General features: G+C 40.8%; 121 protein-coding genes and 1 pseudogene (2 of these 122 running past the window's edge). 73 read left to right on the top strand and 49 right to left on the bottom strand.

From position 1 onward, the window contains the following. From CFH81_02205 to CFH81_02085, 25 genes are all read left to right on the top strand, one after another. Positions 1 to 549, top strand: partial view of a phage portal protein gene (locus CFH81_02205; GenBank protein DAB41133.1) — the 3' end only. 1,008 nt of this gene lie to the left of the window's left edge; the window shows 549 of its 1,557 coding nt (coding positions 1,009-1,557); the start codon falls outside the window, past its left edge; its stop codon occupies positions 547 to 549. Then, on the top strand, positions 546 to 1,343 hold the full coding sequence (locus tag CFH81_02200) for a hypothetical protein (protein DAB41132.1): 798 nt from the start codon (positions 546 to 548) through the stop codon (positions 1,341 to 1,343). The genes CFH81_02205 and CFH81_02200 overlap by 4 nt, the downstream gene beginning before the upstream one ends. A gap of 19 nt (positions 1,344 to 1,362) precedes the next feature. Further along, entirely contained in the window at positions 1,363 to 1,860 is a 498-nt protein-coding gene (locus CFH81_02195) for a hypothetical protein (GenBank protein DAB41131.1), read from the top strand. Beyond that, the gene (locus CFH81_02190; GenBank protein DAB41130.1) at positions 1,860 to 2,201 is read left to right on the top strand and encodes a hypothetical protein; all 342 of its coding nucleotides are present in this window, start codon (positions 1,860 to 1,862) and stop codon (positions 2,199 to 2,201) included. The genes CFH81_02195 and CFH81_02190 overlap by 1 nt, the downstream gene beginning before the upstream one ends. A gap of 3 nt (positions 2,202 to 2,204) precedes the next feature. After that, the gene (locus CFH81_02185; protein DAB41129.1) at positions 2,205 to 3,251 is read left to right on the top strand and encodes a hypothetical protein; all 1,047 of its coding nucleotides are present in this window, start codon (positions 2,205 to 2,207) and stop codon (positions 3,249 to 3,251) included. 1 nt (position 3,252) lies between these two features. Continuing rightward, on the top strand, positions 3,253 to 3,720 hold the full coding sequence (locus CFH81_02180) for a hypothetical protein (protein DAB41128.1): 468 nt from the start codon (positions 3,253 to 3,255) through the stop codon (positions 3,718 to 3,720). Continuing rightward, positions 3,704 to 3,976 (top strand): hypothetical protein, encoded by a 273-nt coding sequence (locus CFH81_02175; protein DAB41127.1) that lies wholly within the window; start codon positions 3,704 to 3,706, stop codon positions 3,974 to 3,976. The genes CFH81_02180 and CFH81_02175 overlap by 17 nt, the downstream gene beginning before the upstream one ends. Then, positions 3,976 to 4,296, top strand: a complete 321-nt coding sequence (locus CFH81_02170) for a hypothetical protein (GenBank protein ID DAB41126.1) — start codon at positions 3,976 to 3,978, stop codon at positions 4,294 to 4,296. The genes CFH81_02175 and CFH81_02170 overlap by 1 nt, the downstream gene beginning before the upstream one ends. 147 nt (positions 4,297 to 4,443) lie before the next feature. Beyond that, positions 4,444 to 5,382 carry a hypothetical protein gene (locus CFH81_02165; GenBank protein DAB41125.1) on the top strand — a complete coding sequence of 313 codons (939 nt, stop codon included), beginning with the start codon at positions 4,444 to 4,446 and terminating at the stop codon, positions 5,380 to 5,382. 66 nt (positions 5,383 to 5,448) lie between these two features. Continuing rightward, the gene (locus CFH81_02160) at positions 5,449 to 5,745 is read left to right on the top strand and encodes a hypothetical protein (GenBank protein DAB41124.1); all 297 of its coding nucleotides are present in this window, start codon (positions 5,449 to 5,451) and stop codon (positions 5,743 to 5,745) included. Positions 5,746 to 6,015: 270 nt separating this feature from the next. Continuing rightward, the gene (locus CFH81_02155) at positions 6,016 to 9,603 is read left to right on the top strand and encodes a hypothetical protein (GenBank protein DAB41123.1); all 3,588 of its coding nucleotides are present in this window, start codon (positions 6,016 to 6,018) and stop codon (positions 9,601 to 9,603) included. Next, on the top strand, positions 9,600 to 11,534 hold the full coding sequence (locus CFH81_02150) for a hypothetical protein (protein DAB41122.1): 1,935 nt from the start codon (positions 9,600 to 9,602) through the stop codon (positions 11,532 to 11,534). Before CFH81_02155 ends, CFH81_02150 begins: the two co-directional genes overlap by 4 nt. Beyond that, on the top strand, positions 11,531 to 12,004 hold the full coding sequence (locus CFH81_02145; GenBank protein ID DAB41121.1) for a hypothetical protein: 474 nt from the start codon (positions 11,531 to 11,533) through the stop codon (positions 12,002 to 12,004). Before CFH81_02150 ends, CFH81_02145 begins: the two co-directional genes overlap by 4 nt. Then, positions 11,997 to 12,653 (top strand): hypothetical protein, encoded by a 657-nt coding sequence (locus CFH81_02140; protein DAB41120.1) that lies wholly within the window; start codon positions 11,997 to 11,999, stop codon positions 12,651 to 12,653. Before CFH81_02145 ends, CFH81_02140 begins: the two co-directional genes overlap by 8 nt. Continuing rightward, on the top strand, positions 12,650 to 13,309 hold the full coding sequence (locus CFH81_02135) for a hypothetical protein (protein ID DAB41119.1): 660 nt from the start codon (positions 12,650 to 12,652) through the stop codon (positions 13,307 to 13,309). The genes CFH81_02140 and CFH81_02135 overlap by 4 nt, the downstream gene beginning before the upstream one ends. Before the next feature lie 8 nt (positions 13,310 to 13,317). Continuing rightward, a complete protein-coding gene (locus tag CFH81_02130; GenBank protein DAB41118.1) occupies positions 13,318 to 13,755 on the top strand; it encodes a hypothetical protein in 438 nt (145 codons plus the stop codon). A gap of 20 nt (positions 13,756 to 13,775) precedes the next feature. After that, positions 13,776 to 14,009, top strand: coding sequence for a hypothetical protein (locus CFH81_02125; GenBank protein ID DAB41117.1), 234 nt, complete (start codon positions 13,776 to 13,778; stop codon positions 14,007 to 14,009). A gap of 1 nt (position 14,010) precedes the next feature. Next, entirely contained in the window at positions 14,011 to 15,075 is a 1,065-nt protein-coding gene (locus tag CFH81_02120) for a hypothetical protein (protein ID DAB41116.1), read from the top strand. Positions 15,076 to 15,096: 21 nt separating this feature from the next. Continuing rightward, positions 15,097 to 15,432, top strand: coding sequence for a hypothetical protein (locus CFH81_02115; protein DAB41115.1), 336 nt, complete (start codon positions 15,097 to 15,099; stop codon positions 15,430 to 15,432). A gap of 284 nt (positions 15,433 to 15,716) precedes the next feature. Beyond that, a complete protein-coding gene (locus tag CFH81_02110; protein ID DAB41114.1) occupies positions 15,717 to 16,712 on the top strand; it encodes a Retron-type reverse transcriptase in 996 nt (331 codons plus the stop codon). Further along, positions 16,702 to 16,959 (top strand): hypothetical protein, encoded by a 258-nt coding sequence (locus CFH81_02105; GenBank protein DAB41113.1) that lies wholly within the window; start codon positions 16,702 to 16,704, stop codon positions 16,957 to 16,959. Before CFH81_02110 ends, CFH81_02105 begins: the two co-directional genes overlap by 11 nt. A 165-nt stretch (positions 16,960 to 17,124) precedes the next feature. Beyond that, a complete protein-coding gene (locus tag CFH81_02100) occupies positions 17,125 to 17,448 on the top strand; it encodes a hypothetical protein (protein DAB41112.1) in 324 nt (107 codons plus the stop codon). Further along, the gene (locus CFH81_02095; protein DAB41111.1) at positions 17,438 to 17,737 is read left to right on the top strand and encodes a hypothetical protein; all 300 of its coding nucleotides are present in this window, start codon (positions 17,438 to 17,440) and stop codon (positions 17,735 to 17,737) included. The genes CFH81_02100 and CFH81_02095 overlap by 11 nt, the downstream gene beginning before the upstream one ends. 133 nt (positions 17,738 to 17,870) lie before the next feature. After that, positions 17,871 to 18,278 (top strand): hypothetical protein, encoded by a 408-nt coding sequence (locus CFH81_02090; GenBank protein DAB41110.1) that lies wholly within the window; start codon positions 17,871 to 17,873, stop codon positions 18,276 to 18,278. Next, positions 18,278 to 18,577 (top strand): hypothetical protein, encoded by a 300-nt coding sequence (locus tag CFH81_02085; GenBank protein ID DAB41109.1) that lies wholly within the window; start codon positions 18,278 to 18,280, stop codon positions 18,575 to 18,577. Before CFH81_02090 ends, CFH81_02085 begins: the two co-directional genes overlap by 1 nt. Before the next feature lie 181 nt (positions 18,578 to 18,758). On the opposite strand, the gene CFH81_02080 is transcribed toward CFH81_02085, so the two are convergent. The 5 genes from CFH81_02080 to CFH81_02060 form a co-directional block, all read right to left on the bottom strand. Continuing rightward, the gene (locus tag CFH81_02080; GenBank protein ID DAB41108.1) at positions 18,759 to 19,151 is read right to left on the bottom strand and encodes a hypothetical protein; all 393 of its coding nucleotides are present in this window, start codon (positions 19,149 to 19,151) and stop codon (positions 18,759 to 18,761) included. A 31-nt stretch (positions 19,152 to 19,182) separates the two neighbouring features. Further along, the gene (locus CFH81_02075; GenBank protein DAB41107.1) at positions 19,183 to 19,368 is read right to left on the bottom strand and encodes a hypothetical protein; all 186 of its coding nucleotides are present in this window, start codon (positions 19,366 to 19,368) and stop codon (positions 19,183 to 19,185) included. Between the two features lie 315 nt (positions 19,369 to 19,683). Beyond that, positions 19,684 to 20,142 (bottom strand): septal ring lytic transglycosylase RlpA family lipoprotein, encoded by a 459-nt coding sequence (locus CFH81_02070; protein DAB41106.1) that lies wholly within the window; start codon positions 20,140 to 20,142, stop codon positions 19,684 to 19,686. 291 nt (positions 20,143 to 20,433) lie between these two features. Beyond that, a complete protein-coding gene (locus CFH81_02065; protein DAB41105.1) occupies positions 20,434 to 22,110 on the bottom strand; it encodes a hypothetical protein in 1,677 nt (558 codons plus the stop codon). Between the two features lie 9 nt (positions 22,111 to 22,119). Then, positions 22,120 to 22,497, bottom strand: a complete 378-nt coding sequence (locus CFH81_02060) for a hypothetical protein (protein DAB41104.1) — start codon at positions 22,495 to 22,497, stop codon at positions 22,120 to 22,122. A 175-nt stretch (positions 22,498 to 22,672) separates the two neighbouring features. On the opposite strand from CFH81_02060, the gene CFH81_02055 reads away from it, so the two are divergent. The 4 genes from CFH81_02055 to CFH81_02040 all read left to right on the top strand — a co-directional run bounded on the left by CFH81_02055 (position 22,673) and on the right by CFH81_02040 (position 25,405). Then, on the top strand, positions 22,673 to 23,107 hold the full coding sequence (locus CFH81_02055; GenBank protein ID DAB41103.1) for a hypothetical protein: 435 nt from the start codon (positions 22,673 to 22,675) through the stop codon (positions 23,105 to 23,107). 87 nt (positions 23,108 to 23,194) lie between these two features. Beyond that, positions 23,195 to 23,818, top strand: coding sequence for a hypothetical protein (locus tag CFH81_02050; protein ID DAB41102.1), 624 nt, complete (start codon positions 23,195 to 23,197; stop codon positions 23,816 to 23,818). A gap of 282 nt (positions 23,819 to 24,100) precedes the next feature. Then, complete coding sequence (locus tag CFH81_02045; protein DAB41417.1) at positions 24,101 to 24,799, top strand: ABC transporter; 699 nt, start codon at positions 24,101 to 24,103, stop codon at positions 24,797 to 24,799. Between the two features lie 3 nt (positions 24,800 to 24,802). Then, entirely contained in the window at positions 24,803 to 25,405 is a 603-nt protein-coding gene (locus CFH81_02040; GenBank protein ID DAB41101.1) for a hypothetical protein, read from the top strand. Between the two features lie 117 nt (positions 25,406 to 25,522). Here the strand turns inward: CFH81_02040 and CFH81_02035 are convergent, their stop codons facing one another. From CFH81_02035 to CFH81_02020, 4 genes are all read right to left on the bottom strand, one after another. After that, positions 25,523 to 25,999, bottom strand: a complete 477-nt coding sequence (locus tag CFH81_02035) for a hypothetical protein (GenBank protein ID DAB41100.1) — start codon at positions 25,997 to 25,999, stop codon at positions 25,523 to 25,525. 280 nt (positions 26,000 to 26,279) lie between these two features. After that, a complete protein-coding gene (locus CFH81_02030; protein ID DAB41099.1) occupies positions 26,280 to 27,485 on the bottom strand; it encodes a pyridine nucleotide-disulfide oxidoreductase in 1,206 nt (401 codons plus the stop codon). 137 nt (positions 27,486 to 27,622) lie between these two features. Continuing rightward, the gene (locus tag CFH81_02025) at positions 27,623 to 28,219 is read right to left on the bottom strand and encodes a hypothetical protein (protein DAB41098.1); all 597 of its coding nucleotides are present in this window, start codon (positions 28,217 to 28,219) and stop codon (positions 27,623 to 27,625) included. A 142-nt stretch (positions 28,220 to 28,361) separates the two neighbouring features. Continuing rightward, positions 28,362 to 29,810 carry an acetyl-CoA carboxylase biotin carboxylase subunit gene (locus CFH81_02020; protein ID DAB41097.1) on the bottom strand — a complete coding sequence of 483 codons (1,449 nt, stop codon included), beginning with the start codon at positions 29,808 to 29,810 and terminating at the stop codon, positions 28,362 to 28,364. Positions 29,811 to 29,960: 150 nt separating this feature from the next. Here CFH81_02020 and CFH81_02015 point away from each other — a divergent pair, with 150 nt between their 5' ends. The 6 genes from CFH81_02015 (at position 29,961) to CFH81_01990 (ending at position 35,212) form a co-directional block, all read left to right on the top strand. Continuing rightward, positions 29,961 to 30,836 carry an AraC family transcriptional regulator gene (locus tag CFH81_02015; protein DAB41096.1) on the top strand — a complete coding sequence of 292 codons (876 nt, stop codon included), beginning with the start codon at positions 29,961 to 29,963 and terminating at the stop codon, positions 30,834 to 30,836. A gap of 115 nt (positions 30,837 to 30,951) precedes the next feature. Then, complete coding sequence (locus tag CFH81_02010) at positions 30,952 to 31,911, top strand: ABC transporter substrate-binding protein (protein ID DAB41416.1); 960 nt, start codon at positions 30,952 to 30,954, stop codon at positions 31,909 to 31,911. Further along, the gene (locus CFH81_02005; GenBank protein DAB41095.1) at positions 31,908 to 32,690 is read left to right on the top strand and encodes an ABC transporter permease; all 783 of its coding nucleotides are present in this window, start codon (positions 31,908 to 31,910) and stop codon (positions 32,688 to 32,690) included. The genes CFH81_02010 and CFH81_02005 overlap by 4 nt, the downstream gene beginning before the upstream one ends. Continuing rightward, positions 32,678 to 33,415, top strand: a complete 738-nt coding sequence (locus tag CFH81_02000; protein DAB41094.1) for an ABC transporter ATP-binding protein — start codon at positions 32,678 to 32,680, stop codon at positions 33,413 to 33,415. Before CFH81_02005 ends, CFH81_02000 begins: the two co-directional genes overlap by 13 nt. Continuing rightward, on the top strand, positions 33,415 to 34,638 hold the full coding sequence (locus CFH81_01995; protein DAB41093.1) for a nitrite reductase: 1,224 nt from the start codon (positions 33,415 to 33,417) through the stop codon (positions 34,636 to 34,638). The genes CFH81_02000 and CFH81_01995 overlap by 1 nt, the downstream gene beginning before the upstream one ends. Positions 34,639 to 34,663: 25 nt before the next feature. Next, positions 34,664 to 35,212, top strand: a complete 549-nt coding sequence (locus CFH81_01990) for an HPP family protein (GenBank protein DAB41092.1) — start codon at positions 34,664 to 34,666, stop codon at positions 35,210 to 35,212. 15 nt (positions 35,213 to 35,227) lie between these two features. Here CFH81_01990 and CFH81_01985 read toward each other — a convergent pair whose 3' ends face one another. From CFH81_01985 to CFH81_01915, 15 genes and pseudogenes are all read right to left on the bottom strand, one after another. After that, the gene (locus CFH81_01985) at positions 35,228 to 35,539 is read right to left on the bottom strand and encodes a hypothetical protein (protein DAB41091.1); all 312 of its coding nucleotides are present in this window, start codon (positions 35,537 to 35,539) and stop codon (positions 35,228 to 35,230) included. 88 nt (positions 35,540 to 35,627) lie between these two features. Continuing rightward, positions 35,628 to 36,125 carry a rubrerythrin gene (locus CFH81_01980; GenBank protein ID DAB41090.1) on the bottom strand — a complete coding sequence of 166 codons (498 nt, stop codon included), beginning with the start codon at positions 36,123 to 36,125 and terminating at the stop codon, positions 35,628 to 35,630. 166 nt (positions 36,126 to 36,291) lie between these two features. Continuing rightward, positions 36,292 to 37,005: an ABC transporter gene (locus CFH81_01975; GenBank protein DAB41089.1), complete on the bottom strand. Its 714-nt coding sequence runs from the start codon at positions 37,003 to 37,005 to the stop codon at positions 36,292 to 36,294. A gap of 1 nt (position 37,006) precedes the next feature. Further along, entirely contained in the window at positions 37,007 to 38,155 is a 1,149-nt protein-coding gene (locus CFH81_01970) for an ABC transporter permease (protein ID DAB41088.1), read from the bottom strand. Further along, positions 38,152 to 39,297, bottom strand: a complete 1,146-nt coding sequence (locus CFH81_01965) for an efflux transporter periplasmic adaptor subunit (GenBank protein DAB41087.1) — start codon at positions 39,295 to 39,297, stop codon at positions 38,152 to 38,154. Before CFH81_01965 ends, CFH81_01970 begins: the two co-directional genes overlap by 4 nt. A 1-nt stretch (position 39,298) precedes the next feature. Continuing rightward, positions 39,299 to 40,549 (bottom strand): transporter, encoded by a 1,251-nt coding sequence (locus tag CFH81_01960; protein ID DAB41086.1) that lies wholly within the window; start codon positions 40,547 to 40,549, stop codon positions 39,299 to 39,301. 102 nt (positions 40,550 to 40,651) lie between these two features. After that, positions 40,652 to 41,245, bottom strand: a complete 594-nt coding sequence (locus CFH81_01955) for a hypothetical protein (protein DAB41085.1) — start codon at positions 41,243 to 41,245, stop codon at positions 40,652 to 40,654. 417 nt (positions 41,246 to 41,662) lie between these two features. Continuing rightward, positions 41,663 to 42,433, bottom strand: a complete 771-nt coding sequence (locus CFH81_01950) for a hypothetical protein (protein DAB41084.1) — start codon at positions 42,431 to 42,433, stop codon at positions 41,663 to 41,665. Positions 42,434 to 42,583: 150 nt separating this feature from the next. After that, complete coding sequence (locus CFH81_01945) at positions 42,584 to 43,033, bottom strand: hypothetical protein (protein ID DAB41083.1); 450 nt, start codon at positions 43,031 to 43,033, stop codon at positions 42,584 to 42,586. Positions 43,034 to 43,051: 18 nt separating this feature from the next. Continuing rightward, a pseudogene (locus CFH81_01940) lies at positions 43,052 to 44,615 on the bottom strand (phosphoethanolamine transferase). Positions 44,616 to 44,664: 49 nt separating this feature from the next. After that, on the bottom strand, positions 44,665 to 46,053 hold the full coding sequence (locus CFH81_01935) for a hypothetical protein (protein DAB41082.1): 1,389 nt from the start codon (positions 46,051 to 46,053) through the stop codon (positions 44,665 to 44,667). Continuing rightward, a complete protein-coding gene (locus CFH81_01930) occupies positions 46,037 to 46,711 on the bottom strand; it encodes a DNA-binding response regulator (protein DAB41081.1) in 675 nt (224 codons plus the stop codon). The genes CFH81_01935 and CFH81_01930 overlap by 17 nt, the downstream gene beginning before the upstream one ends. 202 nt (positions 46,712 to 46,913) lie before the next feature. After that, positions 46,914 to 49,184 (bottom strand): 5-methyltetrahydropteroyltriglutamate--homocysteine S-methyltransferase, encoded by a 2,271-nt coding sequence (locus tag CFH81_01925; protein DAB41080.1) that lies wholly within the window; start codon positions 49,182 to 49,184, stop codon positions 46,914 to 46,916. Between the two features lie 57 nt (positions 49,185 to 49,241). Further along, positions 49,242 to 49,562 (bottom strand): hypothetical protein, encoded by a 321-nt coding sequence (locus tag CFH81_01920; protein ID DAB41079.1) that lies wholly within the window; start codon positions 49,560 to 49,562, stop codon positions 49,242 to 49,244. A 160-nt stretch (positions 49,563 to 49,722) separates the two neighbouring features. Then, positions 49,723 to 50,568 carry a zinc transporter ZupT gene (locus tag CFH81_01915; protein DAB41078.1) on the bottom strand — a complete coding sequence of 282 codons (846 nt, stop codon included), beginning with the start codon at positions 50,566 to 50,568 and terminating at the stop codon, positions 49,723 to 49,725. 153 nt (positions 50,569 to 50,721) lie between these two features. On the opposite strand from CFH81_01915, the gene CFH81_01910 reads away from it, so the two are divergent. From CFH81_01910 to CFH81_01870, 9 genes are all read left to right on the top strand, one after another. Beyond that, on the top strand, positions 50,722 to 51,090 hold the full coding sequence (locus tag CFH81_01910) for a cobalamin biosynthesis protein CbiX (protein DAB41077.1): 369 nt from the start codon (positions 50,722 to 50,724) through the stop codon (positions 51,088 to 51,090). Continuing rightward, positions 51,087 to 52,034 carry a hypothetical protein gene (locus tag CFH81_01905; GenBank protein DAB41076.1) on the top strand — a complete coding sequence of 316 codons (948 nt, stop codon included), beginning with the start codon at positions 51,087 to 51,089 and terminating at the stop codon, positions 52,032 to 52,034. The genes CFH81_01910 and CFH81_01905 overlap by 4 nt, the downstream gene beginning before the upstream one ends. After that, a complete protein-coding gene (locus CFH81_01900) occupies positions 52,031 to 53,395 on the top strand; it encodes a deoxyribodipyrimidine photolyase (GenBank protein DAB41075.1) in 1,365 nt (454 codons plus the stop codon). The genes CFH81_01905 and CFH81_01900 overlap by 4 nt, the downstream gene beginning before the upstream one ends. Before the next feature lie 12 nt (positions 53,396 to 53,407). Then, complete coding sequence (pdxH, locus tag CFH81_01895) at positions 53,408 to 54,046, top strand: pyridoxamine 5'-phosphate oxidase (GenBank protein ID DAB41074.1); 639 nt, start codon at positions 53,408 to 53,410, stop codon at positions 54,044 to 54,046. 68 nt (positions 54,047 to 54,114) lie between these two features. Continuing rightward, entirely contained in the window at positions 54,115 to 55,572 is a 1,458-nt protein-coding gene (locus CFH81_01890) for an epimerase (GenBank protein ID DAB41073.1), read from the top strand. A 27-nt stretch (positions 55,573 to 55,599) separates the two neighbouring features. Then, positions 55,600 to 55,857, top strand: coding sequence for a hypothetical protein (locus CFH81_01885; GenBank protein ID DAB41072.1), 258 nt, complete (start codon positions 55,600 to 55,602; stop codon positions 55,855 to 55,857). Positions 55,858 to 55,860: 3 nt separating this feature from the next. Next, positions 55,861 to 57,399 (top strand): ABC transporter, encoded by a 1,539-nt coding sequence (locus tag CFH81_01880; protein DAB41071.1) that lies wholly within the window; start codon positions 55,861 to 55,863, stop codon positions 57,397 to 57,399. 44 nt (positions 57,400 to 57,443) lie between these two features. Then, positions 57,444 to 58,001, top strand: coding sequence for a lipocalin (locus CFH81_01875; protein DAB41070.1), 558 nt, complete (start codon positions 57,444 to 57,446; stop codon positions 57,999 to 58,001). A gap of 12 nt (positions 58,002 to 58,013) precedes the next feature. Beyond that, a complete protein-coding gene (locus CFH81_01870) occupies positions 58,014 to 58,550 on the top strand; it encodes a hypothetical protein (GenBank protein ID DAB41069.1) in 537 nt (178 codons plus the stop codon). Between the two features lie 53 nt (positions 58,551 to 58,603). Here CFH81_01870 and CFH81_01865 read toward each other — a convergent pair whose 3' ends face one another. Continuing rightward, positions 58,604 to 58,912 (bottom strand): mitomycin resistance protein, encoded by a 309-nt coding sequence (locus CFH81_01865; GenBank protein DAB41068.1) that lies wholly within the window; start codon positions 58,910 to 58,912, stop codon positions 58,604 to 58,606. Positions 58,913 to 59,112: 200 nt separating this feature from the next. On the opposite strand from CFH81_01865, the gene CFH81_01860 reads away from it, so the two are divergent. From CFH81_01860 to CFH81_01835, 6 genes are all read left to right on the top strand, one after another. Then, the gene (locus CFH81_01860; GenBank protein ID DAB41067.1) at positions 59,113 to 59,934 is read left to right on the top strand and encodes a TIGR01777 family protein; all 822 of its coding nucleotides are present in this window, start codon (positions 59,113 to 59,115) and stop codon (positions 59,932 to 59,934) included. Positions 59,935 to 60,023: 89 nt separating this feature from the next. Next, positions 60,024 to 60,965, top strand: a complete 942-nt coding sequence (locus CFH81_01855; GenBank protein ID DAB41066.1) for a ferrochelatase — start codon at positions 60,024 to 60,026, stop codon at positions 60,963 to 60,965. Beyond that, positions 60,962 to 62,383, top strand: coding sequence for a phytoene dehydrogenase (locus tag CFH81_01850; GenBank protein ID DAB41065.1), 1,422 nt, complete (start codon positions 60,962 to 60,964; stop codon positions 62,381 to 62,383). Before CFH81_01855 ends, CFH81_01850 begins: the two co-directional genes overlap by 4 nt. Next, positions 62,376 to 63,386, top strand: a complete 1,011-nt coding sequence (locus CFH81_01845; protein DAB41064.1) for a sensor histidine kinase — start codon at positions 62,376 to 62,378, stop codon at positions 63,384 to 63,386. The genes CFH81_01850 and CFH81_01845 overlap by 8 nt, the downstream gene beginning before the upstream one ends. Further along, entirely contained in the window at positions 63,364 to 64,059 is a 696-nt protein-coding gene (locus tag CFH81_01840) for a DNA-binding response regulator (protein DAB41063.1), read from the top strand. Before CFH81_01845 ends, CFH81_01840 begins: the two co-directional genes overlap by 23 nt. A 91-nt stretch (positions 64,060 to 64,150) precedes the next feature. Then, positions 64,151 to 66,412, top strand: a complete 2,262-nt coding sequence (locus tag CFH81_01835) for a hypothetical protein (GenBank protein DAB41062.1) — start codon at positions 64,151 to 64,153, stop codon at positions 66,410 to 66,412. A gap of 57 nt (positions 66,413 to 66,469) precedes the next feature. Here the strand turns inward: CFH81_01835 and CFH81_01830 are convergent, their stop codons facing one another. The 7 genes from CFH81_01830 to CFH81_01800 all read right to left on the bottom strand — a co-directional run bounded on the left by CFH81_01830 (position 66,470) and on the right by CFH81_01800 (position 75,019). Continuing rightward, entirely contained in the window at positions 66,470 to 66,769 is a 300-nt protein-coding gene (locus CFH81_01830) for a Na+/H+ antiporter subunit G (protein DAB41061.1), read from the bottom strand. Positions 66,770 to 66,779: 10 nt separating this feature from the next. Continuing rightward, positions 66,780 to 67,049, bottom strand: coding sequence for a K+/H+ antiporter subunit F (locus CFH81_01825; GenBank protein ID DAB41060.1), 270 nt, complete (start codon positions 67,047 to 67,049; stop codon positions 66,780 to 66,782). Continuing rightward, on the bottom strand, positions 67,043 to 67,543 hold the full coding sequence (locus CFH81_01820; GenBank protein ID DAB41059.1) for a Na+/H+ antiporter subunit E: 501 nt from the start codon (positions 67,541 to 67,543) through the stop codon (positions 67,043 to 67,045). The genes CFH81_01825 and CFH81_01820 overlap by 7 nt, the downstream gene beginning before the upstream one ends. Then, positions 67,540 to 69,057 carry a monovalent cation/H+ antiporter subunit D gene (locus CFH81_01815; GenBank protein DAB41058.1) on the bottom strand — a complete coding sequence of 506 codons (1,518 nt, stop codon included), beginning with the start codon at positions 69,055 to 69,057 and terminating at the stop codon, positions 67,540 to 67,542. Before CFH81_01815 ends, CFH81_01820 begins: the two co-directional genes overlap by 4 nt. Then, positions 69,057 to 69,395, bottom strand: coding sequence for a Na+/H+ antiporter subunit C (locus tag CFH81_01810; GenBank protein DAB41057.1), 339 nt, complete (start codon positions 69,393 to 69,395; stop codon positions 69,057 to 69,059). Before CFH81_01810 ends, CFH81_01815 begins: the two co-directional genes overlap by 1 nt. Then, positions 69,386 to 72,220: a monovalent cation/H+ antiporter subunit A gene (locus CFH81_01805; GenBank protein DAB41056.1), complete on the bottom strand. Its 2,835-nt coding sequence runs from the start codon at positions 72,218 to 72,220 to the stop codon at positions 69,386 to 69,388. The genes CFH81_01810 and CFH81_01805 overlap by 10 nt, the downstream gene beginning before the upstream one ends. Before the next feature lie 144 nt (positions 72,221 to 72,364). Continuing rightward, positions 72,365 to 75,019 carry a valine--tRNA ligase gene (locus CFH81_01800; GenBank protein DAB41055.1) on the bottom strand — a complete coding sequence of 885 codons (2,655 nt, stop codon included), beginning with the start codon at positions 75,017 to 75,019 and terminating at the stop codon, positions 72,365 to 72,367. A 138-nt stretch (positions 75,020 to 75,157) separates the two neighbouring features. Between CFH81_01800 and CFH81_01795 the strand changes: the two genes are divergently transcribed. The 4 genes from CFH81_01795 (at position 75,158) to CFH81_01780 (ending at position 76,721) form a co-directional block, all read left to right on the top strand. Beyond that, entirely contained in the window at positions 75,158 to 75,352 is a 195-nt protein-coding gene (locus CFH81_01795; GenBank protein ID DAB41054.1) for a hypothetical protein, read from the top strand. Next, positions 75,330 to 75,548: a hypothetical protein gene (locus tag CFH81_01790; GenBank protein DAB41053.1), complete on the top strand. Its 219-nt coding sequence runs from the start codon at positions 75,330 to 75,332 to the stop codon at positions 75,546 to 75,548. The genes CFH81_01795 and CFH81_01790 overlap by 23 nt, the downstream gene beginning before the upstream one ends. 142 nt (positions 75,549 to 75,690) lie before the next feature. After that, entirely contained in the window at positions 75,691 to 76,254 is a 564-nt protein-coding gene (locus CFH81_01785; protein ID DAB41052.1) for a hypothetical protein, read from the top strand. Between the two features lie 32 nt (positions 76,255 to 76,286). Continuing rightward, positions 76,287 to 76,721: a hypothetical protein gene (locus tag CFH81_01780; protein DAB41051.1), complete on the top strand. Its 435-nt coding sequence runs from the start codon at positions 76,287 to 76,289 to the stop codon at positions 76,719 to 76,721. Here the strand turns inward: CFH81_01780 and CFH81_01775 are convergent. Both CFH81_01775 and CFH81_01770 read right to left on the bottom strand, forming a co-directional pair. After that, positions 76,697 to 77,866 (bottom strand): hypothetical protein, encoded by a 1,170-nt coding sequence (locus CFH81_01775; GenBank protein DAB41050.1) that lies wholly within the window; start codon positions 77,864 to 77,866, stop codon positions 76,697 to 76,699. The two genes, CFH81_01780 and CFH81_01775, sit on opposite strands and share 25 nt — an antisense overlap. Further along, a complete protein-coding gene (locus CFH81_01770) occupies positions 77,866 to 78,540 on the bottom strand; it encodes a two-component system response regulator (protein ID DAB41049.1) in 675 nt (224 codons plus the stop codon). The genes CFH81_01775 and CFH81_01770 overlap by 1 nt, the downstream gene beginning before the upstream one ends. A gap of 106 nt (positions 78,541 to 78,646) precedes the next feature. Here CFH81_01770 and CFH81_01765 point away from each other — a divergent pair, with 106 nt between their 5' ends. Beyond that, on the top strand, positions 78,647 to 79,003 hold the full coding sequence (locus CFH81_01765) for a hypothetical protein (protein ID DAB41048.1): 357 nt from the start codon (positions 78,647 to 78,649) through the stop codon (positions 79,001 to 79,003). A gap of 81 nt (positions 79,004 to 79,084) precedes the next feature. After that, on the top strand, positions 79,085 to 79,369 hold the full coding sequence (locus CFH81_01760; GenBank protein ID DAB41047.1) for a hypothetical protein: 285 nt from the start codon (positions 79,085 to 79,087) through the stop codon (positions 79,367 to 79,369). A gap of 111 nt (positions 79,370 to 79,480) precedes the next feature. Here the strand turns inward: CFH81_01760 and CFH81_01755 are convergent, their stop codons facing one another. Continuing rightward, complete coding sequence (locus CFH81_01755) at positions 79,481 to 80,365, bottom strand: TIGR00730 family Rossman fold protein (GenBank protein ID DAB41415.1); 885 nt, start codon at positions 80,363 to 80,365, stop codon at positions 79,481 to 79,483. A gap of 170 nt (positions 80,366 to 80,535) precedes the next feature. Here CFH81_01755 and CFH81_01750 point away from each other — a divergent pair, with 170 nt between their 5' ends. Then, the gene (locus CFH81_01750; protein ID DAB41046.1) at positions 80,536 to 81,507 is read left to right on the top strand and encodes a 6-phosphofructokinase; all 972 of its coding nucleotides are present in this window, start codon (positions 80,536 to 80,538) and stop codon (positions 81,505 to 81,507) included. A gap of 66 nt (positions 81,508 to 81,573) precedes the next feature. Next, positions 81,574 to 82,257: a superoxide dismutase [Fe] gene (locus CFH81_01745; GenBank protein DAB41045.1), complete on the top strand. Its 684-nt coding sequence runs from the start codon at positions 81,574 to 81,576 to the stop codon at positions 82,255 to 82,257. A 31-nt stretch (positions 82,258 to 82,288) separates the two neighbouring features. Here CFH81_01745 and CFH81_01740 read toward each other — a convergent pair whose 3' ends face one another. Together CFH81_01740 and CFH81_01735 are read right to left on the bottom strand one after the other, a co-directional pair. Further along, on the bottom strand, positions 82,289 to 83,893 hold the full coding sequence (locus CFH81_01740) for a Na/Pi-cotransporter II-like protein (protein ID DAB41044.1): 1,605 nt from the start codon (positions 83,891 to 83,893) through the stop codon (positions 82,289 to 82,291). 3 nt (positions 83,894 to 83,896) lie between these two features. Next, entirely contained in the window at positions 83,897 to 84,511 is a 615-nt protein-coding gene (locus tag CFH81_01735) for a hypothetical protein (protein ID DAB41043.1), read from the bottom strand. 266 nt (positions 84,512 to 84,777) lie between these two features. On the opposite strand from CFH81_01735, the gene CFH81_01730 reads away from it, so the two are divergent. The 3 genes from CFH81_01730 (at position 84,778) to CFH81_01720 (ending at position 89,716) form a co-directional block, all read left to right on the top strand. Beyond that, on the top strand, positions 84,778 to 86,982 hold the full coding sequence (locus CFH81_01730; protein DAB41042.1) for a TonB-dependent receptor: 2,205 nt from the start codon (positions 84,778 to 84,780) through the stop codon (positions 86,980 to 86,982). A 198-nt stretch (positions 86,983 to 87,180) separates the two neighbouring features. Then, on the top strand, positions 87,181 to 88,200 hold the full coding sequence (locus CFH81_01725) for an aldo/keto reductase (GenBank protein ID DAB41041.1): 1,020 nt from the start codon (positions 87,181 to 87,183) through the stop codon (positions 88,198 to 88,200). Positions 88,201 to 88,318: 118 nt separating this feature from the next. Next, complete coding sequence (locus CFH81_01720) at positions 88,319 to 89,716, top strand: MBL fold metallo-hydrolase (protein ID DAB41040.1); 1,398 nt, start codon at positions 88,319 to 88,321, stop codon at positions 89,714 to 89,716. 72 nt (positions 89,717 to 89,788) lie between these two features. On the opposite strand, the gene CFH81_01715 is transcribed toward CFH81_01720, so the two are convergent. Next, the gene (locus CFH81_01715; protein DAB41039.1) at positions 89,789 to 90,373 is read right to left on the bottom strand and encodes a hypothetical protein; all 585 of its coding nucleotides are present in this window, start codon (positions 90,371 to 90,373) and stop codon (positions 89,789 to 89,791) included. A 321-nt stretch (positions 90,374 to 90,694) separates the two neighbouring features. Here CFH81_01715 and CFH81_01710 point away from each other — a divergent pair, with 321 nt between their 5' ends. From CFH81_01710 to CFH81_01685, 6 genes are all read left to right on the top strand, one after another. Further along, positions 90,695 to 91,303: an iron-molybdenum cofactor-binding protein gene (locus tag CFH81_01710; protein DAB41038.1), complete on the top strand. Its 609-nt coding sequence runs from the start codon at positions 90,695 to 90,697 to the stop codon at positions 91,301 to 91,303. Continuing rightward, positions 91,303 to 92,154 carry an ATPase gene (locus CFH81_01705; GenBank protein ID DAB41037.1) on the top strand — a complete coding sequence of 284 codons (852 nt, stop codon included), beginning with the start codon at positions 91,303 to 91,305 and terminating at the stop codon, positions 92,152 to 92,154. Before CFH81_01710 ends, CFH81_01705 begins: the two co-directional genes overlap by 1 nt. Continuing rightward, the gene (locus CFH81_01700) at positions 92,151 to 93,029 is read left to right on the top strand and encodes a (4Fe-4S)-binding protein (GenBank protein DAB41036.1); all 879 of its coding nucleotides are present in this window, start codon (positions 92,151 to 92,153) and stop codon (positions 93,027 to 93,029) included. The genes CFH81_01705 and CFH81_01700 overlap by 4 nt, the downstream gene beginning before the upstream one ends. A gap of 1 nt (position 93,030) precedes the next feature. Continuing rightward, positions 93,031 to 93,381, top strand: coding sequence for a dinitrogenase iron-molybdenum cofactor biosynthesis protein (locus CFH81_01695; GenBank protein DAB41035.1), 351 nt, complete (start codon positions 93,031 to 93,033; stop codon positions 93,379 to 93,381). A gap of 43 nt (positions 93,382 to 93,424) precedes the next feature. Then, positions 93,425 to 94,393, top strand: coding sequence for a radical SAM protein (locus tag CFH81_01690; protein DAB41034.1), 969 nt, complete (start codon positions 93,425 to 93,427; stop codon positions 94,391 to 94,393). 133 nt (positions 94,394 to 94,526) lie between these two features. Next, positions 94,527 to 96,947 carry a phosphoenolpyruvate synthase gene (locus CFH81_01685; protein DAB41033.1) on the top strand — a complete coding sequence of 807 codons (2,421 nt, stop codon included), beginning with the start codon at positions 94,527 to 94,529 and terminating at the stop codon, positions 96,945 to 96,947. Positions 96,948 to 96,975: 28 nt separating this feature from the next. Here the strand turns inward: CFH81_01685 and CFH81_01680 are convergent, their stop codons facing one another. The 7 genes from CFH81_01680 to CFH81_01650 form a co-directional block, all read right to left on the bottom strand. After that, on the bottom strand, positions 96,976 to 97,236 hold the full coding sequence (locus tag CFH81_01680) for a hypothetical protein (protein ID DAB41032.1): 261 nt from the start codon (positions 97,234 to 97,236) through the stop codon (positions 96,976 to 96,978). A gap of 50 nt (positions 97,237 to 97,286) precedes the next feature. Beyond that, the gene (locus CFH81_01675) at positions 97,287 to 97,997 is read right to left on the bottom strand and encodes a 1-acyl-sn-glycerol-3-phosphate acyltransferase (protein ID DAB41031.1); all 711 of its coding nucleotides are present in this window, start codon (positions 97,995 to 97,997) and stop codon (positions 97,287 to 97,289) included. Then, positions 97,975 to 99,018: a hypothetical protein gene (locus CFH81_01670; GenBank protein DAB41030.1), complete on the bottom strand. Its 1,044-nt coding sequence runs from the start codon at positions 99,016 to 99,018 to the stop codon at positions 97,975 to 97,977. The genes CFH81_01675 and CFH81_01670 overlap by 23 nt, the downstream gene beginning before the upstream one ends. Beyond that, positions 99,018 to 99,689 carry a phosphoribosylformylglycinamidine synthase I gene (locus tag CFH81_01665; protein ID DAB41029.1) on the bottom strand — a complete coding sequence of 224 codons (672 nt, stop codon included), beginning with the start codon at positions 99,687 to 99,689 and terminating at the stop codon, positions 99,018 to 99,020. The genes CFH81_01670 and CFH81_01665 overlap by 1 nt, the downstream gene beginning before the upstream one ends. Continuing rightward, complete coding sequence (locus CFH81_01660) at positions 99,689 to 99,928, bottom strand: phosphoribosylformylglycinamidine synthase (protein ID DAB41028.1); 240 nt, start codon at positions 99,926 to 99,928, stop codon at positions 99,689 to 99,691. The genes CFH81_01665 and CFH81_01660 overlap by 1 nt, the downstream gene beginning before the upstream one ends. 87 nt (positions 99,929 to 100,015) lie before the next feature. Beyond that, positions 100,016 to 100,744: a phosphoribosylaminoimidazolesuccinocarboxamide synthase gene (locus CFH81_01655; protein ID DAB41027.1), complete on the bottom strand. Its 729-nt coding sequence runs from the start codon at positions 100,742 to 100,744 to the stop codon at positions 100,016 to 100,018. Next, on the bottom strand, positions 100,744 to 102,099 hold the full coding sequence (locus CFH81_01650; protein ID DAB41026.1) for a peptidase S41: 1,356 nt from the start codon (positions 102,097 to 102,099) through the stop codon (positions 100,744 to 100,746). The genes CFH81_01655 and CFH81_01650 overlap by 1 nt, the downstream gene beginning before the upstream one ends. Positions 102,100 to 102,338: 239 nt before the next feature. Between CFH81_01650 and CFH81_01645 the strand changes: the two genes are divergently transcribed. Then, on the top strand, positions 102,339 to 104,915 hold the full coding sequence (locus CFH81_01645) for an ATP-dependent chaperone ClpB (protein DAB41025.1): 2,577 nt from the start codon (positions 102,339 to 102,341) through the stop codon (positions 104,913 to 104,915). Positions 104,916 to 105,118: 203 nt separating this feature from the next. Further along, positions 105,119 to 105,994, top strand: coding sequence for a hypothetical protein (locus tag CFH81_01640; protein ID DAB41024.1), 876 nt, complete (start codon positions 105,119 to 105,121; stop codon positions 105,992 to 105,994). A gap of 236 nt (positions 105,995 to 106,230) precedes the next feature. Here the strand turns inward: CFH81_01640 and CFH81_01635 are convergent, their stop codons facing one another. The 4 genes from CFH81_01635 to CFH81_01620 form a co-directional block, all read right to left on the bottom strand. Continuing rightward, complete coding sequence (locus CFH81_01635; protein DAB41023.1) at positions 106,231 to 106,572, bottom strand: hypothetical protein; 342 nt, start codon at positions 106,570 to 106,572, stop codon at positions 106,231 to 106,233. 225 nt (positions 106,573 to 106,797) lie between these two features. Next, positions 106,798 to 108,675: a hypothetical protein gene (locus CFH81_01630; GenBank protein DAB41022.1), complete on the bottom strand. Its 1,878-nt coding sequence runs from the start codon at positions 108,673 to 108,675 to the stop codon at positions 106,798 to 106,800. Between the two features lie 8 nt (positions 108,676 to 108,683). Next, complete coding sequence (locus tag CFH81_01625; protein ID DAB41021.1) at positions 108,684 to 109,247, bottom strand: hypothetical protein; 564 nt, start codon at positions 109,245 to 109,247, stop codon at positions 108,684 to 108,686. Positions 109,248 to 109,345: 98 nt separating this feature from the next. Further along, positions 109,346 to 110,473: a tRNA guanosine(34) transglycosylase Tgt gene (locus tag CFH81_01620; GenBank protein DAB41020.1), complete on the bottom strand. Its 1,128-nt coding sequence runs from the start codon at positions 110,471 to 110,473 to the stop codon at positions 109,346 to 109,348. A 77-nt stretch (positions 110,474 to 110,550) separates the two neighbouring features. Between CFH81_01620 and CFH81_01615 the strand changes: the two genes are divergently transcribed. The 4 genes from CFH81_01615 to CFH81_01600 form a co-directional block, all read left to right on the top strand. Next, entirely contained in the window at positions 110,551 to 111,981 is a 1,431-nt protein-coding gene (locus tag CFH81_01615; protein DAB41019.1) for a hypothetical protein, read from the top strand. 135 nt (positions 111,982 to 112,116) lie between these two features. Then, positions 112,117 to 113,169 (top strand): 3-dehydroquinate synthase, encoded by a 1,053-nt coding sequence (locus CFH81_01610; protein ID DAB41018.1) that lies wholly within the window; start codon positions 112,117 to 112,119, stop codon positions 113,167 to 113,169. Continuing rightward, positions 113,169 to 114,854 carry a hypothetical protein gene (locus CFH81_01605; protein DAB41414.1) on the top strand — a complete coding sequence of 562 codons (1,686 nt, stop codon included), beginning with the start codon at positions 113,169 to 113,171 and terminating at the stop codon, positions 114,852 to 114,854. The genes CFH81_01610 and CFH81_01605 overlap by 1 nt, the downstream gene beginning before the upstream one ends. Continuing rightward, a protein-coding gene (locus CFH81_01600) for a tRNA (N(6)-L-threonylcarbamoyladenosine(37)-C(2))-methylthiotransferase MtaB (protein ID DAB41017.1) crosses the window boundary here: on the top strand, positions 114,841 to 115,343 show its beginning. Its footprint extends 760 nt past the window's final position; only the first 503 of its 1,263 coding nucleotides appear in the window; the start codon lies at positions 114,841 to 114,843; its stop codon lies beyond the right edge, outside the window. Before CFH81_01605 ends, CFH81_01600 begins: the two co-directional genes overlap by 14 nt.

Below are 115,343 nucleotides of genomic sequence, written 5' to 3'. Positions count from 1 at the left end.
GAAACTGCAAACCCTAACAGGCCAAATACCTCATTTGACCCGTTTGTTTCTGCAGTGCTTCGCTACGTAGGAGCCGCGCTGCACATCCCCTATGAGGTGCTTGTCAAGCATTTCAGCTCTTCATACTCAGCATCAAGAGGAGCACTGCTTGAAGCGTGGAAGATGTTCAGGGCAAGAAGGGTGTGGTTCGCCGCAAAGTTCTGCCAGCCTATCTATGAAGAAGTGATCAAGGAGGCAGTTCTGCTTGGGTATCTCCCCGCTCCTGGGTTCATTGACAACCCAATGATAATGAAAGCATACTGCGGAGCCGCGTGGAACGGCCCAGGGCAGGCACAGCTTAACCCGTACCAGGAAACAAGGGCGGCAAAGATGAAAGTGGAAGAACTCTTCAGCACGCGCACGAAAGAGGCTGCCGAGATGAATGGCACAGATTTTAATGCCAACGCAAAAACGGCCAAGCAGGAGACGAATATCTACAAAGATACAGGAATCATGGCAGTCAAAGATCCGTCAATTGTTACAGACATTACAGTGGAGAATCAACAATGAGCAGAATTTTTAAAGCGTTGCAGCAGGAGTCATGGCTGATACTGCCGGAAAGGCTGGAGATGATGCATCAGATCGCTTCACGCGAATATGATGTTGAGATGCTTGCTGCAAAAGTAGGACAGCCCCTAGATAATACAAGAAAGGTAGAGATACGCGGAACGACTGCCATTATCCCGGTCATAGGGTCCATTTACCGCTACGCTAATCTTTTTACGGAGATTTGCGGAGACGTTTCCACGGAAGTGCTGATACAGGACATTGTAAAGGCAGGGGAAAACCCGCGCGTCAAAGAGATCGTGATGATCTATGATACGGGCGGCGGGCAGGCGGCAGGCATTTGGGAGGCCACAAAGATCATGGAGGATGTTAGAAGAGTGAAGCCGATCATTGCTTATGTGGATGATATGGCAGCCTCCGGAGGATACTGGCTTTCCAGCTCAAGCGATCATATCGCTGCTTCAAAAACGGCTATGGTAGGAAGTATCGGGGCGGTTTACGGGTTTAGCTTCAAGAAAGATTCCGGCGTCGAGACTATCGAGATCGTCTCTCGTGTAAGTCCGAAGAAGCGGCCAGATATCCGTACTGATGCCGGCAAAGAGCAGATACAGGTGTGGGCTGACCGACTGGGAGAGACTTTCGTGCAGGGAGTCGCAGACAACAGAGGTGTCACTTTTGACGAAGTTTTGGCAAATTTCGGGCAGGGTGACCTTCTCATCGCTGAAGATGCGCTTCGCGCGGGTATGATCGATGAGATAACGACTTTTGAGGCTCTTCTCAAAAGTATTCAATCTTAGAAAAAAAGGAGAAACAGGTATGGCAATGATCAAATACACTGACATTACACCAGAGCTTATTGCAAAAGATTTTCCAGCTGTTTATGCTTCCATCGTTGCATCTGCTGCACAGGGTTCGCCCGCTGTCACCGCGGAGAGCCTCAAAGCATCACACCCGGATGTTGTAGCGCAGATCATGGAAGAGGGCAAAGCACAGGCTGACGTAAACGGGGCAATCGAACAGGAAAGGGTACGTATCGCTTCCATCAATGCATTGGCAAGACCCGGCGTTGAAAGCATCATCGCAGAGGCTCTTGCAGATGCAAACATGAGCGCAAACGATGTGAAGATCAAACTGTTTGACGCAGACCAGGATAAAAGATCGACAGCCCTTTCCCAGCATAAAGACAATGGGGAAAAGCTAGGCAAGCAACTCGAGCAGCTTAGCAATCCTGAAGGCGCGGATGGTCAACCACAAGAAAAAAAAGACGCGGCTCACGGCAGCATCATGAAAAAACTCACTGGAGGTAAACAATAATGGCACAGCCAATCGAATCAGTAACTAAAGACCGAAATCCTATCGTAATTTCTGAATGGAGAGTAGATGGAAACGGTGTAATGGCAGCAGGTACATATCTTAAGGGGTCAGTGCTTGGAAAAGATGTTAACGGGAATTATGAGCTAACTGCAACAGCAGCAAATGCAGAGGCAATATTGCTAATTGATATTACAGTGCCTGAAGGATTGACACAAAATGCGCCTATCAACATCGGCGGAGAAGTAGCAGAGCAATCGCTCGTGCTTGGCGGAACACTTACTATCGATGACGTCAAAGATGTTCTAAGAGATAAAAATATCTATATCAAGAAAAGGGGGTAATCCATGCCATTAGCACTAGGTAGCGCAGAGCTTACACAACAGACAAACAGAGTATTCGTCCCAGGCGGGCTTATTATGCGTCTTTTCTTTGCAGGAAGAAAATATACGCCTGAAAAATACGTCAAGGTAGTTACGACAAAAGGGGGGAGAAGACTCGCTCCGTACGTGTCTCCGAAGATCGGCGGCAAAGTGATGACAAAAGAAGGTAAAACGGTAGATGTATACGAGCCGCCTTTGTTGAAGCCAAAGTATATCACTGAAGCAGACAGCATCATTGAAGACCAGAGTATCTTCTACGGTGACGGAATGACAGCACAGGACAGGGCAGAAGAGCAGCTTATCGAAGATGAGAAACAGCTTAAAAACGATGTATACAGACGTATGGAGCATCAGGCTGTATCCGTGGCTACTACAGGGAAATTCACGGCAAACGGAGAAGGTGTCGAAGAGGAGTTTGATTACGGTATGGATGCGGACAATATTGAAGTTCTTACCGGCACCAACTTGTGGTCTGACGGAGGGTCTAATCCTCTTGGCGATATGGATAGATGGTGTGATGAAGTGTTCGTTGCAACCGGCAAAGCGCCAACTGCTATCGTGATGGGTACATCGGCTTATGCCTCATTCAAATTAAACGCAAAAGTGATAGCAGCATTTGACAAGAAAAACATATTTGTAGGACAGATAAAACCTGCACCGATGCTTGATGAGAACGGGAATGTTATCCATGGAGTAACATACATCGGTAGATATGAAGAGAAGAATATTGAAATGTATGCATACAAAGATGTATATGTAGATGAAGATGGCGCTACACAGGAAATGTTCCCGGTAGACCGCGTACTACTTGGTGACGCTACAGGAAGCGGACACTTCGCTTTTGCAGGTATCACGGACAAAAAAGAGCTTGGCAACCAGGTATTCGTCGGTGAGATCTTTGTCAAGTCATGGACACAGGATGACCCGGATGACGAGTACCTTCTTGGCAAGGCAAAACCGCTTCCTATCCCGTCTGATATAGATTCGTTCAAGTCTGTCAAGGTAGTGTGACATGTTCCGCGTAAAATGTAAGTTCACTACCCCAAAAGGATCGCTGAAAGGCGGTTCTGTGGTAGACCAGAAAGAGCTTGACAAACATTTCAGCAAGAAAGAGCAGGAATCGTTCATCGGTGACGGGCTTATCGTGCCTATCGTTATTGGCGATGCGCCAAAAGCGGACCATGCATGGAGAACGCTCGAAGAACTTCTGGACACAGAAGATAAGAATGATCTTAGAGTTCCTGAGATCGATACCATTCTGGAGCACTACGGGCTGGATAAAACAGGGAATAAGGCTGAAAAAGTGAATCGCATCGATTTATTCGAAGAGGCTCTTGACAGCGACATCTCTGAACTTGACGATGCAATGTTGCTCAAAGTGGCCGCTTACTGCAAGGTAGATACAGCGCTTGAGCGAGAAGAGATGGTGGAAGCCGTCGAAGAAGCGTTGGGGGGAATAACAGATGAAGCCTCTTCTTGACGATCTTGCTGCAATTTATGCAGAAGTAGGCATCAAGGCCAATAAGGAAGACGGGTCTACGGTCTTTTTTATGTTTGATGCAAGCATAGAAGGCATAGAAGAGTCTGGGTTCATGGCAGCACGTACGCTTTCAACCTATGAATTCAGACACGGCGAGATAATCACTACAGAGGCAAAAGTCTATGAGGTTGCAAAAAGACCTATCCCTTATGGGAGCGTGGATGAAGAGCAGATCATTGTTCTAAAGGTTGTTTGATGAGAACTACGCATCAGAAAGTGCTTGACTTCATCACGGACAAGATCAAAACACTTGAGCCTAAGATAGTTGTTTATGAAGTCAAAATCATTGCTCATGAGATAGAGGGTCTGGATGAATATGCGAAGGTTTTAGCAAGGGTTGAAGATAGCCATGAGCTGATAAGCGACAATCTTATCGTCGGGCTAAAATCAATAACAATGGACGCAACAAACGGCGTGTCTTTTGACGGCACGAAAATGGACTGGGGCGGTAGAGACAAGCTTGATTTTATTTTGCTTCTCTTTACTGTAGACATGATGAAAAATTGTGAGGTATAAAATGGCGGATAAGGCAAATGATACAGTCGTCGTGTATAACGAGGCTACAGGTAAACCGATGAGTGTGCCTAAGTCACACGAAAAAAACTACATCGGCAAAGGCTATACAAATGTAAAGCCTAAAAAAACAGAAGATAAGGAACAATGATGCCAGGAAGTAGATTTACACAAGCCCTCATGGGGATCAAGGTTGCAAAAGAAGTTACACCTGGGGCATATGTGCTTCCGACAACTGCACTGTACCTTGAAAGAGGCACAGACATGTCTAAAGTGGAGTTTGGAAAAATAACGGTAGACCCTATGTCTTCGACTAGTGGGACAAAGCGTGATATCGTAGCTCCAGGAACCGGCAAGATATCATATACCATAACTCAGAAGATGGCGGCAGATAAAGCAGCATATTCTGTATTGCTTGAAACATGTAATTTTGCCGGGACGGCATTGGTGTCCCCAGCGGGCGTGAGCTATGAGATGAAAACAGCAAAAACTGACACGCTCTCAATAGACTGGATAGACCCTCGTGCTACTGTGAGCGGAAAGGGGGGTAAAGGCGGGCTCTCTATCAAATGCGAGATAAACAAGCCTGTAGAGATGACATTTGCATATAGCTTCAAATATCAAGGCGAGACATTGCTTGTCAATACTGCTCCGGACAATGCAGTACCTACGGTTGATATCCCTGCATTCCTATACATGCTTGAAGACTGTACCGGGTATACAATAAACGGCGTAGGGGGGCATATCGAAAGTTTCGAAATTGACTGGGGCGCATCTATGGTACATGCAGATACCAGCTGCCCATCCGGTGCATACTGCGAGGAATACGCACCGACACTGAAGCTCACGCAATCTCTTACCGAAGAGAATGAGATATCATGGGATGAGCTTCAAACACAGGGTGAAAAAAACATCATTCTTGGGTTATTTGAGATAGACGGTACAAAACGCGGAGAGATCCGTATACCAAAAGCAGTAGCAAACGATACCGACAAAAACAGCGATCAAGGCAGGTTTAAAGCAACAAGAAGTTTTGCATGTTTGCCTACAAACGGTGATGACAACATCCAGATCGTCATATTCGACTGATGATGTGGCGGGTTCGTCCTTCTCCCGCCTCTGAGCAAAAAGGACAAAAAATCAAAAGGACAAAAAATGAAACTAAAAGCCAAAAGAACAGAAGTTAAGTTTGAATGGGAATATGCAGACGGGAGCTCTGCGCAGCTTTCATATCTCGAGCCGACAACTGAACAGATAGATACGGGTATCGCAGCTGTGGAAAAAGGTGCTTCGGAATCAGTGAAGTTCAGTAAACAGACTTTAAAAGAGAACCTCCGCGGTGAAGAATCAAGCATCGAGCGTATGTTGTCAGAGCTTGAGACATCAGGGAATGCCTATGATGTCAAAGGCCAGCTGGATGAAGCGGTGGGAAACGCAAAAAAGAGAAAATAGACAGGATCGTTGCCTATGCAAAGCAGGCATCAAAATACGGCGCTCCCGATGAAAGCGAAAAAGAGTTCGTCCTAAAGCGCCATCCGGATACAGTCTTTCTTGAAGATGACTGGGAAAAGATGATGATTAGGATATGGTCTATGTCGCGTATCGCAGGTTTTAGCAGCGTGTATATAGACCCTCATACTGTATTTGCATACTGCGATAAGTATGACCTTGACAGGGTGGATACGCTAGAAATGGCAAAACATATACAAATGGAGGTTGACAGTGGGAAAGGAACTTAAACTTACGCTCAAAGTAGATGCGCAGACCGGCAAGGTGACGCAGGTATCCGACGAAGTACTGAAGTTTGATAAGGCTGTCAATCAAGCAAAGACGGGTGTAAATGATCTCAAAAACTTCATCATGAAGTTCACCGGTGGGCTGTATGTCGCAGATAAAGCGATCGACATTGTAAAATCATCCGTTGCATCTTTTTTTGATACGGCATCACAGTTTGAGCAGTACGGAAACCGGATGGGCGCTTTTACTTCTTCGCTCACAGAGCAACAGAGCGAAATGGCAAGGGCGCGTAAGTTTGCAATGGACTACAATCAGTCGATAGAAAAGACTACAGAGACACTTCTTCTGATGAAGAACTACGGACTAAAGGACAGCAATGAGCAGTTAAAGACCTATGTCAATACCGCGATTGGATCAGGGAAAAGCATCGAACAGTTTGCAGAAGCGATGGCAGACGCGCTGCAAGGCGAAAACGAGAGACTCAAAGAGTTTGGGACTAAAGCTTCTGTGCAAGGGCAGAAAGTGGCCTACGGATGGACTGACAGCATGGGTCGGGCGCGCAACATAATCATAGACAACAACAAAGAGATCATCGACTCTACTCTGTCCGCTATCTTTACCGAAAAATATGCAGGGCAGGCTGAGAAATACAAGAACACATGGGCCGGCACGATTCAAGGCATAAAGAACAAGTGGACGGATATTGAGCTTGCTATAGCTGATGAAGGGCTTTTCAAATATCTTACTTCGGTCGTGAGCAATGTTTCAAATTTTACTAAGGATGCTTTTAATAGCGGCAAAGGGAGTGCGAAAGGTTTTGTAGATTCTGTTGTAAGCGGCATAAACAGCATGATCGAGGGTGCCGGTGTGTTATCTGATGCATTTTCTTTGTTCGGCGGGGTATGGGATTATTTAAAAGTCGCTTTTTGGCAATTGGTAGGCGTAATAGGCACAGGCATCAATACAATTCAGGAAGTTTGGAACAAGCTTGGCAACAAGATGTCTCAATTGTGGGCAGATGTGGCAAACGGCGTCAAAGATATGTTTGCGGGGATGATCAACTGGATAATCGACAAGATAAACTCACTTTCTTCGTCATTAAATTCCGCGGCGGCGAAAATCCCAGGAGTAGGTAAAATTTTCGGCAAAATCGATCATGTATCTTTTGAGAAAACAAAGGCAGATATTATCTCTATGGGAGTTCCGGTCTCAAATGTAGCTACTGCATGGCAATATGCAAGCGAAGCACGTGATGAGTACAAAAAAAACTTTAAGGATCTTGAAGAGGGCGCTGGGCATAAAAAAGCACTCGAGTTGGTAAAAAAAATAAATAAAGAGTATAAAAAAGCGGCGGCAACAAATGATGAAGAAATAGCAAAAAAAGAGAGAGAAAAAGCACGTAAATACCTAGAAGACCACGGGGCAGCGTACGGAGACCTTACACAGCAGGCTACAAAAGCAGGCGACGCAGAGAAAAAAGCCGCGTCAGATGCAGCAAAGGCAGCTAAAGAAGCCGCCAAAGCGCAGGATGAATGGCTCAAAGCCGTGCTCGGTGACGAAGGGTACGAGATCAAACAGCTGGGGGACAAGCTTGCGGGGCTTGGCAAATATCTGTCACAGGCACAGTTGGCTGACATCTATGCTGCCGAAATGAAAAAAATAGAAAGCAAGACAAAAGATACAGTATCTGAGATAGAGAAAGAGGCACAGCGTGCGACAGAAGCGATGTCATCGATGTTCTCAGGCATCTTTGAATCAATGCTGCACGGAGACTTTGCCGGCGCGTTCAATCAGATCATAGACACCGGCACAAGAAATGTAAGTGATGCACTCGGAAAAGCGGCAACAAACATTTTTAGCGGCAAAGGAATCGGCGATGCATTCGGTTCCCTTTCCACCGGTGACTGGATATCTGCAACTCTCCAAGTGATCGGTGGCCTATTGTCGTCAACTGTGACGCAAGAAGAGATAGATGCATCAAAGGGGCGTGTAGAGTTTGACGATAATTCGCTCAAAAATTTGGGGGATGTATTTGAAAACGCCCAATATCCGATGCTTGAAGTGACGAACAAAATGTTCAAGCACATCAGGAACATGGATGCGAACTTTTACTCAATCGCTCGTGCATTTAGCCTTCAGGCTTCAGCTGGCGGGATCGATCTAACAGGTGCGAACTTTGTTGGCACTCAGAAAGTCGGATTCCTTGGTTTTAGTTCAAAATCAGTATCTCTTATCGGTACAGGCCTTAAATTTGAGCTTCAAACCCTCAGTGAGCTTATGGATGAAGCAACATTGAACGTCAGATCATATACAACAACACTTGTTCAAAAATCATCGTTCTTTGGATTGTCAAACAGTACAAAGATCAGGGAGACGTACAAAGACCTACCGGCATCCGTAATTGACGACATCGCATCTGCGTTTACGGACGGCTATGAGGCGATCATGACCGCCGGCATTTCTCTTGGACTGGACAAGGTCAACCTGGAGAATCTTCTGTTTAATTCAAACGTTGATATAGGCAAAGTAGACTTTACCGGGCTCAGCCCAAGCGAAGTTTCCGACAGATTGAGCCAGGTATTTAGCACAGCGTTAAGCGGTGTCGTAGATGACATAGAAGAGTTTGCATCGCTGACGGAAAGATATGCAAAAGATGCGGAATATTCTCTGGAAACGCTGATCAGGATAGCGACAGAGTATGAACAGGCGTCATTTTCGTTTGGGTTGATAGGAAAAACATTCCAGGACGGGGTTATGTCTGTTACTAAAACATGGTCCGAAACGATGATTCATGTGAACGATGATTTTGCAAACCTGCCATGGATAACCAGCGCAGGTTATACGTCTTCATTCTCCAATATATTCTCAGGGATTTGGGGCAAGACAGAAGAGCTAACGCTTTATTTTTCAGAGACTTATGACGCACTCTACACTGCGCAAATGCAGATCCTTGATATCGTTGAGAGTGCCGGTGGGCTTACTTCTTTCCAGGATGCGATGTCGTCATTTATGACGAACTTCTATACGGAAGAAGAGCAGCTTAACTTTATGACAAAGTCTATGGAAGCATCGTTCGCAACGCTTGGGATAACAATGCCGAAAACAAGGGATGAATTCAGAAGCCTTCTGGAGACAATGGACACTTCAACGGAAGAGAGCGCATACTTGTACGGGCAGATACTGTTGCTTTCTGACGGATTTGCACAAATGTCAAACGCAGCAGAAAGCCTGCAGGAAGCGGTGTCAGGCATGATGGGAGAGATCGCTGACGCATGGCTAAGTGACTTGAGCTATCTATCGTTGTCCCAAAAAGCTGATTATGCAAGCGGCTATTTTGAGATAGCAAGACAGTCCAATGGAGCGTTGAACGCAGCGGATGCAGCCAGAATGGCGGCAGAAACAGCCATGAAGACAGCAACGTCAAAAGAAGAGTATATCCCTGCATTCAATAATTATATCAATGAGCTAAAAAAACAAAATGCAGATGCAACATTGAGCGACGTTGTTAAGGCGGTTGACATGGTTGCGCTGAGGGTTCAGGAGCTTGAAGAAACAACAAGGAAAGCGGTATGACAATATCCATACCTGTAGCACAGCAGCTGGCATACACAAATGCGACGGATGAGACGGAGGTATTTGACCCGACAATAAGGGCAACATATCAAAAAAACATGAAACTGCTGTATGGGAGCGACATATTTCAGAACCTGTCAGGTGAGAGTATTGCTGTCCCTGTATATAATGAATACGAAGCATACAATGTAGGTGATGTTGTCTATAAAGATAATTTAATCGTTGCTCTTGAGTCGGGAGATGGTGCTGTAGTGCCTGCCCAGCCTGAAGTTTATGCCGCATTTGATACATCCATCGATAATTCTACATGGTCAAACAGATATGTCAAACTCGGCGGGGTATGGGCAGGCTTCCCTGACACATCATACAATTTTGAGGCCGACCTTGGTGAGGATACGATGAAGTACTCAATCTATAGGACCGGTGATCCGTTAGTATGGGAATCTAAAACAACACTTCTGCGTAGCAGAGGCGATATGCAAGCGACCAGCGTAAAAAATCCATCTGCCGTAACAACACTGAATGACGGATACGGCGCCGCTTGGGTCAACCCAAACAATATACTTTCACTTGATACGGCATATGTAACGAAATCATATAGCGGCTTTGGCGGCGACAGCTCGTATACAAATACAATGATCTCGTCTGGGTATGATTTTAGCGAGATTCCTGATTCAGCGATCATAACCGGAATAGAGGTACAAATAAGACAGTATGCAAGCGGCGGTGCGCCAGACGATAAAAAAGTGCAACTCTATCAAGGCAGCATCGGGAAAGGAACAGCAAAATCTTCAACAGGTACTGCCATGACCATTTCGACAAAGATATACGGTGGCAATAGCGACTTATGGGGCTGGAACGAAATTTCACCGACTGCTTTAAAGAGCTCAACTTTCGGCGTAGGATTCCAGAAGAAAGATGTTAATGACGACAATATCTATGTTGATTCTATCCAGGTGATTGTGTATTACACAGAGGTGAATACTCAAGAAACCATAATGACACTCAATGGAGTTGACGTAATTACACGTATTACGCCTAACACAGTAGAGACTAAAGCGAATGTTATATGGAACGAAAATTATCCAACGTATGCAGAATGTTTTTCTACGATTATAGTACGTGACGACGGTGTTTATGCAAGAACAAATATCGATGCCGGAATAGAATATGTTACAGAAACACAAAAGATATTCGTGCAAGTTGACTCGCCTGAAGCGATTGGCTTCACGCCCATTGAAAAATCAAATATCTATAGGCCGTTTGACAACAAGAATTATAGTTTTGCAAGCAAAAATGGGAACATGTTTTATTCTTTATATGCTGCAGGAGGGTTTACATCGATAGGCCTTGGGAAAATAGTATGCGACTTATTGCAGATAGACTTTAAAGACAATCTCGGGAATATCATAAAAACTATACAAAAATCTATCGACTGTACGCTTCTTAACACCGATATTGTCTCACCAAAGACAGAAATTTTCTATGCGGAGGCAACGGCATACAGTGCTGATATACAGCTTTTTGGAAGCTATACGCAGGTTGGGACACTCGCGCTTGCGAAAGCGGTAGATGCAGGGATAACGCATCTTGAGATGAAGCACTCACTGAAAGACTGGAGTACATTCGAGCAGGATATTTTCGGGAACCCGTCATATATAGAAAGGCCGACTGTATTGGTAAATAGCGGAACTGTGTATATAAGAACTTTAAATTATGATGACACTGTAAGATTTTTGCAGTACTTAAATAAAAAAACGGTGATAATCGATGGTTCGGACAGCAGCAATAAAAATGCGAATGGGTCATCAATCTTTGATACAACAAAGATCATAGGAAGGTTTATGTCTATAGGAACAGGTACGACAGTTAAAGACAATGATATTGAAAGAATTTCACAATATTCATTTAGCATTGAGGAGATAGTATGACAATACCACGATGGAACGATGCTCTTCCTTGTGTAATATATCCGTTCAATTATACCAAATTCCCTGCCGTAAAAGGGCAGGGCGGCAGGGCATTGACAGAGGGGGAAATACCTGCATCTTTCAACGTAATAACGAATGAGTTTGCAAAAATCCAAGCACTTGACTTTTTTTGGGAAACACTATGCACGTATGGGCTAGATCCATTTCTCATAAATATTGAAACATACAACAACAATATGGGAGAAGAATACCCAAACGTTCTTGTAAAGTTTAATGGCGATTTTTCGCCGAAAAAAGAAAAAGGATTCTGGGAGTGCAAAATAAATATAAAGATACTTGGGACTATGGACTATATCATCGACGACAACGGAGACTTTATCACTTCAGACAGCGGGGACTTCATCATCGTTGATGACAAGATCGTTGCGACAAGCAACCTTATATCGTACAAGGAGATAATTTATGCCTAGGAACCTCACAGAAGTATTGACAGGTGAAGATAAGTTAACTATCAAAGACATTGTAAAAGAAGACATATCAGACAATCTAGAAACCAGTGATGCAACAAAATTCTTATCTGCAAAACAAGGTCAAGTCATAAAAGGATTCATCGATGAGATAAACATTCTGTTAACAAGTAACGATACAAGCCTCGATGAACTTCAAGAAATCGTCAATTTTATTAAAATCAATAAAACAACGCTCGACACTCTCGGAATTTCAAACATTGCAGGGCTAGAGGATGCACTTACTGGAAAGGAGCCAGCAAATAGTTATTTAATGAAAACAAACGTAGCTCAAACCATGACAGCCCAATTGACGGTTAAAGAAACAAAAGAAACGTATTACGCAATGACTGGAACGGAAATAAATCCAGCCAACGGTACGATACAATTTAGAGAACTTACTGCAAGTGCAACATTAACTGAAGTCTTAGAGAGCGGTCAAAGCATTACCTTAATGATAAAAGATGCAGACCTCTATACGCTAACCTTACCAACTCTAACATGGTGTACAACATCTGGTAATGTTGCTCCAACTTGGACTGGGCTTGATACTATTGTGCTGTGGAAAGTAAGTACATCATTATTTGCCGCGTACTTAGGGAGCTACGAATGATTTTAGCTGAACGATTAAGAGGTGTACAATTTGGAAAATCTGAAATTGAAGTTTTAAATTTTTCCGGAAATTATAATGGGTCGGGATTGACAACATACACTTTCAGTGCTGTTTCGATAGGAGAAGCAAGAAGTACAAGAAAAATAATAGTCGGCATAGCGGCTAGAGCGTCGTCATCGTCAAGAACAATATCGTCAGTTACAGTTGGCGGCATAAGCGGTACACTAATCGGGTATGAATTAAACACAACGGGTGGGTATCTTTCAGGTGTGTATTTTTATTTGTTTGAAGTTCCAACTGGTACGACAGCGGATATTGTAATAGCGTGGTCTGGTACAATGGTTAGATGTGCAATCGGAGTATGGACGGTAGATAATCTAAGCTCTACCCCGTATGCAACAAAGTCGGCAGAATATGCAACCAATTTGAATCTTTCTTTAAATGCCAAAAAAGGAGGTTTCGTAACTGCGGTGGGCTATGATAACAGCACAGGCTCAATAAGCATCAGCGGACTTACGCCGGATTATACAGGTAGTGGGATGTTTGTTTGCGGCAGTAGCTTAATCACGGTAGACGAAACACCGAGGACCATAATAGTAACAGTTGACGAATACTCATATTCAGTAGCAATGTCAATATCGTGGGAATCAAATTAAGGAAAATAATGTTTTACGAATTTCATAAAGTAGAAAATGGACAAATCGTAGCAACGATTAGAAGAGGTGGTACATATAATAATGTATCTTATGGAAAGAGAATGTCTGATGAAGAATACCAAGCTATGGGTTGGTATGGAGAAATAAATGAAGTACCTGCTTTATCTCAATATCAAAGGCTCGGAGAATCGAAAACAGTTCTTGACGATGATACAAAAACAGTAATCAAAACATTTGAGGTAATTGACTTTACTTTGGAAGAAAAAATCACATCTGAGCAAGCTGCATTCAGGGCTAAAAGGGATGGGCATCTAAAAGAATGTGATATTGCTATTTTTAAAGCAGAAGACCGTGGCGAAGATACAACAGAATTACGTAAACTGAGGCAATCGTTAAGAGATGCAACAGTCAATTGGGTTATGCCGAATATATCAATATTGTTATAAATCTAAAAAAGGAGAAAAAAATGGCAACATCAAAAATACAAATTCACGACACAACGTACACATTAATACTTGACGGCGAAGGGTTTGCATATGCCGAACAAGAAGTTGAGTATCTGTTTGCAGATATTCAACCAACTGGAGGGGGGATGGTTTTGTCACCTCGGAATCAAATGAATGGGACAACAGGGCAGAAACTTTGGGCTCGATCTGTCGGATTTACTTCAGTTGATGTATTCGTCAACCAGGAGGTGTAGTATGGAATTTGGTTTTAAAAATGATACAAAACAAGACTTCTACAAACAAAACACAAACGCACCACTCCTAGCGAAGCTTACGCCGCACAGCGTATCTGTTCCTACTGGAACAGTTGTGAACGTTGGAGGCAAAATAATAAGGCTTGCGAGCGACTATGTACTCGACCTTGATGTTAATCTTGATACCGGGGCAAAAACTGCAGGTACGGACTACTATATATATGCCCTCACGACAGGCGGGTTTGTGCTAAGTGCAAACAACAGCTACCCTTCCGGATATACCGCTGAAAACAGCAGAAAGATTGGAGGTTTTCACTACGGCCTTACTTTGGAGGATGAGGCGCCGACCGGGAACAAAACAGAAGCAGATATGGTGAAAATAAGGGGCATAAACGCATATAGCTTGTGGGACCTAAAATGGCATCCTGCTGCCAACCCAGAAGGGATGGTGTATATAGCGGGCAGATGGTACGACATATATCTGCTAAATAGCGACCACATCGTCAATGGTACGTCAAAAGCCAGCGCTACTATTGCAGGCGGGGCTACTACCTATGGAAGAGCCATACCCAAAGTGCCGCTTCAATATGGTGGCAACGGCGATACGGTATATGCTGGGTTCAAATGGTTTCATGCAAATGAGATCGCCGCAGCACACGCAAAAGAGCTTATCTCATATGCAGAGTTTATGGCGATTGCTTATGGCGTACAAGAAGGAGCCAGTTCCAGTGCAGTTGACGGCGGACTTGCAAGGGTAGAACATTACGGATTTTTGACGTCTAAATACGGTATCGAACAAGCAGCCGGCACACAATATATATGGGGAAAAGATGTTGCTGGAAACAGAGACGAAGGATCGACGACCTGGGCTTGGCAAAACGTAGCAGAAAACAGAGGACAAATATATGCCACACATGCAAATCATATTACAGCCGTGTCACTTGGGGGCGCCCGCGGCGCTGGCGGCCACGCCGGCTCGCGCGCGTCGGATTGGGACAGCTATGTTTGGTATTCTGATTGGAGCGTTGGCTCCCGTTTCGCCTGTGACCACGTGAAACTTGCTTAGTGAGCGAAAGCGAACGACGATATGAATGAAGAGCAACTTATCATAATAGAAAAATACGATGAGTTTGTGAACTATATATACCCCGTGCTTCAAAATATCCAACGGAAACACGGGGTAGTAAAAGAAAGAGTGATCAATCTTATTTTTGAGCAGGTTGAAATGTTTTATAAAGCATTAAAATCAAACCAGAAAAGCCGTCTGTATGAAGCAGATGCAAATCTGGCAAGCTTGAGATACTATTTGCGGTTTTTGGCAGACAAAAATCGTAAGTTGATCACTCAAAAACAACACCAGGTAGCTTCGATAAGACTTGCCGAGGTTGGAAAAATTTTACATAGTTGGATGAAGGGCAAATGAGACAAACCGTGAAACTTGGGGGCAACCGCGACAATGGCGTCAACGCCGGCTCGCGCACGTCGAATTGGAACAACTATGTTTGGAATTCTGATTGGAACATTGGCTCCCGTTTCGCCTGTGAGCATATAAACAAACTTTGCACTCATGTAACTCAAGGGTTATGTGGTGCGGCCATTAAATTATGGTCAGCTTGTTTGTCCAGCGTAAGCAAATACATTAAGAGGTCTGTCACTGTGGGAGTAGCGCGATCGCGAAAACAACATACAGCATACAAAGGATAGTTGGTGGGACGCAAATATAGAAACCTTTTCAGCGAGATCGTTGATATAGACAATCTTAGAAATGCTTACATAAAAGCAGTGAGGGGCGGAAATAGATATACGGCATCCCACCTTGCCTTTAAAGAGAACCTAGAAGCGAATCTGTACTTGCTTCAACAGAAAATCATTAGCGGTAGCTATATGCACGGACCATATCACACATTCAAAGTATATGAACCAAAAGAGCGAATGATCAGCTCTCTGCCGTTTAGGGATAGGATTGTGCAGCATGCGGTTAATAATATTCTTCAGCCTATTTTTGAGAAGATGTTTTATCCGCATAGCTATGCGTGCAGACCAGGTCGTGGAACCCATAGAGGCGTCAGGGCAGTACAATCGACAATTAGGAAGCTTGAACAAAATGGCACAGTGTATTACCTGAAGATGGACTTCAGTAAGTATTTTCACTCTATCGACAGAGGCATACTGTTTAGTGAGATACAAAAGAAGATAACAGACAAAAGGGCGTTGGAACTTCTAAAGCTTTTTGGTGATGAGAAAGGAGTTGGTATCCCCATAGGAAACCTTCTTAGTCAATTGTTTGCAAACATATATGGTCATATATTTGACAGGTTTATAAAAACAAGACTTAAGGCAAAGTACTATTTTCGGTATATGGACGATACGGTGATCTTATCACATGATAAACAAGGGCTTTATAGGTTTAAAAGAGCATTGTCTCTGTTTTCTCGTATTTTTATGCGCTTAAAATTTAGCAAGTGGTATATCAGTCCAATATCACGGCCATTAAACTTTTTGGGCTACCGGATAACAGCAAGATACAAGCTAATAAGAAAAGACAGTGTGGTGCGTGCAAAGCGAAAAATAAAGCTTTACAAGCGAAAAAATGACATAAAAAAGCTAAAGCTATTCCTTGCGTCTTGGGGCGGACACATAAGAAGCGCGGATAGTTTTAACCTAAAAAATTACATCAAAAAGGAGGTTTTATATGCGAGGTGAATTTTCTGTAGAAAAAGTACGAACGAGAGAGGATTATGAGGCGCTGATTTACACGGACAAACAAATTTTTAGAGAGCTGCTTGCCGGCACAATAGCAAAACAGCGAGACATCGCCGTATATCCCAATGAATACAGTTGGGAACTGCAAGAAGGCGACGAAGGGCATATTGCCCCTATCTTGGAAGACTACGAAGATCTAACCGTCATTGAACGATTTGGATTTACGAAAGAAGAGGTGGTAAGATGAAAGAAGGATTACAATCTTTGCCGCCCGTACTTAGGGAAAAAAGAACAAAGTGCATCGTTTACACCAGAGTGATGGGGTATCACAGGCCCGTTGAGAGTTTCAACATCGGGAAAAAAGGCGAACATCAAGAGAGACAGTTTTTTAAAGAAAAATAAGGGGGGGGGAATGAACTTGCAGGGGTTGATAACTTTTGCGGTAACTATCGGAACTGTATTTGTAGGTGTTGTGATGTACGTTGCTTATACGCGGTTCCGTACCGACGCTGGGAATGAAGACATAAAAGTCATCAAGAGGGAGGTGCATGAAACCCGTCAAGAGCTCACAAAGATAAAAGAGATGATTGAAGGGAAAGTGTCGTGGAATGAAGCGAAGGTTACATTCGTGTCTATCGAAAAGCATGATGGACTTAGGGACCTCATTACTGAAAAGTTCAATAATTTAGAGCATGTTGTTAAATTATATTTTGAAAGAGGAAAAAATGAAAAATAATATTGTAAGGCTGAGTGTTGATGTTTTCTCAGTTTTTGTTTTTGGCATAGTGGCATATTTTATATTTACTGGCAACGCAATGGCAGACAGCAACCCTCTAAGCTTTCTGGTATTAATACCGATGAAAATGAGTATGGCTATAGTTCATTGGTTTTTATTTAGAAAAGCGATTCAGTACTGGGTTGGCCCGGTTGATTGGACAGTAAACGTGAAGGATATGAATGCGAATACGATTTTTGCTCTTGTCAGTTTTGTTATGTTTGTTTTTGCATACACAAGCTATAGCTGATAGCTGCCGGCCATACGCTCCTTATCTTAAAAAGTACAGTGCAGAGCTAATAGCACATGATTTCCCGTATGTATATCTTGTAGCGCAGGTCCACAAGGAGTCAAACTGTCGGTTTGTCATATCTTATGACGGTGTGGGGAGTGAAAGCCCGGCGCAAATCACGTGGAAGTGGTGGAGCGGATATCTAAAAGCATACGGCGTATACAACCTCAAGACGATACCGAACTTTACAAAAGCGCAGGTGCTGATTATGAAGAGGATGATTGAGAAGGCGTATGCCGCCGGCAATAAAAAGCTTTGGATACCGTTTCAGGCTTATAACGGCGGGTGGCTTGTGCTTAAGGAGATAGAGCGTTCCGGGGGGTCGCTTGAGCAGTCAACCGTAAAGAAGTACTGCCGAAGAAAAACGATCAGATTCAAAAATGGCCAGACGCGCAGCGCATGTGACATCAACTATGAGTACCCGGTTAAGATAGAAAAATTTTCTATAAGTATCTATCATGATATGAAAGAAAAAACGACAACGTGGGAGATGTGGTAATGCTAAGCTTGAACATAAAAGACTATATAATCGCGGCGCTCACAATTATGCTTGTCTCTATGGGTATATTTATGTGGATTAAATGTGGCGAGTATGAGGCAGAAATTATAACATTTAAGGTTGGGTCTGAATCGCAGAAAAGAGCATATGACAGCAGCATTAAAGTTTACGAGAACGCTATAGATGATACAGGGAAATTTCTTGTACACAAGCTAGATGAAATTGAAAAACTTAAAAGGGGTGCAAATGAAACAGAGTGTGATGCTGCTTTCCGTTTTCTTGATAAGTATGGCGATTAGCGGGTGCGGCCAAAAGGTGTTTGTTTCTTGCCGAACACCTTTTGTTGCACGACCATTATATGATCATTCTGAAAAACAAAGTAGGTCTGAAAGGATGAAACAGCATTTGTCAAATTGCACGAAGAAAGACGCATACATTATGCAGCTTGAAGCAGCGAATATGGTATGCAAATAATGCGTTTTAATGACGAAGCGCTCCCGACTCTTCCGCATCTCTCAAAATAAGTTTTTGGATATATGCACTTCTGTTACCTCCAAAAAGCTCTTTCGCTCTTTGGTCTCCTATGTCTAGCGCAGAAGAGCAGATAGTGATATTTATACGTCTCAACTTTTCTACTTTTGGGTTTATGATTTGAGGAATAGCCCCATCTTCTCTAATTCCAGCTGCTTCAAGCTCTTCAAGTGTTCGACAGGCAGGTAGTTTTTCCAAATCTTCACAATACAGTTCTGCAGCCTCGGTAATATGCAGTACTACGTCTTTGAATGTTTCTCCAAAGCTAGATGTATAGTTCAGATCAGGGATAGTTGCAACATAGTTTCCGTCTTCTTTGTGAATAAATGCAATATATTCCATTTTTTTTCCTTTAACTTTTTTGATGTATCAATCAGCGGAGGGGTACTCCGCTTTGCTTTTCTATACTCTTCAGGGTCCCTTTCGGTATATCTTTTGTTCCGTGCACCGGAACTATTACCGTTTTTTCACCCTTTGTGAGTTTTTTGTGTGAACCTTTTTGGGAAACCTCTTTGAAGCCTTCTTTTAAAAGAATCTTTAGGACTTCTTTTGCGTCCATCCGCCGTACCTCCTTATATATACACATTATACACACTATTTACTTAATAAATACTTACACACCGTGTGTAATTATATTTTTGTGATTGTTTTTAAATATGTAAATTTTTTTATATATTAATTTGTGGCTAAAAAAGTGGCTAAAAATTTAAATAAATTCAAATATATCCAGTTAAACAGGGGATTGTTTTGATTGTTATATTCCCTCACTGTCCGCCACCTACTATTTTAAATCCCTAAAACACGAACTTTGTTACGTTCAAAATGGCTACCGTGCCCAAAGTGTGCCCAAAAATGTTCATTTGCGGCAGTTTTGTTACAACTCTTCGAGTTTCTCCACTTTAACTTTCGCAATACCTGCGCGAATCATTCCTATCTTGCGGGCAGCGGCAAGTGAGAGATCAACTACTCTTCCTTTGCTGTGAGGTCCTCTGTCGTTGACTTTGGCTATTACGCTTTTTCCGTTTTGAAGCATAGTGACACGTATCATCGTTCCAAAAGGCAATGTACGGTGTGCTGCTGTATGGAGGCTGAGATTGCATACTTCACCGCTTGCCGTGCGCCTTCCATTCATGCACGTGGCATAATAAGAAGCATTGCCAATTTCAATTTTTGCTTTTTCGTCAATACGATAATCCTTTTCGTCATAAGCAATTGCCTCCAAAGAATCTTTGGCTATGACCGGTTTTGCATGGGGTTTAGGTGACTGACTGCAGCCTGCAAAAAAAAGAGACACAGAGCACAAAATGGCAAACCAATGGATGAGTTTATACATATTTTTCCTTTTTATTTTAACGATTTGCTTATGCGAATGAGTTTTATTTTCCTATTTTACCCAAAATAGACTTTTTGGAAATCAAAGAGACCTGCAATGTTTGTTGGCCTGATTGGTATATGAGAATCAAAGGATTAAAATGAATAAACATAATTTCATAAGTATGATTTTGCAAAACCAAACAGGTATTATAAATTTTCTGATTCTCAAACGGTTTTTAAGCTGATTTTTTGCCCAAAAATATTGATCGCATCTTGAGGGAGCATCATAATATGGGGGATGGCTATGGCATTAAAGTGCTATCTTGCGGTTTGTAAAAGGAAAATATATCGACTTTTCTTCAACGCCGTGAAGCACATAGTAGAGCTCGTGATGATGGTTGACGATGGTCATAAAACGTTTTAGACAGGACGGAATAGTGGCAATCAGCAAATGATCGTTGGGTTGTAAAAATGTTGTGTTCTCTGGCAGCAAAATAAATTCACCATTTTCGCGTTTGATCCCCAGTACAGCTAATTCCAAATCCATACCGTCACGGTAAGGGTTGTCTATAAGTTGACCTAACTTAACGGGCATATGGGTTAAAAATGCAGAGAGGGCATACATGGTGTTGGGATTTACTGCAAGCTCCAACAGAGCAGGGCGTTTGTTGACACGATTGGTGATATATTCTAGGGTATGGATGAGTTTTTCTTTTTCAAACGAAGAGATGGTGTCGATAAAATCAAAGGTCATCGGACGATCGATGTAGTTGTATGCATCCAGGGCAGCAATTTGGTCGATCATAAAGATCTTATCGGCACGTAAATGAGAAAATAAGCTTCTTTCTTCAAGTTCATTCTCTCTCACAATGACAAAAATATCAGGTTTAAGTGCACGAGCAGTTGCGATGATGGAAAGGTTGATCGCATCATCATTGGTTCCTGCGATAATGCACGAAGCATTCATGATGCCCGCTTCAAGAAAAAATTCTTGGTCGGAAACCACTTTTTCATGAATTTTTTTATTGACATCCAAGAAGATATAGTCAATGTGATTTTTATCTAGGGTTTTTTTAAGCGTCTTTCCAAAGCGTCCGCCTGAGCAGACGATATATTTTCCCGTAGGCAGGATATCGGTTTTGCTGACATGAAGATTTCCTCCTTGTGTCCAGCTAAAAAGATTAAAAAGATAGGGCGATTTTAGGGCAAAATCAATCCGGCGGGCGATAATAGAAAAGATATCAATCACATGGTTTACACCGATATTGGTAAGGTTTTCTCCTCCCTGTCTCAATCCCGAGCGTGCAATAATTTTGAGATTTTTATTTAAAATGCGCGCACGTACGGAGATTTTAAGATTAATTTGGTCATCGTCAAAGAGAGTAATTAGGTATTTGCAGTGGGGCGAGAGCACTCCTGCGGATTTCAATACATCCGTCGAAGAAGCATCTGCAATGACCGCAGGAATAGACGGCATATAAAGTTCACTCTTGAGCGCTTCGATTTTTTCGGCATTTTTGTCTATGACGATGATGCGGTAAAGATTGTCTTCATTGAGCTTATCGATAAGAAGTTTTCCTGCATCCGTATAGCCGCAAATAATGATAAAATCTTGTTTTAAATTCCGTACTTTTCGTCTAAAAGTGTTCATTCTGATAGCATAAATAAACGCTTTGTCTTGGAAAAGAGCGATAATCGATCCAAGCGCATAAAGCCAGGCAGGAACAGTTGCGTAAACTGTGACAAGCATTACTAGCCGCTGCGGATAGGTAAACGCGTAGGGAATTTCTCCAAAACCGATAGTGGTTGCCGTGTAGGCCACCACATACATTGCATCAAAAAAACTAAAGTAATAAGGATTGCCATCACCATCTGCACCCGGAATCAGAGTCAGAAGAAGCACAGGAACAGCATGTGCAAGATTCAAAATAATAAGCGGTATTCTTAATTTTCTTAGAATGAGCCAAATGGAAGATTCGTGATGCATGTAAACCTTTTATCGCTTCAAAAGGAGTGTTTCGCCGATAAATAATGCCACAGATATAACATTAGCTATCAAAGCACCTGCAGCCAAAGATACCACTATAGAAAAGAGATCCGCAGTCATAGTGCCCGTCATATTGATAATCCCCCAAACGGCAGCAGCGGCAATCAATTGCAGGTCCGCGACAAAACTTGTGGCAAGCAGAACCGATCCTGTTTGTGTTTTGTCGCCCAGTTTCATAATGGTGGCAATAAAATTAACCGCGATTGCAGCATAAAGCTCATATACGCTGTGATGATTGATCACATCGATCTCTCCATAGACGAAACCAAAGTTTAGCGTAAGTGATAAGATGATAAAAAAACCTGAAATCACTTTTTCTGAATTCATATATTCTTTCTCCTTCAAATGTAAAATATGATTATAGTTGGTTTGAAGTTAGTTATGATTTAAAAACAACTATTAAAGTAAATAAAGTTTTATTTGCTGCCAGTTTTTGCACGCATTTCACAAAAACTACACTTTTGCGGTGTAATATAAGGTATATTATTAAAAAGGATTTAATATGAAAAAAATAAACTTTAAAAAGTGGGGAATGGCAGGGGTTGTATGCGGCATGCTGTTGACAGGCGGAACCACTAAAACATTTGCTGCGCCCCCGTATCCTCTTGAAGCAGTGGTGATAGATATTATTACCGGTGCATTTGACAGACCCTATTATGATCAGCCTTATTATTTTTACAATGGAAGATATTATTATGGCGGAGTATGGCGTAACGGACATTATTATTATAAAGGCCGCAAATTAAGACACGGACGTTTTTATCGACACGGACGCTTTTATAGAGACAGACGCTATTATAATCACGGTCACCGGTTTGACAAAAGAGACTACAGAAGAGACCGCGACAGAAGGGATTTTAAAAAAGACTATAGAGACAGAGACAGAAAGGATTTAAAAAAAGACTATAGAGACAGAGACAGAAAGGATCGCCACTAGGATAAGTTCTTGTCTTTTAAAAATACCAATGGTAATCTTTTAAGAGAGTAGGTATATAATAACGCTCAAACAAAACAAGGAAAAACAATGAAAAAAATTACAGTTTCAATCCTGGCAGCAGTGGCGATGAATGCCTTTGCATTCGCAGGCGGAGATATCGCTCCGGTAGAGCCTGAAGTAACAGTTCCCGAAGTAGTAGAGCCTGCTCCGTTCCCGGGTGCGTTTTATGTAGGTTTAGGATATGCCTACATGAATATGAATATTGATGAAATTCAGCGTGAAGAAGCTGATATTTCTGCGCATTCAGCATTATTGCTGGCGGGCTACAAATATAACCAATATCTTGGACTTGAAGCAAGATATACAATGAATATCGGTGACCCTGAGTTTGACGGGTATGGGGAAGATGATGATCTGGACGGCGATTTTACAAATGCCGCTATCTATCTTAAGGGGATGTATCCGTTCAAGGATATCAATGTGTATGCATTGCTTGGATACGGGCAGGTAGCACTTGATACGACAGAGTTTGGAGACTTTTCTGAATCAGGATTCCAGTGGGGGCTAGGTGCAGACTACGCTATCACTGAAACTATCGCCGTATTTGCAGATTATACGAGACTCTATGATGATACAGGCTTTGACGGGGCTTTCGAAGGTCAAGATGTAGTGGTTGATTCTATCAATTTAGGCGTGACTTATACTTTTTAAGTTATGATTTTTGAGCGGCCGGATACCTATCGGGCCGCTCCTTCTTGCTTCAAACGATAAGATATCGTTATGTATTATTAAGTATTTTTACTATAAACTTCTTCAAGAATTTTAATCAAATGAGCCAGAGAACATAAATTTTTTGTATTTGGCGGGGATGATTAGGGGTAAAAGAAAGGCAGAGGCTTGAAGTCTTTTTATTTTGTTGTACTTTTTATTTTTGCTGCAGGTTGTACAGAATGTAATGCAAAATCACTTGAGAAGCAGAGTGAGGACAGGCTTATTTTTAATCAAAAAGAAAACGATAGCACAGAAAGCGAATTGGAAGATTTTGCCGATGAGTTTAAAACAGAAGAGGTGAATGATCCTTTTGCCGGCTACAATAAAGCCATGACACGTTTTAATGACAGTGTATATGAGCATGCACTCAAGCCTGTTGCAAACGGCTACAATCATACAGTGCCTCTTTGGGCACAAGAGAGTGTAAGAAATTTTTTCAATAACATTTACTTTCCCGTGAGATTTGTAAACAGTGTAGTGCAAGGGAAATTTTCCGGCGCCATCGAAGAGACGCAACGGTTTGTCATCAATAGTACCATGGGTATATTGGGGCTTTTTGATCCTGCAAAGAGTTATTTTAAGATTAACGCGCATGAAGAGGATTTTGGCCAGACGCTTGGATATTACGGTGTTGAAGGCGGGCCGCATATCGTTCTGCCGCTTCTTGGACCTTCAAATCTCAGAGATACGATAAGCCTTTATCCCGACGCACTTTTGAGCCCTCTTGATTATACAGAGCGGAGCTACCCGACACTGACGGATACATGGGCTGAATTTGTATCTGCAAAATCACTCGAAGAGGTCAATCGTGTTTCGCTTGATATGGAAAATTACGAAAAAATGAAAAAAGATGCAGTGGATTTGTATCCTTATCTAAGAGATGCCTATGAGCAGTATAGAAAAAAACAGATCGAGGAATAAAGTATGAGAAATATGTATAAAAAAATTTTATTATTGTTTTTATTTTTGTTGTCAGCGCAAAATGCTGCAGCAAATGAGCAGATACAGCTACAAAACCGTTTTTTAAAAAAAATAGATGAAGTAGTGTTGATCGTAGAAGATAAAAAACTTTCCAAGGATGCAAGAAATGGCAAAATCGTTAAAGCGTTGACACCGATGTTTGATTTTGAACTAATGGCGAAACTGAGCCTCGGCAATGCATGGAGAGAGCTTTCGGCAAAAGATGCAAAAAAATTTGTTGATCTTTACGTAGAAAGAATGAAAAATTCATACTCTGCAAAGATCGATGCCTATGAGGGCGAAAAGGTAAAGATTAAAAAAATTCAGCAGCCGAAATCTGATAGAATCGCTTTTGTAACAGATTTGACCGGCAAAGAAAACAGACTTGAAATTGTTTATAAGTTCTATAAACCTAAAACAAAAATAGCCGATAAAGAAGAATGGCTTATTTATGATGTAGAAATTTTGGGTGTAAGTATTTTGAAAACAGATAGAGCCCAATTTAGGGAATTTTTGCAAACCAAAAGCATAAATGAACTCATGAATGCTTTATCTAAACAGCTGTAGATTTAAAGTTGATTGCATCTTAAAAAAACGTCCGATGCAACAACTCTTCACCGCTCTTGCTTTCTCTTGGATGCTTTAAAGAGATGTCTATCCAGACGCTCAAACCGTTTTAACGGCTTAAAATATGGAGGTTAATTTGAAGAAAATTTCATTAATTTCCTTTACTGCTTTTTGAGTCAATTTATCTGCTTCTATTTTGGATTCTTGGTATTTACTAGAAAGTCTTTTTTGTGTCTCTTCCCATATGTCTTCACTTTCCATTTTTGCCAGATGTGCTCTAAGGGCAGCAATATCCAGTTCGTGCTGCGCTTTTTTTGAAATTTTAAGAGCGAACTCTTCTGTGCTTTTCTTAACTTTCTCGGCTTTATCTCGTGCTTCCATCATGCTTAAATGCGCTTGAAGTTCTGATTTGTTCTCAAATTCTACAGCGGTATCTTTGAGTTTATCTTTTATTTTTAAAAAACGGCTTTTTAGGTCGTTCCAAAATTCACCCGTCTCTTCTGTAAAATCCTTACTTGCACCTTCTATTTTTTCTTCCATCTTTTCAAGTGATGTTATGGACTGCTCTATTAACTCTTTCAATTCTTTTTTCATGGACCGCACCTTTTTTATTTTGTATTATAACATTTTTGACGTCAAATGATTGAGTTTGACGTCAAAAATAAGAGCATCTTATTTTCTTGCATGTACAGCAACGCGGTCGTCTGTGACAGCAGCTTCTCAAAGGCTGTCCAAAAAGCGCATCTAATGTTTTACACTTTGGTGGTTATGATAAAGTATTTTGGATGATGGCCGCCTCCTTTATAAGATTGCTGCTAGGCATCTTATTTAAGCAGCGAAAATAAATAAATTATATTTTACGCGAAGATATAATTTATCTTGGATCTTTTATTCTATTTTTGTAACCCGCATTTATGCGAAGGTGAAGACCGATGTAATAGATGTGTGTTATGGCTTTTTTTAGCAGATAAGCCGCATACCCTTTTACTTTTATGACACCAAAAAGTTCACCCGCTGCCCATCTTCCGCCAAGAGCAATAAAAATTCCAAGCACTGTTGCATCGAAAGATTGAATACTCTTTTTATCTATTTTTTTGCGAATAGTATTGGCCACATACTCGGCGCTTCTTTCTGCGGTTTGGGCAGTTGGAGGGAGCATATTGCCTTTTGCGTCTTTAATCTCGACACAATCACCGATAGCAAAAACATTTTTTGTGTTGCCTATAGTGAGTTCCCGGGTTGGTATGAATTGGGAAATTTTATTTTTTGGAGCCTCCGTGATGGAGTCGTTGAGACTTGAGGCTTTAATCCCGCCTGTAAAAATCATGAAATGGTATTTTAATTTTTGAGAATTCTTAAAATAGATATGCGTTTCATCCACTCTTTCAATAAAAGTATTCACAAGAATGTTGACGCCCAAAGATTCCAGTCTTTTTTGGGTATTGCGTATTAAAAAATCGCTCATTCCAGGAAGAATGGTTTCGCTTGCATCGATGAGATAGATTTTGATAGTTTTGACTCTGCTTCCTATCGTTTTTTTATACATTTCGATAGTATTTGCCATCTCGGCGGCCACTTCAACACCGCTAAGTCCGGCTCCGCCGATAGCCAAATTGATCTCTTCATGACTTTTTCTATCTTGCAGTTTTTTATAAATCAAATTTTCAAATTCTACTCTGAAGTTGTATGTTCTGTGCAAATCTTTAACGCCGTAACTGTGTTCTCTCAGTCCTTGGATAAATGAAAAAAAGTTTGTTTTGGCGCCTGTGGCAATCACCAGATAATCATAAGGGATGGTACTGTTGCAGGTCTGTACACACTGGGCGTCAAAATCAGCCGACATGGCTTTTTCGCATATAAAGTTTACTTTTTTCCTGAATCCGTCACACCATTCTTGCAGATCGATCACGATATCATGCATATCAAATCTGCCGGCGATATAGCCGTATGCTTCTGTCTGAAGATAGTGATAGGGATGTTTATCTATGAGTGTTATATCTATATCTTTGTGTTTTGCTAAAAATTCTACAGCGCGAAGTCCGCCGTATCCGCCACCGATAACTACTACTTTTTTGTTCAATGTTTGCCTTTGTTGGATAAATCGCTGAAATTATACAAAATTGTAGGTGTTGAACGTCTGTTAAATAAATAATAGAGAGGAGATTTTAATTTTTTGGATTTCCAAAGACACCCAAGAAAGGTCTTTGGATTGATAATTTATTGCTTTTGCTGTTGCTGTTGCATCATCATGCCGCGTTTTGGCATCATGTACCCTTTGATCATATTTTTCTTAATTGTTTTTTCGATCATGTGGGCAGTAAACTCGCGCGTAAAGAGTTTGCGCTGCTCTTCATTGAGGATGGCATAAATGCTCTCTAGCATATCGGCTCTGGCGCTAATCATCGCATCAGGTTTGCTGAGCATGGTTTCTCTAAATACTTTTTTGTCAAAGCTGTTTCCCTTAAAAGCATCAAGCGGGCAGACCGGTCCCTCTTGTTTCATTGCCATTTTTGCTTGTTTGTAAGCATTGATCGCATCGGTTACTTTCTGTGCTTGTTCGGCATCAATGCCTGTTTTGCTGACAGCATCAATGACTTTTTTGACAAACTGTTTTTTGTGCTGGCTGTGCTGCCCTTTATTTTGTTGTTTGTTGCACATGGAAGAGTTTTTCATACCGCTTTGGTTGCACATAGAACCTTTCATGCTGCCTTGGTTGCACATGGAATTTTTCATACCATAATGGCCTGATGCCATTGCACTGCCTGCGAGCAGCGTAGAAGCAAGCGCGCTTGCGATTAAAATACGTTTATACATTTTATTCTCCTTGAGGTAATTTGTATTCTTATCGTATCCCAACTATAATTAAAAGAAAATAAAAATCTTTTTTATGTTTTATTTATCTCTCCTGAGTGTTAACCTAAAACGGATAACTCGGGAGTTGATATATGGGGGTCTGTTATCTTACGGTGATATTTTTGTTTTTAATCATTTCAATCAATTGCGTAATCTCTTTGAGCCGTTTTTCTTCATCTTCGATATGATTGATGGCATCCAGCTTGAAATGCTCCAATTTTTCATCCAGATAACCGGTATCGAATTTTCCGTCGATAAAGTCCTGATCCCTGACGATTTCTCTATGCAGAGGAATATTGGTAGGAAGGCCATCAATGAAAAACTCATCCAAAGCCCTTCGTGCTTTTTTCACTGCTCCTTGCCAGTCCAAAGACCAAATAATCAATTTTCCAAGCATAGAATCATAGTTTGCAGGAACGGTGTATCCGCTGTAGAGTCCGCTATCCATCCGAACTCCCGGACCGCCGGGCGCTATATAGTTGGTGATTTTGCCTGCGGCCGGAAAGAAGTTCTTTTTGGGGTCTTCAGCATTGATGCGAAACTCGATGGCATATCCTCTAAATTTGATCTCTTCTTGTAAAAATTTTAATTTATCTCCTTCAGCTATCTCTATCATTCTTTGTATGATGTCAATGCCGGAAATAAGCTCGGTGACCGGGTGCTCTACTTGAACTCTGGTATTCATCTCGATAAAATAGATATTATCCTGCGCATCTACCAAAAATTCGATGGTTCCTACACTTTCATAGCCTAGTTTAAACATGGCTTTGGTGGATATTCTGTAGAGTTCTCTTCGGACATTCTCATTTAGTCTGGGAGAAGGAGCGATTTCGATGACCTTTTGGTGTCTTCTTTGGATGGAGCAGTCTCTTTCACCCAAATGCACCACGTTGCCGTGTTTGTCTGCAACAATTTGCACTTCGATATGTCTTGGATGCTCAACATACTTTTCGATAAATACATCCCCTTTGCCAAAATACTTTTTGGCTTCGGAGGTAGCGGATTCAAAGAGTTCAGTAAAATCCTTTTCGTTTCTTACGATACGCATTCCTCTTCCGCCGCCGCCAAACGCTGCTTTGATAATAACAGGAAAACCGATCTCTTTGGAGATTTTAATTCCTTCTTTGATATCAATAATAGGCTCATCCGTTCCCTCCAAAACAGGCACGCCGATCTCTTTCATGGCAACTTTTGATGCCATTTTGTCTCCAAAGAGTGCAATATGTTCCGGTTTTGGACCGATGAAAATGAGTCCGTTTTCTTCGCAGGCTTTCGCAAATTCGGCATTTTCCGATAAAAACCCATATCCGGGATGTATCGCGTCGCATCCTGATTTAAGAGCAAGGGTTATGACTTTTTCGTAGTTAAGATAGGCATCAAGAGGATTGCCCAAGATAGGATAGCATTCATCAGCCTTTCTTACCCACAGTCCTTCTATGTCCACCTCTGAAAACATGGCCACACTTTTTATGTCAAGCTCTTTGCACGCTCTGATGATTCTCAAGGCTATTTCGCCTCGATTGGCTACCAGGATTTTTGTAATTTTTTTCATCGTTTCATTACCTTTTGTATAATATTTTACGAATTGTAGGATATTTATAGAAATATTTCTTCTTTTTTATTGCTAAATATATTGCTCAATATTGCTTATTTTATACTCTATTTGTGTTTGTAGAATAATCTAAAATAGCTATAATATGGTATGAAAAAAGAGACATTGAAAAAAAGAACAAAAATCGCAAACAATATTATGTACTATATTTATACCCATATAGATACGCATATAGACATTGAAGAGCTAAGCAGGGACCTTTGCATAAGCAAATTCCATATGCATAGGATATTTAAAGAGGCTTTCGGAAAAAATATCTATGAAAACATCAAATCAATCCGGCTTCAAAAAGCTTCCAATCTGTTGCTGACCAATAAATTTTCGACTATTTCCGCCATAGCAAATATGTGCGGCTACAGTTCCCAGTCCTCTTTTATAAAAGCATTTGCGGAACGTTTTGAAATGACCCCGAAAATATGGAGAAACGGGGGGTATAGAACGTATTCAAATCAAATCCTGCAGCAATCCAAAATGGCTATGGAGTCAGATGCTGATTTTAGTACACTGATGCCGTCAATAGTTAAAATGCCTGTGTTTGAAAGTTATTATATACGCAACAGGGGGTATAACGTTAACATCAAGCAGGCGTGGCAAAAACTTCACACATGGATACTCAATAATGAGATCTCCAACTATAGGCAAATCGCTCTTTTTCATGATAATCCGACAATTACCCCTCTTGAAGAATGTCAATACATCGCCTGCGTGGTCGTTGAAAATGAAAGAAATATTCCCAATGACCGTTTGCCGAAATTCAAAATATCTGATGGGGTTTATGCAAAATTTGATTTGCAAGGCAAACAGGGAGATATTTTGAAAATGATACATTGGGTCTATCATGAATGGCTTCCGGCAAGCGAATACGAAACAACGACCAAGCCTTCTTATGTGATTTACGCTAAAAATAATTTTCTCTCAGAAGACAATACGTTTGATTTAAGTTTTTATGTTTCAATCAAATTTTGAAAAATATTGATGTAAATCAAGTTTTAATCATTGTTTTTTGCAGTATAATTTTAATAATCATTATTAAAATGAAATTTTTAACCCAACAAACAGGAGAAAAGATATGCAATCGATAATCAAAATAGTGATGCTGGTTTTTTTAGCGCAAACCATTATTTCTGCAGATCAGAAAAATATAGTATTAAGCGGTCCAATCGCAACCGCATCTCACCCATTTTTTAAAATCATTGAAGATAACAGCTTAAGCGATGTCGCATCGAATGTTGAGTTTAAAGTATGGAACAATCCCGATGAGCTTAGAGCGATGCTTCTTAACAGACAAGTTGATTTTGTAGCAATTCCGACCAATGTGGCCGCAAACTTATATAACAAAAAAATCCCGTTGGAGCTTATGAATGTTTCAGTTTGGGGAATTTTGGATATTGTAAGCAGGGATTTTACTATCAAAAGCATAGAAGATTTGAAAGGCAAAGAGGTGGTGATACCGTTTAGGGGGGATATGCCCGATATCATCTTTCAAGCCTTGCTAAAAAAAGCAGGAATAAACAGCAAAAAAGATGTAACGCTCAAGTTTGTCCCAACACCTCCTGATGCGGTTACATCGCTGATGCTTAGACAAAGCGACACGGTGCTTTTGGCTGAGCCTGCTACATCTATGGTGATGAGAAAGACAGGCTCATTTCCTTTGAAACTTGTAGCGCCCGAGATCAAGAGAGTGCTCAATATAGAAGATGAATGGGGCAGGGTTACAGGCACAACAAATAAATTGCCCATAGCGGGTATCGCAACATTTGCAGACATGGATGAACATACCAAAAAAAGAGTAGACGAAGAGTATAAAAAAGCGCTTGAGTGGTATAAACAAAATCCGAAAGAGGCGGCCGAATTGACCGCGAAGTATTTGAAGATGTTTGACAAAGAGGTGATCGAAGACTCCATAGGATTTGTAAAACTTGAATATAAAAATGCGCAGGATTCTAAAGAGGAGTGTGAACGTTTTTTTAGTGAAATTTTGGAGATAGAGCCTAAGCTTATAGGCAAAAAACTGCCAGAAAGTGAGTTTTACAGCAAATGAAATTTATTTTAAAAATACTTAAAGATTTTCCGTGGTTTTTATGGAGCGGGTGGGGCGCGGTAGCTTCTATCTTTTTGTTTATCGCTCTTTGGGATGTGGGATATCAGTTGTATGGTGATTTGGTGCTGCCTTCCCCCAAAGAGACTTTTAGCACGGTAGTCGGGTTTTTTAGCGATGAATATATTATAAAAGATATGATCCTTACGCTCACAAGAGCCATCATAGGATTTGCCGCTGCCTTGGTGCTTGGTTCTGTTTTGGGGCTTATGGCGGGATTTTTTGCCACCGCTTCTGTTATGAGCAGGCCTGTTGTTACTATTTTGGTGGGAATGCCTCCGATCGCCTGGGTGGTGCTTGCGATGATATGGTTTGGTATGGGGGATACCAGCGTGATCTTTACGGTGGTTATCGCTTCCTTTCCGATCGTTTTTGTCGGCGCCATGCAGGGAACCAGAACGATAGAAGGGGAACTTAAAGAGATGGTGGACAGTTTTGGATTGTCACTGTGGCAGAAATTTACCAATCTCTATTTTCCGCATATTTTCTCCTATATTTTTCCTGCCTGGGTAAGTGGTTTGGGAATGAGCTGGAAAATAGTGGTGATGGCTGAGCTATTAAGCAGCAGTGACGGTATAGGGGCAGCTTTGGCCGTGGCAAGAAGTCAGCTCGATACAACCGTTGCGCTTGCGTTGGTGGTGGTGATGATAGGATCGCTTTTGTTCTTGGAGTATATTGTATTGGAACCTATTAAAAAAGAGGTAGAAGCATGGAGAGACTAGAAGTTAGAGGGTTAAACCATTCGTTTGGATTTTTCAGAGTTTTGGAAGATATCAATTTTACGCTTGAAAAAGGAAAAGTGATCTCCATTGTGGGGCCCAGCGGCGGAGGAAAAACAACACTGTTGCATCTTTGTGCAGGGTTGCTTGACCTTACCGAAGGCGAGATTGTCAATACCTTCAAAAGCAGCTCTTTTGCTTTTCAGGAGCCAAGGCTTCTGCCATGGAAAAGCGTACTGGACAATATCGCTTTGGGGCTTATCGCCAAAGGGGTTTGCAAAAAAGAGGCTGAGATAAGAGCTACGGATATCGCGCTTGAATTTGGACTTGAGCTTAAAGACCTGGAGAAATTTCCCAAAGATTTAAGCGGGGGCATGAAGCAAAGGGTGAGTTTTGCCAGAGCACTGGTCGTCGAGCCCAGTTTGCTTTTTTTGGATGAACCTTTTTCGGCACTGGATATCGGACTGAAAAAAGAGCTTCAAAATCATCTGATAGACTATATCGCACACCACAATTTGACGATTTTGTTTATTACGCATGATATCATGGAGGCGATTCGTTTGAGTAATAAAATATTGCTTCTCAAAAGCGATCCTGGAAAGATAGTCAAACGTATCACGATTGATACGCCGCAAATCGAAAGAACTGATAAAGAGGTATTTGACAGGATGGTTGAGCTGCTCAAAGATCAAGATATACTCAATACATTTGAACTGGAGATCAAATAATGGCAAATGCAACGAAACATTATCTTCATTATCCTGAAGAAAAAAATGTACCTATTTATTTGGCTTACGGATTTAGGCCGATTTTTTTACTTTTGGCACCTTACATAATCATCACTGCGATCATGTGGGCTTTGGCATGGGCCGGCGTGGTCAATCCTTTCGGAAGTTATCTTTTGGAATGGCACATCTATGAATATCTTTTTGGCGTAGGTGTGGCGGGAATCATGGCGTTTGTTTTTACCGGCGTTCCTGAACTTTTCCCCGGAGTTGTTCCGCTTATAGGAAAAAAATTGAAGTATGTGATACTGCTTTGGGTAGCCGGCAGGATAAGTTTTTGGATGATCGATATCCTTCCCCTGTTTGTGATCGCTTTAATCAATCTCTCTTTGTTGGTGGTCGTGATTGGATGGGCTTTTAAACCTGTGGTGCTTGATCCGTTACAAAGACATGCTTCTTTAGGGTATGCGTTAGCGACGATGCTGATCGTAGAGAGTTGGTTTTACGGTTCGATGATGGGGATCTTTGAAACATCGGCATTGGAGATTTTAAAAGCGGCACTGAGCATCATGATGATACTTCTGCTTTTGGCTTTGCGAAGAGTCAATATGGAAGTTATCAATGAGATTATGGAAGATGAGGGAATGGATGACAAATTTTTCGCCAAACCTTTTAGGTATAATCTGGCTATTTTCAGTATCGCTTTGTTTGCAGCAGTGGAATTTTTTTATGGGACAAACTCGGCATTGGGATGGATAGGATTGGCTGCATTTGCTGCAATTTTAGGTATTTTAAATGACTACAATCTGGAATTTGAAAAAATTATATTTAAGCCATATACGATTTATTTGTCGTTGATTCTTGTGCTGATGGCTTGCGGATACGGTTTCATGGGGGTTGATATTCTTTATGGGCAGGGGACGCTGCAAAACCACTTTAGGCATTTTTTGAGCACGGGAGCATTCGGACTAAGCTTTTACATGGTGATGGTGATCGTCTCATATGTGCATACCGGAAGACATCTGGTATCAAATAAATTGATGGTTTTAAGCGTACTGTTGATAGTTGTTGCTACAATTGCGCGGATTAGTATCGCATATTTTCCGCAAGCGGCAAATATGCTTTATATTTTGTCTACAATCATTTGGATACTCCCTTTTGGGATTTATTATGCGACATTCTATCGCTATTTGCTTTTGCCAAGGGCTGACGGAGTACAAGGCTGATCCCACAAAGTGCTATAGGATACCAATGAAATCGTATTTGAATAAAATGAGGCCGAAAACAAAAAATCCGCCCCGAAAAAAATTAAGCAAGATATTGTGGTCAGCTTTGGGGTCTTTTTTGGGTATCTATTTTTTGGCTATGTTCGGCAAAATATTCTCTTTTGAAGAAAGTATCTTTTTACTCGGTTCATTTGGTGCTTCAGCAGTGCTGATCTATGGTGCTCCGGAAGCGCCTTTTTCGCAGCCTAGAAACCTCATAGGCGGACATATGATCTCTGCGTTTGTGGCAGTGGCATTGGTCAAGTGGTGCGGGGATATTTTTACGCTTGAAATGTTGTGTGCGCTTGGTGTGGCTCTGGCCGTGCTGGCGATGCATCTCACCCGTACCATACATCCTCCCGGCGGTGCAACCGCGCTTATTTATGTAATGGGTACCGATTTTATCCAAGAGTTTGGCTGGTTCTATCCTTTTGCTCCGATAGGTATTGGGGCTTTGGTGATGCTCCTCGTGGCACTGTTGGTCAACAATCTTTCCTCCAATGAAAAAAGACACTATCCCCAGTACTGGATTTGAGCGTGAAGCAGTTTTTTAGAAAAACAACCATACAAGCAAAACAATACCAAGGAGAAGGTTGATCGGGCTTCCTCCCTCTTCAAAAAGCATTACCAGCAGTTCGTAATAATAGTGTTTTATGCCTGACGTGGCTACGATCAGTTCTTCTTTGGCAAATCTTGTAATGTCATCCCCCCAGATAAAAGCAATAATCTCCGGAACAATAAAAAAAAGAATCACTCCTGCAAATCCCCACAGGGATCTTTCCGGTTTTAGTGAGGTTAATGCCTTTTTAGCTGCAGGGCTTTGGATAAGTTTTCTGGTTTTAAGTTTTATTTTTGTTTGCATAATGCAATTATGCCAAACACTTCTTTAGATATTGTGTTCTTTCCCATTCTGCCCCGCAACAGGCGGAGACATAGGGAGTAAAACAGTTTTATAGTTGGATAAATGCTTCCGGTTTTACGCCGCAAATAGGGCAGTTTTGCGTAGGAGTGCCAAGCTCTATATAGCCGCATATAGGACACAAATAGATAGCTACTTCGTCCAAATCCCTTCCTTCTTTGGCGGCTTGAAGTGCTTTTTTGTAAAGCTGTGCATGTACTTTTTCGGCTTCGAGTGCATAGCCGAACATTTTTTTGGCTTTGTGGTTTTCGGCCACAGCCTGTTCGTACATCGGCGGATACATATCTTCAAACTCGTAAGTCTCCCCGCCAATCGCAGCTTCAAGATTTTCTACAGTAGAACCTACTTTGTCCATCGCTTTGAAGTGTGCTTCTGCATGTATGCGTTCAGCTTCTGCTGTGGTGCGAAACAGTTTTGCAATATTTGCAAATCCGTCTTTTTCTGCTTTTTTGGCAAATGCACTGTATTTTTGATAAGCTTCACTCTCGCCGCAAAATGCGGTCTCTAAATTTTCTTTTGTTGTCGACATCTCAACCCCCCCTCTTTTTGTATTATGAATTATTGTATCTTTTTGGTACTTAAATGTGTATGGGTTCTTGCAAAGCTTCAGGTGAGATGGCATGAGAATTTTGGATTTTGAATCAAGCTTAAAATACAACAATAGCTTTCGTATTTGCTCGTTTTGGAAAATATCCCTAAATAAGATGTTCAGTATTGCGTGCTTCCAAGACAACGATCTTTTTTTTCTCTATTTTTAAAATCTTATCGCAGTAGGCAAGCATCCGTTCGTCATGCGTGACCATGATGATGGCAACGTTTTGCTCCTGCGCTATTTTTTTAAGCATTTTGACAACATTGACCGAACGCTCCACATCCAATGCTGCGGTAGGCTCGTCGGCCAAGATGATCTGGGGTTCATTGGCGAGTGCTCTGGCGATCGCAACCCGCTGATTTTGTCCTCCGGAAAGCTGAGAAGGCATGGATTTCGCTTTTTCGGCAATCTCCAAGTAGTGCAGCAGTTCCATCGCTTTGGCTTCTGATTTTTCTTTGGATACGCCGTTTGTTTGCGGCAGAAGCGTGACATTCTCAATCACATTCATAAAAGGGATCAGATAGTGCGACTGGAAGATAAAGCCGATTTTTTCACGACGGATGCGGCGGGTGTCACTTCCCAGCCAACGGTCATTATAAACCGCTTCTTCTCCAAGCCATATTTTGCCCGAAGTAGGTTCAAGCACGCAGCCTATCATCATCAAAAGAGTGGTTTTTCCTGCTCCGCTGGGTGCGATGAGCGCAACCAGTTCGCCTTTTTCGACGACAAATGAAGCCCCGTCAATTACATCGATAAGGCTTTCGCCTTGCCCAAACTTTTTAACCAAATTTTCAACACGAATACCTTGCGTACCCACGTTAGCCTCCGATTGCTGCGGCAGGATCAGCATGAATGACTTTGGCTACCCCAATAAAGGAAGAGAGTATAGATGCTACGATAACCACACCAAAGAGCGTCCAGGCATCAGGGATTTCCAATACGATTCGTTTTGGAAAATTGTCAGAAATGAGATGCGAAAAAATGTTGCCGAAGATAAAAGCCAGTATGCCCAGTATTAGTGTTTCCTGCACGATCATTTTAATGATCATGCTGTTGGGTATGCCTATGAGTTTCATGATAGAGATCTCCTTCATTTTTTCAAGCGTCATCGTATAGATGATCAGTGCGATGATAATCGTGGAGACCACGACTAAAATCGCCGTAAAAAGCCCGATCTGCTTAGAGGAGCGCTCGATAAGGTTTTTGGTTAAAATCGCTTTTTGCTCACTCCCGGTATAGACGTTTTCGTGTTTCCATTGTTTGATTTTGTTTGCCACATCATCGATATCGTATCCCGGACGAACGGTGGCAACAATGGCATTGGCCATCTTTACTTCTTTGGTTTCCAAAATACCGCGCGCGCGATCATTGCGGATACGTGCATTGGAGTAGAGAAACTGCAAGTTTTGTGCGTCTTTAAGGCTGATATACACAAGAAGGTCTCCGCCGGAAGAGACGGTATCTCTCGTGATCCCCACGACGCGATAGATATCTCGCCCGAGCTTAAAGGTGTCATCCACTTTGTATCCTGTTTTTTCGGATACGACGATTTGGTAATGTTCTTTTGTGAGGAGCTCTCCGGCTATGAGACGTTCTGGATTGATGGGATTTATCTCTCCGAAAACATCAAAGCCCACCGCTGTAACCCGTACGGGTTTTGTTTCTCCGGGCAATTGGAGGTTTTGGAAAGTCAACGCTTCGCTTTTGTCTATGCCTTCAAAAGCGCGCAGCGTATCTTTGAGATCTTCGTGTACCCGGGATGCCTCAGCAAAGGGGCCAAGCGTATCTTCCTGTACGACCCAAAGATCGGCATTGATATCATCAAGCAATATCTCGGCATCCACCATCATCCCTCTATAGACGCCGATCATGATCAGCACGATACCCAGCAGCATACCCACCCCCATCGCTGTAACGAGGAACTTTCCAAGTGTATGGGCGATATCTTTTTGGGCAAGGTTGATCAATGGCGTATCCCCATTCCCTCCGAGAGGGGTTTTTTGCGTGCGTCAGGGATGATGAGTCGGCTCTTCTTCTCAAGCCCTTCAGTAATTCCCGCTTCATGCTCGCCTCTCACAGCTATCTTTAACGGTTGAAAATGTGCTTTATCTTCTTTGGCTATCCAGGCACCGGTTTGGCCGTTGTATTGCCGTAACAAAGGCAAGGGAATTTTGAGAATGTTGTCTATCGTTTCTGTTAAAATGGAAACCTCGGCTTGCTCGTTGATATAAAACGGGACAGGCAACGCATCAAACGCGATGTTAATTTCCCGCTCCTGCGTTACGGCATCGCTCATGGCCGAGATGCGTACTACACGGCCCGGGAGTGCTTTGCCGTTATGCGATCGCAAAAAAATCTGCGCAGAATTTCCTGTTTTTATTTTTCCGCTGATACGTTCGTCGACATAGGCTTTTACCCAGACCGTTTTGGGGTCGACGATGCGAAAGATCGTCTGCGAGGGGGTGAGGGTTTGGGCAGCTTCGGCATCTTTAGAGATGACGTAGCCATCGACAGGCGCATAGACGTTGTAGCGCGAAAGTTTTTCGCTCAAAGCTTCGATATTTTTTTGCACGCGGCCAGTTTCGCTTTTGCTTGAATCGATACGCGCTGATGTTGCCGCCATTTGTGCCTCAATACTTTCAAGATCCGTTTTTGCCTTATCGTACTCGGCCTGCGAGACGTATCCTTGATTTTTAAGTTTTTTGTAGCGCTCATAGGTGAGCAGTGTCAGCTTTTTTTGTGCCTGAATGTTGTCAAATTCTTTTTGCAGCGCCTCGGATTCCTGACTTGTTTTTTTGAGGGCGATTTTTGCCTCTTCATGGAGTTGAGGCAAATCCACAGGATCAATGATGGCTAGAAGATCTCCTTTTTTAACCCATCGTCCCTGGTCGCTTAGAAGAGTCATTATCTTTCCGCCCATCTGTGAATCTACCGAATAGATATCTTTTGCTCCCATTTCTCCGATGCCAAATACCTTCACTTCTATTTTTCCTTCTTCGGGATACATTGTCTTGAACGTAGTTTTTGGAATATAGACTTTAAAGTAAAAAAGTACTCCGCCTGTTAAAACAAGCAAAAAGGCGATACCGTATTTGATCCATATGTTCATGTTATTTTCCTGTAAGATAATCTATACGACTAAACGCAATGTATTGTTTGTATTTGATTTCGAGCAATCCGAGCTCCGCTTCGAGTAAAAAAGCCGCAGCATCAAGCACTTCTACATAAGTGGACAATCCCTCTTTGTAGCGGGCATTGACCGCTTTTTGGGTTTCTTTAGCAGAAATCAGCTGTGCTTTTTTGGCTTTGGTGCTCTCATTGTAACTTTCAAGGTCAAGAAAAAGGTTTTCAAGTTCCTCTTCAAGAGCAATGGCTTTGGATGCAAGCTGTTCTTGCGCCACATATGTTTCGATTTGCATGCGCTGTTCTTCCGCGCTAAGCCGTCCGCCGCTATACAGCGGGACGTTCAGGGTTATTCCGATCACACTGGTATCGTATCGGTTGAGCATGTCCGTTTGCGTATGCGATGCAACCGCGTCGACAGATCCATAATGGCTTGCTTTGGCGGCATCATGAATTTTTTTGCTCTTATCGATAGATTTGGATGCCATTTTGAGTTGGGAATTGTTTTGAAGCGCCTGATTTTTCAGGGTATATTTATTTTTTAAATTGATATCGCCGTGTTTGAAAGCACGGGTATCGAGTTTGACATCTCTTTGGATGGGCGTATCGGTGTAGAGCGCCATCGTACTGCGGGATTTGTCAAAAGAGGCTTGTGTTAGTTTGAGATTTTCTTTGGCAAGATAGAAAGCGGCATTAAACCGAGCTACATCAGCCTTTGTCTTAAGCCCTTGCTTTTCAAGTCCCAACGCTTGTGTGTAGAGCGCCTTTTTGGCTTCCATGTCCTGGCGGCGAACGTTGATGGCTTCGTGCTGAAGCGCCATAAGCGCATAGAGCGATTTGATTTTATACGCCATTACCGCTTTGGCATCCTCTAGAGAAAGTTCTGTGATCTCCTGTTCTATGCGGGAGGCTGCTATCTGAGAGGCAGTTTTGGAAAAATCCCAGATCTTTTGTTTAAGCATCGCGCCAATAGACCACCCGTCATCATCAATAGTGCTAAATTGCCCGCCTTGCTGCAAGACATAGGTGCGTTGGGGATTGTATTCGCCCAAAAGCGAAACTTGAGGCAGATATTCAGAACGTGAAATATTGTAGCTTTCTTCGCTTTGTGCAACTTTGAGCATAAAGATTTTGATATCGGGATGGTTTGCCAGTGTTTGTTCTACGCATTCTTGTACTGTGAGGGTTTGCGCTCCCGAAACAATTGTAAGCAAAGCTAAGAGCAACAATTTTTTCATATCAGCCTTTTGTGGTTTATGAAACCTATTTTATCACACTAGTATGAACCAAATTTGAATTTTGGGTATATGCATTCCCGCGGAAACCGTGAGAAAGTTAATTTAGTATTGAACCACTTCAATCACCGTGTTTTTGTTTTGGAATACGGTGTGTACCATCTGTTGAAACCGGTGAGGGAAGCTTTCCTTGTCTTCCGGAGTAGCGTTGGGGCCGATGGCGCTCATCAGAATCTGCATGGGGTTTACCACCTTTCCCGGCCGATAGTTTACGCCCACCTGCATGTTCGTATCCAGGCGAGTAAACCGAACATCGGTAGTGATGGATGCCCCGTAGAAAAGCAAATCCTGGCGGTTAAACTTGCCGCCCGGGATACCTCCGAAGCCATAATCTGTAGTGGCTCCTGTAATATTTGATAGCACAAAGCCAACCACGCCGGTATGATCCTCGTTAATCGGTTTTTGCAACTCTACCTTGATTTCACCTCTTTTGGGAATCTCTTCCCTGTACAGCGCTTTCAACCCTTCCAAAGCCATGAGATAGGCTCCGCCGACGGTTGCGCAACTGTGCCCGGCTACTTTTACGATATCCAGGTAGGAGAGTTCAAATATCCCATCATCGTTTACCCCAAGAAAACACGCCAACTCATCTTGCAATACGATGGACTCGATCTCATCAAAAAATTTCTGGTATTTCATGTGTCTGCTTCCTTTTGTTTGTTGTGACTGCAAAGAAAATATTTCATCTCTCTTCAGTGCTTCGAACAGATGTTACCATATTGTCAAGCTTTCTAGATAAACCCTCCCGACAATTTTTACTTTGTCTGCCATTGTGCAAAACAAACAAAGCCCAATCGATCAGGCAGCTCTCATTATCGTCAGCGCCAAACTGTGCGAGAAATGTCGTAGCTTTTTTCGTTTTATGCGACTTTCAAGCATAAAAGGCTTTACTATCGTGATGGTCTTTTTGTCTTTTGTCCGATTTATGGTATCGAATCGATATAAACCAAATCTGAATTGACATAATTTATGCGGTATTTTTATTTTAGTTTGAAAAAAATAGAGCCAAAACAGCATAAATCGCAGATGAAGAATGCAAAAGCAGGAACGAGGATATCAAATTATGCCGCTAATAAGCCCAAATGAGATAACGATAAGCAGTGCCGATACAACCGTGCGTATAAAATCTATGGAGACCTTTTTTAGAAGCCTGTTTCCTGCAAACGTTCCCATAAATGCCGCTATCGCCGCTGTTGCAACCATTCCCCACTCAATATCCGCACTGCCCAAAAAGCTTTCTTTGTATAAAATCATCCTAGCGCTATCGACCATCACTGCAAGCACGACCCCCGTTGCGACAAAAGCTTCTTTGTCCAAGCCCGCTTTGAGCAAAAACATGCTTCTAAAAGCGCCTTGATTGCCTGAGAGCCCGCCGAAAAAACCGCTTAGAGCTCCGCCTAAAGGAAGCCACCTTTTATCCAGCGCGATTTTGGAAAAATAGGGCAAAAGCTCAAGCATGACAAAAAAAAGTATCAACACCCCGATGGTCAGTTTGATGGGAGTTACGGTAAAGTTCTTACCAAAAAGTGTATACCCATAAAGCGTCTCTACACTCGATAAGAGTCCGAGCAGATATGCGCCAAAAAAAGCAAAGAGCACCGCAGGCACGCCAAAGTAGATGAGTGTTTTTAGATCCGCACTTTTTGCCACCAAAAAGAACTTCAGTATATTGTTTGCAAAGTGTACTACCGCGGTTATAGCAATAGCAACGGCGGGAGTGAAAAAAAGAGCAATAACAGGCATAAGAAGCGTACCTAGGCCAAAACCGCTAAAAAAGGTAAGCAGCGCGGCTGCAAACGATGCGAATGCTATGATGAACAGTTCCATTTAATCCCCACCTTTTTTGATAAATTTGTCACATTTTAGTCCGAACAAGCTAAACTCATCCGATATTTCATATAATTTTATCTTGTTTCTCCTGCTAAAAAGAAGAAATTTTTATGATCTCAATATGAAATAAATAGAAAAGAAGTCTAATTACTCAACAACAATAAAACCTACTTTTTGATCCATGTGACAAGCATTGCAATAATCTTTAACATAGCTAAATCTTTTCTCTATTTTTGCGCTATTTTTAGACTCAAGCGAATCTTGAAACTCCTTAAAGGTTTTATTTAAGAAGTAGTTTTGACTAGCCTCTTTTCTGATGGGTCTTCTGATGTAGCCGTTTTCTATTGCCGTTTTTATCTTTTGCCAATGGTAAAGAGCCAATTCATAGTTTTTGCCCTCAAGGGCTTTTTTGATGCTTTTGTATCTGTATTCAACTTCCATCATCGCCGTATCAAATCCTCTAAACTGTTCTTGCACTGCCTCGAACCTGCTATCGGTTGAGTTGATATCCATAAGCCAGTTAGCTTTTGTCGAGTATCCGTTGTCCGAAGCAAAAAGAGCGATCATGGACATGGTCAACACAATAAAAAACTTCATATATGCCTCCAAATTTATTTAAACTTGTGATATCTTTTTAGTATAAAATATATCTAAATTTTCATCATACTCTTTTGTAGATACGCCAAAAAGTCCCAAAAGTGTGTGAAAAATATTGTCATGCGAATACTCCTGTGTTTTTAAACTCTCAAGCATCTCTTTTTTGTTTTGCATCTTTTGACTAAAATACAAAACCGCAGGCACATGTTTTTGGCAAGTAGGCGCTATCATATAGGGCAATCCATGCAGATATATACCGTTTTCTCCAAGAGACTCGCCGTGATCGGAGACATACATCATAAATGTCTCATACATCTGTTCATTATTTTTAAGAAACTTTATGCTTTTGTCTAAAAAATAATCCGTATAGAGTATAGTGTTGTTATATGTGTTGGTAATCTCTTCTTGCGTGCACTTCTCTAAATCCTGAGTATCGCAGGTAGGTTTGAATTTTTTAAAACTCTCGGGATATCTTTTGTAGTACGTCGGTCCGTGACTCCCCTCTTGATGCAAAACGATAAGAGTATCTTCATGTGAAGCGTCTATGCTTTGCTGCAAACCTTCAAGCATAACCTCATCGTAACTATCGCCTCCAAAATATTTTGCATCTTTTATTCTCGCCGCAACACCCTTTGAGCCTCCCGAGTTATTGTCCCTCCAAACAACCCTGACTCCGCTTTTGTTTAGTACATCGACTACATTTTCATAGTACTTTTTATCATCGTCATAGTCACATCTTGCAAATTTAGAGAACATACANNGTACCGCATGAATAAAAATTAGGAAGATTTACAATCCCGTTTTGACTACCCAAAAGCGGATTTGTTTCGTTCACATAACCGTTTAGAGAAAAGTTCTCTGCTCTTGCAGTCTCTCCCACAACAAATATAAAGAGCTTTTTTTTCTCTTTTGCTTCTCTTTTAGCGTCACTTGCTATGGGTGTGATAACTTTTGGAGCCTGAAACTCTCTTTTTGCATATTTGACAAATGAGTATATCGGATATGAGGGGTTTAGATATTGTCTAAGTTCACCGTGATTTCTAAAAAACGAGCTGTAACTCTTGCTAAGCAGCATATAAGAAGCTCCCGCAATCAAAAGAGTTGCAAAAATCATAAAGGCTCTATTTAACAGCTCCATTTTATAACTTTTATAATCTATTTTATACTTTAAAATAAGAAAAAAAGGCAGCACAAAAAACAAGAGCAGATATATAAAAAGCTTCGGTGTCAAAAGGTCAAAAGCTTCCGCACTGTCCGTCTCAAACGCATTTGCAATCATATCTTTATCTAAAATAGTTCCAAATGTATTCATAAAATAGCTGCTAAATGAAGAGACAAGAAGCAAAACAACGAGAATGCCCTGAAAACTTCTTTTATGGGTTACAAGCAGCACTATATTTAGAACAAGAACAAGAAGCAAAAAGAGAACAAAAGGCGCGGTTATCATTACTGCGGTGTTGTTTTCCAAAAGAGCAAACTCATACAGCTTTTTAAAAAATGTAAAATTTGAAAATAAAACCAAAAAACTTGCCGTCAAAAAAATAACTTTTTGAGAATCTGTAAATAAAATACGCTTAACCATAAAAACCTCACTATAAAGATATAGTGAGATTTTGGATTTGCAAAATGAATTATGTATGAAAGGTTATAGTGACGGCGGTGTATTGATTTTCAACGCTTTGGATAGATATCTTGAAATTATGGATATCAAGTATGGTTTTTATAATACTAAGACCAAGTCCGCTGCCGCTTGCGTTGCTTCTTACTTTGTCCACCCTGTAAAATCTATCAAAAATATGCTCTATCTCATTTTGTGGAATGCCCAAACCGAAATCTTTGATGACTAACCCATCTTTTGTGAGCGATACTTCGATTTTTGTATCGGTATGTGAGTATTTTATGGCATTTTCAAGCAAATTGCTTATAACAATTTTTAAAAAAGCGGCATTTCCCGACATAGGAACCTCTTTTAAATCTAAAAGTTCTATGTAAATATTTTTGTTTTTTGCAAGAAGTCGCTTCTCCTCTACGACTTCACCCACTATCGTATCCATAGAGATAACGGTAAAACTATCTTTTATAATATTTTCATCGGTATTTGATAAAAAAAGTATCTTCTCAATCGTATCTTGCAGATGAAGCGCTTCACTCTGTACGATTTTTAGGATATTTTTATACTCTTCTACGCTTCTCTCTTTTCTAAGCCCCACATCTACTTCGCCTTTTATGATTGTCAGAGGCGTTTTAAGCTCATGCGAAGCATTGTGTCCGAACTCCCGTACTCTTTTATAGGATTGTTGGATTTTCCTGATGAGATTGTTAAATGTCTCTATAAGCTCGTCTATCTCTTTGGCAACATGCGTTTTTTGGATGTTAAAAGAGAAGTGGTCAACCTCTATGTTTTTTACCTCGTCTAAAACTATCTTTGTCTGCATAAGTGATTTTGAGATAATAATATTTGTCGCTATAAGTATAATGATTAACAAAAGAGGCAAGCCGATAAGCAGCATCAAAACACTGTTTTTGATATGCGCAGAATAGGCATCGTAAGGCATAGCACACTGCACTATAATCATTTCGGAATCGCTATCATCGAGTATAGCGGCGGCTACTTTTATATTGGCATCAGTTAAGGCGCTATCTTGTTGAGTAAAGAAATATATCTCATCTTTTTTAAAACCCTTTATATCAATCTCTTTATAGCCCAATGAATGACTCTTAAGATCATCGGATCTCTCCAAAATAGAACTCGTGCCGTTTGAAATTTTTAAAATCTGAATATAAAGAGTTTCAATACCAAATTCATTTTTAACTTCGTTGATTCCATGCTTAAAATGTTTATCATCATACTCATAAACAAGATCTTTCATAGCCATAGTCAAGGTGGATTCTATAGATTGATGATATGAATTTTGCAATGAGTTTGTAAGCACAAATCCGAATATGATAAAAATAGCACTTAAAAATATACCGAGCCAAAAAAGCAGTTTAAATCTGATATTTTTAAGTATCTTTTTCACTTATTTTATACCCTTGATGTTTATATGTTTTGATAAGTTTTAGCGTATGGTTTTTGTCTATCTTTTTACGCAATCTGTAAATATATACATTTACGACATTGCTTTGTGTCGCGTTGTCTAAATTGCTTATGCTGTTTAAAATTTCGCTCTCACTGACAACTCTGTCTCTGTTTCTCATCAGATATTCTAAAATAGCGTACTCTTTTGCCGTTAACTCTATCTCTTGCATAGCTATAAAGAGCGTTTTTGTCGTTGTGTTTAGCTCCAAGTCGGCTATTTTGAGGATATTGTCGCTTTGTTCTTTTTTGCGCAGCTGTACTTTTATGCGCGCCAACAGCTCATCAAAATCAAAAGGCTTTGTTATGTAGTCGTCTGCTCCGAGATTTAGGAATGTTACTTTGTCGAAAATAGCATTTTTTGCACTTAATATGATGATGGGAGTCGTAATTTTCAAACTTCTTATTTTTTTACATACGGTATATCCGTCGCTTCCATGTATCATAATATCCAACAAGATGATATCATAACCTATGATCTTGGCAAGATAGATGGCTTCCTCTCCGTTGTCTGTTGTGTCGATACTAAAATATTCCTCTTCTAGCCCTTTTTTTATAAGAGAGGCTATCTTTTTGTCATCTTCTACAATTAAAATTTTCATTATGTGATACACCTTAAATTTAGCCCTGTTAGTTTATCTGCAAATTTATTTTTTTTGGCTTTTGTATGCTTTTTAATAAACTTATCAAATTTCATACTTCATGGTTTTGAAGTATGAAATTTTTTATTGAGTTTCAACTTTTTTGTTGTTTGCCAAAATATTTATAGTTTATATTTATAGCCAATAGTTTTTAGCTATTAGCTTATAGCCTTGATTTAACTATCCTAGCCGCTTCTACCATATTTTTTAAACTTGGTATCACTTCATCCCATTTTCTAGTCTTTAGTCCGCAGTCGGGGTTTATCCAAAGCTGCTCTTTTGGCAAGACCTCAAGTAAGAGTTCTATCTGTTTTACCAGCTCATCTACGCTAGGTATTCTCGGTGAGTGGATATCGTATACACCGGGGCCCACCTCTTTTTTATAGCCTACTTTTTTAAAGATTTTTAACAGCTCATTTCCGCTTCTTGCGGTCTCTATAGAGATAACATCGGCATCCATATCCTCAATGGTATCTATGATGTCATTAAACTCGCTATAGCACATATGAGTATGTATCTGTGTTGATTCTTTTGCACTGCTAACGGCGATTTTAAAATCCCTGGTCGCCCACGCTTCATACGCTTTTATCTTATCTTTTCTTAGTGGGTATCCCTCTTTAAATGCCGCTTCATCGACTTGTATGATTTTGATACCCGCATTTTGCAAGTCATCTATCTCGTCATAAATAGCAAGGGCTATCTGTTTTGAAACTTCGCTTCTTGGCATATCATCTCTGACAAAAGACCAGTTTAACATAGTCACCGGACCCGTAAGCATCCCTTTTACTATCTTTTTAGTCCTGCTTTGTGCATATGTTATCCACTCTAGAGTCATAGGTTTTGGGCGGCTGGCATCACCGTAGATAAGAGGAGGTTTTACGCATCTGCTTCCATAACTCTGCACCCAGCCGTTTTGGCTGAAAGCAAAACCGTTTAGCTGTTCGCCGAAATACTCCACCATATCGTTTCTTTCAGGCTCTCCATGGACCAGTATATCCAATCCACACTCCTCTTGGATCGCTATACACTCATCTATATATTTCTTAATGACATCGCCATACTCCTCTTTTGAGATAAGAGATTTTTTCAAATCACTTCTTGCACGTCTTAGCTCATCGGTTTGCGGGAAAGAGCCTATGGTGGTTGTAACCAGATCTTTATACCCAAGAAGTTCTCTTTGAACGGATAGCCTTTTGCCGGAACTCCCGTCCCTTTGAAATTTTATAAGGTTTTGTGTTCTTTGCCCAACGTTTTTGTCATGGATAAGAGATGAATTTTTTCTGCTCTCATTGGCTTTAATGTTTTTAGACAGAAACTCTTTTTCTTCATCCTTCAAACCATTCTCGTCAAAAAAAAGTTTTGATATAAGTGAAATCTCTTGAAGCTTCTCTAGCGCAAAACTAAGCCACTCTTTTATCTGCGGATTTAGTTTTTGTTCATACTTTAAACTAAAAGGCGTATGAAGCAGTGAGCATGATGTGCTGACAATAATATTGTCTTTCTTAACCGATTTAGCGATTTTCTCTAGAAGTTCAATACTTTTGTTTATATCGTTTACCCATACGTTTCTGCCGTCTATGATGCCCGCTATTATTTTTTTGCCGCTTTTTGCGATAAGCTCCAGCATCTCTTGATTTCTTTGCCCATATAAAAAGTCAAGTCCCAAAGCCCATACTGGAGTATGCACTAGTATCTTGGTTGCTTCGTTTGAATGCTCGAAATAGGATACAACCGCTATTTTTATATTTGATGATGCGCATGAGAGGGTATCATAGGTGGGCTTTATAAGATTTAGCACCTTGGTATCCATATCTTTCGCAAAGATAGGCTCGTCTATTTGAAGCACTATCTCATCATCAAGTTTGGCTATCTCTTTTAAGAGTTTTTTGTAAATAGGCATTATTTTATCCCAAAGCTCATACGTATCGCCGCCGTCGACTCTTTTGCTTAGTCCCAGATAGGTGATAGGGCCGATTATGTTTATCTTTGTCCTAATTCCTAAAGTTTTTGCCTCGTTATACTCTTCTATGATTTTTGATGCATTTAAGCAGTAGTTATCATCCGAACTTAGCTCGGGTACGATGTAGTGGTAGTTTGTATTGAACCACTTGGTCATCTCCATCGCAACTGTTGATGCATTGCCTCTTGCCATTGTAAAGTAAAGCTCTTCATCCTTTAGATGACAAAATCTCTTTGGGATCGCTCCAAGCATGATGGAGGCATCAAGCATATTGTCATAGAGTGAAAAGTCATTGGAGCTTATGAAACCCATTTTGGCATCTTTTTGATACTCCCAATGTCTCTTTTTTAGCTCTTTTGCAATTTTTATAACATCGTCAAATGAACATTTTTTTGCCCAAAACTCCTCTAAAACCCTCTTAAGCTCTCTTTGTTCCCCAATTCTAGGAAAACCAATTACATAATTTTTTGACATTACAATATCCTTTAATATTTTTTTATTTTGATTTGTGGTGATTGGATAAAAATATAATTAAAGAGGAGGGTGTACGCCTGTACGCCTAAATGCAAAACAGGTGGTATAGTAGGGGCAGCGAGGGATAAAATGATTTAGCAGAAGAATAAGTCTTATTTTTAGTTTGAAAAATCTGTTGCAATGACAAGGCTTGTCATTTTGTAGCAGCAAAAGAGGCTCAAGTGCGGGAGGCTCATCTTCTTGTTTTCGAGTTTTGCAGGGCAGAGGGTTTGATAAAAAAAGCAGATATGCACTGGCTATGGCACTGAGCTTTATAGTCGCAGAGTATGCTTGTATGGCAGCTAGTCTAAAGTAGTTTTTGCCAAACCCTTTTATCATTTTTTTACCTTTTGCTATTTTTCAAAATGTTGCTATAGGTTAGAAACAGATAGTTTTAAATACATTATCATATTTATTTGGAGTATTATAGCTAAGTTTTATTTTTTGGGAGACAATGCTCTTGTTTTGGGATGCATTTTTAGAGCACGATTTATAAAACTTATACCGCTTTGAAAGCCACCAGGCTGACTGCCATCACAAGCATACCAAGCGTGATGCCGGCGATGGTGGTGTGGGCGTTGCCGTACACTCTGGCCGCAGGCAGAAGCTCGTCAAAAGAGATGTAGACCATGATCCCGGCCACCGCACCGAAGGTGATCCCAAGCGCCGCATCTCCCAAAAAAGGCAAAAGCAGAAAAAATCCGATAACTGCACCCAGCGGTTCGGCAAGTCCCGAGAGCGTTGCATACCAAAAGGCACTTTTTTTATTGCCGGTGGCATGGTAGATGGGCAGCGATACAGCCATGCCTTCAGGTATGTTATGGATAGCGATGGCAAAAGCGATCGTCAGACCGATAGAGAAATCATCCAGCGCTGAAACAAACGTGGCAAAACCTTCGGGAAAGTTGTGGATCGCGATGGCAAGCGCTGTGAAAATGCCCGTTCTCTTAAGGGAAGAGTTGATGGGGGGACGGGCGTTGTTTTGGGGCTTGAGTTCAGAGAGTTCTTTGTCACTTCTTATCTCGTGGGGATTGACGTCTTCGGGGATGAGGTAGTCTATAAGCGCGCTTAGGGCAATCCCTCCAAAAAATGCAAAAAGCGCTAAGGATTCGCCCCATATATCGCTGCCGTAAAGCTCGGTAAATGCGTGTTTGGATTTGCTTAAAATCTCCACAAAAGAAACATAGATCATCACACCCGCAGAAAACCCCATGCCCACAGACAAAAAAGTATGATTTTTGTCTGTGGAAAAAAATGCCAACATCGCACCTACAGAAGTGGACAATCCTGCAAGCAGGGTAAGCAAAAAAGCCGGCAATAAAGTGTTGAGTGATAATTCTTCCATAGAGAATTATATGATGTTGCAAATAAAAAATGAGTACTTTGCAGTATAAATCCATAAAGAATCACACAAACAAAAACGTCAATCGACATTTTTTATGTACCAAATGCAGAATGTTTGATGTAAAATAGCATAAATCTAAACGGAGAAGAGAAGATGAGAGGGATTGTGTTTGTAGCGCACGGAAGCAAAAAAGAGAGTTCCAACCGTGAAGTGTTGGATTTGGCGGAGTTGCTAAACAAAGAAAAAGCGCCCGGTATCGTTCCGATCAAGGCCGCATTTTTGGAGTTTGCCCAACCCGATATCCCCCAGGCCCTCAAAGAGATGATCGAAGCGGGGTGTACTCAGATAGACATCTATCCTTATTTTTTAAATACCGGAAAACACGTCAGTACGGATATCCCTCATATCATACAGCCTCTGAAAGAACTTTATCCGGACACGGCATTTAGGATACTTCCTCATTTTGGTGCATCTTCGAAGCTTGCAAAGATTATCTTGGATGATTTGGAGGTTATGGCATGAAAATAGCGGTTTCATCCTGTCTGCTTGGCGAGTCGATCCGTTATGACGGGGGACATAAGCATGACCGTTTTATCACTGATGAACTGGGTAAATATGCGCAGTTTGTCCCGTTTTGTCCCGAACATGTGGCTTTCGGGACGCCCAGACCGACGATAAAAGTGGTCATGGATCAAAACACCCCTTTGATCATCTCCAACAAAAACGGTGCCGACATGACTGAAGCGCTTAAAAAGACAAGCGAAGAAGCTTTTGAGGCAGTCAATCAAGCGGGTATCAGTGGCATCATTTTTAAGGCAAAATCCCCAAGCTGCGGACTTGGAAGTACGATCGCCTATCTTTCAAATGGCTATTCGATCGGCAAAACCGACGGAATGTTTGCGGCGATGTGCAAAGCCCGTTTTCCTTTGCTGCCCATGGAAGAAGAGGGGAGGCTGTGCGATCCCTGGCTGCGGGAAAATTTCATCATGCAGCTGTTTGCATATGACCATTTTGAGCAGTTTAAGACATCATCGCCGAATATGGGCGATTTGGTGGCGTTTCATCAAACGTACAAATTTCTGCTTCATGCCAAAGACGAGACTTCTTACAGAGTGTTGGGCACTATCGTAGGCAATATGGATAAACTTGCGTTTGATGAAGTGTTAAGCACGTACGAGAGGCTCTTCAAAGAGACGATCGGCATCAAAAGCAGCATCAAAAAAACGCGCAATGTGCTTGAGCATATGGCGGGATTTTTAAAAAAAGAACTCAATGCAGTGGAAAAAACCGTCCTGCATGAACAGATCAAAGATTATGCTGATCGGATCATCCCGCTGATTGTGCCTTTGAGTACGCTGGATATGCTTGCCAAAAAATATGAAGCCGCATATCTTTTGGGCCAAAAGTTTCTAAGCCCCTATCCCAAAGAGCTTGCTTTGCGCTCGGATCTAAAAAGCGGAAAATGAAACGGATACTGTGGTTTCGGCGCGACTTGAGAAGAGAGGACAATCCTCTGCTCTCGCTGGACGGAGAAGTGTTGCCTGTTTTTATCTTTGATACGAATATTTTGGAACATTTGGAAAAAAATGACAGGCGCGTTTCTTTTATCTTTCAGGCTGTGCTGAAACTAAAAGAGGCGTTAAGGCAGAAAGATCTGGATCTGAAGGTGTTTTTCGGTGATCCTGTCGAGATCTTTGCGTATCTAGAAACGCTGGGGTTTGATGAAGTAGCCGCTAGCGGGGATTATGATGCATACGCCAGGCAAAGAGATATCAGGGTATCGCATATCCTTCATTTTCATTATCTTCACGATACGTACATTTTTGAGCCAAACGAGATACTCAAAGAGGATGGAACGCCTTATCTGGTCTTTACACCGTTTTACAACAAAGCAAAAGCACACTTTTCAAAACAGCATCTAAGCGCGTATGCGGTTGCCAAAGGCCAGCGGCTTTTTGGTGCTTCCTATGAGGGGATGACGGTTTTTAAAGGGCAACAGCAAACATGCCTTCCGTTGGCGATAGAATCGCTTGGCTTTAGCGAAAATATACCCAATGTCGAAAGCCCGAAGATAAAACTTGACCGTTTAAAAGAAACACTTCACACCTATGAAACCGATAGAGATTGTATGCACAAAGAGGCCACATCGCATCTGAGCTGCGATCTGCGTTTTGGTACCATTTCCATGCGTGCGGTACTGCGATTTTTAGCAGAGCAAAAAAAGCAGGGAGTGAAAACGGAGCCGTTTTTCAGGCAGCTGGTTTTTCGTGATTTTTATGCCTATCTGCTGTATCATTTCCCTTATCTGGAAAAAGAAAATTACAAATACCGCTTCAAAGGTATAGAAAATGAGGTAAAATACGATCTTTTTTGCAAAGGGATGACAGGTGTGCCCCTCGTCGACGCGGGCATAAGGGAGCTTTTAAACACAGGGTTGATGCACAACAGAGTGCGTATGATCTGCGCGTCGTTTTTTACGAAGGATCTTCTGCTGCCGTGGCAATGGGGCGAAGCGTTTTTTGCGAAATATTTGCTCGATTATGATGCGGCGTCCAACATACTTTCGTGGCAATGGAGCGCGGGGACGGGTATCGATCCGCAGCCGTATTTTCGCATCTTCAACCCTTATATGCAGAGCAAAAAATTTGACAAAGAGGCACGTTATATCAAAAAATGGATTCCTGAGCTTGCCTTTGTGGAGGCAAAAGATTTGCATGATGAAAACTTTTTGTTCGAACATCAGACAGAAGGGTATCCAAAACCCGTTGTACGTCACAAAGAGGCTGCCTTGAGGGCTTTGGAATATTTTAAAGGGCGATTGAAATAGAAAGGATAATGCATGTTAGATTTGCAAGATATGAGAACAGAATACAAAAAAGCTACGCTGGATGAAAACAGCGTGCCTTCCGATCCGCTGGTGTTGTTTGAGCAGTGGTTTAAAGAGGCGGTTGATTCGCAGATCATCGATCCCAATACGATGATTCTAGCAACAAGCGGAAGCGACAATGTTCCCAATATCAGGGCTGTGCTTCTCAAGATATTTGATGAAAAAGGGTTTGTTTTTTTTACCAACTATAACAGTGTCAAGGCCAAAGAGATCGCACAAAATACACATGTTGCTGCAGAATTTTTGTGGCTGGACCTAGAGCGTCAAGTCAGGATCAAAGGGGTATGCGAAAAGATCAGCACAACTGAATCGATGGCGTATTTTATGAAACGTTCCCGCGGCAGCCAGATCGGCGCTTGGGTAAGCGATCAAAGCAGCGTGATAAGTTCCAGAAAGATGCTGCAAATGCAAATCGAAAAAATGAAACAGAAATTTGCAAAAGGAGATGTGCCTCTGCCTGATTTTTGGGGAGGGTATCGGATCATCCCTTCGGAAATAGAGTTTTGGCAAGGGCGGGAAAGCCGTCTGCATGACCGTATCCTTTATACCAAGATCGATCAAGGATGGCGCATCGAACGGTTGGCCCCGTAGTAGGGTTGTTTCTTTTGGGAGGATTGGTGTATACTTAATAATGATTCAAACATCATCAAAGGAATCACATGAAAGTATTACTTACAGGTGCAAACGGTTATATAGGAAGACGGCTTAAGCAGAAGCTTTTAAATGAAAAAGTACCCCTAAGGATACTTGTACGCAATCCTAAAAGTATAGAGTTAAACGTTCATGTGCGTACCGAAGTATTCCGCGGAGATACTTTTGATATGCAATCTCTTGAAAATGCACTTGAGGGCATAGATGTCGCTTACTACCTTATACACTCGTTAGGGCATGAAAATTATAGAGAATTGGACAAAATAAGTGCTCAAAACTTTTTGGATGCGGCGATCAAAAAGGGTGTAAAGCGCATTGTTTATCTTGGGGGACTTGGCATCAAAGAGCATGCCAGCAAGCATCTTCTCAGCCGTATAGAAACCGGAGAGATCCTTTCAAGCAGACCTGATCAGATACAGACTGTTTGGATCCGTGCAGGCGTGATCATCGGATCGGGAAGTGCGAGTTTTGAGATCATACGGCATTTGGTGGAAAAACTTCCCGTGATGGTAACGCCCAAATGGGTCAACACGCTTGCACAACCCATAGGAGTGGATGATGTGATCTCTTATCTAAATGAAGCCAAAGACCTTCCTTATGATAAAAATTTGGTAGTAGATATCGGCAGCGAAAAGATGACCTATAAAGAGATGATGCTAGGATGTGCCGATGCATTGGGTTTGAAACGTTTCATTCTGCCGCTTCCTGTTCTTTCGATCAAGTTTTCTTCCCATTGGCTTAATATCTTTACCCCTGTCCCGTACAATATCGCCAAATCTTTGATCGAGGGGCTTTCTTCGGAGGTGGTTATTCAAAATCATCATGCAAAGCAGTTTTTTCCCCATATCCATCCATGCCCTTTTAAAAATGCCGTACAAAAAGCTATCAAAGAAATGGAACAAAATCAAATACACAGCCGTTGGAGCGATGCAGGCGGCGGCACAGATCTATGGGAGCAGCATCAGAACGATCCTTCTGCGGCCATCTTGATGGACCGTCAGCGTATGGAGATCAGTGGAACATCCAAAGAAGCAGTTTACCGCACATTTTGCTCCATTGGAGGTAAGGAAGGCTGGCTTGGATATCATTGGCTTTGGGAAATCAGAGGATGGCTCGATAAGATAATCGGCGGCGCAGGACTTAAACGCGGAAGACGCCATCATCACAAGCTGAGAGTTGGCGAGAGTGTTGATTTTTGGAGAGTGGAAGACCTGGTGGAGAATGAGCGGCTTTTGCTGCGTGCCCAGATGAAAGTACCCGGAAAAGCGTGGCTTGAATTTAAGATAAAAAATAACGAACTGATCCAGACAGCCTATTTTTATCCGCGGGGGCTTTGGGGAAGGGCGTATTGGTATATGATGATACCAGCGCATTATTTCGTGTTTCGCAGTATGATTGCAATGATAGTAAAGAAGGCACAACAGTATGAACAGACAAATTTTTCCTATCAAAATCATTCCAAATAGTATATAATAAATAAAAAGGAGTCATAAATGATAAAAGATATTTTATATACCGGACTGGGCGGTGCAGTGCTGCTAAAAGAGCGAGTGGAAGAGGAGCTTGAAAAGTTGCAAGAAAAAGGCAAAGTAAGTAAAGAAGATGCCCAAAAATTTATCGAAAACTTAAAAACGCGGGGTGAAGAAGAAGAAGCGAAATTGAAATCGCATATCAAAGAAGCCCTCAAAGAGGTTATCAATGAGATGGAGCTGGCCACAAAAAAAGATATTGAAGCGCTAAAAGACAGATAATCGATGCAAAAACTCTATTCGCCACTTCGGATATGGAGGGTTTTTACTGTTTTGCTGACGCTTTATCTGCTAATCAAAAAGCGTTCAAGCTTTCTTTTTGTGCGAGCGCTTTCGCCTGAACAGCTTGTGGGAAGGATTACCCATTTGGGTGCAAGCTTCATCAAGCTTGCCCAGGTGCTGGCAACACGTAATGATTTTTTTACGCCTGAATACCTAGTAAAGCTGAAAACACTTCATGATGAATTGCCTCCGATGAGCCAAGCGCAAATGCAGGGTGTTTTTGATCGTGCATTTGCACAGAATCCTTTTTACCGCTTTGAAAAGACACCTATCGCTTCGGCATCCATAGGTCAAGTGCATGAAGCATGGCTGGATGAAAAGACAAGAGTGGCCGTCAAGCTCAGGCGTGAAGGGATAGCCAAACAGGTTAAAGCGGATATACTGATTTTGAGAATGTTTAACGGCCTTTTCAGGCCGCTCTTCTCGCATTATACCAAGCACTCTATAGAATCGGTGATCGCGGAATTTGCCTCGATGATTCTAAAGGAAGTCAGTCTCAACCAGGAGCGTGAAAATCTCATAAAATTTTCTAAAATGTATGAAGATATGAAGATTCGCTTCCCTAAAGTATATGGATATATTTCCAGCGACGATGCGCTGGTGATGAGTTTTGAAGAGGGGTATCGATTTGATGATCAAGAAGCATTGCAAAAACACAATATTGCGATCAAGCCTCTGATAAAAACGCTGGTGGGTTTTTATACCGAACAGATGCTGGTGAAAGGTTTTTTCCATGCTGATCCCCATCCGGGAAATCTTCTTGTCTCCAAAGAGGGACAGCTGATCTTGCTTGATTTTGGCATGGTAAAGAGCGTACCCAATGAAACACGCATCGCCATTATAGAACTTATCAAGGCCGCTAACGAAGAGGATTATGAACGCTATATAAGTGCATGCAAACGTCTCGGTACGGTGGCATATGATGCTCCCACATCAGAACTCGCAGAGTTTACACAGCGTATGTTTGATATTTTCAACAACGATGCGCTTGACAGTTCAAGTATGCAGAAGTTGGCTTTTGATGTGCTTGAGCAGACAAGAAATCTTCCCTTCAAGCTCCCTCAAGAAGCGATCTATATTTTACGCGTAAGTGCTATTATTGAAGGACTGGGCACCACCTATATTGAAAATTTTAACGGTATCAAAGATATCCTGCCTATACTTCAGCAAAATATTCCAAGAGCGCTTGGCGCGGGTGAGAGCATCATTGAAATGATCATCGATGAATTTAAAAGTTTGCCCATGGACATCAGAGCATTTAAAACAACACTCTATCGCATGAGCGAAGGGGAACTCTCGGTGGAGCTTTCAAAACCGCAGCTTGAAACTTTGAAAAAATCATTAAAAGAGTCTTTGTCTCCTGTAATAATCGGGATAATATTTCTTTTGAGTGCTATTTTTGTTTTGCTTTTGGACTGTTCGCTTGAACCTTTTGCGGCGGTTCTTTTTGGAATAGGATTGATACGTTTGATATTTCGATAGAAAAAATATGATTAAGTACCAAAATAGATAAAAGGGGTTAACGTATGCGTATGATACTGTTTATAGCAATGTTTTTATTGGGAGGATGTGTAGAGAGGCCTGAAAAAGTGATGCCCGTGAAGGAATTTGAGCTTTCGCGCTACCTTGGCACATGGTATGAGATCGCAAGGCTTGATCATTCATTTGAAAGAGGGCTGGAGCAGATAAGCGCAACGTATAGTTTGAGGGAAGACGGAGGAGTGAAGGTCATCAACAGAGGGTTTGATACAAAGTCTAAACATTGGAAAGAAGCCGAAGGGAAAGCGTATTTCGTTGAAACTCCCGATACGGGCTTTTTGAAGGTTTCTTTCTTTGGCCCATTTTACGGCTCTTATATCATCTTCGATCTTGACTATGGGCGATACTCGCTTATCAGCGGGCCTGATCTCTCTTATCTTTGGATACTCTCTCGAACGCCGGTTTTGGATGAAGAAACCAAGCGTTATTTGATAAAAAAAGCCAAGGCGGCAGGGTTTGATACGGATAAATTGATTTTTGTAGAACATGCAAAAACTCACACATCGGCAAACAACACATCGCCGTTATACTTACAGGACAGATAAAAAAGCGGTTGTATGCCATATAAAGGAGTACTGATGTTTAACGTTTACGAGACGCCGGAAAAAAGCGGCCATTCCCAACCGAGAGTCGCCGCACTTTTGGCCTGTAAGGGCAATCTGATGGCGGCATCTTGGCATATGCCGATCTCAAAGTCCCCTTTTCGCTACGCCGTTGCGGTACGCGAAGAGAACTATACCCATGCGCTTTTGCATGCGCACGGCAGTTTTACACTCAATTTTTTGCCCTATGAATATTATGAAACGGTCGATTTGATGGGGCGGCTGCACGGAAACGAGTGTGACAAGTTTGCAGCAAGCAAGCTTAAAAGCCAACAGGTTGATATCAGCGGCAATCATCTTCTTGATGCGTCTGATTTTATCTATGAATGCAATGTGTGCGATACCTATACAAACGGGGATCATACGGTTTTTATTGCCGATGTGGTGCGCATTTATGTCAATGCACACCAAAGCAAAGAGCCGCTTCTTTTTTTGGGCCGCGGGCATTATGCTGCGGCGTGTAAAGAGATCATGGTCGAAAAGCCGCAATGATATATCTTGTATGTTTGCAGCAGGGATAGAGGGTCGGCAGCGCTGTTTGCTGATCAGTCTAGGGCAATAATGATGTTTTCGCCATAGCGTTTTTTTCTTAGAGGAGTGTAGTCCCACCATGGCCTGGGTTCATTCCCGTTCATAAAATCAGTGATAGACATCAGCACATCAAGTGTGCAGGGATCTTGTTTTTCTTTGAAGGTGCGGCAAAACAACACATAAAGCGCGTAAGGGTCTTGGCCGATAAGATCTTCAGGACAGGTAATGCCGATGGATGCAAGATCATGGGCGACTATCTTGCCGACATTGGGTAGGTCGGTCATCTTTGAGACGTTTTCTCGACTAACTTTGGAAGGATTCATTGACACCTCTTTTTTATTGCTACAGTATCGACATGAAAGGCAAAGAGCCACTTAGCATTACAGTTGATAACACTCTCATATAAAAATGTATATTCCATAAAAAAGTATGGCATACTTTTTCATCTTAAAGGGGCTGTTTGTCAAAAAAATACTACCAACTTACAACTAAATGTCATATAATAATTAAAAAGGAGTATACAATGAAAATAGCAATCACAGGAGCAAGCGGATTTGTAGGTACAGCGTTGCAGCAAATATTTTTTGATTGTGTCATAATTCATCGAAATGACGATCAGGAAGCTATTTTAAAAAAACTCCGAGGTGTTGACATAGTGATCAATCTTGCCGGCGCCCCCATCATAAAGCGATGGAGCGATCCTTACAAGGAGATATTGCAAAAAAGCAGAATCGAAACAACCAAAACACTGGTGCAGGCAATCAATCAAAGCGAAGTATCTCATTTTATCTCAACTTCCGCCATAGGTATTTACCCCGATAACCAAAAATGCGATGAGTCGTGCACGCAAACGGCCGATGATTTTTTGGGGAATTTGGCCCGCCGCTGGGAAGAAGAGGCCTTTTTATGCAACAAGCCTACGGCAATACTGCGTTTTGGAGTGGTTCTTGGCAAAGAGGGCGGAGCATTGGCACAAATGCTTACGCCGTTTCGGTTGGGGGTAGGCGGCATCATTGCAGACGGAAAGATGATGACAAGCTGGATAGACATAGAGGATCTGATGGGAATTTACCGGTTTTTAATAGACCATCGGCTTACCGGCATTTATAACGCGGTCTCTCCCCATCCTGTAAGCAATTATGTTTTTACCAAAGCGCTAGGAAAAGTACTTCGAAGGCCGACTATTCTGCCGATACCCAAGTTTGTATTGAGAATCATGTACGGCGAAGCCGCTTCGGTACTGACAGGATCAAAAGAGGTTTATCCCAAAGCTTTGATGGATCAAGGATTTACCTTTACGTTTCCAAATATTGATGAGGCGCTTGAACATATCGCAGGATCATAGGCAAAACGTTGCATTTTTAAACGAATAAACAAAATCGGACTACAAAATATACTTTTTGTTTTGTAAAATAAATAAAAAGAGGTGACATTATGAAGCGTGCTATTTTGCTGATGAATATGGGGGGACCCAATAACTTAGATGAGGTAGAAGTTTTTTTAAACAACATGTTTAATGACAAGCGCATTATTGCCGCTCCTGCACCAATCAGGAAGCTGATCGCTAAAATTATTACATGGAAACGAAAAGAGGAAGCAAAGAGCAATTATGCGGCACTCGGAGGCAAATCGCCGATTATTGGCTATACCGAAAATCTTGTTTCAAAACTGCAATCTGTCGTTGATGCGTCGGTGCATATGGTGATGCGCTATACGCCGCCGTTTGCAAGCGATATACTCAAAAATCTAAAAGATGCCGATGAGATCTACGCGATACCGCTCTATCCGCATTACTCTTCAACGACAACGCTTTCTTCTATGGATGATTTGTATAGTGCGCTAAAACATCATGGCATTAAGGCAAAAATCAAAACAGTAGATCATTACTACAGCCATCCTGATTATATTACTGCAATTACTGAGCGTATCAAGGAGGCATTGAAGGGGTGCGATGCGGGCGAATTTGAGCTTGTCTTTTCTGCACACGGATTGCCCAAAAAGATCATAGAAAAAGGGGATAGCTATCAGCTTCATATCAAACGCAATCTTTTTTATGCACGTAAAGCGCTGGCCAAAGAAGGAATCTATTTTTATAAAACCCATCTTGCCTATCAGTCTCGTCTTGGGCCGCTTGAGTGGATCAAGCCTTATTTGAGCGACAAGCTCAAAAGTTTAAAAATGAAAAAGGTCATTATCTACCCTATCGCATTTACGATCGATAACTCCGAAACCGAATTTGAGCTGAATATCGAATATCGCGATATTGCACAAGAGATGGGATTTGAAGAGTACCGTGTTGCAAAAGCACCCAATGATCATCCTGCTTTTGTCGAATGTATTGCTAAACTTTATACAAGCATGAAAACGCCGGTATGATTGATTATGCTGTGGTGGGATCGGGTATAGGAGGCAGTACGATTGCAGCTTATCTTGATGCTAAAGGATTTGAAACGGTTTTGTTTGAAAAAGAACCCTATCTTGGCGGATGCAGTTCATCATTTTCGCATAGGGGGTTTTTATACAATACGGGCGCAACAACTCTTGTAGGATACCAAGAAGGGCATCATGTCAAATCCATGTTTGATGCGATTGATTTTGTGCCTGATCTTATGATCAGTGATCCCTCTATTGTCGTCGTGCAAAACGGCAAAGTCACACCAAGACACAAGAATCTTGAGACGTTTTTGTCCGCAGTAAAACAAAACTATCCGCATCCCAAACATGACGAATTTTGGTCTTTGGTAAAACAGATAGGAGAACAGTTTTATGCTGTAAGTGGATACTATTACAGCAATCGGACATTGTTTAAAAAATGCGTTTCGCTGATGAGCTATTTGCCTTTAATGGTGAGATTTCAGCGCTATTTGCGTACAGATGCCTATCGTTTCATCAAGAATTTTTACGGAGACATCTCCCAAGAGTATATGCAGTTCCTCGAAGCGCAGATTCTTATTGTGGCGCAGGCTTCTTCCCGTAAGATAAATTTTTTGACCGCTGCGTTGTCTTTGGGGTATACGTTTAACGAAACCCATTATGTGCCGGGGGGCTTTAGCCGGCTGTTTGATCAAATGACATCCAAAATGAAGAACATTAGACGCAAAACAGAGATAAAAAAAATTACAAAAGAGGCCGATTATTATGCGCTGCACACCAAAAATGAAACCGTTTATGCAAAAAATGTGATACTCAATACAACAGTCTACGATAGTGCAAAACTTTTTGACGATCGACGAATAAAAAAATATTATGAAACATATGAAAAACTCGACAATCATCAAAGTTCATTTATGCTTTACATGACTATTAAAAGCGAGAAAAAGTTTCAGCATCATTATCAGCTGATACAAAACGAGCCTTTTGTGCATACGCTTTCGAATGCAGTGTTTGTCTCTTTCTCTGATCCGAGCGATACGCTATTATGCAAAGACGGCTATCGCAGCATCACGGCATCCGTTCATACCGATACAAGATGGTGGGAAGAAAAAGAAACCTACAGTTTTAAAAAAAATGCACTTAAAGACGCGCTGACAAAGTCTATCTGTGATATGCTCGATATCAAAGAGGAGCAGATCGTTCACCGGTTTGCAGCCACGCCAAAAACATTCAAGCGTTATATTAACCGTTCGCAATTGGGAGGCAATGCTGTTACAATGGAGAATTTTTTACCTACACTTCCCGGTAATGATACACCCATAAAAGGACTTTATCAGGTGGGAGATACTGTCTATGCCGCACAAGGATGGCCCGGCGTGATGCTGGGTGTTGAAAATCTTAGAAGGCTGCTGCATGCATGATATTGCTTTACGCATTAAAGTGACTGACTGGCTGTATATTTTGATGATCGGCATTTTTTTTGCTGCGTTGCTCTCTATGCTGGGATACATACTTTTGGGGCATTCTTGGGTATCGGGCATACAGTATGGGGCTGCCCTTGGTTTTATGATTGCATTGTTTTCTTTAGTGTCTGTTTCGTTTATGAATCAAATCATTTTACCCAAGATGCATAAAAGATATTGGTTATCTATGGCAATGGTTTTCTCTTTTTTTTCAGGCTTTTTTGGTACGATTGCAGGCACGCTGGCAGCCAAAAAAATCAGTATAGAGATCGTGCCGCCGCTGGATATCAATCTGACCAATATTGCTGTAGCAATAGGCGTATTGACCTATATTTTCGGAGCGCTGCTGTATCGTTTTGTTAAAATGCGCAATGAAAAAGAGGCAGTAGATCATTGTTATGTGCAAAGCCGTTTGCGCTCGCTGGAAACACAGCTTAATCCGCATTTTTTGTTTAATGCGCTTAATTCGGTTGCAGAACTGATTCATTGCGATCCGTTTAAAGCAGAAGAAGCTTTGCTGAGAATGTCTGCTTTTTTGCGTAATACCATGAAAGAGCAGGCGCTTGTTTTTCTTGAAGAAGAGTTGCAAAATGTACAAGATTATATCGCATTGGAAAATATACGGTTTTCGGGTAGAATTCATTGGAAGCAGGAAGAAAATATTCCTGCGTTGCGATTGCCTAAATTTTCGATTCAGCTGTTAGTAGAAAATGCGATCAAGCACGGCATGAAAACACAAAAATCATTGCATATTTCGCTCTATTTTGATGAAGAAAAAAAACAATTGATGGTCAAAAATGACGGAGAACCGATGCGTTCAACCTCTTTTGGAATCGGATTGAACAATCTAAACCAAAGGCTTATGCTTTTATGCGAAGGATATCTGGAGGCTGCACAGACGAATCCGCCTATTTTTATTATTCATCTTGGAGGATGTTATGAAAATACTCATCGTAGATGATGAAATGTTGGCATTGGCCCGGCTTGAAAGAATGCTTAATACTCTTGGCTATATGGATATTGTAGAGTGTGAAACCGCCGAGGCGGCAGTTGATCTTGTGAGGCAATTTCATTTTGATCTTGTGCTGCTTGATATCAATATACCGCAAACAAACGGCCTTGAACTTGGATATGAGCTTCGCTATCACCGAACAGATCTTGCCATTATTTTTCAAACGGCTTACAGCGAACATGCACTAAAGGCCTTTGATATTGGTGCAGCAGGCTATCTGGTTAAGCCTTACAGTATCCAGCAGTTGCAAAACAATATTGAGCGCATTAATACGCAAAGAAAAAATGATACAACCTTTAGACTGATGAGCAAAGCAGGAGAGAGTTATTATCTTCTTGATCCCAAAGAGATTTATTATATCAAGGCAGATCTTACGGAAGTTGTTTTGCGTTCGTCGAAAGGGTTTTCGTATTGTACGCAAAAAATATCTGATCTCGAAAAAAAGCTTGCAGCCTATAATTTTGTACGGATACATCGTTCTTATTTGATCAATCTTGATAAAATCAAAGAGATAAAAACTATCGAACAGAGCAAGTTGTGTTTTTTCTTTCATGATATAACCGATAAAGTTGAATCAAGCAAAGACGGAGCAAAAAATTTTAGAAATCTATTTTTTATATAACAATTAGTAGCTTGTATATAAAAAATTGATTTTTTTGAAGATAGATACAAAAAATAAATAGTGTAAATACAATTTTAATGTATAATCTTTTATGGACTTTATTAATTTATTGCAAAAAATAAAAAAATTACAAAGTACGGATCAGATGGTCATAAGTACATTGTATGTGTTATCTGAAAAAAGCATTCTTGCTGCAATGAGTGTTGTGGTGTTGACAGCTGTTTTCCTTTTTTCTTCGCTTTCGTATGCCATAGTGATTTGGAGTGCTGTATTGGGCTCTTTGTTGCTGTATCGACTGAAAGAAGCATACATTTTTAAAAAAATGCCCCAAACCTATACAATGGAAGTTTGGTATAAGCGGTTTGCCTGCATGGCATTTACAACAGCTTTTTTGATTTCTTTGCTTGGTTTTGCTTTTATCCATTACGTAGAAGCGTATTATCAGCTTTTTATTGTAACCGTGCTGGTGGGCATTACGGCTGCTTCGGCTATCTCTTTGTCAGCTGATCCCCGTATTGCCATAGGATATATTACTATCATTCTGTTTCCTCTTATTGCTGCGACATTGGCCGGCAGCTATCTGCAGATGCAGAGTGTTCTTGTGGCGCTGATTGTTTTGTATTATCTATCGCAGCTGATGATGATAGCAAGATCATACAAGCAAAGCCTGCAAAATAAAGAGCTTCAGGAAAGCAAAATGATGCTTCATGATATTTTCAAAGAAGCGCCAATGGCAATTTTTTCCTATGATTCCCAATTGCATATCACCAATTTTAATCCCCAGTTTCATACGCTTTTCGGCCAGCATGCCGAAGAGATGATGGGATTTGATTTAAACCTGTTGCCGGAGAGAAAGTTGTTTGCCGCGATGGAGCAGGCATTGGAGGGGCATTCTCAAAATTATGCCGGCACATACCCTATCTCTAAAGACAGAGTGCTTTGGCTGGAAGCAAAATGTTTTCCCTTAAATGGCAGCGGTAAGCGGCTGGGAGGCATCGTCATTGTTGACGACAAAACCAAAGAACATTTTGCATTAAAAGAGTTGGCCTATATGGCGCAGCACGATGAATTGACAGGGCTTTTGAACCGAAGAGGACTTAAGAATTATATGCAAGAGCTTATTCAAGACGAAAAGCATACCAGTTTTTATTCTCTTTTGTATTATTTGGATTTAGATGAATTTAAGGGCATCAATGATTCTTTAGGCCATAGCGTGGGCGATCATGTTTTGATAGCCGTTTCTGACCGACTAAAGACAACTTTAGATGAAAAATGTGAAATATTCAGGCTGGGAGGTGATGAGTTTGTTATTGTTCGTCCCTATATTTTTGAGGAAAAAACGAAAACAAAAGAGTATGCCGAAGCATATGCAGAAAAGATAAAAAATGTTTTTTTGGAGGTATTTGCTATTAAAGGTTTTCATTTGCATCTTCAGGCGAGTATCGGCATTATTGTTGTTGATCCAAAAGAGAATAATATAGAAGAGATCATTCGTCATGCCGATCTTACCATGTATCAAGCCAAAAAAGCCAAAAAACATCTCTCTTACTACGATGAAGACCTGGATAGAGCACAAAAAGAACTTTTTATGCTGCAGCATGAGCTTACCGCAGCTGTTGCTAACAACCAATTTGAAGTTTTCTTTCAGCCGATTGTTTCTATCAAAGACAATAGAGTTGCCAGGGCTGAAACACTGATACGCTGGAATCATCCCGAAAAAGGGTTGCTTGCACCCGCAGACTTTATACCGTTGGCTATAAAAGCAGGTTTGCTGGGAGAAATTACATGGTGGATGGTGGATGCTTTATGTCAAATTATTGCGAACTGGAAAAAAGAAAATCAATGGAGTATTTCGTATATTTCTCTCAATGTGAATGCCAGACAATTGCTTGAGGAAAATTTTGCTCAGCTTTTTTTAGCAAAACTTAAAGCGTATCACATAGAATCTGATGCCATTATGCTTGAAATTACGGAACGTTCTTTGATAGATAATTTTGAATATGCCCAAGGTATCATCAATACTCTGCAGGAGCATGGAGTGAAATGTGCTATCAATGATTTTGGTGCAGGATATTCTTCTCTTGCTTACTTGAAGAGGCTGTCATGCAATACACTAAAAATTGACAAAGAATTTATAAAAGATATTGTAGATGACCCAAAAGAGATTGCATTGTTGACAGCAATACTGGATATAGGCAGACAGTTTAATTATAGAACAATAGTAGTGGGTGTCGAGAATGAAGCACAGAAGTCATTGCTTGCGGAACTTGATGACCAATTATATTATCAAGGATTTTATTTTAATGAACCAATGCCTCAAGATGAGTTTGCGCAAAGATATCTTTGCGTTTAAAATGATTTTTTAGACATATACGCCTATACTCTTTTTATGGTTTTGCTTTTTTCAGCACTATTTATTGTTTTCTTTTTGCTTTAAATGCAAGGCTGATTTTGCCATTAGATGGGCGCTTATCGGAGCAGTTATAAATAAAAAAAGCGTAATAAGAATTTCATGAAGGCTCAATTCGCCCGAACTGACAAAAAAGAAAATACTCGAAGCTATTAAAATAGCTCCCGCACCCAAAGTGGTAGCTTTTGTGGGACCATGAAGTCTCGTAAAAAAATCCGGCAGCTTCACGATGCCGATAGAACCAACCAGTGTAAAAAAAGCACCCACAAAAACAAGTATAGCCAGTACAATTTCAAACATGTTATCTCCCTTATTCTATGATATCGCCGCGAAGCAAATATTTGCTAAGCGCAACGGTGCCTACAAATCCCATTACCGCAATAAGCAAAGCAGCTTCAAAGTATAAAGTGCTTCCAAGGTACAGACCAAAAAGGATTAACAATACAATGGAATTGATGTAAAGTGTATCTAAGGCTAAAATTCTATCGGGTATGCCGGGACCGGCAATGAGCCTGTAGACATTTAAAAAAAGTGCCACAACAATCATACCAATAGCAACAGAAAGTACAAATTCTAGCATAGTTTAAATACCTCCATAAGCGGTTTTTCATATCTTGTTTTTATTTCATCGATAGCTTGATCTATATTGTTTATGCTCAGACCGTGAATGATGAGATATGTTTTATCCTCGCTCAAATCACAACTCACAGTACCGGGCGTCAGTGAAATGGTACTGGCTAACAGGCTTATCCCAAGAGGATGTTTTATATCAAGCGGAAGATTGAAAAAGGTTGGTTTTAGATTTTTGTTCGGACCCAGTATCAGCCTCGAAACAGCAATATTTGCTACAAGTATGTCGTACGCTACTATGCCGGTGAATTTCAAAAAAGTTAAAGGATGTTTTACGCAAATCTGCTCAGGCCAGAAATCAGAGGTAAACCAGGGTATCAAAACGGCAAGAATGGTACCCAGCATAACATGTCCTGCAGATAATGTATTGTTGAGCAAGAGCCACATAAATACCAGCGCGATACTTAGAATGGGATGCGGTAAAAAAGTTTTTATTTTTTTCATTGGCGTGTCTCCGTGGAGATATTTAAAACCGCCTCAATGTAAGCGTTTGTATTAAAGATCATTTCTGCTGTATGATGGGTAAACTCGGTGATCGGATTTGCAAAGATTGCCATAAGCGGAGCAAATATAAATAAAAATAGTACAGGAGAAAAATATTTGTTCGTGATCTTTGTGTGAATCGGCTCAACCGAATTGTCCGTATCGTAAAATATCTGAGAGCCGGTCTTTGCCAAAGTGACGACAATAAACAAACCGCTTAGCAAAACAACAGTCAAAATTATTCCTGCGTGCTGATGATCGATAGCAGCAAAAAGTATCATTAGTTTTCCAAAAAAACCTGAAAGAGGGGGCATTGACGCGATCGCGACCGCATACAAAAAAAACAAACTGCCGATAAAAACACTATTGCTAAATAAAGGTGCTTTTATAAGCTTTCCTCTTATTTGGCCTCTTGAACGCACAATGATATCTGAAAGCAAAAAAAAGCCGCCGGCTATAAGCGTAGAATGAATCATATAATAAATTGCCCCGCTCATGGCGGCAACACTATGCATTCCTATGGAAATGAGAAGTGTTGACACCGAAGCAAGCACTAAGTAAGCTATCTGATTTTTAAGTTCTTTTGCGCTCATGGCGCCAAAAGTGGCCATAACAAGTGTTATAAGCCCGGCGTTCAATACCCAAGGTGCATAGTAGTTCGCAAGTTCACCGGCATTGTCACTAAAAATAGTACCATGTACTCTTATGATGGCATAAATTCCGACTTTGGTCATAATGGCAAAAAGCGCCGCAACAGGAGCCGACGTTTTGCTGTATGCACCGGGCAACCACAGATAAAGCGGAAACATAGCCGCCTTTAATCCAAATACAACCAAAAGCAAAAGTCCAGCAGCTGCGACAATACCTACATTGCTGCTTGGTAAAATAGATATTTTATTGGCAAGATCTGCTATGTTCAAGGTGCCAACAATCCCATAGAGCGTGCCAACTGCAAATAAAAATAAAGTTGATCCTACAAGGTTGATCACCACATAATGAAGCCCGGCTTTTGTTCTTCCGTTGCCCTCACCATGAAGCAGCAGACTGTACGAAGCAAGGAGTAAAATCTCAAAAAATACAAATAAGTTAAAGAGATCTCCCGTTAAAAAAGCACCATTTAGACCAAAAAGCTGTAATTGAAAAAGGACATGAAAGTGCGCACCCATTTTGTCTGTATCGCTGGCTATGGCATACCACAATGCGCCAAGGGCTAAAAGTGATGTGACGATAACCATTAAAATGGATAACCTATCCAGAACCAAGACGATGCCAAAAGGAGCTTGCCAACCGCCAACCGCATAGATGACGAGATTGTTTTGTAAAACCTGAAACAATGCCAAAAAAGAGATGATGATCAAAACTATCATCATGGTAACTGATAAAATTCTTTGATTTTTTAGTCCAAAATGTTTAACAAGAAGCAATAAAATCCCTGCCATCAAAGGAATTAAAATGGGCAAAATAGCTAGATGCATTATTTGTCTTTCCTTTTTGCGGGTGTTCCGTTTACGTGATCGTTTCCAAATTTACTGTAGGCTTTTAAAGAAAGTGCGATGACAAATGCAGTCATGGCAAATCCGATAACAATGGCTGTTAAAACAAGTGCCTGAGGAAGAGGATCGGCATATTCTGCGTTATTTTTTAAAATAGCAGCTTTGTCAATATGCAATCTTCCCATGGCAAATAAAAAAAGATTGACGCCGTAAGCAAGCATGGTAAGTCCCAAAACCACAGGATAGGTTCTTGCCCGGAGTATTAAAAATATACCCGCAGCCGTTAAAACAGCAATAATTAAAGCAAGTATTATTTCCATAGGTTTTGCCCCTCTTTAGATTTTTTTTTGTGAGTTTTGTGGGAATTGAGACTTAGTTTACCTAGCTGCACAAGTATCATAACGGTAGTGCCAACCACAACCAGGAAGACTCCCAGATCAAAAGCAATAGCGCTGGCAATCTCAAATTCCCCGATCAAGGGCCAATCAAGATGCGTAAAGGCAGAAGTTAAAAACGGATACCCGATCGCCATTGATACAAGTCCTGTCGCCACAGCAATCAGTAATCCGTAAGCAATCAGATTGTGGGTACCAAAAGGAATTCTTTTTCTTGTCCATGCTATTCCATTTGCAAGATACTGAACAACAAGCGCTATGGAAGCAATGAGCCCGGCAATAAATCCTCCGCCGGGAAGATTATGTCCTCTTAAAAATATATAGATACTCACCATGAGCATCAATGGAAGCAGCAATCTCGCAAGTGTTTGAAGTATTGATGGATAGATATCTGTTGACCAGGCAAACCCATGGATGTCTTTTGACGGTGCATAGAGTTTGAGTCCTTGAAGCATGGCAAGTATGCCAAGTCCGGCAATCGCTAAAACAGTAATCTCTCCCAGGGTATCAAATCCTCTAAAATCAACCAAAATCACATTGACGACATTTGTTCCGCCGCCGCCTGTGAGCGCATTTTCTAAAAAATAGGTTCCAATAGCGGTATATTCTCTGCTTAATACCGCCAAAGTAAGCACAAAAACGCCTACGCCTCCGCCAATAGAGAGAATGAGGTCTTGGATTATTTTGAATTTAGATGATTCTTTTGGTGTATATTGCGGAAGATAATAAAGCGCAAGCAGTATGAGTATTATCGTCACCACTTCAACGCTAAGTTGGGTTAAAGCCAAATCAGGTGCTGAAAACTTAATAAATATCAATGAAACAATAAGTCCTGCGACCCCAAGCGAAACAAGTGAAGCCAATCTGTTTTTATGCATCAGCACCGTTGCAATGATTGCTATGATAAGAATGGAAGCAACCGCGATTGCAATCCAATCCATGCTCAAAAAAGCTCTGTTGCCAAATAGTGGCGAATCTCCATAGGAGAATCCTGCAAATACTGCTAAAAATGATGCTGCCAGCGTCCATGCAATCATTGTTTGCAGAGACTCTTTGTTGAATCCTGAAGTGATATAGTCTGCTAAACCAAATAGAGCATTGAGTATTTTATTGTAGGGCACTCTTGCGTCAATTCGCGATACGTTTTTTTCATACCATGCAAATAGCGCTTTTCTTTGGCGGTAAATAAAAATTCCCCCAAAAAATGCAATAAAACTCATCAGGAGCGGCAAAGTAAAACCATGCCAGAGCGCAAGGGAATACTCAGGAAGCGGAGTTTGCAGCGACCCTGTCACAGCAATAGCCAATAAAGGAGCCACAGTGAACATGGGAAGTGTTCCTACGGCAAAACAAGCAACAACCAGTAAATCAACAGGTATTTTCATAAACCTGGGGGGTTCATGCGGATTTTTTGGCAAATCTTTTATTTGACCGTTAAAAAATACATTATGAATAAACCTGATAGAATATGCCACTGCGAAAGCCCCCGCCAGCGTAGCAAAGAGGGGGGACAAAAAATTTAAAAGCGTTTCATCGATGAGCGTTCTTTCAAAAAACATCTCTTTGCTTAAAAATCCATTGAGCAAAGGAACACCGGCCATAGCCGAGGCTGCTATCATTGCCAGGGTCGCCGTATGAGGCATAAAATCCCACAGGCCTCCTAGCCGCCTCATGTCTCTGGTTCCTGTTTCGTGATCAATGATGCCCGCAACCATAAAAAGTGATGCTTTAAATGTGGCGTGATTGATGATATGAAAAAGAGCAGCCACGGTAGCCAATGGAGTCGAAAAGCCAAAAAGCAAGGTGATGAGACCAAGATGACTGATGGTAGAATAAGCCAAAAGTCCTTTCAGGTCATGCTTAAACAGAGCAGTAAAAGCGCCAAGCAAAAGCGTAATCATACCCGCTGTTGAAACCAGTATGATCCATGCTTCCGTACCGCTAAGGGCAGGGTAAAGCCTTGCGAGCAAAAAGATACCCGCTTTGACCATGGTGGCTGAATGAAGGTATGCCGATACAGGCGTGGGGGCTGCCATAGCATGGGGAAGCCAAAAATGAAATGGAAATTGAGCTGATTTGGTAAATACTCCAAGCAGTACAAGTAAAATAATGGGAGTGTATAAAGAGTGTGATCTTATCGCATCGCCGGCCGCAAGGATATCGCTTAAATTATAGCTTCCTGCTGCATGTCCAAGCAGCAATATGCCCGCAAGCATCGCAAGTCCGCCGCCACCTGTGATGGTCAATGCCATTTTTGCGCCGTCTCTTCCTTCGGGTTTGTGCTGCCAATAGCTAATAAGCAAAAATGAACTCAGCGAGGTGAGCTCCCAAAATACCGCAAGCTGAAGCACGTTTTCTGACAGGACAATCCCAAGCATCGAGCCCATAAAGAGCAAAAGGTAAGAATAGAATCTTCCCATGCTGTCGCGTGAGGAGATATAATATCTTGCATATATAATAACAAGCAAACCAATGATGAGGATCAAATAAGCAAAAAGAAGCCCTAATCCGTCAAGCCTAAAGGCAAACGCAAGTCCGATGGAGGGTATCCAGTTCCAAGAGCGAACAAGCGTTAGTCCTTCAAATGGCAAATATGCCAAATTGGTCAATATGGCCATGGAGAGTATGGCGACAGTTCCTGCTCCCCAGGCACTTGCAATTCTATTTTTTTGCGCAACAACGGCTACGATTGCTGCTCCCAAAAAAGGAAGCAGCACTATAAGCGGCAAACCTATTGTTTGAAAAATAATATACTCCTCTTTTTAAATATTTAAAATGACTACATGCGTTCTTGGATCAAAAAACAATTTTTCCGTCCTGTTGTATGTACAGCATGATCTCTTTGGTTTTTTATGCGCTTTTGCAAAAAGAGCATTGCAGGCTTTGTCGGGCATTTATGCACCAAGTCCTTGAAGCTCTGCTTTGACTTTATCCATCTTTTCCTGAGCGTCCTGAAGTGCCTGTTTGTTCTCTGAGATCACTTGCGCGGGGGCATTGGCTACAAATCTTTCATTGTTGAGCATGCCGCTGAGTTTGGCGATCTCTTTATCCAATTTTTCTTTTTGTTTGGCCAGTTTGCTTATGATGGCGCTTAGATCGATATCCTCGGTCGGAATATAGACTTCAAGAGTATCTGCAATATCAGTAACAGCATTTTCTACTTTCGTATCAACCAACTCAACATCTTCAACTTTTGCAAGCTTTTGGATAAATGGTTTTACAGTTTGAATACTAAATAATTTTGTTGGGTCATTGCTTATAAGATTTGATTTGATATATGCTTTAGCTATTTTGCTGTTACCCATATCGATAACAACTTTTGCTCTTCTAATAGCAGTAATCGCCTCTTCAATATGTGAAAAGAGATTATCATAAATTATTGTTCTATGGATATCATTAGGAAATTTTTTTATCATCAAAGATTCACCTTCTTCCAATGAAGTCCCACTCAATTTATGATACAAATGATCTGCAATAAATGGCATAAACGGTGAGATCATTTTCAAAGTTTCTTTAAAGATAGCTCCAAGTTCAGGAATAGACTCTTTAGAGGCTTTGGAGTATTCTATTCCCCAGTCACAAAACTCATTCCATACAAATCTGTAGAGGATTGAAGCAGCATCATTAAAACGATATGAATCCAAAGCATCTCTCATTTCTTCAACTGCAAGAGATAATCTATATTGCATATAATGACCAAGGGGTGTTTCAATTTTCGTATCAGCAAGATCATTAAACTTATCTACATTCATCTGCAGGAAGTTGCTTGCATTGTAAAGCTTGTTGGTGAAGTTTCTGAACTGTTCAAGGTTCTTCGCGCCCAGTTTGATATCGCGTCCCTGAACTGCAAGGAATGCGAGGGTAAAGCGGATGATATCTGCACTGTGCTCTTCGACCATATCCAGAGGATCGATGACATTTCCTTTGGACTTGCTCATTTTGGCCCCGTACTCGTCGCGCACAAGCGCGTGCATATAGATATCTTTAAACGGCAATTCTCCCATAAAGTGTTCACCCATCATCATCATCCTTGCCACCCAGAAGAACATGATGTCAAACCCCGTGATCAGCAGCGAGTTGGGGTAGAAATCTTTCAGATCTGTATCATTGTAAGTATCGGCCATTTTTCCGTTATTTCCCCAGCCAAGCGGAGAGAAAGCCCAAAGGGCCGAGGAGAACCATGTGTCGAGCACATCGGGGTCTTGATGGATATTTTTGCTTGCACAGTGCGGGCAGGATTCAGGAGCGTCATGCTTGTCTGCCCACTGGTGACCGCAGTCGTCGCAGTAAAATACAGGGATGCGGTGTCCCCACCAAAGCTGTCTGGAGATGCACCAGTCTCTGAGTTCGTCCATCCATGCACGGTAAGAATTGAGCCAATGCGGCGGGTGGAACTTCGCTTCCCCTGCATAGGTTTTTTCGATACTTTTTTTTGCCACTTCGCTGCGTACAAACCACTGTTTGGAGATATACGGTTCGACGATGTTTTTGCACCGGTAGCAGTGGCCGACCTGATGGACATGCTCTTCGATCTTGACGATAAATCCTTCACGCTCCAATTTCTCTACGATCGGCTTTCTGGCTTTTAGCCTCTCCATCCCTGCAAATTCGCCGCAGTAGTCATTCAGGATGCCTTTCTCGTCAAATACGGTGATGAACTCAAGATCATGTCTTTTTCCGACTTCGTAGTCGTTCTGGTCGTGCGCAGGCGTGACTTTCACGACCCCCGTTCCAAATTCCATATCGACATGCTCATCTGCAATGACCTTGATCTTTCTATCCGTCAGCGGCAAGACAACCTCTTTGCCTATGATGTTTTTGTATCTCTCGTCGTTGGGATTTACCATGATCGCGGTATCGCCAAAGTAAGTCTCCGGCCTTGTGGTTGCAACCGTGACATATCCGCTTCCGTCGGCAAAATGGTAATTCATATGGTAGAATTTGCCGTTAACTTCTTCATGTTCGACTTCGATGTCTGAAAGGGCGCCGTCATGCGTACACCAGTTGACCATATAGTTGTTCTGGACGATCATCCCTTCATTGTAGAGGTGAACGAAAGCCTCTTTAACCGCTTCTTTAAGACCCTCATCCATCGTAAATCTCTCTCTTGACCAAGCCGGAGAGACGCCGAGTTTTCTCATCTGATGTACGATGGTTCCGCCTGAGTACTCTTTCCATTTCCAGACACGCTCCAAAAATGCCTCTCTGCCGAGCGCCTCTTTGGTAGTTCCTTCGGCCAAAAGATGTTTTTCCACGACATTCTGTGTAGCGATACCCGCATGATCGGTACCGGGCTGCCAAAGGGTCTTGAAACCGTCCATTCTTTTATAGCGTGTGATAATATCCTGCAGCGTAAAGGTTAGGGCATGGCCGATATGCAAGCTTCCGGTGATGTTTGGCGGGGGCATCATGATGGCAAAATGTTTATCCGGTTCTTGTATGTTACGGTTTCCGTCAATTTCAAAATAACCGCGTTCTTCCCAGATTTTATAGTAGTGTTCCTCTATTTCTTTTGGGTTGTAGACAGCTTTTTTTGTTGTTTCACTCATAGGTATATTCCATTTGTAGGTTATAGTATTGCCTGGATTATAGCGTATTGGTGCTTTTATGGAGTTGGGAAAAGTAGACTTTATCTTCTATTGACAATCCTATCATAATGAAATACAATGACAAAAAAGGAGTATGCCGTGAAGCAAAAAATAGAAGAAACCATTGAACATATTGAACATTCAGATCAAATTTCACAAGAGATTAAGCCTGCCGTTATCGAAAAGCTCAAAGAGTGGAAAGAAGAAGAAAATGCCATCAATGATGTTGCTGTCAGACTGGAGCAGTGGTGGGTGGAAATAGAGCCTATTTTTGCAGAATTGGGATGGGTATAGGAACGTGGAGTTTTATACCCGATATATCTACGAAAAAAAATGGTCAAAAACCACCAAAGAGCAAGCACTGCGTATTATCCAAGAAGAAATGCCCCAAACCGATGCAGAATCAACACTGAAGTACATCCTTGCACAACTGCAAAAAGGCAAGATTGTTACGCTTGGAGAGTGCCGCTTTGGATTAATTTCTTCTTAAGGTTTTTTGGCTTGATTTGGCTTGTAGTTTGTGAAAAGAAAAAAAATGATTAGATGGGTGAAACAATCTCGGCATTAATTTCATACCAGTTTCACACTATCTTTTTAAAATAGGCTTCCCAAATAAACAAAAAGGATACAAAATGAATAAAAAAATTGAAAGCCGCAGAAGTTTTTTATCAAAAATGGCGATGACGGGAGCGGCGGGTGCAATGACACTCATGTCAGCTTCTGCTTATGCCAAAGGACCAAAAGAAATATCGGAACTTACCGCTGAGCAGAAAGATGAACTTTTTTTTATCTATCAAGAAGAAAAAGTAGCCAGAGATGCATATGTCACGCTGGGAAATATTTACACAGAAGAACAAACATTTGCCTCCATCCAGCTTTCCGAGCAAAGACATATGGATTCAGCCAGAGAGCTTTGTGTCAAGTACGGGGTAGATGTTTCCGAAGTGGATGAAACAAAAGTTGGCGAGTTTGTTCTGCCGCTTTTGCAAACGCTATATGATGAACTTATGATGAGCGGAGAAGAGTCTTTGCTGGATGCGCTTAAAGTTGGGGAACTTATCGAAATTAAAGACATCAAAGATCTTGAAGAGGCATGCATAGGTATGCCAGCTGATGTGGTTAGTGTTTATGAAAATTTAAAAGAAGGAAGCTTGAACCATCTTGAAGCATTTCAGACTGCCATTGCAAGAGCATAGTTTGTCGGCAAAGATGCTAAAAATAATTTTTAATGCCGATGCAAAACAAGAGTGACAGAAAAAACACGGATATTTTAATGAAGCCTGAAGAAATAGTCATCCGTTATTACGAACTGCTTTATGGCGGTTCGATTGGAAAGCTCAAAGAGTTAATGGTAGGTTCATCGTATCGGATGACGCTCGAGGCTTTCGGGTTGCGTTTGTCTTTGAAAAATCCGGTATTTAAATCGCTTCTTGAAAAAATAGAAGAGGATGATAAGACCTTAAAGAAAGTAGAAGAACTTCTCTGTGCAGAGCTTGCCTACAGAAAAATATCGCCGGAAATTCAGATTGTGGAAGTTGAAATGAATGGCGAAGAGAGGATGACGGTACATTTTACGGAAAATAAAAAAGAAAAAAAACTTTATTTTTCTAAAAAAAATGAGGTTTGGAAAATCGATTATTATGCGGGGCGCAGGATTTCCTGAGCCGGCCATATCAGTTTAAACTCGCTCCCTTTTGAGACTTCAGAATTAAGCTGGATGCGGATATTGTATTCTTTGCAGATTTGATTGACAATATCCAGTCCCACTCCAAATCCATCTTGCAGACGAGAAGATTCAAAGCGTTCAAATATCTTTTTTTGATTTTCTTTTGAAATCCCGATCCCGTCGTCTTTTATACTGTAGTATTTTTCCGTCAATATGATTTTTATTTTTCCGTTCTTTTTAGAAAATTTGATAGCATTTGAAAGCAGGTTGTCAATCACTAAAATAAGCTTTCTCTTATCCATATTGATCGTTTTGTGCTGCAAGTCATACTGTATGTCTATTTCTTTGAAATGAATTAAGGTGTCCATGTATCTTATGCGCTCCAAAACAATCTCTTCGACGTCAATAGGGCAGTCCTCGTATTTGATATAGTTATGAAAAGAAACAAAAGAGAGATCACTGTAGAGTCCCGAAAGCGTTTTAGCGGCAATATCTATGCGTGAAAGAGCGCGAAATTGTTTTTCGGTAAGATTTGTTTTGTCCATGTGCTCGTAGCTCATTAAAATAGTGCTGATGGGGGTATTCATCTCATGGGTAGTGTTTTTCATAAATGTTTTGAGCGTATTTATCAGATTTTTGATAGGATAGAGCATAATTTTGGATAAAAGAAGCGACACAAAGAGCAAAAAAGAAAACCCAAACAGAGCTATGATGCCGATCTGCTTGAGAATGCTGTTGAGTTTTTCTGTTGAGAGATGTTGTTTAATGACAATATATTTTACGCCAAGATACTCTTTAAAGATAGACTCAACAAGATAATACTCCAATCCGTTGGCATAAAAAAGTTTTGAAAAATCTATAGGATCGTCAAATGTCGAAGCGATAAGCTGTTTGTTTTGGTCATAGAGGGCTATACCGTATCCCTCATCATAAAATGTAAAGTTCTCACTTTTTGTTTCGTGATAATATTCAAGTCTGCTGTTGATGCTGATGGCTTTGTTGCGCATGCCGGACCGCATCTCTTCAATAAGGGCATTTTTTTGATCACTATAGTAAAGATATCCGATACCTGCTCCGAAAATACTCATGGATCCTAAGTATACAATCAAAAAAAACAATACACTTTTGGTTGTGGCTTGCATTAATTATCTGCTTTTATAATAAACCTGTAACCCTCACCCCTAAGATTTTGAATCGTGTTGGGGGCAAAATATTTTCTTAGGTTCTTCATGTGCGCTCTTAATGATTCGGCCGAAGCGTTTTCATCGTAATTCCACATAATTCTATAGAGATCGTCGAAAGAAACGGTCGTGTTGGTGTGCTGTAAAAAGTATTTAAGGGCTTTTAGTTCTTTGGGCGGCAAAGCAATACTCTGAGTGTCTACAATCAGCAACTCGGTATCTATATTAAATGTGATATTTTTATCTATTTTGATGACAGATGAACGCTGCTGGGCAAAAGATCGTTTTTGTATGTTCTTAATCCGCAAAAGAAGTTCAGCCAGTTCAAATGGTTTTTTGAGATAGTCATCCGCGCCGCTTTTAAAACCTTCAGATACATCTTCAATATCATTAAGAGAAGTAATAAAGATAGCAGGCGTGGTGTCGCCTTTGTCGCGTAGCATTTTTAAAAGATCAAAACCTTTGATTGCCGGAACATTTACATCCAGTACATACAAATCATAAGAGCATTCATACGCTCGGCTTAATGCCTCTTCTCCGTCATATACGACATCCACAACAAAATGATTGTCCCGCAGGTATTCAGCTATGATATCTGATAAGGCAATATCATCTTCTAGTACCAAAATATTCATCAAAACTCCTAAATTAAAATTATAGCACACAAATCAAAAGCAGATTTCATACATTATTCATTTTTTTTTATTATAATGCTTTTAAAAAACAAGGCGAAGCGCACGTATGAAAAAGATAAGTCTTTTTTTAAGCTATTTACTTATCATGCAAGTATCTTTATACGCAAATGAAAAATCGCTTGGCGCTATTCTTCAAAAAACGGGCAAATCAAAAAAACTTATCAGAGCTGCAGACAATAAACCAAAAAAACAGCCAAATTTTATCTTTAACAAAAACGGCAATTTCAACGGAATAGGATTGCCTGAAACAGAAAAATCTAAAAATAAAGATAAGTCAGAAAGCTACAATTATGAAAATAAATCCAACTTCAATTTTAAATTTAACAAAGGATTTTCAAATCCAAATATAGGAAGCATGAATATGGGCGGCCCGGGCGGCGGAGGCGGAGGCGGACGCCGATAATTTTCTTTTTTCGTTTCACACTATTTTCACACTCTTTTTTTATACTCCTTTTGTAATTAAAATCACTCCAAAGGAAACACCATGAAAAAAACTTTATTTATCGCAATGACATTGTTGGTCGCAGGTTCGTCTGCAGTAGTAGCAGAAGAGGTTGTCGCAGAATCAGGAAAGTATTCTTATCAGCATCAGCTTAAACAAGAAAATAGAGCAGCTGAAAGTCAAATGAAAAATCAATTTCAACACCAAAACCATAACGGCAACTACTATAAAGGAACAAACTCTCACATGAACAGTATGGGAAGTATGGGTAATGTAGGCGGTATGGGAAGTATGGGTGCAACTTCAAGAGGCGGCGGTCGACGCTAAAATCTCTAAAGCCAAGTTAACGATAACTTGGCTTTGTTGCTTTTTACCTCTTTGTTATAAATTTTTTTAACGCAACTGCACAATCAAAAGTTATGTACTGACCTTTCTATTTTAAATAAGCGGTGTTTTGTTTTTGGCGTGCCATGCCACAATCGCATCCCAAGCATCTTGCGCATTGTCTGCATAGATAATGATATCTGTATCTGTACGCGAAATTACTCCTTCTTCTATGAGAAAATCAAGATTGATAGCCTTTTGCCAGTATATTTTATCGATGAGCACCACAGGCATGGGTTTACTTTTTTTGGTCTGAATAAGTGTGAGAACTTCAAAGAGTTCATCAAGTGTTCCAAATCCTCCCGGGAAAAAAACAAAAGCTTTTGAGCGATTAAGAAAGTGAAGTTTACGTATAGCAAAATAGTGAAATACAAAACAAAGTTCCGGAGTGATGTAGGGGTTGGGGGACTGCTCAAAAGGGAGCTGAATGTTGAGCCCTATGGATTTAGCATCTGCATCTATGGCTCCTCGGTTGGCCGCTTCCATGATCCCCGGACCTCCTCCTGTCATAATGGTGACCGCAGGATGGCGTGATCCGTTGCCCTCTTTTCCCGCGATCTGACCGAATCTTCTTGCTTCGTCATAATAAATGCTTTTTCGCACCATGCTCTCGGCATGTTTTAAGGCCTCTAGCAATTTTGGGGAGTGGGGTTCGCTTTCGAGTTTTTTTTCAATTTTTTTAAGCCTGTCCAATGCAATATTGGATTGGACAATACGAGTGCTTCCGAAAACAACAATGGTGTGCTTAACTCCTTGTTTCATCATTTCTATTTCAGCCTTGAGATAGTCAAGATGAAGTCTGACGCTTCTTGCTTCATCTGACTGTAGAAAATCGGTATCTTCATAAGCTATTGTGCAGGCAGGATATTCTTCGATTTTTGTATTGTGTTTGAGGCGTGACTTGTGAGAAATTTTATTTTTCTTCGGTTCTTTGTGCATATTCTTTTTTGTCTCTCTTTGTATTTTGAATTTTACAGGGTGCATTGTAATCGTCAAGAGTCATTCTACCACGCAACGACTATGAGTTTCATGATATTGTTCATACGTATTTTATTGAAATCTTTCCTGAATAGTGGTAAAGTATACTATAAAAAAAGAAAGGGTAGTCTGTGAAAAATATTGCCATACTTTGCTCGGGCGGAGATGTGTCCGGAATGAATGCTGCATTAAAGCGTTTTGTTGAGTATAGTTTTGCAAAGGATTTTGTACCGTACTTTATCTACAACGGATTTGAAGGACTCATAGATAATGACATCCATCGTGTAGGATATCATGATGTTGCAGGCATCATCTCCAGAGGCGGTACCAAGATACGCTCTTCGAGATCTAAACGCTTCATGGAAGAGAGGTACCGTAAGCAGGCTATCGAAAATCTCAACATTCACCAAATAAGCTGCCTCATTGTTTTGGGCGGTGATGGCTCTTTTAAAGGGATGCAGAAATTAAGCCAGGAGAGTGAAAGGATCAGTTTTTGCGGTATCCCTGCTACTATAGACAACGATATTGCAGGTACGGAGTATTGTTTAGGTGTTGATACAGCGCTCAATGTGATCAAGGACGCCATAGATGCGATTCGCGATACAGCCTCTTCTTTTAACCGCGCATTTGTCATTGAGACCATGGGGCGTCATTGTGGCTATCTGGCTTTGGTATCAGCACTCACCAGCGGTGCGGAGATGTGTCTTATTCCTGAGATTCCCTATAAGCTTGAAGAGTATAAAAAGACTTTTCGCAGGCAAATTCAAGAGGGAAGGGGATATTTCATAGCCGTAGTATCTGAAGCCCTAGACAATGCGCAGCAAATTTCCAAATGGTTTGAAAATGAGATAGGCGTTGAATCCAGAGTCGCTGTGCTGGGGCATATACAACGCGGAGGCAATCCTACGGTATATGACCGTTTGATGGCTTTTGATTTTGTGACACATGCCATTGACGGATTTCTTGAGGGTGATGATTGTAGTGTTATCTGCTACAACAAGGGCGGTTTCAATGCTAAAAGAATTGAGGAAGTCGCTTTTAAAACGTATGAAATAAATCCGTTTTTGTTAAGGCTCGCAAGAGAATACGGCCATCAGAAATAAATCATCATAATTTATTTTTATTTAATCATACTAAGGGTACTATAAATAAAAATGCGGGAGGAAACGATGAAACATAGATTGCCACAATTGCCTTACAAGATGGATGCGTTGGCTCCTTATATTTCGGAGGAGACTTTACGGTACCATCACGGAAAACATCATGCCGGATACGTGAACAAACTTAACGCACTGATTGAAGGCACCGAATACGAAGAGATGTCGTTAGAGCAAATCATCCATCAGTCTGATGGTGCGATTTTTAACAATGCAGCTCAAACGTTTAATCACAATTTCTACTGGCATTCGCTAAGTCCGATGAAAACCGAACCCTCTGATCCGTTTCGCAGGGCTATAGAAGAGACATTCGGTTCGATGGATGCGTTTAAAGAAACGTTTGTGCAGGCCGCAACGGGACAGTTTGGTTCAGGATGGGCATGGCTGGTGCTTGATCAGCATGACAGACTGCTTATCGAGACCACGTCCAATGCGCATACGCCTATTGAACACCACAGGACACCGTTGTTCGTCTGTGATGTATGGGAGCATGCTTACTATATCGACTATCGAAATGAACGTCCAAAATATGTTGAGACGTTCTGGGATCTTATCAACTGGGACTATGCTTCCAAGATCTTTGAGGACAAAGAACATCTAAAAGCAACGACGATGCTGCCCATTTGCAATAATCCGGATGATCCGATGTGCGAATATTTTGATGAGTTGCTGCACCAAGATATGACAAGCAGCTAAAGCCATTCAAACAGCATAGTTTTAAAAGGGGTCAGTTTACCGTTTCCATGACGGTGCGCTCCAGATAGTAGGCGATGCGCCAAATATGAGTACTGACGCGGGAGATCCATTTGATGGCCTCTCGCTGTTGGTTTCCTTCGGGAATATCGATTTTGTCTTCGGCTATTTTGGTAGCTATGAATTCCCTAAAAGGCTCGATAGCATTATTGATTGTTTCGTTGCTTTCTTTGGCGTATTTGGTTGCCAGCGAGAAGTTTTTTGAAGTAATCGCTTCTATAATTTTTTCATTTTTTGCACAAAAACCGTTACGTTCTTCCTGTAAATTCATCGAAGAAGCGGCATAGTGGGCTCTTTTTGCATCTTCGTCACATCTTTCGTGAAGACGCTGCAAATGGTCAAGCAGATGCGCAAGAAAAACCATCCGCTGCCATTCGTGAACCTCTTTGGGCTGGATTTTGATCGAATCGACATACTCTTGTGTTTCATCCAAAGAGAGTTGAAGTGAGATCAAATCCGTTCTTTTGCCGCAGGCGAAATCCCCTAAAATAAAATTGATATGCTCAAGAAGCGCTACAAACTCTCTTTCGATTGAGATGCGTGCAACCTCCAATGCAAGAGAGGGTTCTTTAAGCAGTTGCTTATCCAGTCTTCTTGTAAACGGCGGTTCTTCGGATTTTATGATCTTTTCCATCAGGGCAGCAAACTGTTTGGCAAAAGGAAGAATAAGCAAAACCCCCAATGTGTTAAAGAAAGTATGGAACGCCACAAGCGCTATCTCGGCATGCGTCTCTAAAAAAGAAGGATTGATTGTTTCAAGAAAAAATACATAGGGAGCAATCAAACAAAGCGCCATGACCGCCGTAAGACAATTGTATATCACATGAGAGAGGCCTGTTTGGCGAACACTTGCAGAGCCCCCGATCGAAGCGAGTACAGCTGTGACCGTTGTCCCGACATCCATCCCGATAACAAGAGCTGCTGCTTGCTCGAAATTGATGGTGTGCAAATAAAGCGCTGTAAGCGTAGCAGCAACACCCGCACTGGAAGCTTGCGTGATAAGCGTTGCGGCAATACCAAGTAGGACGAGTTTTATGCTTCCTGCCCAAGAACCTGAAGATAAATGTTCGGGACTGATGATGCCTTCAAAATGGCCCATTCCTTCTTGCAGGGAAGCAATGCCTACAAAAATCAATCCAAATCCGGCTATGGCGTAGCCAAACGACGCAGCTTTGCCTTTAAAGAAAAGCTTGCCGATGACCCCTAAAAAAATAAGCGGCATTGCAATAGAAGAGAGGCTAAATTTCAATCCAAACAGCGCCACCAGCCAACCCGTTGCCGTAGATCCGATATTGGCTCCGAAAATAATGCCCAATGCCTGGGGAAAGCTCATCAAACCCGCCCCGACAAAACCGACCGCCATAACAGTGGTTGCGCTGGAGGATTGCAGCAGGATGGTGCTAATGGTGCCTGTTAAAGCGCCTGAGTAGGGGCTTTTGGTAAAACGCATGAGCGCATTTTTGATCATATCTCCGGCCAATGAGCGCAGCCCTTCTGTCATTATGACCATACCCAGCAAAAACAATCCTAAACCTCCAAATCCTTTAATGATGGCTGGGATGAGTATTTCGTAGGACATGGTTTATTTATTTTTGTTGTAGAGAGCTTTTTGGCAAAATAGATTTGCATAACTGCGATAAAACGCAATGTTGATCATTGCTCCCACAAAAGCGCACAGGGTGTCTTTTTGTGCATCCCACTCATCTCCTTGTGTTCCGAGGAAGGCTGTACCTAGCTCAGGATGCAAAATAGCTGCAGCCAGCCATTCAAGCATTTCGTATGCCGTTGAAATAGAAATGATGAGCGTTAAAGTAAAGAGTAATGCTGTTTTGACTGAAGAGATATGAGGCATAACCATCTCAAAAACAATACGAAACAGCAGCAGACCAAAAAGAAAATGCACTAAACGGTCAAAATGATTTCGCTCAAATCCAAGAAGCCGGGTGATCGCATCAAAATGTTCCATTTCTGCATAGGTATAATGTGATCCAAGAGAGTGTAAGCTCGCAAATATCAGAAGCATCACAAGTGCACCCATGCTAAATCGATGGCGGCTGTCCATCCATACAATGAAAGGAAATATAAGAAAAACCAATATATTTTCTACCAGCCAGTCTTCGGGATATTTGGGATTGATCGCCATGATGATCCAAACTAAAATGTAGATTCCGTAGATAATCTTATGTGATTTTGGCATGCTGAATTCTTTTTTCTTTGCATTATACTATTTGAAAATAAAGAATAAATATTCATGTTGTAAAAATAATATTAATCATAATGATTAATTAACAAAAAATTAACAAAGTTTATATAGACTATTTGACGCAAAAGAGGCTTGTTCGTATTCCTACGCCAATAGAAAAGATACGAACAAACACCCATTACATCGCAAAATGTAACATTTTTAGTATACCATAAAAAGATTACTTTTGTTCCTCTTTTGCGATAAAAAGGAGCGAGTATATGTATAACAAAAAGATCAGTGTTGTTGTTTCTAGTATGATTTTTGGTTTAATGGCCCTTCATGCAGAAACTTCGGATTTGGGAACGATTCAGGTTGAGTCTACAACCATAGATGACAAAATCGAATCAAAAAAAAATGAACCGTCATCCGTTGCTACGGTCAGCGGAGAAAAAGTAGAGGAGAGCAAGGCAGAAAATATTCAAAAAATCTTGCAGGCAATTCCCGGTGTTACCACAGAGATACAGAGCGGCGACTCTCTTAAGATACACATCAGAGGAGTGGAGAACCAGCGTTTTATGGGAGAAAAGCCCGGTGTTGCTATCGTGATTGACGGTGTACCCGTATTTGAAAGAACAGGCCGTGTGAATATCGATCTGGACAATATTGAAAGTATAAAAGTGATCAAGGGCGGAGCGAGTTATTTGTTTGGGGATGATGCACTCTCAGGTGCCGTGATCATCACAACCAAAAAAGGCGCACAAAATGCCGGGGGAAAATTTGAAATAGAATCGGGAAGCTACGGATACAATAAATATCTGGCAAAATACGGCGTTTCTAAAGATAACTATAATGCATACATCCAAGCAAGCAAGCGTGAAAAAGAGGGCTTTTATGAAGATTCTGAGTACAAAACAGACTATATCAACGGGAAGGTTCAATATTATTTAGATGACACCAGCGACATCACTGCAGGATTTGAATATTCGGACAGAGAAAAAAATTCTCACGGTACCGTAACGGGAGAAACCGAAGCTGAGATAAATCCTGAAAGTATATGGACTGTAGGCAACGACGGGGTGCGTGACTACTCGGCAATGTATGATGTGAAACTGTTAAAAATGTTTGCAACTTATGCCAAAAACTTCGATGAAAACAAAAACCTTCTTGTGAACGTCTACCAATACGGCGATGACACCAATTTTTATAGTGCATATGCCAACTATGACGGTGATCATAACCCGGTGACCGATCCCAGCTATAAACCAAACTACAATGAATACGAACAGATACAACGAGGGATCAAGAGTGAATTCAGAGACTCTTTTGACAAGTCTGCGTATATGGTCGGTGTAGATCTTCGGAAAAACGAATACGACAATAAAACTTCTTATGCCGTGGATTGGTCAACATACAATCGCAGAACCAAAACGTGGACGGATTATGAGGCGGGTACCGTAACGGGAGACAGCACCACCGATGAAAGCGTTTATGCGATTTACGGCGAATACAAATATGCCCTCACTCCCACATGGACGTTGACAACCAACCTTAGGTATGACAAAATTGAATTGGATTATCTTGACTATTTGAATACATTATCGCTTGATAAAAGTTTTAATCAGTACTCTTACCGTGCAGGACTCAACAAGCAGCTCAATGACCATACTACCTTTTATACCTCTTTCTCTACAGGATTTAGGGCTCCGTCCATAGAGCAGCTTTTTTATGGAGATATAGACCCGACAGGCGGAACTGACAGTAATCCCAATTTAAAACCTGAAGAATCCAAAGGTGTTGATATCGGCGTGAGAGGAACAAGTGCTGTTTGGGGTAAAAATTTCTCTTACGAAGCCGGTCTTTTCAGGATAGAAAGGGATGATTACATTATGTCTTCTTCAGGCCAATATGCTTCAGAAGATGAAATAAACAGCCAGTTTCAAAATATAGGCGGTATGCGCAGTCAAGGTTTAGAGCTGGCTTTGTATAGTGATATTTCTGAAACACTCTCTTGCAATGTGGCCTATACGTACACGGATGCGGTTTTTACAAAATATGATAATTTCAATCTGCTTTTGGGTAATCCTTGGGGTACTTACACGATTGAGCATTATGACCTTAAAGGCAATGAAGTGCCTCGAGTACCCAAACATCATTTGAATTTTGCCATGAACTATAAGTTCAACGAAAATGTTACCATCTCCCCTGAGATTGATGCGATCTCAACCTATTATGTTGATGAACTTAACTGGATTCAGATCCCAGGGCATGCCGTAGCAAATCTCAATATAGCGTATGACACAAAAATCAATGGGCTTGATACAAGCATTTATGCAAGAGTGGATAACTTTTTTGATAAAGAGTATTATAATACCGCAAGAGCATATCAAGACAGCGATGCTGATGGAGATTATGATAGAGAAGATATGTCTATCGTAGTCAATGAGGGTAGAATATTTACTTTTGGTGTGCAGGTTAAATTTTAAAACGATCAAACAATAGGAAAACCTTTCAAAGGTTTTCCGTCTTCTGCGTTTATCAATTTTCTATCATCGCAACGCACCACACCAATTCAACATTTCCATTTCGTTGAATAAGATTTCCTAAGCATACTATCGATACGCTATAATACAGTGATGCGGACATAATACAAAATCTTTATAGTGCCACAAAAAGGGAAGATTATGGAATATAGATATATAGGAAAAAGCGGCTTAAGAGTAAGCCCTATTTGCATGGGGACGATGACGTTTGGTACGCAATGCAAAAGTGAAAAAGAGGCTTTTAAAATCTTAGATAAAGCCTATGATGCAGGAGTCAATTTTTATGATACTGCCGAGCTCTACCCTGTGCCGCCAACAGCTCAAGATGCAGGTGTAACTGAAGAGATCGTGGGAAAATGGCTGAAGGGCAAATCAAGAGAAAGCATCATCCTTGCCTCTAAAGTTGCCGGTGCAGCAAATGGATGGTTTATCCCTCCGATACGTCACGGGCTTACGGCTATGGACAGTTTTCATATAGAGCGCGCCATAGAGGGGAGTTTGAAGAGATTGGGAACAGATTATATCGATCTTTATCAAATGCATTGGCCCGATACGGTGGTACCTATAGAAGAGAGTCTTAAAGCGTTTGACCGGCTTGTGCAAAGCGGAAAAGTGCGTTATATAGGCACATCGAATGATACAGCCTATGGTACGACAAAGGCATTGATGACCTCCGCGTTTAAAGGATATGCAGCCTTTGAGTCGATACAAAATAATTTTTCTTTGCTAAACAGACGTTTCTTGGATGAGCTGGCTGTTTTAGCGAAAAAAGAACAGATATCTCTTTTGCCGTATTCGCCGCTTGCAGGCGGAGTGTTGAGCGGTAAATACAATGAAGGCATACATGAAAAAGGGCGTTTTAGCGATTATATCAATTCGCCTCATCAAAGACAAAGAGTGATGGCTGCAAGATTTATGAACAATAAAACACTCAAATCTACCCAAAAGTATCTCAAAATAGCAAGTGATTTCGGGCTGCATCCTGTGACGATGGCGATCGCATGGCCTAAACAGTTTGATTTTGTGGCTTCAACGATTATCGGTGCGACCAATGCTGTGCAGCTTGATGCAAGTTTGGCAGCAATGGACGTCACTTTGAGTGATGATATACTCCAGGCATGTGATCAGGTACATCATGAGATTTTATACCCAATGGGATAAATGATCCGATGATGAGGCCAGCAAGAAATCTTTGAAATCGCATGAAATTCAAAAAACAAAGTCTACATTTATAGTTTAGTCAGTAGAATGATAACAACTTAAACAAAAAGGAGTGTGCATGGCAACAGTTACCTCATACGGAGCCGCAGAAGTAGTAACGGGTTCGTGTCATTTGCTAGCTATTGAAGGGGGGCCTCGCATACTCATTGATTGCGGTATGTTTCAAGGGCCGGAAGAAGAACGAAATTTTGGACCGTTTCATTTTGAGCCGTACGAAATAGACTATTTATTTTTGACACATGCGCATCTGGACCATACGGGCCGTGTTCCAAAATTATTAAAAGAAGGATTTAACGGGGTTATCTATGCTACCCAGGCTACACGGGATTTGTCTGAAATTATTTGGCTGGACAGCGCCAAGATCATGAAGGAAGATTATGAGACGAATTATAAAAAGGCGCAGCGGCGAGGTACCGAAGAAGAAGTCAGAGAGCCGCTCTATACCGAAGAGGATGTAGAGGAAACACTTGGTCTGACTTGGCGTTATCCTGAGTACAATCAGTCTTTTGAGCCCGCAAAGGGTCTTAGGGTAACTTATCGCGATGCCGGCCATATTTTAGGATCTGCTTTTATTGAAATTACTTATTTGGAACGAGGGGTTGAACAAACGATTGTTTTTTCCGGCGATATAGGAAACGGGAATGATATGGTAATGCCGGATCTTGCCACATGTGCTCATGCCAATTATTTGTATGTCGAGTCGACTTACGGCGACCGCAATCATCAAAGCACTGAAGCAACCATTGCAGAATTTAAACGTATTGTTATTGATACATTAAATGATTGGGGTAATGTGCTGATCCCTTCTTTTGCTGTTGAGCGGACACAGGAGATTTTGTGTATTCTTAAAGAGATGCACGACAGAAAAGAATTGCCGCAATGCAAGGTATTTTTAGATAGTCCTATGGCTACGCGTGCTACACAGGTGTACAACAACTACTCGAATATGCTCAATGACAAATGCCAAGATATTAAAAAGCGTGACGGCACAATTTTCGATTTTGAGGCGCTTACCTATACTCCGGATGTGGAAGCGTCTAAAGCAATCAATGAAGTTGATCGCCGTGCGATCATTATTGCAGGCAGCGGAATGTGTACGGGAGGGAGGATCCTTCACCATTTTAAAAATCGCCTTTGGAATCGAAAAAATGCTGTAATTTTTGTAGGCTACCAGGTGGAAGGCACTTTGGGGCGACATATGGTAGATGGGGCACGCTGGGTTAGAATCTATCGTGAAGATATTCTTGTAAGGGCAAGTGTGCACACTATCAACGGTTTTTCTGCGCATGCGGATCAGTCTGCAATTGTCAAATGGATATCGCAAATGGAAGATCTTCGCCGCATCTTCTTAATCCATGGCGAAGAAAATAAACAAGTTATATTGCGCAGTGTGCTTGAGAATACGTTTGATCAAAAAGTGCATATCGTAGAACCGGAAGAGGTGATATACCTTTAGCATATGAAAACAAAAAAGTACAAATGCGATGTTTTGCATTTGTACAAACTGTTGAGCAATCAAAAATAGTGGTTAGTTTGGAAGGCTTTCTTGCAGTCTTTTGAGTGTGTCAGAGGCAACATCTCTTTTTCGGGTAAACCCGCATCCGCAAGCTACGACATTTTGGTTTTCAAGCGCACTCATCTCTTTATGTTTGCCCCAAAGTCCGATTCCTTTTTCTTTTGCATAATTTTGGGCAATCAGCATTCTGTTTCTAAACCCGCTTGGAAGCGACGGGTCTTCGGGGTTAGTCAAGGCAAAACCGTCTCTAATTATCTTGTAGTTGAGCTCATGGTTATCTATCCATACATATTGAATGCCAAACTTGTCTTTTGAAACCGTAATGTATTGAAGAGTAGACCCTTTTGGAAGCATTTTTTCTATATAAGAAAGCGCCTCTTTTTTTAATGCTTCTCTTTCATTTGGGTTGACCGTGATGTTGTTTTCCTTAGTGTTATTCGCTTTGGAAAAAAGCTCTATGCCGCTTAGGTGTAACTTTTTTTCGGCGCCGTTTTCCTCTACTTTTAGTGTGTTTTCTGAAATAATCTCAACTACTTTTGCTGATTGGGCCAAGGTTAAAGAGATCGATAAAGCCATGAGTAAAACCGTCTTTTTCATTTGTACTCCTTTATAAGATTTAAAAAATAATAACAAACAAATGTTAATTTTGTGTTATTTGAATAAAAATAAAAAATATTTTTCTTGACAAACGAACATATGTGCACTATAATTAAAAAAAGATTTGCACATATGTCCAAAAATTATAGCAGACGGCGCATTAATTTGATAAAAACAAAAATGTTTAAGTATGCAAGTTTTTTAAGAAAAAAAAGCGGTTTGGTTGGTGTTTTTAGTATGGTATCTGCAAAAGAGATGAGCGCAGTATGTAAACCGCCTTCCGGGGAAAGATCAAAAAATAAGATATAAAAAGGAATTATAATGAGAGTAGCATTTCCAACAAACAATGAAGAAACCATAGCAAAACATATCGGTCTTTGCAAAAAAATCGTTATTTATGTAGATGGAGAAAAGATTGAGGTAATCGAAAATCCGATTTTAAAAATGGTAAAAGAAGAAAATTTGCCAATTGCAAAAGAAGGTGAAAGACATTTTGGTACAGGCAGAATGTTGTCGAAATTTTTATCAGAAAAAGGTGTTGATATGTTTGCTGCGATAGAGTTTTACTCACGGGGCTTAAAACAAAATCTTGAACAATTGGCAATTACGCCTTATGAAACGCAGGAAAAAGATATCGAAACAGTCTTGCATATGCTCGGCGAAAAAGGTATGTTTGCAAATAATAATAAAAATAATGAAAAAGGTGAAGAAATGTATGCAAAAAAAGGATTAGGTGCCATGCAGGGAAGAGGCGTGGGAAGAGGTCGCGGTATGGGGCTTGGCAGAAATGAAAGAAGAGGTGAAGATATAAATACCGATTATCCAAGAGATAAAGAGACCTGCATAAAAAGAGGACTGGGAGCCATGCAGGGAAGAGGCACAAGAAGAGGCCACGGTATGGGACGCGGCAGGGGTGCCGGAAGTCTATAATGAAGATAACCATAGCGAGCGGAAAAGGCGGAACCGGTAAAACGACTATCTCAACCAATCTTTCTTCCTATCTGGCAAAAAGCACTAATGTTGTGCTTGCGGATTTAGATGTTGAAGAGCCAAACTCCAAACTCTTTATAGAAGGAGATTTGGTTTTTGAAAAAGCGTGCAACAAGATGGTACCCCAATGGATAAAAGAGGAATGTACGTTATGCGAAAAATGTGAAGAGGTTTGCAGATTTGGCGCAGTCATAAAGGTAGGTGATGAAATTTTGGTCTTTCCGGAACTTTGCCATAGCTGCTATGCCTGTTCTGAATTGTGCCCGACCGATTCTCTGCCTATGATGCCTAAAAAAATCGGGAGCTTGAAACATTTTAAAGCTAATGATTTCGATTTTATCGAAGGGAGATTGGATATAGGAGAAGAGCAAGCCGTTCCGCTTATTAAGCGAGTCATAGAGTATGCGGACGAAAATTTTCCGCAGGATACTCTCAAGCTGTTTGATGCTCCTCCGGGAACCTCTTGCCCTGTCATTGAGGCGAGCCGCGGAAGCGATTTTGTTATATTGGTAACCGAATCGACTCCTTTTGGACTCAATGATCTCAAGCTTGCAGTAGAAACAATGAGAGTTTTAGGTCAAAGGTTTGGTGTAGTAATCAACCGCTACGGTATCGGAGACAATGGAGTAGAAGAGTATTGCAGCGCCGAGGGTATCTCTATCATTGCCAAAATTCCAAACGACAGAAGAATTGCCGAGCTTTACTCTAAAGGCGAGTTGATTTATCCAAAAATTCAAGAGTTTGAAACCGCATTGAAACAGATAGCACAGTTTGTCGGAGGCATAAGATGAAAGAGATCGTCATTATCTCCGGCAAAGGCGGAACAGGCAAAACCTCTTTTGCCGCCTCTTTCGCCTATCTTGAAAAAGAGAATGCCGTGATTGCCGATTGTGATGTGGATGCTGCCAATATGCATCTGCTTTTAGATGCTGATTTTGGATATCGGGAAGATTTTTGCAGCGGAGAGACAGCCGTCATAGACGAAACGTTTTGTATCAATTGCGGAAAGTGCAAAGAGGTGTGCCGATTTGATGCGATCGATGTAGTAGATGATCAGCATCATGTCAATCCCCTTTCATGTGAGGGGTGCTGGTATTGTTTTAGGATTTGTCCCACAGAGGCAATAGCGATGGAGACCCAAAAAGTCGGAGATTTTTATCTTTCGAAGATAAAAGCAGGAAGTGAAATGGTGCATGCAAAACTTGGTTTTGCAGCAGAGAACTCCGGAAAACTCGTAGCAAAAGTAAAAAATGAAGCCAAGAAAATAACCCTGGCGAACCAAAAAGAGTTTCTGATCGTTGATGGAAGCCCGGGGGTGGGTTGTCCTGTCATATCTTCTTTGAGCGGTGCAGATTTGGTATTGTTGGTCACCGAAGCAACTGTTTCGGGACTTCATGATCTTAAAAGAGTCTATAAGCTGGTAAAAAGCTTCAATTTGAAAGCAGCATGTATTATCAATAAGTATGATTTAAATAGCGAAGTAACAAAGCAGATAGAATCTTTTTTGGAGGAAGAAACTATACCGTTGGTATCAAAAATTTCTTATGACGAAACATTTAGTGCGGCTCTTTCTCAAGCAAAAACTATTGTAGAATATGACGATGGTGCTCTTAAAACACAAATTGAAAAGAGCTGGGAAAAGATAAAAAAAATAGTAAGGAGCTAATATGAAAATTATATTTACGACAAAGGGCAAAAGTTGGGATTCTGCAATGGATCCAAGGTTTGGAAGAGCAGATACCTTGGCTATGTATAATGAAGAAGAGGATTCATTTTCCGCTGTCTCCAATACGGATGCAGAAACAATGGATCATGGAGCGGGACTTCAGGCAGCAAAAAAGGTACTTGAGCTTAATCCTGATGTGCTTATCACTGGAAATGGTCCGGGCAACAAAGCGTTAGAGATACTGAAAAAATCAAAAGTTGCCATCTATATCGGAGCAGGCGATATGACGATAAGAGAGGCTTATGATGCCTATCGTGCCGGCAGATTGCCGAAATTTGAAAGCAAAGCGTAAAAACAAAAAAAGCATTTGAGATGCTGCAAAGAAAGAGGCTGATATGCAACAAGAAGATTTGGAAAAATTAAGTTTCGGGCCTGTACCCTCTAGAAGGCTCGGCAAAAGTTTAGGGATCAACAATATCCCGCCGAAAATTTGCTCTTATGCGTGTGTATATTGCCAGCTGGGCAAAACGCTTCACAATCAAATCGGAAGAACGCCCTTTTATGACCCGAAGGATGTATTCTCTTCGGTTGAAAAACGGTTGCAATCATCGATAGAAAAAAATGAAACGGTTGATTATCTTGCATTTGTCCCTGACGGAGAGCCGACGCTTGATATACATTTGGGAGAGGAGATCGGCTTGCTGCACGCGCTTGGCATCAAAATTGCCGTGATTTCGAATGCTTCATTGATATGGGACGAGCAAGTAAGAAAAGAGCTATGCAAAGCCGATTGGGTTTCGTTAAAAATCGATGCGGCAACCCCGTCGGTTTGGCATCAGGTAAACCATCCCAACAAAAACTTGGATCTTGGAGCCATTCAAAAAGGTATGATCGATTTTGGATTCCAATTTCAAGGCTTTTATGCAACGGAAACCATGCTTATCGCTGGGATAAACGACTCTAAAGAGGAGCTCAATGCCATCGCGTCCATGCTGCAGAGCATAAAACCTACAAAAAGCTATATCTCTATCCCGACCAGGCCTCCGGCACAAGAGTGGGTAAAAGCACCAAAAGAAGAGGTTTTAGCCATGGCGTATCAAATATTTATGGAGCATGGCCTTGATACGGAATTGCTGATTGGCTACGAGGGCAATGCTTTTGCATTTACCGAAGATCCCAAATCGGATATTTTAAGCATTACTGCGGTTCATCCTATGCGAAAAGAAGCAGTTGAAGCATTTTTGAAAAAAGCAGATAGCGCTTGGCGTATTGTCGATGATCTGATCCGCGAAGGAAAACTGCTTGAATTGAAGTTTGATGAGCATATTTATTATGCCAGAAAACTTTTTTATGACAAAAAATAAAACTGTTTTTTAATTTGATAGCAAAAAATAGCTTTCAATTAAAACAGAACCCTCATTGTGCTACAATAATTTATCAATATTTTTTACACTAAAATAGTCAGAATAAACATAAAACAATAAAAGAGGGATGAGTATGTCCGGTTACATCAAATGGTTTAAAGAGATAGGTATCCAAGACGTGGATCTGGTAGGGGGCAAAAATGCTTCTTTGGGAGAAATGTATCAAAATCTTACAGCAGAAGGGATACGCATACCCAACGGTTTTGCTATTACTTCAGAAGCATACCGTCACATACTTGATGCCAATAATGTATGGGGAAAACTCCATGAGCAACTTGATACCCTCGATTATGACAATGTTGCACAATTGCAAGAAAAAGGCAAGATCTGTAGAGAAATTATTCTTGATTGTGTTTTGCCGGATGATCTTGTGGCACAAATCAAAGATGCCTTCGGGCAACTTAAGGCAGAATACAACGAAGAGGTGACTTTGGCCGTGAGAAGTTCTGCAACAGCAGAAGATTCCCCTGAAGCTTCCTTTGCAGGACAAAATGATACCTATCTCAACATAGGAACATTTGATGCGCTTTTGGATGCTTACAAGCGATGCCTGGCTTCAAATTTTACAGATCGGTCTTTGCATTACAAATACGATCATGGATTTGATACCTTCAGGGTTTATCTCAGTGTAGTGGTTATGAAAATGGTAAGAAGCGATATGGCAACAAGCGGTGTCATGTTCTCAATGGATCCCGAAACAGGATTTAGAGATGTGGTGTTTATTAATGCAGCCTATGGACTCGGAGAAAATATTGTTCAGGGCAGTATTGATCCGGATAGTTTTTATGTTCATAAGCCTACATTCGAAAAAGGTTTTCGTACCGTACTCAAGAGAAAAATAGGCAGCAAGGCTTTAAAAATGGTATTTACCCATGAATCTAACAGCAAAGTTGCTGCCGTAGAATACACAAAAAATATTCCAACGCCCAAGGAAGATCAAAATCGTTTTTGCCTTAGTGATGATGAGATTGTGACCTTGGGAGGGTATGCAATGAAAATAGAAAAACACTATTCTCAAAAAGCCAATGCATACAAGCCTATGGATATAGAGTGGGCAAAAGACGGTATAGACGGACAGCTTTATATTGTGCAGGCTCGTCCTGAAACGGTTGAGTCTCAAAAAAAAGAGAATGTTGCTGAACTCTATCGCCTTAAAAAAAATGGCAAAGTTCTCATAACAGGACATGCCGTTGGTACCAAGATTGGAAGCGGAAAAGTATGTAAGATAACCGATACCGCTGCGCTTGATCGATTTAAGCCCGGTGATGTGCTTGTTGCACAAACCACCAGCCCTGACTGGGAACCTTTAATGAAAATCGCATCAGCTATTGTTACAAACAGCGGAGGAAGAACCTGTCATGCAGCTATTGTTTCACGGGAGCTTGGCATTCCTGCGGTAGTGGGGGCAAAAAATGCAACGGAAATATTGGAAGATGGAGAGGAAATCACGGTAAGTTGTGCCCAAGGCGAAGTGGGTCATGTCTATGAGGGCATGCTGGATTATGAAATTCAAAAGATAGATTTGAATGCTTTGCCGAAAACTAAAACACAGATCATGATGAATCTCGGCAATCCTGATATGTCCTTTTCGCTCGCTTCACTTCCTGTGGACGGTATAGGCTTGGCAAGGATGGAGTTTATCATCAATGCGTCTATCAAGGCCCATCCAATGGCGCTCAAGCACCCTCAAAAAACAGACATAAAAACACAAAAATCTCTTATGCGTCTCACGGAGGCCTACATAAGCAATGATGATTTTTTCATCAAAACACTCTCTGAGGGGGTTGCCGCTATTGCAGCATCCGTTTATCCCAAGCCGTGCGTAGTAAGAATGAGTGACTTTAAGACCAATGAATATGCCACATTGCTTGGCGGTACTTTTTTTGAGTTTGAAGAAGCAAATCCCATGATAGGATTTAGAGGTGCAGCCCGCTATACCCATCCTGCATACGAGGAGGCATTTGCTTTGGAGTGCCGTGCGATGAAGCGTGTCAGAGAAGAGATGGGATTTGATAATGTGATTTTGATGATCCCTTTTTGCAGACGCATTGAAGAGGGGAAAAGAGTTCTTGAAACAATGGAAAAGTATGAACTTAAACGCGGAGAAAAAGGACTTAAGGTCTATGTGATGTGTGAAATCCCAAATAATGTTATTCAAATTGATGCCTTCAGTGAGCTGTTTGACGGTTTTAGTATCGGAAGTAATGACCTTACGCAACTTACACTTGGCGTTGATCGTGACAGTGAGATCGTAGCTTTTGACTATGATGAGCGCGATGAAGGGGTTATGAAAATGATCCAAATGGCCGTTGAAGGAGCAAAAAGAAACCATCGCCACAGCGGTATCTGCGGGCAGGGTCCTTCAGATTATCCTGAAATGGCAGAGGCTCTTGTGCAGATGGGGATAGACTCTATCAGTCTCAATCCGGACAGTGTTCTGCAAACCATTCAGAATGTCAGTGAATTTGAATTGAGACAGGAAAGAAAAAACTAAACTCCGACTTTGTTTGGAGTTTAAAACATTAGAACATCAGCTCTTGTTTAAGTTTTTCCTGATTCAGTTTTTTGATAAGTTTTGTGGAGAGTTCACCGTATTGTTCTTCAGTGAGATTGAGTTTGGCAGAGACCTCTTCTGTGGGAGTTTGGGCTGCCCAAGATTTTAAAAGTTTGTACTCTTTTTTTGTAAGCCTTACCTTGAGTACGGCATCAAGCTCTTCTTCTCCCTTTAGGGGTCTTACGAGTATTCTGATATGTTTTTCTATTTCTTCAGTGATGGTTGGCATCGGTTTCCTTTTTAATTGATAGATACTGGCGAAGTATGCATACGCCGGTGCTAACGGCTGCGATAATTGTGGGCATATTCATGGTCTATTACCTTTTGCATCTCTTTTTGTACTGTTATAAACCACTCGTCTTTGGCTTCTTTAACGTCAATAACGGAAAGAAAGTGAAAAGTAATAGTAGAATTGTGTCCTGTTTTATTGTGTTCATCGATGAGATGCTTGCTTCCTGTGATCACTACGGGTTGGACTTTTAGGCCTAATTTTTTGGCAACCATATTGGTTCCTTGTTTGAAGGGGAGCAGGGCCTGTCCTTTTGCCCTGGTGCCTTCGGGAAAGATCACAACGGCTCTATCCTTTGTATCTCTGGATTCTTTGACATCTTTGAGCAGCTTTACCAGCCCGGCTTTATTTTCCCTATCCAGAGAGATCATGTCGCCAAATTTTAACAAATTGCCAAACCAGGGCATCCCAAATAGTTCTTTTTTTGCTACCCAGCGCAGATGATTGGTCTGCAAGGCTTCCATGGCAATAATATCAATGATGCCCTGATGGTTCATGATATACATATCCGCACCGGTATCCATTTCCCCTTCTTGTTTTAACTTGCCGCCCAAAAGGAAGAGAATGACACGGTTGAGTTTGTGCATGATAATACCTTTGTGTTTATTGAAAAACACGATAGAGGGTATCATGAGTATTCCTACTACGAATGCAATAACAATTGCACCCCAAAAGAATCTAATTTTCGCAAAGATCTTCATTTTTGATCCACCCTATGATTCCTTTTTGGTACTCAATTTTTTTAAATTCTCCGCGTTCTCCAAGCAGCATCGACTCAAATTCCTTATCAGTTTTGGTGCTAACGGTGCTGGTTTGTGTCGGCAGAATATAAAGCGACGCCCCTTGTTTTACACATATTTTTTGGTGTGGTATATAAAAAGTCAGCAGCGTAATGAGTGAAACAGCACCAAATACCAGATAGAAAAAATCTCTTTTGACTATAAACATTAAAAGAAAAAAGAGTACTAAAAAGATAAAAACATATTTTTTGAGCTGTTCAAAACTGTCTTCCTGCGGATTAAGATCTGTTTGAGCGGAAACGGAAGCATCGGCAAGTTCAATAGGTATCTCAAAAGAGATATATTGTTGTTTGATAGTGTTAAAATAGGTAAAAGTGAGCATTTTTTGTGAAAGAGGCAAAACCACATAAAACTCGGCCTGCACTTTTGCTTGATCGCGATTAAGATCCTCAATGCCACACTCTATGACGTTTTTAAGACGCATATCTTCAAGATTTGCTTCGTAGGCTTCAATTGAAAGTGTGAGCAAATGATGGGATTCGTCATAGTTTGACACCTGATTATTTTTGATCTTCATATCAGCTGCAAGCACACCGGAAAAATCTTTTCTTCCTTGAAGTTTGGCTAGCTGGATTGTTTGTCCGTCAAGAGAAGTATCTTGTGCAGCAGAAGAGATAAAGAGTCTTGGGATAGGTATATCAGTTTTCGAAGCTTTAAAGTAAAATGTATAGAAGTTGTCACTCCCGTTTTTAACATTAAGCGGTGTTTTAAAAAGCGGCTGCGTTGAACTGCTTGAATCAAATGAGAATGTAGGAGTCTGTGCATTCTCATTTTTTATAACCATCACAGTAACAGGAAAGATCTGATTTTCATAAACCTTTTTTGGCATATAGCTGTATTTATATTCGCTGTGGGCATTTAGCAAAGAAGCAAAAATTAGAATGAAGCTCCATGTTGCCCAAAAAAAACGAAATACAGACATCAGTTTTCAAAGCCTTTTAGCATCTTGATTCCATCTTCTGAACCGAGGATGGACTCTAGAGCGCGTTCGGGATGCGGCATGAGGCCAAAGACATTTTTAGCCTTGTTGCATATACCCGCAATAGAGGATACAGAGCCGTTAACAACAACAGGATTTCCTTTTTTGTCACAATAGCGAAGTAAAATTTGTTTATTTTCTTCAAGTTGTTTCAGTCCTGCATCATCAATATAGTAATTTCCATCAGCGTGAGCGATAGGTATATTGAGCACCTCGCCTTTGTTGCATTTATTTAAAAAAGTATTGTCATTATTGACGACACAAAGATTTTGATACTTTGAGATAAAATGAAGATTATCATTGCGCTTGAGCGCACCGGGTAAAAGTCCTGCTTCTGTAAGGATCTGGAAACCGTTACAAATACCAAGCACTTTGCCTCCCTGATCTGCATAGGTTTTCACTGCTTGCATTACAGGCGAAAATCTAGCGATTGAACCTGAACGAAGATAATCCCCATAAGAAAAACCGCCCGGAACCACCACTAAGTCTATTCCCTCTGGCAACGTTTTTTCTTCGTGCCATACAATCTCGGTCGTGTGCCCCAATTTTTCAAATGCATACTTTGTATCAAATTCGCAGTTTGTTCCCGGAAATCTTAAGATCGCAACTTTCATTATGCTATCTCTATATTGTAATCTTCAATAACTGTGTTTGCAAGCAGTGTTTCACACATCTCTGTGACTTCTGCTTCCGCTTTTGATTTATCCGTTGCGGTAAGCTCAAGTATAATCTGCTTTCCGACCCGCACATCTTTTACATCGTTAAAACCAAGTGAAGTAAGTGCATGATGTACAGCTTTTCCCTGCGGATCAAGTACGCCTTCTTTTAAAAATACGTTTACGATAGCTTTCATTTTTTCTCCTTGCTTTTTTTGTTTAATGTATGGCTAATTTTTACCAAATTGTATGTTTGAGTCGGCCAATCTTTTGGCTTGCAATGGCTATTTGACTCCAAGTATTCTATTGAGTACTTCTTCGTAGGCAACCTTTAGTCCTCCTAAGCCTTCTCTGAATCTGTCTTTATCCATTTTTTCACCGCTGGTGCTATCCCAGAGTCTAAAGTTATCCGGACTTAACTCATCGATCAGAATGATGTTGCCGTTAATGTCTCGGCCAAACTCCAGCTTGAAGTCCACCAAAGTAAGATTGCGTTGCGCATAAAATGCTTTAAGAAGTTCATTGACCCTTCTTGCCGCATAGCGGATATATTCAAGTTCGGAAGTATCTTTGACCAACTCAAGAATAAGACAGTGCTGGTCATTGAGTTTTGGATCTCCAAGCGCATCATTTTTATAATCAAATTCGACCAGAGTGAAAGGAAGCACTTTTCCGTCTTGAATACCCAAGTTTCTGCTTAGACTCCCCGTAGCAATGTTTCTTACAATCACTTCAATTAAAATGACATCTGCTTTTTTGTGAAGCATATGGTTGTCGTCAATCATCTCAATAAAATGGGTAGAGATACCTTTATTGTTAAGATATTTAAAAAGCTCTGTTGAAATTTTATTATTGAGGGCGCCTTTGCCTTCTTCTGTAGCTTTTTTCTTTCCGTTAAATGCTGTCAGATCGTCTTTAAACTCTGAGATATAAAGTGCTTCATCGTCGGTCGACCATATTTTTTTGGCTTTGCCTTCATAGACAAGTGTTTTTTTTATTGCTTTGTTTGCCATTACTTTTTCCCTTTGTTTGTAATAATAAGTGCTTTGAGAATATCCATACTGCTTTTAAGCTGAGCGTCATTATAGAGTTGCTCTTCAGTAATGATTGTTTCATCTATTTTGGTTGCATTGTCTTCGCCTATCGTGGTATTTGCATCGATTTCAATTTTTTTTGTCGTTTCTATTTTTTCAAGTTCGCTGGTCAAATGCTTGCTGAGATCCTTTTCTTTAAGTAAAACAGGATCATCGTTTTGTTCTATTTTTCCAAAATGAACTATGATATCGGGCGTAACGCCTTCAGCTTGAATCGTACGTCCGCTTGGCAGATAATATCTTGCTACGGTCAGCTTTAATGCCTCTTCTTTGCCGATAGGCATGACTATCTGCACTGAACCTTTGCCAAAAGTTTTTTCTCCTACCGTGACAGAGCGGTTAAAATCTTGAAGCGCGCCGCTGACGATCTCGCTCGCACTTGCACTGCCGCCGTTAACGATGACTACAATAGGCGTTGTTGTGTCAGTATTTTCTTTGTGCGCTTCAAAAGTGATATTTTCTTCTTTGGTTTTACCTTTTTGGGAAACGATAACTCCTTGGTCGATAAACAAATCGACCAGTCCGACCGCTTGGTCAAGCAAACCGCCGGGGTTGTTTCTTAGATCAAGTATAATCCCTTTGGTTTTAGAATGCTCCTTAAGGGCTTTTTGGACATCCTCAACCACTTTTTGATCAAAAGAAGTGATACCCAGGTAGAGAATTTGCTCATCAGTCTGAATTGTTTTTGCATAGACTGATTGTATTTTGATGATATCTCTTGTGATTTTTATGACTAGCGGTTTAGGTTCATTTTTTCGGATAAGCGTTAAAACAATATCTGTTTTTGGTTTACCCCTCATAAGTTTAACGGCATCATCAATATTCATACCTATCGTTGCTTTGTTGTCGATTTTGAGAATGATATCCCCGGCTTTAACACCGGCAGTAAAAGCCGGTGTGCCGTCAAGCGGTGCAATTACGGTCAGTGCGCCGTCTTTCATTCCTACAGAGATGCCCAGTCCTCCAAATTCTCCTTTGGTTTGGACGGTCAAATCTTTATAATCTTTTGCGTCCATATAGGTTGAGTGGGCATCCAGGTTGGTCATGAGTCCTTTGAGCGCTTTGTCTACCAGGGCAGAAGTATTAACATCGTCGACATATTGATTTTCGATAATGTTTAGTATCTGTGTGAATTTAATATAGGCTTCGAGTTTTTCTTTGGCGGTAGATTTTTCAGCAGTGCTCTTTGCTTCTGCAAAACTGCCAAAAAGGTAGGCAGCAGTTATGGTGGAAAATAATCCTAACGCAATCACTCTTTTGCTTTTTTTAATCATTTATACTCTTTTACTGTGTATTAAGCGTATTTGTTCATACTTTTTAAGATATGGTATACAGATTCATAATTTTATTTAAAAATATCTAAGAGTAGGCTTTTGAATCAAGGAATGATTTGTATGGTTTTAGATACATAAAAATATCATTTAACAAAAATACGAAAGAAACTTGACACACATTGACTAAAGATGTATAATTTATTCAGAATTATACTATTACAAGTACTAGAAGGAAAGGTATGAAAAATATATTAGAAAAACTTACACACCAAATGACAAGCGCTATCGAATCAGGTTTGTCGCTTGCGTTGCATAATAAAAATCCTGAAGTGGAGCCCGTACATCTTATTTGGGCGCAGTTGACCAATAGCGGTTCTGTGCTGCACCAAACACTCAATAAAATGAATGCAGATAAAGCCGCCATAGAGCTTGAAGCTAAAAGCATCGCCAATAAGTTGCCCGCCGTATCGACTGTTACCAAAGAAAATATTAAGCTCTCTCAAAATCTTGTACGGTCTTTACAGGCAGCCGAAGGGGTAATGGCAGCCAACGGGGATCAGTATCTGGCAGTTGATTCTTGGCTGATTGCCAATATTCAAGAAAGTTTCATGAAAGGTGTTTTTGGAAAATATATTGATATCTCCGAATTTAAAAAAACACTTGAGTCGATCCGGGGAGGCAAGCAGATTGATTCTCAAAGCGCAGATGAAACACTTGAAGCACTGGCCCAATACGGCATCGACCTCAATCAGAAAGCAAGAGAGGGTTCGCTCGATCCTGTCATCGGAAGAGATGAAGAGATTCAGCGCGCCATGCAGATTTTGATCCGTAAAACTAAGAATAATCCTATTCTTATAGGTGAACCCGGAACAGGCAAGACGGCTATCGTTGAAGGTTTAGCGCAGCGTATCGTAAACAAAGAAGTGCCGCTAAGCTTACAAAATATGCGGGTAATCTCATTGGATATGAGCAGACTGATCGCCGGAGCTAAATATCGGGGTGAATTTGAGGACAGGCTTAAAGCCGTGGTTGATGAAGTTAAAAAAGCAGCCAATGTTATTCTTTTTATCGATGAGATACATACCATCGTGGGTGCCGGAGCAAGCGAGGGAAGTATGGATGCGGCAAATATTCTCAAGCCTGCTCTTGCGCGCGGCGAGCTCCATACTATCGGAGCTACTACGCTCAAAGAGTATCGCAAATATTTTGAAAAAGATGCTGCGCTTCAAAGACGTTTTCAGCCAATCAAGGTAGATGAACCGAGTATCAATGAGGCATTGCAAATTCTCAGAGGCATCAAAGAGAGACTTGAAACACACCATAACGTTATTATTACAGACGGTGCACTTGTGGCCGCAGCAAAACTTTCAGATCGCTATATTACCGATAGATTTTTGCCGGATAAAGCCATAGATCTTATTGATGAGGCAGCTGCTGAGCTTAAAATGCAAATCGAAAGCGAACCCACTGATTTGGCAAAAACAAAACGTGAAATTTCGACACTTCAAGTGGAAAAAGAAGCGCTCAAGATGGAAGAGGGTGAGAAAAATGCTGTACGTCTTGGCGAGATAGAAAAAGAATTAGCCGATTTTGAAGAGAAAAAGAGATCATTGCAAAGCCAATTTGAAAATGAAAAATCGGTGTTTAGCCAAATTGCTGAAGTCAAGTCCAGTATCGAATCTTTGAAGACCCAAGCAGAGCAGGTGAAGCGTGAAGGTGATTTCAATAAGGCTGCTGAGATTGAATACGGACTGATTCCCGCAAAAAATGGGGAACTCAAAGCACTTGAGGCCAAATGGCATCAAATGATGAGTGAAGGGACACTGCTTAAAAATTCGGTCGATGAAGAGATGATCGCAAGTATCGTCAGCCGATGGACGGGCATCCCGGTAACCAAAATGCTTCAAAGCGAAAAAGAGAAGATCTTGCACATAGAAAATGTGCTACAAGAAGAAGTAGTAGGTCAAGAAGAGGCCCTAAAAGCCGTTGCCAGAGCTATCAAGCGCAATAAGGCAGGATTAAGCGACACCAATCGCCCTATCGGCAGTTTCATGTTTCTGGGACCAACAGGCGTAGGTAAAACACAAGTGGCAAAAACTTTGGCGAAATTTTTGTTTGATACAGAAAAATCACTCATTCGTATCGATATGAGCGAGTATATGGAAAAACATGCAGCCAGCCGGCTTGTCGGTGCACCTCCCGGATATGTCGGGTATGAAGAGGGCGGGCAGCTTACTGAGGCCGTAAGAAGAAAACCTTATTCGGTTGTACTTTTTGATGAGATTGAAAAGGCGCATCCTGATGTATTTAATACGTTGCTGCAGGTGCTTGATGACGGACGTTTGACTGATAACAAAGGGGTCACGGTGGATTTTAAAAATACCATTATCATTATGACCTCCAATATCGCTTCAAGCAAAATTATGGAATTTAGTGATGCCCAAGAGAGAAGAAAAGCGGTTAATAATGAGTTGAAGCTTCATTTTAAACCCGAATTTCTTAATCGGTTGGATGATATTGTAATTTTTAATCCTCTCAACAAAGAAGCCATTGCCAGCATTGTGGATATACTTTTCAAGGGTATTCAGAAAAAATTGCAAGAACGAAATATTACCGTCATACTTAAGCCTTCAGCAAAAGCATATATTGCTGAAGCCGGATTTGATCCTGTATACGGGGCAAGACCACTCAAAAGAGCTCTTTATGAAGTCGTGGAAGACACGCTGGCTGAACTCATTCTTGCGGATAAAGTTGCCGAAGGCTCAAGTATTATTTTTGACGTAGAGCAAGGCGAAATTATTACGCAAATTAACTAATCTCTTTATCATTCCCGAGTCTGTGGGCTTGGGAATGCAGGCTGCTGCTCTTTTTTTGTAAATTATTTTTTTTCTTCTCATTGCAGTGACTGCATAAAATAATTTTTTAAAGCATTGAAACGGATACATAGTGCTAAAATACTAAAAAATAATTTGATCTTAAAAATATCTCCAGAAACGATAAGTACTTAAAAGGATAAAAGTTGGCAGCAGGTTTTTTTGCACTGTTTGATGATATTGCGCTATTGATGGACGATGTGGCATCGATGAGCAAAGTGGCTACTAAAAAAACAGCAGGAATATTGGGAGATGACTTGGCTGTCAATGCAGACAAGGCGTCGGGGTTTGCCTCGTCAAGAGAGCTTCCTGTATTGTGGGCTATAACCAAAGGTTCTTTTGTCAATAAATTGATTATTTTGCCTTTGGCATTTCTTTTGAGCGCTTTTGCACCATGGAGTATCATTCCTATTTTAATGGCGGGAGGGCTCTATCTGGCATATGAGGGAATTGAAAAGATTTATGCATATTTTGTGCCTCATGAACATGAAAAAAAACATGTGGTGCTTGAAATTGTGTCCGAGGAAGAAGTGCTAAAAGAAGAACAAAATAAGATAAAATCAGCAATCGTAACAGATTTTATCTTGTCGATCGAAATTGTAATTATTGCTCTTAGTACCGTGGTAAAGCAGGCATTGCCTGTTCAAGTTATGGTGGTTTCTTTGATCGCCGTGCTTGCAACCATCGGCGTATACGGAATTGTTGCAATGATTGTCAGAATGGACGATTTCGGATATAAGCTTATTGTTGCGGGGAATGATAAAAATAAAATACTTATGAGCACAGGCGAGTTTTTGGTTAATGCGCTGCCTAAGGTGATCAAATCTTTAACCGTCATCGGAACCATTGCTATGCTTTTGGTTGCAGGGGGGATCTATGCGCATCATGTGCATTGGCTTCACGATCTTTTGCATAATGTGCCGGCTATCTTAGGAGAGCTTGTTGTGGGAATGCTGGTGGGTGCGATCGCCTTGGTTTTTGTGGGTATATTTGGAAAAGTCAAACGTTTATTTAAGCTGTGATGCCATCTTTTGATTGTTTTTCATTATTTTTTAAAATTAAAAAGGAAGAAAATATATCTTAGGTGCCAAGAAGGGCGGGGGTATTGTCTGCATTGGTAAATGACGCCGACAATAAAAATTTTTAAAAGGAGGAAGAATAAAAATTTTCTTCGACACCTAAGACATAATGTAAGTATAGCCAAATAAGATAAAATTTGTCTTAATTTAAAAAGAAAGAGAGAAATAGTTTGGCGAGCTTACTGTATTAGCCAATTTTCAAGCATAAAGATTTCCTGTGTCGCAGGCATTCCTTTCCAGCCGCCGCTCTCTAGATACATCATTTTGTTTGCAAAATATCCTACGATATATTTTTCTTTATAGATGACAAATCCGCCCGAGTGAAGCAGAGCAAAGATCTCTTCATGGTTTTTTGCTTTTTTATAATGTAAAAAATCAAAACTGTGTAATGCAGTAAGTGCGGCGCGAAGCATTTCGTTTTGATGCAGAGATACGCTTAGCGTATAATAAGCCGGATAGGCGACAGCAGGATCTTGTATAAGATCGCTGATATAAAGTTTTTCTTTTTTTGGCAGATACATGGTTAACCTTACTGTAAGAATTTGATGATTAAAAGTATAAAAAAGTATAGCGTTTGGCGAGAAGAAGGTACGAAAAAGATGTCAAATTGACATTTTAATGAGATAGATATGTTCTCGTTGATGTATTGAAATCATAGAAAATGCTTTAAAGAGCTAAGCATCTTTTTCTTTTTTTCTGCAAAAACGAGAAAAAACACAAAGCAATTCATAGTTATTGTGTACTTTTTACCATGAGCCCCCACCGCCTCCGCCCCCACCGCCTCCGGAAAAACCGCCGCCTCCGGAAAAACCTCTTCCCCCGCTTGTACCGCTGGAGGGAGGAAGAGATGCGCTGTGCACAGAAGAAGCAAAGCGTTTTAGATTCTTGATATCGCCGGCATACCAATGGGGTGCGGCAATGTTCAAATTTGAAAAAAGAGAAAGCCAGTGATCGATTTCACCAAATAAAATTGCATAAGGCAACATCTTTTCAAGGTAAAGCGGGTCTAGCTGCAGACGTCTTTTGATCTCATCTTGCTTTGCCCGCTTGATAAACATTTGCAGGCCCAAAAGATGGGTGCGGGCTTGAGCGCCTTGTTGCGTAAATTTTCCTATCTTTTTATATGTATATGCCAGTGCTAAAATCAAAAGCAAAAGCACACCGAGCGGTCCTGCGAATATTTCACGAGCTGTGAGCGGCGTATTTTGAATAATTGCAATCAGAGGTATCATGCCTCCCGCCATAAAAAGAACACCAAACAGCCTGGATGCCCACGTTTTGCTCCCAAGGATGGTGCCCATTCCCGCCACGCCGAATATCAAGGGAAACAATAAGACAGCAAGAATTTCGCTTCCGGATTTTTGCACAAGACCATAAAGCGTAAATCCCAGTACGGGCAGCAGATAAAGAATGCTTTTAATTAAAAAATTTTTTCGCAGTCTTTGCGGATTTTCACTCATATAGCCGGCTCCCACTACCCAGATGTAAAGCTGATCATTGATGTGCCTAAAACCTTCCAGAAGAGATTTGGCTTTTGTTTGTGAACCCGAAGAGAGTATAAACTGCTTGCCAGACTTAAAAAAAATATGATTAAGCAGATATTTTTGGTCCATGGTTAATTTGTCATCAAGGGGAATGCCGGTTTGCATCAAGACCGGATCATCGTTTGAGCCCGGTTGCTCAATAGTCAAATATCCAAGTGCGGCAAGCTCAAGTATGGCTGCTGCAAAATCTTTATCATCCGCAAAGTGATCCAAAATAAGACCGGACTGCAAAAGACTGAGTCCTTTGGGGACTGCATATTGTACTGCGATAGAACGTTTGTCGATAAAACCTGTATATTTTTCAAGACTTTTTTTAAAATAAAGCAAAAATGCTGCCAATGCGCCCCATTGCCAATACTCTAGTATCCACTCCCACCATGCAGCCTTACTGTTGTCAAGTCCATGCTGATCAAGACGATAAGCGGGATATGCAAGCTCTACGGTTAATCCTTCGTGCGGACGAAGTGAGGCAAGTGAGATTTGCAAGATTTGCGGTGTTGCCCAATGTGCTGTTGCTTCAGAAGTTTTGGTGCCGTAAGAACCGGTAAAAGTGGCGGGAGTTATAATTTCCCAAGAGAGTGAGGAGGGCAAAAAGATATGTGCTTTTATGCCATAGATGGGAATCTGCCATCCTGTGCCGATAATGTTCCAGCGTATCGCATCTTGGTTTTTGTTTTTTGCGGCCGGCAGTACACCTTTTTTGACACGGTAGGCGATCGTATAAACATGTTTGCCGCTGCGATACAAAGAGGGAGAGCCGATTTTGAGACGTACGACATCGCCTGCATAGGTAGAGGCCATAGTTGATTTTTCCCATGCTTCGGCCGCGCCGTCAAACAGTATTGAAAAATCATAAAGCCCTATTTCTTTGGGGCGGATTTTACCTTCGACCGTAAAAGGAATATCTCGAAATATCCCATGTTTTCGCTGTTGTTCAAAATCATAGGTAATTGACTCTATAACGGCAAGTTCACCGCTTTGTTCTACGGTAACATTGACCTCATAGGCAATAATTTTCTCTGCCCATGCCGTATTGCTCAATCCACCTAAAAAAAGGATGATCAAGAATAGTTTTTTCATCACGATGGTTAAAAATTTATCTTTGGCATTTTTGTAGCCTCTTTGACCTCACTTTCATTCAGTTCAAAATATTCACGAGGTGTAAATTGAAATTTACGGGCAACAAAAAGATCCGGAAAAGATTCGATTTTGGCATTGTAGTCTCTGACAATGGCATTATAATAGCGTCTTGCATTTTGAATAGCATCTTCAAGAGAGCCCAGTTCTTCTTGGAGGTGTAAAAAGTTAGTATTGGCTTTAAGATCAGGATATGCTTCGGCCAGCGCAAACAATTTCCCCAACACTCCAGAGAGCATATCTGCTGCAACAGCTTTCTCGTCAAGAGTATTTGCATTAAGCCCTTGCTGCCGTGCTTTGATTATTTTTTCAAGTGTATCGGCTTCATACTCTTTGTAGCCTTTGACCGTATCTACCAGAGCAGGAATAAGATCATAACGGCGTTTTAATTGCACATCAATGTCTGACCATGATGCTTCTATGCCTGCCCTCAGAGAGACGAATGTATTGTAAATTATAACTATGTAAACAGCTATCCCCGCGCTGATCAGAAGTGCAATGTTTAAAAAACTCATGAGATATCCTTTAGGTGTCTATAGTTGATTATACAAAAATAAAACTAAAATGATATATTTTTTAAAAAAATGACTATTGAGAAAAAAAGAGGGGGAGATTAAGCCTTTGTTCCTCTTTTTGTATAAAATTCAGCCCTGAATGATTCAAATTTTTCATGCAAGATTGCTTCTCTCATCTGTTTCATCAGGTCAAGATAATAATAGAGATTGTGGATGGTCGCTAATCTGAAATAAGTAATCTCTCTTGCTCTAAAAAGATGTCGCAAATAAGATCGGGAGTAGGTTCGGCAAACCATACAGCTGCATTCCGAATCAATGGGTGCTTCATCTGTGGCATATTCAGCCTTTTTGATATTTACTTTTCCAAACGACGTAAATAATGTTCCATTTCGCGCATTTCGGGTAGGCATTACGCAGTCAAACATATCGATTCCTCTATAAACGTTCTCTACTAAATCTTCCGGAGTTCCTACGCCCATAAGGTAGCGAGGCTTATCCTGAGGCATAAATTGTGTTGTCCATTCTACGGTATCATACATATCTTGATTGGCTTCTCCTACACTTAGGCCGCCAATGGCAAAACCGTCATAGTCCAAAGCGCAAAGCTCTTTGGCAGATTTTTCACGAAATGTTTTGTCTGTCCCCCCTTGGATAATTGCAAAAATATTTTGATCGATGCCGATACCTTTTTCTTGGTTTGCTCTATGGTATTCTATGGATTCTTTTGCCCATTTTGTGGTGCGCTCAATACTTGCCTTGATGCGTTCTTGGGTTGCGGGCAAAGCAACAAGATCATCCAGTATCATCATGATGTCTGAACCAAGGTTGTTTTGGATGTCTATCACTTTTGTGGGTGTGAAATAGTGTTTGCTGCCATCAAGATGGCTTCTGAATGTGATGCCGCCTTCATCAATCTTGACATTGTCAGAGAGAGAAAAAGCTTGAAATCCGCCGCTGTCTGTCAAAAAACTCTTGGGGAATTTGGTAAATCCTTGAAGTTTGCCCATGGTGTTGATGATTTGATCCCCGGGGCGAATATAGAGATGATAGGTGTTACCCAATATGATCTCCGGAGTAATAAAAGATTGTAAATCAGTAGCATCGAGTGCCTTGACTGCTCCTACGGTGCCTACGGGCATAAAAACCGGTGTCTGGATGGTAGAATGGGCAGTCTTGATGGTACATGCTCTGGCTTTCCCGTCTGTTTTATCTATCTGAAATTGCATTGTGTTATAATATCCCCCAAATTAATGACGCTATTGTACCGCTTTTTTGGTTACAATCGCGCTACGAAAGAAATTGTATGAAGAATATACTTATCTTGGCTGATGGCAGTATCGCCAGACATTTTATCGAGTGGGTAAGCTGTAAAAGGGTAGTTAAAAACAAATACTCTGTTGTATGCCAAAAATCCAATATGATACCTGAGAAAAGCGGGAAAAATATCTCTTTTGTTAAGGCCGATCCAACAAGCTATTCTAAAATGAAAAATATTATGGATGATGTAAAATACAGCCTTGTATTTATTGTTATGGATACCATGGAGGATACCAGATATGCATTAAAAAATATCCGTCTTATTGATAAAAAAATAAGAGTTGTTTTGCTTAATCAGTGGGACAATGCCGAGATGGCTCAGGCGGAAGAGAATGTTATAATCATATACAGAGACGAACTTATTGCCGCGCATCTCTACAGCCATCTTCCCAATGTGCCCGTGGTGGCTCAAAATATTGGACTGGGACGTGGTGAGATCATGGAGATACTTGTTCCTTTTGGTAGTGCATATGCCTATAGGCATGTGGGCTCTATTATGCAGCGCAAATGGAAAATTGCAGCTATCTACCGAGAAGAAAAGCAGATTCTCCCCACCAATGCAACCATGGTTTACCCCAATGATACTCTGCTTGTTTTGGGCAAACCTATCGTGTTGGACGGTGTGTATAAAATGATCAATAAAAGAATTGGTCTTTTTCCTGAACCGTTTGGTAAAAATCTTTATTTGCTAATAGATTTTCGGGTTGACAGCGAAAATGCATTGCTTTATTTGCAGGAGAGTATTTATCTTGTCAATGAGCTTGAAGATAAATTTCTTTATGTGCGCGTACTTTATCCAAATAATTTCGAACTTATTGAAGCATTAAAAAAATATGAATCGGCCAATGTCATGCTCTCTGTTTGCTATAATGATAAAGATATTAAAACGCTTGTAGAGTATGATATTCAACAATATGATATCGGACTTGTATTTGGCAGCGTTAAAACCTTTGAGTCAAAGCAAATCAAAACAGTACTTTATGCGTTAAAAAAACTTGTTTATCTTTTTGGCGATAAACAAATTTACAATATCAAAGAGGCTGTTGTACTTATGAATGAAAAAGAAAAAATGGAGTCTATTTCATCTACCGCCTTTGATTTTGCAGAAGAATTGGGTATAAAATTGACACTTGCAGATTTTGATCCCGAGGGAGATTTTGAAGCAAAAAAAATGGTAATAGAACATTATGAAACCATGGCGCAGATCTTTAATACCGAAATTTATATTGAGCAAAAAGTAGCCAATCCTATCAGAGAGATTGAAAGAAAAAAACAGATACTTCAAATTGTACCTTTTGAAAAAGAACTGATCCATAAAAATTTTTTGTATTTTCTCTCTACTAAATCACACAATTTTCTTCTTGCAACGCAAAGGCATCCCAAGCTGCTTGTTCCTTTTGAGGAAAGCGAAGGATAGTTTGGGGCAATAAACTCGGTATTTTCAATCTTTTTTCGGATGTAATATCTATTTTTATATCGGTTCTTCACATCAGAAATTAACCACAATTGAGATAAAATAAAGCAATTTATAACGTATACAAGGTTTTTTCTGATGATAGTTCCTATAGAATTGGTTCATACGCAAAATATAAGATATGATATTACGATTGATGATTTGCCGCAACTTTCCTTTGACACCAAAGCTGTCATCGTCACCAACCCCACAGTGGCAGGGTATCATCTGGATACGCTTTTGGCACATATAACCGCTTCAGAACTTCAGGTGGTGACAATACCCGATGGCGAAGAGTACAAAAATCTTGAGACCATTGAAAAGATATTAAATGAACTTTTTGAATATAAGCTTGACAGAAAGTCACTTCTGATTGCTTTTGGCGGAGGCGTAATAGGAGATATGACGGGATTTGCCGCAAGCCTTTATCAAAGAGGGATAGACTTCATTCAGATTCCCACGACGCTCCTTAGCCAGGTTGATGCAAGCGTAGGAGGCAAGACCGGTGTCAACAATAAGTATGGTAAAAATCTTATCGGAACATTCTATCAGCCCAAAGCGGTCTACATAGATCCGAAATTTTTAAGAACACTCCCGCCGCGCGAATTTGCCGCGGGTATTGCGGAGATGGTAAAAATGGCTGTTATGTTTGACAAAGCCTATTTTGACTTTTTGGAAAGTGCAAATTTTTCAAATGAAAATATACTTAAAGAAGCTATTGCAAAAAGTGTTACGCTTAAAGCATGGGTAGTAAATCAGGATGAAAAAGAGGCAGGCATTCGTGCTGTACTCAATTACGGCCATACATTTGCGCACGTCATTGAAAATGAAACAAACTACACCGCTTATCTGCACGGCGAAGCTGTGGCTATAGGAATGGTTATGGCAAATGCACTTGCAGTGGAACTTGGATTTTTTACGCAACAAGAAGCAAATCAAATCAAAATATTATTACAAAAAGCATCGTTACCTACATATTACAACATCAAAGATGTGGATGATTTTTATGAACACTTCTTCTTAGACAAGAAAAGCGCAAAGGGAAATATTAAGTTTATATTGCCAAAAGGAGTGGGCAAATTTGAAATGGTGTCAGATATAGACGAGGCAATCGTTAAAAAAGTACTTCGTAATTTTGGAGAAAATAAATGATGAAAATATTGCTGACCGGATTATTTATTTTTTGTTCGTTGGCATTTGCCGTAGAACAAAAAGAGGTCAATGCAACCGATTTGAATGCCAGTCAGATATCCGCAATAAAACAAATAGAAGCCCACAGCATACTCAATAAAAAAAAAATCGAACAATTGCTTGCTGAAAAAGAAATAGTAGAGAAAGAACTTTTAGAAAATAATATTTGGTTTAAAATCTATAGCAATTATCATACGTATAAAGAATTGGTCAATCAAAAAAGGACACTTGACGGCAAGATAGGACTTTTAGAAAAAAGAAAAAAGCGCTCAGAAAAAGAAGAAGAAGAGCTTAAGCAAAATAAACAAGAGAGTTTGACACTTTCAGGCAAGCTTCAGCTTTTAAAAGACTATGAGAGTGATCCGTTTAAAAATTTTCTTACTCCTCCAAAGATTGAAAATGTTCCCGCAGTCGAAAACCCCTTAACCATTATTTCAGCATATTCTTATCGGGAAAAACTTCATTCCGATCAAATTGCTTATGAGAGCAAGTATAAATCTTTAAAGGATGTTTTAAGCAATCTTTATAAAAAAAAGACGATAGTCAAAGATCTGCTTATTTTGGAACCTGAAAATAAAAAATATCAAAAGACGGCCGAGGAACTAGAGGAGCAGATCAAGACTTTTGCTTCGGTAATGGAAATTTTTGAAACAACCAAGAACGTCTATATTAAAAAAATAGACGAGATTAAACTCAATCTTAAAAATGATATTGACAGAGAAATGAACAAAACGGTGAACATTGGCGCTATCATTTTGGTGTTTTTTGTTCTTCTTTTTGTAATTAAATATTTTGTAAGAAGATATATGTCGGACAATGAGCGTTTTTATATCATCAATAAAGCGCTCAATATTACATTCGTTACTTTTTTGCTGGTTATACTTTTATTTGCCTATATTGAAAACGTGAGCTATTTGGTTACTATTTTGGGATTTGCCTCTGCGGGTATTGCCATTGCCATGAAAGAATGGTTTATGTCGCTGATGGGTTGGCTAACGATTATTATAGGCGGATCGGTCCATGTGGGCGATAGGGTAAAGTTTGTCAGAGGCAATGTGGAATATGTAGGAGACATCGTTGATATTTCTTTGCTGCGTATGACGCTTCATGAAGATGTTTCTCTTACGTCTCTTATGCAAAACAGAAGAGCAGGGCGTATTATTTTTATTCCGAATAATTTTATCTTTACCGACATGATCGCCAATTACTCCCATGCCGGGCTCAAAACAGTATGGGATGGAATAGACTTTGTGATTACGTTTGATTCAAATATCTCAAAAGCACAATCCATTGCCAAAGAGATTACCAGAAAATACTCCAAAGGATATACCGATATCACAAGAAAGCAGCTCAATAAACTAAGAAGCAGCTACAGCATGAAAAATACCAATGTTGAACCGCGTATTTATGCACTTATTGATACATACGGCATCAAAATAAGCGCCTGGTATATGACAAATGCCTTTGCGACACTTACGCTTAGAAGTACGATCTCGGTAGAGATTATCTCGCGCTTGCAGGAAGAAGAAGATATTTTTCTTGCGTTTCCAACACAATCTGTTTATATGGATAAGGATGTTCGCAAGCCTTTACAGGGTGCAGAAACAAAAATAAAAGCAGAAAGGACAAATAATGCAGGTTCCTAAAAAAATCTATTTTAAAACTTTTGGGTGCCGCACCAATCAGTTTGACACCCAGGTAATGATTTCTAAATTAAAAGAGTTTGAGCTATGTGACGATGAACGGTGCAGTGATATTGTTATCGTAAATTCTTGCACTGTAACCAATGGAGCAGACTCTTCGGTGCGCAATTATATTTCTTCTATGAAGCGAAAAAATCCGAATGCAAAAGTGATTTTGGCGGGGTGCGGCTCGCACTCCAAAGGAGAATCATTGTTTGAAGAAAAAAAAGTTTTTGGTGTCATAGGTCACTCAGAGAAAGAAAAGATCAATGAGATCCTCAAAGAGGAAAAACCTTTTTATCAAATTGGAGATCTTAAACATATCGATTCTACTATCGTGGAGGAGTTTGTAGGTAAAAGCAGGGCATTTATCAAGATTCAAGAAGGATGCAGCTTTAGATGTTCGTATTGTATCATTCCTTCTGTGCGCGGAGATGCCAGAAGCCATAAGGA

Source organism: Sulfurovum sp. UBA12169 (assembly GCA_002742845.1).
In the GTDB taxonomy this organism is placed as follows: Bacteria; Campylobacterota; Campylobacteria; order Campylobacterales; family Sulfurovaceae; genus Sulfurovum.
The sequence above is the reverse complement of the archived record's forward strand: the minus strand, read 5'-3'. Positions and strand labels throughout refer to the sequence as shown.

Coding starts and splice junctions, on each gene's coding strand:
- CFH81_02200 (DAB41132.1), top strand. CDS start 546: ATGAGCAGAATTTTTAAAGCGTTGCAGCAGGAGTCATGGCTGATACTG.
- CFH81_02195 (DAB41131.1), top strand. CDS start 1,363: ATGGCAATGATCAAATACACTGACATTACACCAGAGCTTATTGCAAAA.
- CFH81_02190 (DAB41130.1), top strand. CDS start 1,860: ATGGCACAGCCAATCGAATCAGTAACTAAAGACCGAAATCCTATCGTA.
- CFH81_02185 (DAB41129.1), top strand. CDS start 2,205: ATGCCATTAGCACTAGGTAGCGCAGAGCTTACACAACAGACAAACAGA.
- CFH81_02180 (DAB41128.1), top strand. CDS start 3,253: ATGTTCCGCGTAAAATGTAAGTTCACTACCCCAAAAGGATCGCTGAAA.
- CFH81_02175 (DAB41127.1), top strand. CDS start 3,704: ATGAAGCCTCTTCTTGACGATCTTGCTGCAATTTATGCAGAAGTAGGC.
- CFH81_02170 (DAB41126.1), top strand. CDS start 3,976: ATGAGAACTACGCATCAGAAAGTGCTTGACTTCATCACGGACAAGATC.
- CFH81_02165 (DAB41125.1), top strand. CDS start 4,444: ATGCCAGGAAGTAGATTTACACAAGCCCTCATGGGGATCAAGGTTGCA.
- CFH81_02160 (DAB41124.1), top strand. CDS start 5,449: ATGAAACTAAAAGCCAAAAGAACAGAAGTTAAGTTTGAATGGGAATAT.
- CFH81_02150 (DAB41122.1), top strand. CDS start 9,600: ATGACAATATCCATACCTGTAGCACAGCAGCTGGCATACACAAATGCG.
- CFH81_02145 (DAB41121.1), top strand. CDS start 11,531: ATGACAATACCACGATGGAACGATGCTCTTCCTTGTGTAATATATCCG.
- CFH81_02140 (DAB41120.1), top strand. CDS start 11,997: ATGCCTAGGAACCTCACAGAAGTATTGACAGGTGAAGATAAGTTAACT.
- CFH81_02135 (DAB41119.1), top strand. CDS start 12,650: ATGATTTTAGCTGAACGATTAAGAGGTGTACAATTTGGAAAATCTGAA.
- CFH81_02130 (DAB41118.1), top strand. CDS start 13,318: ATGTTTTACGAATTTCATAAAGTAGAAAATGGACAAATCGTAGCAACG.
- CFH81_02125 (DAB41117.1), top strand. CDS start 13,776: ATGGCAACATCAAAAATACAAATTCACGACACAACGTACACATTAATA.
- CFH81_02120 (DAB41116.1), top strand. CDS start 14,011: ATGGAATTTGGTTTTAAAAATGATACAAAACAAGACTTCTACAAACAA.
- CFH81_02115 (DAB41115.1), top strand. CDS start 15,097: ATGAATGAAGAGCAACTTATCATAATAGAAAAATACGATGAGTTTGTG.
- CFH81_02105 (DAB41113.1), top strand. CDS start 16,702: ATGCGAGGTGAATTTTCTGTAGAAAAAGTACGAACGAGAGAGGATTAT.
- CFH81_02100 (DAB41112.1), top strand. CDS start 17,125: ATGAACTTGCAGGGGTTGATAACTTTTGCGGTAACTATCGGAACTGTA.
- CFH81_02095 (DAB41111.1), top strand. CDS start 17,438: ATGAAAAATAATATTGTAAGGCTGAGTGTTGATGTTTTCTCAGTTTTT.
- CFH81_02085 (DAB41109.1), top strand. CDS start 18,278: ATGCTAAGCTTGAACATAAAAGACTATATAATCGCGGCGCTCACAATT.
- CFH81_02080 (DAB41108.1), bottom strand. CDS start 19,151: ATGGAATATATTGCATTTATTCACAAAGAAGACGGAAACTATGTTGCA.
- CFH81_02075 (DAB41107.1), bottom strand. CDS start 19,368: ATGGACGCAAAAGAAGTCCTAAAGATTCTTTTAAAAGAAGGCTTCAAA.
- CFH81_02070 (DAB41106.1), bottom strand. CDS start 20,142: ATGTATAAACTCATCCATTGGTTTGCCATTTTGTGCTCTGTGTCTCTT.
- CFH81_02065 (DAB41105.1), bottom strand. CDS start 22,110: ATGCATCACGAATCTTCCATTTGGCTCATTCTAAGAAAATTAAGAATA.
- CFH81_02060 (DAB41104.1), bottom strand. CDS start 22,497: ATGAATTCAGAAAAAGTGATTTCAGGTTTTTTTATCATCTTATCACTT.
- CFH81_02055 (DAB41103.1), top strand. CDS start 22,673: ATGAAAAAAATAAACTTTAAAAAGTGGGGAATGGCAGGGGTTGTATGC.
- CFH81_02050 (DAB41102.1), top strand. CDS start 23,195: ATGAAAAAAATTACAGTTTCAATCCTGGCAGCAGTGGCGATGAATGCC.
- CFH81_02040 (DAB41101.1), top strand. CDS start 24,803: ATGAGAAATATGTATAAAAAAATTTTATTATTGTTTTTATTTTTGTTG.
- CFH81_02035 (DAB41100.1), bottom strand. CDS start 25,999: ATGAAAAAAGAATTGAAAGAGTTAATAGAGCAGTCCATAACATCACTT.
- CFH81_02025 (DAB41098.1), bottom strand. CDS start 28,219: ATGTATAAACGTATTTTAATCGCAAGCGCGCTTGCTTCTACGCTGCTC.
- CFH81_02020 (DAB41097.1), bottom strand. CDS start 29,810: ATGAAAAAAATTACAAAAATCCTGGTAGCCAATCGAGGCGAAATAGCC.
- CFH81_02015 (DAB41096.1), top strand. CDS start 29,961: ATGAAAAAAGAGACATTGAAAAAAAGAACAAAAATCGCAAACAATATT.
- CFH81_02005 (DAB41095.1), top strand. CDS start 31,908: ATGAAATTTATTTTAAAAATACTTAAAGATTTTCCGTGGTTTTTATGG.
- CFH81_02000 (DAB41094.1), top strand. CDS start 32,678: ATGGAGAGACTAGAAGTTAGAGGGTTAAACCATTCGTTTGGATTTTTC.
- CFH81_01995 (DAB41093.1), top strand. CDS start 33,415: ATGGCAAATGCAACGAAACATTATCTTCATTATCCTGAAGAAAAAAAT.
- CFH81_01990 (DAB41092.1), top strand. CDS start 34,664: ATGAAATCGTATTTGAATAAAATGAGGCCGAAAACAAAAAATCCGCCC.
- CFH81_01985 (DAB41091.1), bottom strand. CDS start 35,539: ATGCAAACAAAAATAAAACTTAAAACCAGAAAACTTATCCAAAGCCCT.
- CFH81_01980 (DAB41090.1), bottom strand. CDS start 36,125: ATGTCGACAACAAAAGAAAATTTAGAGACCGCATTTTGCGGCGAGAGT.
- CFH81_01965 (DAB41087.1), bottom strand. CDS start 39,297: ATGAACATATGGATCAAATACGGTATCGCCTTTTTGCTTGTTTTAACA.
- CFH81_01960 (DAB41086.1), bottom strand. CDS start 40,549: ATGAAAAAATTGTTGCTCTTAGCTTTGCTTACAATTGTTTCGGGAGCG.
- CFH81_01955 (DAB41085.1), bottom strand. CDS start 41,245: ATGAAATACCAGAAATTTTTTGATGAGATCGAGTCCATCGTATTGCAA.
- CFH81_01950 (DAB41084.1), bottom strand. CDS start 42,433: ATGGAACTGTTCATCATAGCATTCGCATCGTTTGCAGCCGCGCTGCTT.
- CFH81_01945 (DAB41083.1), bottom strand. CDS start 43,033: ATGAAGTTTTTTATTGTGTTGACCATGTCCATGATCGCTCTTTTTGCT.
- CFH81_01930 (DAB41081.1), bottom strand. CDS start 46,711: ATGAAAATTTTAATTGTAGAAGATGACAAAAAGATAGCCTCTCTTATA.
- CFH81_01925 (DAB41080.1), bottom strand. CDS start 49,184: ATGTCAAAAAATTATGTAATTGGTTTTCCTAGAATTGGGGAACAAAGA.
- CFH81_01920 (DAB41079.1), bottom strand. CDS start 49,562: ATGATAAAAGGGTTTGGCAAAAACTACTTTAGACTAGCTGCCATACAA.
- CFH81_01915 (DAB41078.1), bottom strand. CDS start 50,568: ATGGAAGAATTATCACTCAACACTTTATTGCCGGCTTTTTTGCTTACC.
- CFH81_01910 (DAB41077.1), top strand. CDS start 50,722: ATGAGAGGGATTGTGTTTGTAGCGCACGGAAGCAAAAAAGAGAGTTCC.
- CFH81_01905 (DAB41076.1), top strand. CDS start 51,087: ATGAAAATAGCGGTTTCATCCTGTCTGCTTGGCGAGTCGATCCGTTAT.
- CFH81_01900 (DAB41075.1), top strand. CDS start 52,031: ATGAAACGGATACTGTGGTTTCGGCGCGACTTGAGAAGAGAGGACAAT.
- pdxH (DAB41074.1), top strand. CDS start 53,408: ATGTTAGATTTGCAAGATATGAGAACAGAATACAAAAAAGCTACGCTG.
- CFH81_01890 (DAB41073.1), top strand. CDS start 54,115: ATGAAAGTATTACTTACAGGTGCAAACGGTTATATAGGAAGACGGCTT.
- CFH81_01885 (DAB41072.1), top strand. CDS start 55,600: ATGATAAAAGATATTTTATATACCGGACTGGGCGGTGCAGTGCTGCTA.
- CFH81_01880 (DAB41071.1), top strand. CDS start 55,861: ATGCAAAAACTCTATTCGCCACTTCGGATATGGAGGGTTTTTACTGTT.
- CFH81_01875 (DAB41070.1), top strand. CDS start 57,444: ATGCGTATGATACTGTTTATAGCAATGTTTTTATTGGGAGGATGTGTA.
- CFH81_01870 (DAB41069.1), top strand. CDS start 58,014: ATGCCATATAAAGGAGTACTGATGTTTAACGTTTACGAGACGCCGGAA.
- CFH81_01865 (DAB41068.1), bottom strand. CDS start 58,912: ATGAATCCTTCCAAAGTTAGTCGAGAAAACGTCTCAAAGATGACCGAC.
- CFH81_01860 (DAB41067.1), top strand. CDS start 59,113: ATGAAAATAGCAATCACAGGAGCAAGCGGATTTGTAGGTACAGCGTTG.
- CFH81_01855 (DAB41066.1), top strand. CDS start 60,024: ATGAAGCGTGCTATTTTGCTGATGAATATGGGGGGACCCAATAACTTA.
- CFH81_01850 (DAB41065.1), top strand. CDS start 60,962: ATGATTGATTATGCTGTGGTGGGATCGGGTATAGGAGGCAGTACGATT.
- CFH81_01845 (DAB41064.1), top strand. CDS start 62,376: ATGCATGATATTGCTTTACGCATTAAAGTGACTGACTGGCTGTATATT.
- CFH81_01840 (DAB41063.1), top strand. CDS start 63,364: ATGAAAATACTCATCGTAGATGATGAAATGTTGGCATTGGCCCGGCTT.
- CFH81_01835 (DAB41062.1), top strand. CDS start 64,151: ATGGACTTTATTAATTTATTGCAAAAAATAAAAAAATTACAAAGTACG.
- CFH81_01830 (DAB41061.1), bottom strand. CDS start 66,769: ATGTTTGAAATTGTACTGGCTATACTTGTTTTTGTGGGTGCTTTTTTT.
- CFH81_01825 (DAB41060.1), bottom strand. CDS start 67,049: ATGCTAGAATTTGTACTTTCTGTTGCTATTGGTATGATTGTTGTGGCA.
- CFH81_01820 (DAB41059.1), bottom strand. CDS start 67,543: ATGAAAAAAATAAAAACTTTTTTACCGCATCCCATTCTAAGTATCGCG.
- CFH81_01815 (DAB41058.1), bottom strand. CDS start 69,057: ATGCATCTAGCTATTTTGCCCATTTTAATTCCTTTGATGGCAGGGATT.
- CFH81_01810 (DAB41057.1), bottom strand. CDS start 69,395: ATGGAAATAATACTTGCTTTAATTATTGCTGTTTTAACGGCTGCGGGT.
- CFH81_01800 (DAB41055.1), bottom strand. CDS start 75,019: ATGAGTGAAACAACAAAAAAAGCTGTCTACAACCCAAAAGAAATAGAG.
- CFH81_01785 (DAB41052.1), top strand. CDS start 75,691: ATGAATAAAAAAATTGAAAGCCGCAGAAGTTTTTTATCAAAAATGGCG.
- CFH81_01780 (DAB41051.1), top strand. CDS start 76,287: ATGCCGATGCAAAACAAGAGTGACAGAAAAAACACGGATATTTTAATG.
- CFH81_01775 (DAB41050.1), bottom strand. CDS start 77,866: ATGCAAGCCACAACCAAAAGTGTATTGTTTTTTTTGATTGTATACTTA.
- CFH81_01770 (DAB41049.1), bottom strand. CDS start 78,540: ATGAATATTTTGGTACTAGAAGATGATATTGCCTTATCAGATATCATA.
- CFH81_01765 (DAB41048.1), top strand. CDS start 78,647: ATGAAAAAGATAAGTCTTTTTTTAAGCTATTTACTTATCATGCAAGTA.
- CFH81_01760 (DAB41047.1), top strand. CDS start 79,085: ATGAAAAAAACTTTATTTATCGCAATGACATTGTTGGTCGCAGGTTCG.
- CFH81_01755 (DAB41415.1), bottom strand. CDS start 80,365: ATGCACAAAGAACCGAAGAAAAATAAAATTTCTCACAAGTCACGCCTC.
- CFH81_01745 (DAB41045.1), top strand. CDS start 81,574: ATGAAACATAGATTGCCACAATTGCCTTACAAGATGGATGCGTTGGCT.
- CFH81_01740 (DAB41044.1), bottom strand. CDS start 83,893: ATGTCCTACGAAATACTCATCCCAGCCATCATTAAAGGATTTGGAGGT.
- CFH81_01735 (DAB41043.1), bottom strand. CDS start 84,511: ATGCCAAAATCACATAAGATTATCTACGGAATCTACATTTTAGTTTGG.
- CFH81_01730 (DAB41042.1), top strand. CDS start 84,778: ATGTATAACAAAAAGATCAGTGTTGTTGTTTCTAGTATGATTTTTGGT.
- CFH81_01725 (DAB41041.1), top strand. CDS start 87,181: ATGGAATATAGATATATAGGAAAAAGCGGCTTAAGAGTAAGCCCTATT.
- CFH81_01720 (DAB41040.1), top strand. CDS start 88,319: ATGGCAACAGTTACCTCATACGGAGCCGCAGAAGTAGTAACGGGTTCG.
- CFH81_01715 (DAB41039.1), bottom strand. CDS start 90,373: ATGAAAAAGACGGTTTTACTCATGGCTTTATCGATCTCTTTAACCTTG.
- CFH81_01710 (DAB41038.1), top strand. CDS start 90,695: ATGAGAGTAGCATTTCCAACAAACAATGAAGAAACCATAGCAAAACAT.
- CFH81_01705 (DAB41037.1), top strand. CDS start 91,303: ATGAAGATAACCATAGCGAGCGGAAAAGGCGGAACCGGTAAAACGACT.
- CFH81_01700 (DAB41036.1), top strand. CDS start 92,151: ATGAAAGAGATCGTCATTATCTCCGGCAAAGGCGGAACAGGCAAAACC.
- CFH81_01695 (DAB41035.1), top strand. CDS start 93,031: ATGAAAATTATATTTACGACAAAGGGCAAAAGTTGGGATTCTGCAATG.
- CFH81_01690 (DAB41034.1), top strand. CDS start 93,425: ATGCAACAAGAAGATTTGGAAAAATTAAGTTTCGGGCCTGTACCCTCT.
- CFH81_01685 (DAB41033.1), top strand. CDS start 94,527: ATGTCCGGTTACATCAAATGGTTTAAAGAGATAGGTATCCAAGACGTG.
- CFH81_01680 (DAB41032.1), bottom strand. CDS start 97,236: ATGCCAACCATCACTGAAGAAATAGAAAAACATATCAGAATACTCGTA.
- CFH81_01675 (DAB41031.1), bottom strand. CDS start 97,997: ATGAAGATCTTTGCGAAAATTAGATTCTTTTGGGGTGCAATTGTTATT.
- CFH81_01670 (DAB41030.1), bottom strand. CDS start 99,018: ATGTCTGTATTTCGTTTTTTTTGGGCAACATGGAGCTTCATTCTAATT.
- CFH81_01665 (DAB41029.1), bottom strand. CDS start 99,689: ATGAAAGTTGCGATCTTAAGATTTCCGGGAACAAACTGCGAATTTGAT.
- CFH81_01660 (DAB41028.1), bottom strand. CDS start 99,928: ATGAAAGCTATCGTAAACGTATTTTTAAAAGAAGGCGTACTTGATCCG.
- CFH81_01655 (DAB41027.1), bottom strand. CDS start 100,744: ATGGCAAACAAAGCAATAAAAAAAACACTTGTCTATGAAGGCAAAGCC.
- CFH81_01650 (DAB41026.1), bottom strand. CDS start 102,099: ATGATTAAAAAAAGCAAAAGAGTGATTGCGTTAGGATTATTTTCCACC.
- CFH81_01645 (DAB41025.1), top strand. CDS start 102,339: ATGAAAAATATATTAGAAAAACTTACACACCAAATGACAAGCGCTATC.
- CFH81_01635 (DAB41023.1), bottom strand. CDS start 106,572: ATGTATCTGCCAAAAAAAGAAAAACTTTATATCAGCGATCTTATACAA.
- CFH81_01630 (DAB41022.1), bottom strand. CDS start 108,675: ATGAAAAAACTATTCTTGATCATCCTTTTTTTAGGTGGATTGAGCAAT.
- CFH81_01625 (DAB41021.1), bottom strand. CDS start 109,247: ATGAGTTTTTTAAACATTGCACTTCTGATCAGCGCGGGGATAGCTGTT.
- CFH81_01620 (DAB41020.1), bottom strand. CDS start 110,473: ATGCAATTTCAGATAGATAAAACAGACGGGAAAGCCAGAGCATGTACC.
- CFH81_01615 (DAB41019.1), top strand. CDS start 110,551: ATGAAGAATATACTTATCTTGGCTGATGGCAGTATCGCCAGACATTTT.
- CFH81_01610 (DAB41018.1), top strand. CDS start 112,117: ATGATAGTTCCTATAGAATTGGTTCATACGCAAAATATAAGATATGAT.
- CFH81_01605 (DAB41414.1), top strand. CDS start 113,169: ATGAAAATATTGCTGACCGGATTATTTATTTTTTGTTCGTTGGCATTT.